This window comes from Amycolatopsis sp. NPDC051061 (genome assembly GCF_040682935.1).
Classification (GTDB): Bacteria; Actinomycetota; Actinomycetes; order Mycobacteriales; family Pseudonocardiaceae; genus Amycolatopsis.
The window spans coordinates 9,502-118,946 of sequence record NZ_JBFBBZ010000027.1 but is presented as its reverse complement, the minus strand read 5'-3'; the positions used below and the strand labels follow the sequence as shown (position 1 = coordinate 118,946).

Annotated in this window: 115 protein-coding genes and 2 pseudogenes; 46 read left to right on the top strand and 71 right to left on the bottom strand. The window is 69.4% G+C overall.

Annotated elements, in window-relative coordinates; translation table 11 throughout:
• Positions 1–467: 467 nt before the first annotated feature.
• The 23 genes from AB0N03_RS32110 to AB0N03_RS32000 all read right to left on the bottom strand — a co-directional run bounded on the left by AB0N03_RS32110 (position 468) and on the right by AB0N03_RS32000 (position 21,942).
• Positions 468–1,283, bottom strand: a complete 816-nt coding sequence (locus AB0N03_RS32110; protein WP_364379334.1) for a hypothetical protein — start codon at positions 1,281–1,283, stop codon at positions 468–470.
• Entirely contained in the window at positions 1,280–1,621 is a 342-nt protein-coding gene (locus tag AB0N03_RS32105) for a hypothetical protein (protein ID WP_364379331.1), read from the bottom strand. The genes AB0N03_RS32110 and AB0N03_RS32105 overlap by 4 nt, the downstream gene beginning before the upstream one ends.
• Positions 1,618–1,968, bottom strand: coding sequence for a hypothetical protein (locus AB0N03_RS32100; RefSeq protein WP_364379328.1), 351 nt, complete (start codon positions 1,966–1,968; stop codon positions 1,618–1,620). Before AB0N03_RS32100 ends, AB0N03_RS32105 begins: the two co-directional genes overlap by 4 nt.
• Positions 1,969–2,005: 37 nt before the next feature.
• On the bottom strand, positions 2,006–2,824 hold the full coding sequence (locus tag AB0N03_RS32095) for a hypothetical protein (protein WP_364379325.1): 819 nt from the start codon (positions 2,822–2,824) through the stop codon (positions 2,006–2,008).
• The gene (locus AB0N03_RS32090; protein WP_364379322.1) at positions 2,821–3,309 is read right to left on the bottom strand and encodes a hypothetical protein; all 489 of its coding nucleotides are present in this window, start codon (positions 3,307–3,309) and stop codon (positions 2,821–2,823) included. The genes AB0N03_RS32095 and AB0N03_RS32090 overlap by 4 nt, the downstream gene beginning before the upstream one ends.
• A 13-nt stretch (positions 3,310–3,322) precedes the next feature.
• Entirely contained in the window at positions 3,323–3,541 is a 219-nt protein-coding gene (locus tag AB0N03_RS32085) for a hypothetical protein (RefSeq protein ID WP_364379319.1), read from the bottom strand.
• 557 nt (positions 3,542–4,098) lie between these two features.
• Positions 4,099–5,853, bottom strand: coding sequence for a hypothetical protein (locus tag AB0N03_RS32080; RefSeq protein WP_364379316.1), 1,755 nt, complete (start codon positions 5,851–5,853; stop codon positions 4,099–4,101).
• 49 nt (positions 5,854–5,902) lie between these two features.
• Positions 5,903–7,072, bottom strand: coding sequence for an AAA family ATPase (locus tag AB0N03_RS32075; protein ID WP_364379313.1), 1,170 nt, complete (start codon positions 7,070–7,072; stop codon positions 5,903–5,905).
• A 127-nt stretch (positions 7,073–7,199) separates the two neighbouring features.
• A complete protein-coding gene (locus AB0N03_RS32070) occupies positions 7,200–7,517 on the bottom strand; it encodes a hypothetical protein (protein ID WP_364379310.1) in 318 nt (105 codons plus the stop codon).
• A 957-nt stretch (positions 7,518–8,474) separates the two neighbouring features.
• A complete protein-coding gene (locus AB0N03_RS32065) occupies positions 8,475–11,351 on the bottom strand; it encodes a BTAD domain-containing putative transcriptional regulator (RefSeq protein ID WP_364379307.1) in 2,877 nt (958 codons plus the stop codon).
• Between the two features lie 74 nt (positions 11,352–11,425).
• Positions 11,426–11,842, bottom strand: coding sequence for a hypothetical protein (locus tag AB0N03_RS32060; protein WP_364379304.1), 417 nt, complete (start codon positions 11,840–11,842; stop codon positions 11,426–11,428).
• Between the two features lie 797 nt (positions 11,843–12,639).
• Entirely contained in the window at positions 12,640–13,125 is a 486-nt protein-coding gene (locus AB0N03_RS32055) for a pilus assembly protein TadG-related protein (RefSeq protein WP_364379302.1), read from the bottom strand.
• On the bottom strand, positions 13,122–13,526 hold the full coding sequence (locus tag AB0N03_RS32050) for a TadE/TadG family type IV pilus assembly protein (protein WP_364379299.1): 405 nt from the start codon (positions 13,524–13,526) through the stop codon (positions 13,122–13,124). The genes AB0N03_RS32055 and AB0N03_RS32050 overlap by 4 nt, the downstream gene beginning before the upstream one ends.
• 62 nt (positions 13,527–13,588) lie before the next feature.
• On the bottom strand, positions 13,589–14,581 hold the full coding sequence (locus AB0N03_RS32045; protein WP_364379296.1) for a hypothetical protein: 993 nt from the start codon (positions 14,579–14,581) through the stop codon (positions 13,589–13,591).
• Between the two features lie 50 nt (positions 14,582–14,631).
• A complete protein-coding gene (locus tag AB0N03_RS32040; protein ID WP_364379293.1) occupies positions 14,632–15,042 on the bottom strand; it encodes a TadE/TadG family type IV pilus assembly protein in 411 nt (136 codons plus the stop codon).
• A 59-nt stretch (positions 15,043–15,101) separates the two neighbouring features.
• On the bottom strand, positions 15,102–15,299 hold the full coding sequence (locus tag AB0N03_RS32035; protein ID WP_364379291.1) for a hypothetical protein: 198 nt from the start codon (positions 15,297–15,299) through the stop codon (positions 15,102–15,104).
• A 66-nt stretch (positions 15,300–15,365) separates the two neighbouring features.
• Positions 15,366–16,259 carry a type II secretion system F family protein gene (locus tag AB0N03_RS32030; protein ID WP_364379288.1) on the bottom strand — a complete coding sequence of 298 codons (894 nt, stop codon included), beginning with the start codon at positions 16,257–16,259 and terminating at the stop codon, positions 15,366–15,368.
• Entirely contained in the window at positions 16,256–17,188 is a 933-nt protein-coding gene (locus tag AB0N03_RS32025) for a pilus assembly protein TadB (RefSeq protein WP_364379285.1), read from the bottom strand. Before AB0N03_RS32025 ends, AB0N03_RS32030 begins: the two co-directional genes overlap by 4 nt.
• Complete coding sequence (locus AB0N03_RS32020) at positions 17,185–18,552, bottom strand: ATPase, T2SS/T4P/T4SS family (protein WP_364379416.1); 1,368 nt, start codon at positions 18,550–18,552, stop codon at positions 17,185–17,187. The genes AB0N03_RS32025 and AB0N03_RS32020 overlap by 4 nt, the downstream gene beginning before the upstream one ends.
• An 8-nt stretch (positions 18,553–18,560) precedes the next feature.
• Positions 18,561–19,475, bottom strand: a complete 915-nt coding sequence (locus AB0N03_RS32015) for a carbon monoxide dehydrogenase maturation protein (RefSeq protein ID WP_364379283.1) — start codon at positions 19,473–19,475, stop codon at positions 18,561–18,563.
• Complete coding sequence (locus AB0N03_RS32010) at positions 19,475–20,185, bottom strand: hypothetical protein (RefSeq protein ID WP_364379280.1); 711 nt, start codon at positions 20,183–20,185, stop codon at positions 19,475–19,477. The genes AB0N03_RS32015 and AB0N03_RS32010 overlap by 1 nt, the downstream gene beginning before the upstream one ends.
• A gap of 105 nt (positions 20,186–20,290) precedes the next feature.
• The gene (locus AB0N03_RS32005; protein ID WP_364379277.1) at positions 20,291–21,310 is read right to left on the bottom strand and encodes a hypothetical protein; all 1,020 of its coding nucleotides are present in this window, start codon (positions 21,308–21,310) and stop codon (positions 20,291–20,293) included.
• Positions 21,304–21,942, bottom strand: a complete 639-nt coding sequence (locus tag AB0N03_RS32000) for a hypothetical protein (protein ID WP_364379274.1) — start codon at positions 21,940–21,942, stop codon at positions 21,304–21,306. The genes AB0N03_RS32005 and AB0N03_RS32000 overlap by 7 nt, the downstream gene beginning before the upstream one ends.
• Positions 21,943–21,960: 18 nt before the next feature.
• Between AB0N03_RS32000 and AB0N03_RS31995 the strand changes: the two genes are divergently transcribed.
• Complete coding sequence (locus AB0N03_RS31995; RefSeq protein WP_364379271.1) at positions 21,961–22,611, top strand: prepilin peptidase; 651 nt, start codon at positions 21,961–21,963, stop codon at positions 22,609–22,611.
• 373 nt (positions 22,612–22,984) lie between these two features.
• On the opposite strand, the gene AB0N03_RS31990 is transcribed toward AB0N03_RS31995, so the two are convergent.
• The 5 genes from AB0N03_RS31990 to AB0N03_RS31970 form a co-directional block, all read right to left on the bottom strand.
• Complete coding sequence (locus AB0N03_RS31990; protein WP_364379268.1) at positions 22,985–23,548, bottom strand: hypothetical protein; 564 nt, start codon at positions 23,546–23,548, stop codon at positions 22,985–22,987.
• Between the two features lie 413 nt (positions 23,549–23,961).
• Positions 23,962–24,171 (bottom strand): hypothetical protein, encoded by a 210-nt coding sequence (locus AB0N03_RS31985; RefSeq protein ID WP_364379265.1) that lies wholly within the window; start codon positions 24,169–24,171, stop codon positions 23,962–23,964.
• 94 nt (positions 24,172–24,265) lie between these two features.
• Positions 24,266–24,772 (bottom strand): hypothetical protein, encoded by a 507-nt coding sequence (locus tag AB0N03_RS31980; RefSeq protein ID WP_364379262.1) that lies wholly within the window; start codon positions 24,770–24,772, stop codon positions 24,266–24,268.
• Positions 24,769–25,617 (bottom strand): hypothetical protein, encoded by an 849-nt coding sequence (locus AB0N03_RS31975; protein WP_364379259.1) that lies wholly within the window; start codon positions 25,615–25,617, stop codon positions 24,769–24,771. The genes AB0N03_RS31980 and AB0N03_RS31975 overlap by 4 nt, the downstream gene beginning before the upstream one ends.
• Positions 25,618–25,648: 31 nt before the next feature.
• On the bottom strand, positions 25,649–26,029 hold the full coding sequence (locus AB0N03_RS31970; protein ID WP_364379256.1) for a hypothetical protein: 381 nt from the start codon (positions 26,027–26,029) through the stop codon (positions 25,649–25,651).
• 673 nt (positions 26,030–26,702) lie between these two features.
• On the opposite strand from AB0N03_RS31970, the gene AB0N03_RS31965 reads away from it, so the two are divergent.
• Positions 26,703–27,893, top strand: a complete 1,191-nt coding sequence (locus AB0N03_RS31965; protein ID WP_364379253.1) for a cytochrome P450 — start codon at positions 26,703–26,705, stop codon at positions 27,891–27,893.
• A 107-nt stretch (positions 27,894–28,000) separates the two neighbouring features.
• On the opposite strand, the gene AB0N03_RS31960 is transcribed toward AB0N03_RS31965, so the two are convergent.
• From AB0N03_RS31960 to AB0N03_RS31950, 3 genes are all read right to left on the bottom strand, one after another.
• Positions 28,001–30,385, bottom strand: a complete 2,385-nt coding sequence (locus AB0N03_RS31960; RefSeq protein ID WP_364379251.1) for a LuxR C-terminal-related transcriptional regulator — start codon at positions 30,383–30,385, stop codon at positions 28,001–28,003.
• Between the two features lie 1,154 nt (positions 30,386–31,539).
• Positions 31,540–32,718, bottom strand: coding sequence for a cytochrome P450 (locus AB0N03_RS31955; RefSeq protein ID WP_364379248.1), 1,179 nt, complete (start codon positions 32,716–32,718; stop codon positions 31,540–31,542).
• Between the two features lie 375 nt (positions 32,719–33,093).
• On the bottom strand, positions 33,094–33,702 hold the full coding sequence (locus AB0N03_RS31950) for a hypothetical protein (RefSeq protein WP_364379245.1): 609 nt from the start codon (positions 33,700–33,702) through the stop codon (positions 33,094–33,096).
• Positions 33,703–33,823: 121 nt separating this feature from the next.
• On the opposite strand from AB0N03_RS31950, the gene AB0N03_RS31945 reads away from it, so the two are divergent.
• Positions 33,824–34,339: a hypothetical protein gene (locus AB0N03_RS31945; RefSeq protein ID WP_364379242.1), complete on the top strand. Its 516-nt coding sequence runs from the start codon at positions 33,824–33,826 to the stop codon at positions 34,337–34,339.
• A gap of 303 nt (positions 34,340–34,642) precedes the next feature.
• Here AB0N03_RS31945 and AB0N03_RS31940 read toward each other — a convergent pair whose 3' ends face one another.
• From AB0N03_RS31940 to AB0N03_RS31915, 6 genes and pseudogenes are all read right to left on the bottom strand, one after another.
• On the bottom strand, positions 34,643–35,260 hold the full coding sequence (locus AB0N03_RS31940) for a phosphatase PAP2 family protein (RefSeq protein WP_364379239.1): 618 nt from the start codon (positions 35,258–35,260) through the stop codon (positions 34,643–34,645).
• A gap of 13 nt (positions 35,261–35,273) precedes the next feature.
• Positions 35,274–36,419, bottom strand: a complete 1,146-nt coding sequence (locus tag AB0N03_RS31935; protein ID WP_364379236.1) for an MAB_1171c family putative transporter — start codon at positions 36,417–36,419, stop codon at positions 35,274–35,276.
• Positions 36,412–37,026 (bottom strand): hypothetical protein, encoded by a 615-nt coding sequence (locus AB0N03_RS31930; RefSeq protein WP_364379233.1) that lies wholly within the window; start codon positions 37,024–37,026, stop codon positions 36,412–36,414. The genes AB0N03_RS31935 and AB0N03_RS31930 overlap by 8 nt, the downstream gene beginning before the upstream one ends.
• A 7-nt stretch (positions 37,027–37,033) precedes the next feature.
• A complete protein-coding gene (locus AB0N03_RS31925; RefSeq protein ID WP_364379230.1) occupies positions 37,034–37,483 on the bottom strand; it encodes a helix-turn-helix transcriptional regulator in 450 nt (149 codons plus the stop codon).
• Positions 37,484–37,720: 237 nt separating this feature from the next.
• Positions 37,721–38,520 (bottom strand): annotated as a pseudogene (locus AB0N03_RS31920) (IS5 family transposase).
• A 421-nt stretch (positions 38,521–38,941) separates the two neighbouring features.
• Positions 38,942–39,478, bottom strand: coding sequence for a hypothetical protein (locus tag AB0N03_RS31915; protein ID WP_364379227.1), 537 nt, complete (start codon positions 39,476–39,478; stop codon positions 38,942–38,944).
• Between the two features lie 374 nt (positions 39,479–39,852).
• Here AB0N03_RS31915 and AB0N03_RS31910 point away from each other — a divergent pair.
• A pseudogene (locus tag AB0N03_RS31910) lies at positions 39,853–40,243 on the top strand (Lsr2 family protein).
• A 179-nt stretch (positions 40,244–40,422) separates the two neighbouring features.
• On the opposite strand, the gene AB0N03_RS31905 reads toward AB0N03_RS31910, so the two are convergent.
• The 4 genes from AB0N03_RS31905 to AB0N03_RS31890 form a co-directional block, all read right to left on the bottom strand.
• Positions 40,423–42,006 carry a hypothetical protein gene (locus tag AB0N03_RS31905; RefSeq protein WP_364379224.1) on the bottom strand — a complete coding sequence of 528 codons (1,584 nt, stop codon included), beginning with the start codon at positions 42,004–42,006 and terminating at the stop codon, positions 40,423–40,425.
• A 587-nt stretch (positions 42,007–42,593) separates the two neighbouring features.
• The gene (locus AB0N03_RS31900; RefSeq protein ID WP_364379221.1) at positions 42,594–43,472 is read right to left on the bottom strand and encodes a Crp/Fnr family transcriptional regulator; all 879 of its coding nucleotides are present in this window, start codon (positions 43,470–43,472) and stop codon (positions 42,594–42,596) included.
• Between the two features lie 849 nt (positions 43,473–44,321).
• Positions 44,322–45,245: a helix-turn-helix transcriptional regulator gene (locus AB0N03_RS31895; protein ID WP_364379218.1), complete on the bottom strand. Its 924-nt coding sequence runs from the start codon at positions 45,243–45,245 to the stop codon at positions 44,322–44,324.
• Between the two features lie 11 nt (positions 45,246–45,256).
• The gene (locus AB0N03_RS31890) at positions 45,257–45,601 is read right to left on the bottom strand and encodes a hypothetical protein (protein ID WP_364379216.1); all 345 of its coding nucleotides are present in this window, start codon (positions 45,599–45,601) and stop codon (positions 45,257–45,259) included.
• 605 nt (positions 45,602–46,206) lie between these two features.
• Here AB0N03_RS31890 and AB0N03_RS31885 point away from each other — a divergent pair.
• A complete protein-coding gene (locus AB0N03_RS31885; RefSeq protein WP_364379213.1) occupies positions 46,207–46,743 on the top strand; it encodes an AAA family ATPase in 537 nt (178 codons plus the stop codon).
• A 16-nt stretch (positions 46,744–46,759) separates the two neighbouring features.
• Here AB0N03_RS31885 and AB0N03_RS31880 read toward each other — a convergent pair whose 3' ends face one another.
• The gene (locus AB0N03_RS31880) at positions 46,760–47,605 is read right to left on the bottom strand and encodes a hypothetical protein (RefSeq protein ID WP_364379210.1); all 846 of its coding nucleotides are present in this window, start codon (positions 47,603–47,605) and stop codon (positions 46,760–46,762) included.
• Between the two features lie 212 nt (positions 47,606–47,817).
• Here AB0N03_RS31880 and AB0N03_RS31875 point away from each other — a divergent pair, with 212 nt between their 5' ends.
• The gene (locus tag AB0N03_RS31875) at positions 47,818–48,360 is read left to right on the top strand and encodes a DinB family protein (RefSeq protein WP_364379207.1); all 543 of its coding nucleotides are present in this window, start codon (positions 47,818–47,820) and stop codon (positions 48,358–48,360) included.
• Between the two features lie 4 nt (positions 48,361–48,364).
• Here AB0N03_RS31875 and AB0N03_RS31870 read toward each other — a convergent pair whose 3' ends face one another.
• Positions 48,365–48,493, bottom strand: a complete 129-nt coding sequence (locus AB0N03_RS31870; protein WP_364379204.1) for a hypothetical protein — start codon at positions 48,491–48,493, stop codon at positions 48,365–48,367.
• 87 nt (positions 48,494–48,580) lie between these two features.
• On the opposite strand from AB0N03_RS31870, the gene AB0N03_RS31865 reads away from it, so the two are divergent.
• The 3 genes from AB0N03_RS31865 (at position 48,581) to AB0N03_RS31855 (ending at position 51,358) form a co-directional block, all read left to right on the top strand.
• A complete protein-coding gene (locus AB0N03_RS31865) occupies positions 48,581–50,119 on the top strand; it encodes a lyase family protein (protein WP_364379201.1) in 1,539 nt (512 codons plus the stop codon).
• Positions 50,103–50,255, top strand: a complete 153-nt coding sequence (locus AB0N03_RS31860; RefSeq protein ID WP_364379198.1) for a hypothetical protein — start codon at positions 50,103–50,105, stop codon at positions 50,253–50,255. Before AB0N03_RS31865 ends, AB0N03_RS31860 begins: the two co-directional genes overlap by 17 nt.
• A 116-nt stretch (positions 50,256–50,371) precedes the next feature.
• The gene (locus tag AB0N03_RS31855) at positions 50,372–51,358 is read left to right on the top strand and encodes an SCO0930 family lipoprotein (RefSeq protein ID WP_364379195.1); all 987 of its coding nucleotides are present in this window, start codon (positions 50,372–50,374) and stop codon (positions 51,356–51,358) included.
• A 19-nt stretch (positions 51,359–51,377) separates the two neighbouring features.
• Here the strand turns inward: AB0N03_RS31855 and AB0N03_RS31850 are convergent, their stop codons facing one another.
• The gene (locus AB0N03_RS31850; RefSeq protein ID WP_364379192.1) at positions 51,378–52,019 is read right to left on the bottom strand and encodes a DUF4383 domain-containing protein; all 642 of its coding nucleotides are present in this window, start codon (positions 52,017–52,019) and stop codon (positions 51,378–51,380) included.
• Between the two features lie 190 nt (positions 52,020–52,209).
• Here AB0N03_RS31850 and AB0N03_RS31845 point away from each other — a divergent pair, with 190 nt between their 5' ends.
• A complete protein-coding gene (locus AB0N03_RS31845) occupies positions 52,210–53,103 on the top strand; it encodes a hypothetical protein (protein ID WP_364379189.1) in 894 nt (297 codons plus the stop codon).
• Positions 53,104–53,149: 46 nt separating this feature from the next.
• Here the strand turns inward: AB0N03_RS31845 and AB0N03_RS31840 are convergent, their stop codons facing one another.
• Entirely contained in the window at positions 53,150–54,355 is a 1,206-nt protein-coding gene (locus AB0N03_RS31840; RefSeq protein WP_364379186.1) for an alpha/beta hydrolase-fold protein, read from the bottom strand.
• A 145-nt stretch (positions 54,356–54,500) separates the two neighbouring features.
• Positions 54,501–55,463, bottom strand: a complete 963-nt coding sequence (locus tag AB0N03_RS31835; protein ID WP_364379183.1) for an alpha/beta hydrolase — start codon at positions 55,461–55,463, stop codon at positions 54,501–54,503.
• A gap of 155 nt (positions 55,464–55,618) precedes the next feature.
• Between AB0N03_RS31835 and AB0N03_RS31830 the strand changes: the two genes are divergently transcribed.
• Positions 55,619–56,068 carry a MarR family transcriptional regulator gene (locus AB0N03_RS31830; protein WP_364379180.1) on the top strand — a complete coding sequence of 150 codons (450 nt, stop codon included), beginning with the start codon at positions 55,619–55,621 and terminating at the stop codon, positions 56,066–56,068.
• Positions 56,065–56,907, top strand: coding sequence for an SAM-dependent methyltransferase (locus AB0N03_RS31825; RefSeq protein WP_364379178.1), 843 nt, complete (start codon positions 56,065–56,067; stop codon positions 56,905–56,907). Before AB0N03_RS31830 ends, AB0N03_RS31825 begins: the two co-directional genes overlap by 4 nt.
• Here the strand turns inward: AB0N03_RS31825 and AB0N03_RS31820 are convergent.
• Positions 56,904–57,842, bottom strand: a complete 939-nt coding sequence (locus AB0N03_RS31820; RefSeq protein ID WP_364379176.1) for a patatin-like phospholipase family protein — start codon at positions 57,840–57,842, stop codon at positions 56,904–56,906. The two genes, AB0N03_RS31825 and AB0N03_RS31820, sit on opposite strands and share 4 nt — an antisense overlap.
• Positions 57,843–57,957: 115 nt before the next feature.
• Here AB0N03_RS31820 and AB0N03_RS31815 point away from each other — a divergent pair, with 115 nt between their 5' ends.
• The 3 genes from AB0N03_RS31815 to AB0N03_RS31805 are packed head-to-tail and all read left to right on the top strand — an operon-like array spanning position 57,958 to position 61,516.
• Positions 57,958–58,503 carry a PadR family transcriptional regulator gene (locus AB0N03_RS31815; protein WP_364379174.1) on the top strand — a complete coding sequence of 182 codons (546 nt, stop codon included), beginning with the start codon at positions 57,958–57,960 and terminating at the stop codon, positions 58,501–58,503.
• Positions 58,500–60,512, top strand: a complete 2,013-nt coding sequence (locus tag AB0N03_RS31810) for an NADPH-dependent 2,4-dienoyl-CoA reductase (protein WP_364379171.1) — start codon at positions 58,500–58,502, stop codon at positions 60,510–60,512. Before AB0N03_RS31815 ends, AB0N03_RS31810 begins: the two co-directional genes overlap by 4 nt.
• Positions 60,513–60,562: 50 nt before the next feature.
• Positions 60,563–61,516, top strand: coding sequence for a prephenate dehydrogenase (locus AB0N03_RS31805; RefSeq protein WP_364379413.1), 954 nt, complete (start codon positions 60,563–60,565; stop codon positions 61,514–61,516).
• Between the two features lie 8 nt (positions 61,517–61,524).
• Here AB0N03_RS31805 and AB0N03_RS31800 read toward each other — a convergent pair whose 3' ends face one another.
• Positions 61,525–61,734 (bottom strand): antitoxin, encoded by a 210-nt coding sequence (locus AB0N03_RS31800; RefSeq protein ID WP_364379168.1) that lies wholly within the window; start codon positions 61,732–61,734, stop codon positions 61,525–61,527.
• A gap of 24 nt (positions 61,735–61,758) precedes the next feature.
• Positions 61,759–63,726, bottom strand: coding sequence for an FUSC family protein (locus AB0N03_RS31795; RefSeq protein WP_364379165.1), 1,968 nt, complete (start codon positions 63,724–63,726; stop codon positions 61,759–61,761).
• Between the two features lie 66 nt (positions 63,727–63,792).
• On the opposite strand from AB0N03_RS31795, the gene AB0N03_RS31790 reads away from it, so the two are divergent.
• Both AB0N03_RS31790 and AB0N03_RS31785 read left to right on the top strand, forming a co-directional pair.
• Positions 63,793–64,245, top strand: coding sequence for an SRPBCC family protein (locus AB0N03_RS31790; RefSeq protein WP_364379162.1), 453 nt, complete (start codon positions 63,793–63,795; stop codon positions 64,243–64,245).
• A 103-nt stretch (positions 64,246–64,348) separates the two neighbouring features.
• Entirely contained in the window at positions 64,349–65,113 is a 765-nt protein-coding gene (locus AB0N03_RS31785; RefSeq protein WP_364379159.1) for a polysaccharide deacetylase family protein, read from the top strand.
• Here AB0N03_RS31785 and AB0N03_RS31780 read toward each other — a convergent pair.
• The 4 genes from AB0N03_RS31780 to AB0N03_RS31765 all read right to left on the bottom strand — a co-directional run bounded on the left by AB0N03_RS31780 (position 65,110) and on the right by AB0N03_RS31765 (position 67,800).
• Entirely contained in the window at positions 65,110–65,583 is a 474-nt protein-coding gene (locus tag AB0N03_RS31780; protein ID WP_364379156.1) for a carboxypeptidase regulatory-like domain-containing protein, read from the bottom strand. The genes AB0N03_RS31785 and AB0N03_RS31780 overlap by 4 nt on opposite strands.
• A complete protein-coding gene (locus tag AB0N03_RS31775) occupies positions 65,580–66,185 on the bottom strand; it encodes a sigma-70 family RNA polymerase sigma factor (protein WP_364379153.1) in 606 nt (201 codons plus the stop codon). Before AB0N03_RS31775 ends, AB0N03_RS31780 begins: the two co-directional genes overlap by 4 nt.
• A gap of 413 nt (positions 66,186–66,598) precedes the next feature.
• Complete coding sequence (locus tag AB0N03_RS31770; RefSeq protein ID WP_364379150.1) at positions 66,599–67,270, bottom strand: SGNH/GDSL hydrolase family protein; 672 nt, start codon at positions 67,268–67,270, stop codon at positions 66,599–66,601.
• 62 nt (positions 67,271–67,332) lie between these two features.
• On the bottom strand, positions 67,333–67,800 hold the full coding sequence (locus tag AB0N03_RS31765; protein WP_364379410.1) for an NAD(P)-binding oxidoreductase: 468 nt from the start codon (positions 67,798–67,800) through the stop codon (positions 67,333–67,335).
• Between AB0N03_RS31765 and AB0N03_RS31760 the strand changes: the two genes are divergently transcribed.
• Positions 67,682–68,248, top strand: coding sequence for a hypothetical protein (locus tag AB0N03_RS31760; protein WP_364379407.1), 567 nt, complete (start codon positions 67,682–67,684; stop codon positions 68,246–68,248). The genes AB0N03_RS31765 and AB0N03_RS31760 overlap by 119 nt on opposite strands.
• Here the strand turns inward: AB0N03_RS31760 and AB0N03_RS31755 are convergent.
• The gene (locus AB0N03_RS31755) at positions 68,245–68,811 is read right to left on the bottom strand and encodes a TetR/AcrR family transcriptional regulator (protein ID WP_364379147.1); all 567 of its coding nucleotides are present in this window, start codon (positions 68,809–68,811) and stop codon (positions 68,245–68,247) included. The two genes, AB0N03_RS31760 and AB0N03_RS31755, sit on opposite strands and share 4 nt — an antisense overlap.
• 36 nt (positions 68,812–68,847) lie before the next feature.
• On the bottom strand, positions 68,848–69,357 hold the full coding sequence (locus tag AB0N03_RS31750) for a MarR family transcriptional regulator (protein WP_364379144.1): 510 nt from the start codon (positions 69,355–69,357) through the stop codon (positions 68,848–68,850).
• A 94-nt stretch (positions 69,358–69,451) separates the two neighbouring features.
• Here AB0N03_RS31750 and AB0N03_RS31745 point away from each other — a divergent pair, with 94 nt between their 5' ends.
• Together AB0N03_RS31745 and AB0N03_RS31740 are read left to right on the top strand one after the other, a co-directional pair.
• On the top strand, positions 69,452–70,348 hold the full coding sequence (locus tag AB0N03_RS31745; protein ID WP_364379141.1) for an ABC transporter ATP-binding protein: 897 nt from the start codon (positions 69,452–69,454) through the stop codon (positions 70,346–70,348).
• Positions 70,345–71,982: an ABC transporter permease gene (locus tag AB0N03_RS31740; RefSeq protein ID WP_364379138.1), complete on the top strand. Its 1,638-nt coding sequence runs from the start codon at positions 70,345–70,347 to the stop codon at positions 71,980–71,982. Before AB0N03_RS31745 ends, AB0N03_RS31740 begins: the two co-directional genes overlap by 4 nt.
• Here AB0N03_RS31740 and AB0N03_RS31735 read toward each other — a convergent pair.
• Together AB0N03_RS31735 and AB0N03_RS31730 are read right to left on the bottom strand one after the other, a co-directional pair.
• Positions 71,979–72,458, bottom strand: coding sequence for a hypothetical protein (locus tag AB0N03_RS31735; protein WP_364379135.1), 480 nt, complete (start codon positions 72,456–72,458; stop codon positions 71,979–71,981). The genes AB0N03_RS31740 and AB0N03_RS31735 overlap by 4 nt on opposite strands.
• 38 nt (positions 72,459–72,496) lie before the next feature.
• The gene (locus tag AB0N03_RS31730) at positions 72,497–72,820 is read right to left on the bottom strand and encodes a hypothetical protein (protein ID WP_364379132.1); all 324 of its coding nucleotides are present in this window, start codon (positions 72,818–72,820) and stop codon (positions 72,497–72,499) included.
• A 127-nt stretch (positions 72,821–72,947) separates the two neighbouring features.
• On the opposite strand from AB0N03_RS31730, the gene AB0N03_RS31725 reads away from it, so the two are divergent.
• On the top strand, positions 72,948–74,162 hold the full coding sequence (locus tag AB0N03_RS31725; protein ID WP_364379129.1) for an MFS transporter: 1,215 nt from the start codon (positions 72,948–72,950) through the stop codon (positions 74,160–74,162).
• Here AB0N03_RS31725 and AB0N03_RS31720 read toward each other — a convergent pair.
• The gene (locus tag AB0N03_RS31720; RefSeq protein ID WP_364379126.1) at positions 74,148–74,696 is read right to left on the bottom strand and encodes a TetR/AcrR family transcriptional regulator; all 549 of its coding nucleotides are present in this window, start codon (positions 74,694–74,696) and stop codon (positions 74,148–74,150) included. The two genes, AB0N03_RS31725 and AB0N03_RS31720, sit on opposite strands and share 15 nt — an antisense overlap.
• 96 nt (positions 74,697–74,792) lie before the next feature.
• Here AB0N03_RS31720 and AB0N03_RS31715 point away from each other — a divergent pair, with 96 nt between their 5' ends.
• Positions 74,793–75,224 carry a nuclear transport factor 2 family protein gene (locus AB0N03_RS31715; protein WP_364379123.1) on the top strand — a complete coding sequence of 144 codons (432 nt, stop codon included), beginning with the start codon at positions 74,793–74,795 and terminating at the stop codon, positions 75,222–75,224.
• Here the strand turns inward: AB0N03_RS31715 and AB0N03_RS31710 are convergent.
• From AB0N03_RS31710 to AB0N03_RS31700, 3 genes are all read right to left on the bottom strand, one after another.
• Entirely contained in the window at positions 75,187–75,975 is a 789-nt protein-coding gene (locus AB0N03_RS31710) for a metal-dependent hydrolase (protein WP_364379404.1), read from the bottom strand. The two genes, AB0N03_RS31715 and AB0N03_RS31710, sit on opposite strands and share 38 nt — an antisense overlap.
• A 54-nt stretch (positions 75,976–76,029) precedes the next feature.
• Positions 76,030–76,383, bottom strand: coding sequence for an STAS domain-containing protein (locus AB0N03_RS31705; protein WP_086862300.1), 354 nt, complete (start codon positions 76,381–76,383; stop codon positions 76,030–76,032).
• A 206-nt stretch (positions 76,384–76,589) separates the two neighbouring features.
• A complete protein-coding gene (locus tag AB0N03_RS31700) occupies positions 76,590–76,898 on the bottom strand; it encodes a WhiB family transcriptional regulator (RefSeq protein WP_155548578.1) in 309 nt (102 codons plus the stop codon).
• A gap of 165 nt (positions 76,899–77,063) precedes the next feature.
• Here AB0N03_RS31700 and AB0N03_RS31695 point away from each other — a divergent pair, with 165 nt between their 5' ends.
• The 3 genes from AB0N03_RS31695 to AB0N03_RS31685 all read left to right on the top strand — a co-directional run bounded on the left by AB0N03_RS31695 (position 77,064) and on the right by AB0N03_RS31685 (position 78,738).
• Positions 77,064–77,480 (top strand): anti-sigma factor, encoded by a 417-nt coding sequence (locus AB0N03_RS31695; RefSeq protein ID WP_364379120.1) that lies wholly within the window; start codon positions 77,064–77,066, stop codon positions 77,478–77,480.
• Positions 77,477–78,256 (top strand): SigB/SigF/SigG family RNA polymerase sigma factor, encoded by a 780-nt coding sequence (locus AB0N03_RS31690; RefSeq protein ID WP_364379117.1) that lies wholly within the window; start codon positions 77,477–77,479, stop codon positions 78,254–78,256. Before AB0N03_RS31695 ends, AB0N03_RS31690 begins: the two co-directional genes overlap by 4 nt.
• 62 nt (positions 78,257–78,318) lie before the next feature.
• On the top strand, positions 78,319–78,738 hold the full coding sequence (locus tag AB0N03_RS31685; RefSeq protein ID WP_364379115.1) for an ATP-binding protein: 420 nt from the start codon (positions 78,319–78,321) through the stop codon (positions 78,736–78,738).
• Here the strand turns inward: AB0N03_RS31685 and AB0N03_RS31680 are convergent, their stop codons facing one another.
• Positions 78,739–79,230 (bottom strand): MarR family transcriptional regulator, encoded by a 492-nt coding sequence (locus tag AB0N03_RS31680; RefSeq protein WP_364379112.1) that lies wholly within the window; start codon positions 79,228–79,230, stop codon positions 78,739–78,741.
• A gap of 41 nt (positions 79,231–79,271) precedes the next feature.
• On the opposite strand from AB0N03_RS31680, the gene AB0N03_RS31675 reads away from it, so the two are divergent.
• A complete protein-coding gene (locus AB0N03_RS31675; RefSeq protein WP_364379109.1) occupies positions 79,272–80,249 on the top strand; it encodes an aldo/keto reductase in 978 nt (325 codons plus the stop codon).
• Between the two features lie 18 nt (positions 80,250–80,267).
• A complete protein-coding gene (locus AB0N03_RS31670; RefSeq protein WP_364379106.1) occupies positions 80,268–80,906 on the top strand; it encodes a nitroreductase family protein in 639 nt (212 codons plus the stop codon).
• A gap of 87 nt (positions 80,907–80,993) precedes the next feature.
• Here the strand turns inward: AB0N03_RS31670 and AB0N03_RS31665 are convergent, their stop codons facing one another.
• The 3 genes from AB0N03_RS31665 to AB0N03_RS31655 form a co-directional block, all read right to left on the bottom strand.
• The gene (locus AB0N03_RS31665; protein WP_364379103.1) at positions 80,994–81,743 is read right to left on the bottom strand and encodes a 3D domain-containing protein; all 750 of its coding nucleotides are present in this window, start codon (positions 81,741–81,743) and stop codon (positions 80,994–80,996) included.
• Positions 81,744–81,886: 143 nt separating this feature from the next.
• Positions 81,887–82,525, bottom strand: a complete 639-nt coding sequence (locus tag AB0N03_RS31660) for an alpha/beta hydrolase (RefSeq protein WP_364379101.1) — start codon at positions 82,523–82,525, stop codon at positions 81,887–81,889.
• 10 nt (positions 82,526–82,535) lie between these two features.
• The gene (locus AB0N03_RS31655; RefSeq protein WP_364379098.1) at positions 82,536–83,216 is read right to left on the bottom strand and encodes an HNH endonuclease family protein; all 681 of its coding nucleotides are present in this window, start codon (positions 83,214–83,216) and stop codon (positions 82,536–82,538) included.
• 178 nt (positions 83,217–83,394) lie between these two features.
• Between AB0N03_RS31655 and AB0N03_RS31650 the strand changes: the two genes are divergently transcribed.
• The 16 genes from AB0N03_RS31650 to hypB all read left to right on the top strand — a co-directional run bounded on the left by AB0N03_RS31650 (position 83,395) and on the right by hypB (position 95,892).
• Positions 83,395–84,438 (top strand): tetratricopeptide repeat protein, encoded by a 1,044-nt coding sequence (locus AB0N03_RS31650; RefSeq protein ID WP_364379095.1) that lies wholly within the window; start codon positions 83,395–83,397, stop codon positions 84,436–84,438.
• A gap of 122 nt (positions 84,439–84,560) precedes the next feature.
• The gene (locus AB0N03_RS31645) at positions 84,561–85,181 is read left to right on the top strand and encodes an SIS domain-containing protein (RefSeq protein WP_364379092.1); all 621 of its coding nucleotides are present in this window, start codon (positions 84,561–84,563) and stop codon (positions 85,179–85,181) included.
• 47 nt (positions 85,182–85,228) lie between these two features.
• Positions 85,229–85,414, top strand: a complete 186-nt coding sequence (locus tag AB0N03_RS31640) for a HypC/HybG/HupF family hydrogenase formation chaperone (RefSeq protein ID WP_364379401.1) — start codon at positions 85,229–85,231, stop codon at positions 85,412–85,414.
• A 22-nt stretch (positions 85,415–85,436) separates the two neighbouring features.
• Positions 85,437–86,120, top strand: a complete 684-nt coding sequence (locus tag AB0N03_RS31635; RefSeq protein WP_364379089.1) for an SIS domain-containing protein — start codon at positions 85,437–85,439, stop codon at positions 86,118–86,120.
• Positions 86,117–87,172: a hydrogenase expression protein HypE gene (locus tag AB0N03_RS31630; RefSeq protein ID WP_364379086.1), complete on the top strand. Its 1,056-nt coding sequence runs from the start codon at positions 86,117–86,119 to the stop codon at positions 87,170–87,172. The genes AB0N03_RS31635 and AB0N03_RS31630 overlap by 4 nt, the downstream gene beginning before the upstream one ends.
• A gap of 13 nt (positions 87,173–87,185) precedes the next feature.
• On the top strand, positions 87,186–88,982 hold the full coding sequence (locus AB0N03_RS31625) for a nickel-dependent hydrogenase large subunit (RefSeq protein ID WP_364379083.1): 1,797 nt from the start codon (positions 87,186–87,188) through the stop codon (positions 88,980–88,982).
• Entirely contained in the window at positions 88,982–89,500 is a 519-nt protein-coding gene (locus tag AB0N03_RS31620; protein WP_364379080.1) for a NifU family protein, read from the top strand. Before AB0N03_RS31625 ends, AB0N03_RS31620 begins: the two co-directional genes overlap by 1 nt.
• Complete coding sequence (locus tag AB0N03_RS31615) at positions 89,497–90,114, top strand: DUF5947 family protein (RefSeq protein ID WP_364379077.1); 618 nt, start codon at positions 89,497–89,499, stop codon at positions 90,112–90,114. Before AB0N03_RS31620 ends, AB0N03_RS31615 begins: the two co-directional genes overlap by 4 nt.
• A complete protein-coding gene (locus AB0N03_RS31610) occupies positions 90,107–90,736 on the top strand; it encodes a DUF6084 family protein (RefSeq protein WP_364379074.1) in 630 nt (209 codons plus the stop codon). Before AB0N03_RS31615 ends, AB0N03_RS31610 begins: the two co-directional genes overlap by 8 nt.
• On the top strand, positions 90,733–91,893 hold the full coding sequence (locus AB0N03_RS31605; RefSeq protein ID WP_364379071.1) for a hypothetical protein: 1,161 nt from the start codon (positions 90,733–90,735) through the stop codon (positions 91,891–91,893). Before AB0N03_RS31610 ends, AB0N03_RS31605 begins: the two co-directional genes overlap by 4 nt.
• Complete coding sequence (locus AB0N03_RS31600) at positions 91,890–92,384, top strand: hydrogenase maturation protease (protein ID WP_364379068.1); 495 nt, start codon at positions 91,890–91,892, stop codon at positions 92,382–92,384. Before AB0N03_RS31605 ends, AB0N03_RS31600 begins: the two co-directional genes overlap by 4 nt.
• Positions 92,385–92,387: 3 nt before the next feature.
• Positions 92,388–92,660, top strand: a complete 273-nt coding sequence (locus AB0N03_RS31595; RefSeq protein WP_364379065.1) for a HypC/HybG/HupF family hydrogenase formation chaperone — start codon at positions 92,388–92,390, stop codon at positions 92,658–92,660.
• Between the two features lie 8 nt (positions 92,661–92,668).
• On the top strand, positions 92,669–93,796 hold the full coding sequence (gene hypD, locus AB0N03_RS31590; protein ID WP_364379062.1) for a hydrogenase formation protein HypD: 1,128 nt from the start codon (positions 92,669–92,671) through the stop codon (positions 93,794–93,796).
• A complete protein-coding gene (gene hypE / locus AB0N03_RS31585) occupies positions 93,793–94,869 on the top strand; it encodes a hydrogenase expression/formation protein HypE (protein ID WP_364379059.1) in 1,077 nt (358 codons plus the stop codon). Before hypD ends, hypE begins: the two co-directional genes overlap by 4 nt.
• Positions 94,869–95,204, top strand: coding sequence for a hydrogenase maturation nickel metallochaperone HypA (locus AB0N03_RS31580; RefSeq protein ID WP_364379056.1), 336 nt, complete (start codon positions 94,869–94,871; stop codon positions 95,202–95,204). The genes hypE and AB0N03_RS31580 overlap by 1 nt, the downstream gene beginning before the upstream one ends.
• A complete protein-coding gene (gene hypB / locus AB0N03_RS31575; RefSeq protein ID WP_364379053.1) occupies positions 95,197–95,892 on the top strand; it encodes a hydrogenase nickel incorporation protein HypB in 696 nt (231 codons plus the stop codon). The genes AB0N03_RS31580 and hypB overlap by 8 nt, the downstream gene beginning before the upstream one ends.
• On the opposite strand, the gene hypF is transcribed toward hypB, so the two are convergent.
• Both hypF and AB0N03_RS31565 read right to left on the bottom strand, forming a co-directional pair.
• A complete protein-coding gene (gene hypF, locus AB0N03_RS31570; RefSeq protein ID WP_364379050.1) occupies positions 95,849–98,005 on the bottom strand; it encodes a carbamoyltransferase HypF in 2,157 nt (718 codons plus the stop codon). The two genes, hypB and hypF, sit on opposite strands and share 44 nt — an antisense overlap.
• Before the next feature lie 4 nt (positions 98,006–98,009).
• Positions 98,010–98,927, bottom strand: coding sequence for a LysR family transcriptional regulator (locus AB0N03_RS31565; RefSeq protein ID WP_364379047.1), 918 nt, complete (start codon positions 98,925–98,927; stop codon positions 98,010–98,012).
• Positions 98,928–99,013: 86 nt separating this feature from the next.
• Here AB0N03_RS31565 and AB0N03_RS31560 point away from each other — a divergent pair, with 86 nt between their 5' ends.
• Entirely contained in the window at positions 99,014–100,342 is a 1,329-nt protein-coding gene (locus AB0N03_RS31560) for an aspartate aminotransferase family protein (protein WP_364379044.1), read from the top strand.
• A gap of 60 nt (positions 100,343–100,402) precedes the next feature.
• On the opposite strand, the gene AB0N03_RS31555 is transcribed toward AB0N03_RS31560, so the two are convergent.
• From AB0N03_RS31555 to AB0N03_RS31540, 4 genes are all read right to left on the bottom strand, one after another.
• Positions 100,403–101,752: a cellulose binding domain-containing protein gene (locus tag AB0N03_RS31555; protein WP_364379041.1), complete on the bottom strand. Its 1,350-nt coding sequence runs from the start codon at positions 101,750–101,752 to the stop codon at positions 100,403–100,405.
• On the bottom strand, positions 101,749–103,371 hold the full coding sequence (locus tag AB0N03_RS31550; RefSeq protein WP_364379038.1) for a glycosyl hydrolase family 18 protein: 1,623 nt from the start codon (positions 103,369–103,371) through the stop codon (positions 101,749–101,751). Before AB0N03_RS31550 ends, AB0N03_RS31555 begins: the two co-directional genes overlap by 4 nt.
• Before the next feature lie 235 nt (positions 103,372–103,606).
• The gene (locus tag AB0N03_RS31545; protein ID WP_364379035.1) at positions 103,607–104,173 is read right to left on the bottom strand and encodes a hypothetical protein; all 567 of its coding nucleotides are present in this window, start codon (positions 104,171–104,173) and stop codon (positions 103,607–103,609) included.
• A gap of 11 nt (positions 104,174–104,184) precedes the next feature.
• On the bottom strand, positions 104,185–105,582 hold the full coding sequence (locus AB0N03_RS31540) for a hypothetical protein (protein WP_364379032.1): 1,398 nt from the start codon (positions 105,580–105,582) through the stop codon (positions 104,185–104,187).
• Positions 105,583–106,127: 545 nt separating this feature from the next.
• On the opposite strand from AB0N03_RS31540, the gene AB0N03_RS31535 reads away from it, so the two are divergent.
• Both AB0N03_RS31535 and AB0N03_RS31530 read left to right on the top strand, forming a co-directional pair.
• The gene (locus AB0N03_RS31535; protein WP_364379029.1) at positions 106,128–106,835 is read left to right on the top strand and encodes a helix-turn-helix domain-containing protein; all 708 of its coding nucleotides are present in this window, start codon (positions 106,128–106,130) and stop codon (positions 106,833–106,835) included.
• 127 nt (positions 106,836–106,962) lie between these two features.
• Positions 106,963–108,711: a hypothetical protein gene (locus AB0N03_RS31530; RefSeq protein ID WP_364379027.1), complete on the top strand. Its 1,749-nt coding sequence runs from the start codon at positions 106,963–106,965 to the stop codon at positions 108,709–108,711.
• Positions 108,712–109,445 lie beyond the last annotated feature (734 nt).

Below are 109,445 nucleotides of genomic sequence, written 5' to 3'. Positions count from 1 at the left end.
GGTGAGCAGAACGCGGCAGGTGCGGCCGTGCCCAACAAGACGTTCCTGCCCCCTGCCGGCGGCGCCTTCCGCGTAACCCCAACCCAAGCCGACGTACTCGTCAGCGGCGAGGAGTCCGCGGATTGCCCGAGAACAACTCGTGCAGTCGTCATCCGCGAACAACGGGTCGAAGGCCGCGAACGTAATCAGACCTGCGGCGGAGCGATCGCTGACCGTGTGCAGGACCAGGCAGAAGCGACGCTTGTGGCCGCTGTGCTGGTCGTGGCAAGTTGCGCCGACGCCCAGGCCGGCAGCTCGGGGTCAGCGGGACCCCAGCGGCGACGGGCGAGGCGTTCAATCACCGAGCGGGAGCGGGCCGCGGAGTGCAGGACCCGCCATCACCTTAGTCAGTCCCGTGGTGGTGAAGGCGTTCGAGCAGGTGGTACTCGCCGTTGCTGGCGCCCCGCTCGTCGACAAGCGCGGTGCGGTCATGGCCGCTTCTCGCCCGTGGGTCGGATCGCCCGGAAGGCGTGCACGATTCCCTCGGATTTTCCGGGCAGCAGGTCGAAGGGCCACTCGTCGCGGTCGACGCGATACGCACCGTCCGGGCCGGGGTCGATCCGCCAGGGCAGGTAGCCGTCGCGGGCGCGGTGGTGCTGGTGGACGTGAACCAGGGTGCCGCCCTCGAAGTACACCAGCGGATAGTCATCGGGAAACTCCTGGTTCGCCGAGGTGCAGTATTCGGCCACGGCCTGGGCGATCTCGGGCCGGAACACCACAACTCGTCCCCCGGCGGCCGCACAGGACTCCACGCGGGCCGGAAACACGCTCCGCGCATGCGTCCCGGGTCCGTAGCTGACCAGCGTTTCGCCCTCACCCGGGGATTGGAGACGCCGGTTCCGCGCGGCCACCGTTCGGTGACGGCGTGCACGGGTCGGGGCGGAGAGGAACCAGCGGCCCAGCTCTCCCAGCGGGTATCGGCCGCCCACGTCGGGGCCGATCTCGTGACGGTGGCGCGCTGCGTCGCCGGTGAAGACCACCAGCTGGTCGTCCTCGAAGCGGGCCAGCGGGTACCAGTCCGGGTCGATCGGGTACACCACGTTCAGCCACTCACACACCGCGTCGGCGACCTCCCGGCGCAACCGGGGCCGCACCCACAAACCGTGGTGGCGGCGAGGTTCAATCACAGCAGGAAAACTGACCTGATGGGGTTCGGCGTGAACGGCGGGCACGAGCTCGATCCAATTCTCGCCGGCGGCGAGGGGCGTGCCCGCAGTCAAGTCCGCGGTAGCAAGGGTGCTCATCGAACGTCTCCTTCGACGGTCGCAGTGTCGTCGGCAGACCGGGTCCAGCGGTGCGCGGTGGGGTCCCAAGTCGCGGTGGTCAGCAGGCGGTTCAAGTCAGGTAGGCCGGGGCCCAGCATCCAGCCGAACTCCTCGCACTCGACCTCTCCCGGCCACCGTCCGGTCCAGACGTCGCGAGGGCATTGGCACGACCGGGCGTGGCCGAGGCGCTGCTGCCCGGTGGCCAGACAGCGGGCCACATCGCAGCCCTCGAGGTGGACTTGGCCGATCCCGACGTAGCAGTCCGGGCACGACGGCTCCAACGCTGCTGCGTTCGCGCTGGTGGGGCGGGCGGTCATTGCGACCTCCTCGTCGTGTCGTGTCGCTCTCCGAGGAAGGCGTCCCAGCCATAGGCCTCCGAGGCCGCGTGGAAGTCGAGCATCCGGAGACCGTCGGCTTTGAGCCTCAGCTGGGTCGCGGCCAAGTTCGCTCCTGCGGTAATGATCTCGGCGAGCCGCAGGTACAGGTGCGCCCATTCGAGGCAACGCTGGTACTCGTCCTGGTCGACGGCGCGACTGCTGCGCGTCGGGTGCAGCGCGCGGGCGCGGGCGAAGAGGGCCTCGGCGGCGGCGCAGTGTTCGGCGGCGCTGCACGGCTCCGGGTTACGAGCCGCGTTGGCGGCGGTGGGTGTGGTGTTCGGCGGCATGGTGTCCTCTGTCGGCGGTGGTGATGGCGGCGTGAGGTCAGTGGGCGGTGAGGACCGCATGGACGTGGTGGTCGGCCAGAACCGGGTGCGAGGTGCTGCGCTTGTCGTCGGCGATGAGCACGCGTGCACCGAAGCGCGGTGGGCCGCCATCGGGGTCGGTCCACCCGTAGAGGGCTGGCAGGCTGGCCAGGGCGTCGCGGGCGGGCTCGGCGGCGGGGTCGCCGTCGCGGTAGCCGAGGACCTGGATCTCCAGCTCGACCGCCGAGGTGTCGGCGGTGACTGCGTAGCGCAGATGCTGCGGCAACTGCTGGCGCAGCGCAGCGAGTTCGGGCAGGGTTCCCGGGCTCGGTGGCAGCGTGAGGTCGGCCAGGATCCGCATGCCCAGGTCCGGCAGGTGATACCAGTGAGTCCGGCCTAGCAGCGGCCCGTAGCGGCGCGAGGTGGTGTCGGCGGCGGCGATCCCGGTGTAGCCGCAGGTATCACGACCGGTTGGGAACGCCACCGGGGTCTCGTCCGGTCCGGGCGGGACGTACTGGCCTGCCCGCGTCGACCATCGCTGTCCGCGCTGGCAGGTCCAGACTGCGCCCGTGTCGAAGGCGTACGTGAGGTCGGTGCCGTGGCTGGTCGGCCATAGCCACGGCCAGCTCGAGCCGGGCGGGCTGGTGGCGTAGCCCGACTCGTCTCGGTGGATCGTGGCGCAGAGTCGCTCGACTCGCCGGCGGAACTCCTCCGCAGTGCCCGCTCGCTCGATGGCGGCGAGGCTGGTGCAGGCGCAGTGGTTGAGGTCGATCGAGGCGATCCAGTCGGCGCCCGGGCCGCGTCCGAGGTAGAAGTCGTGGGTGGTCGCGTAGCTCATCGGGCGTCACCGCCGAGGGTGGGCATGTCGGCGGGTTTCTCCCGCATCAATGGCATGGGTACCGACGGCGGGGCGGCCGGGTCGCGAACCCACGCGCGGATGTCGGGCGGCCCGAGGGGGTCGTCACCTTCGGGGAATCGCGGGTCGTGCGGGTCGATGCGGTGCCAGCGGACGCCGCCGCCGACGGTGACGAACACCGACTCGGAGTCGGGATCGAAGGCGATGATCCAGCTGCTGTTGTGGCTGCTGTACCAGGGCCACGGCCAGCCGAGTTCACGGTGGTAGGCCCGGCCGAGGCGTTCGTCGACCCAGACGTCGAGGGTGTCGGCGACCGCCGCGCGGAAGGTGCGTGCATCGGTCGCGGTCAGGCCCAGCCGCAGCGGCGCGACGGCGAGAAAGTTGTCGGGGAAACACTCTCCCTGCAGGGACCCGATCCAGGCGGCGTTCTCGCCGCGACCGAGGTAGAAGTCGGTGTAGCTCGACATCGGTTGTCCTCCCTTATCGTGGTGGCGCGTAGGGGTTGAGTCGTGCGGGGGCCGGGACGCAGGCGTAGGGATCGGGCGGCCGGTGGGGCGGTGCCCACTCGCGGTGGGCGGTGCTCTGGTCGCGCTCGGCGGCGTGGCCGAGCAGGTAGGCCAGCACGATCACCGGAGTCCAGGGCCCCGGCAGGAGCACGGCGAGCACGGTCCACAAGAGCCGTGTCTTGCTGTCGTGCATGGATTTCTCCTTGCCTATGCGGCGGGTGATGGGAATGGTTGGCTGGGCGAGGGCAGACAGGGAACCGGTTGTCGCGGCAGCACTCTGGATCGCGTCGAGGGCGACCCGGTCAAGTGCTTCGTGACGAGTGGAGATGACGTGGCGGGGTTGTCCGGTGCCGTTGTCGTGGTCGTCGTCATCCCCTGAGGTCCTTTCGGTGGTCGTGTGCTGGAACCGGGGGTTGGGTTTAGGCGCCGGTGGCGTGGGGGCAGTGCGGGTGATGGCCGGGGTCGCCGTGGAATTCGGCGGGGGCGCCCTCTGCGCCGTGGCCCGGATCGGGGTCGCGGGCAGCCGGACCGCTTCGGCACCCGAGGGGGGTGAGCCCTACCGTCGTGATGACGAAGGCCCACGTGCTCTCGGGGTTGCGCAGGGGCACCCGTGCCCGCCATGGCGGGCACGAGAGTCACGGCGTCGTGCGGGACGGTCGGGTCGGCGGTGGCCGATGTGGTGCTCATACCGTCGCTCCTGTGGTGTGGGTCGGTGGTTCCCGGGGGCGGCGCCCCCGGGGGCGGACCGGGTCAGCGGGTGGTGCGCAGGGCGGCGGTGGCGGCCTGCCCGATGGCGCGGGCGGTGGTGGCCGGGTCGGTCAGGGTGTGCACGGTGGCGCCGTGCATCGGGTCGGTGCCGGGCTTGTCGGGTGCCAGCCACAGCACCGCGCACCCGCTGGCCCGCAACTGGTCGAGCATCGTCTGGCCCGGTTTCCGCGTTTCGTACTCGAAGTTGCCGTCGGAGATGATCACCAGCAGCCGCGCGGCGGTCGGGCGGGACAGGTCGAGGGCGCCGTCGAGGGCGCTGATCGCGGTGTCGATGACGTGCCCGCCGATGTGGGTGCCGAACGTGATCACCTTCGCCGGGGTGGCCCCGGGGCGGGTGATCGGGGTGACGATGCCCGCACCGAAGACCACGGTGGCGGTGGTCGCGGGTACGGCGGTGTGGCGGGCAGCGTGGGCGAGGATCCAGGCCGCCGAGGCCACTGGCCCGGTGAAAGCACGCATGGAGTCGGTGACGTCGCAGATGATGCCGAGCCGCAACGGCGGGGTGGGCACGACGCTGCGGGTGGTCCGGGTGAACGGTTCGGCGGTGGGGATCGCGCCCGCCGCGCGTTGGGCGTCGGCGGTCATCGCGCCGCGCATCCGCAACCGTCCCGGTGGCACCGTCGAGCGGGTTTTGGTGGCGGTGCGTTCCCGGTGTCCGGCGGTGCTCAGCGCGTGGGCGAGGTGCCGCGCGGCGGTTTGTTCGGTGACGCTCGGCGCACGGGTGCCCGTGATGTGGCGGGCGGTCGGGTCGTACCCGGTTCCGGCGCCGCCGAATACGGCGTTCGCCGCGTCCTGTGCTTGCTGGCGTGCCTTCTCGTCGGCCGCGCGGGCGTCGATGGCTTGGGTGACGGGGTCGGTGGGGGCGGGCGTGGCGGCGACGGCGTGAGCGATCGCGGCGGCTGCGCTGGTGATCGCGCCCGCCAAGGGCGACGGCGTGCCGTTCCCACTCCCGTTGGTGGCGCTGGGGTCGGGGGTGCCGGGTGGCTGGTTGGGGTCGGTACCGATGGCGTCGCACCAGCGGCGCCCGAGTTCGATCATCCGCGTGGCGTCGTCGTCGGAGGTCCGGTGTGCGGTGCGCCAGATACGGCGCAGTTTCGCGAGGGTGCTGGTTCCGAGAATGCCGCGCACCACCCGGTCGACGGCGACGACTTCGCGGCGGGTCAGGATCCCCGCGTCAACCCGGGCCAGCAACAGCGCGGCACTGCGCGCGGCGTCCTGTGCGGTCATCTGCGGTGCGGCGGCGGGGTCGGCCGCGTGGGTGTCGGCGAGGATCAGGTTGGTGGCACTGGCGCGCAGCCAGTATCGGTCCCCCGGGCGGTACTGGACTTGTCGCGCCTCCATCCGGGTCTCTTCCAACGCCTCGGCAGCGGCCGCCGCGCCCGGGGGTGCGCCCTGCGGTACGCGCCAGCGGGAAAAGTGGGCGTGACCTGCCTCGTGGGTCAGCAGTCCCCAGATGGTCCGGTAACGCTTGCGGTCCCCGACCCGGTGGGGTTCGACCGTGGCGGGGTCGACCCCAGGGTCCAGGTGGGTGCCGTCGACCTCGATGGTGGCGAGGTCGGGGAAAAAGCAGGCCGGCGCGCCGTGTCCGGCCCCGGGGGCGACGGTGACCACGAGATCGTCGCGGTCGGCGATCGCGGGGACCTCGTCGCCGAACGCGGCGGAGAGGGTCAGCCATCCGGTGGCGGCGGGAAACACGGCGGTGGGGGTGGACGCGGCTGCGGCTACGTGGGCGGTCATCTGGTGGGTCCTTTCGGCGACGGTGCGCGCGGGTCGGTGGTGGTGCGGGTTAGAACTGCGCGCCGAGAGACAGCGGGGCGACGTCGGCACCGAAGATGTTGCGCACTGCCTCGGCGACCACGTCCCGGTCCTCCTCGGGGGCGATGCCGATCAGGTTTCCGGCGGCGGCCTTGATGCCCAGCACGTCGGCGATCCGGTTGAAAGCGATCAGCTCACGCAACTGCGGCGCCCATCCGATCTCGCCCTTGTCCTGCCGTCCGGCGAGGTTCTTCGCGACCCGGACCGCTTTCTCGTTGATCTTGAGTTTGGTGGCGAGTTCGTAGTCGGTGGACACGTGGATCTGCGCGGCGAACCGGGAGGAGAGCGCGTCGGTCAGGACCGCACCGTGGACCCCGGGGTTGTGTCCGGCCACGACGTAGAACCCGGGCGCGGCGTCGACCACTTCGTTTTGGTGGGTTTTGATGATGATCTGGCGGCGTCCGTCCATCGCGGGATAGACCACCGCGAGCACGGTCGGGGGTATGAGGGTGGCATCGTCGATGAACAACGCGCGCCCGTCACGCATCGCGGTCACCAGCGGCCCGTAGGCGAATTCGTACCGCCCGTCCGGGGTTTGGGTGTAGGACCCGACGAAGTCGTCGGTCACGGTGTCGCTGTCGCCCTGAATGGTCACGAGGTCGTCGAAGGCGGCCTCCACCACCGAGGTTTTCCCGGTCCCGGGTGGCCCGTACATCAGCGCGGACACGTTCGCGTCCCGTAGCCGCCGCAGCGCGGTCACATCCGACAGGTCGGACAGTTTGCGCGGGTGGTACATCTGCCCGTTGGGACGGCGCACCGGTCCGGTCACCAGCGCGGGAAGTGGGGGCGGTGCGGCGGTCGCCGACGGTGCGGGAGCGGGGGCGGTTGTGGCGCCGCGCGGGGTGACCGTGGCGATTCGCGCGGCGTCGGCGGTGGTGGCGGTCGCGCGGTAGGTCAGCGGGTTGGTTCCGGCTTTTTCGGCTTCGCCGCGCGCTTCCAGCGTCGCCAGTGCGTTCCCGACCGCCCCGGACGACTTCCCGCCGAGCCGGGTGGCGATGGTGCCGGGGGTGAGTGCGGCGGCGGGGGTGCGGGCGAGCTGTTCGGCTACCCTGCGCCGGAGTTCGCCGCCCGGCAGTCGGTTGGCCGCGCCCGCGGCGGCGGGCGCGCTGCCCGGGGCCGCAGTAGTGGCTGGCGTGGTCATGGTGTCGGGTCCTTTCACGAAAGCAAGACGGGCACGGTGTGCCGGGGCGGGGGGGGGGGACGGAGCGGCGGTTCACACCGGGGCGGTGGCGTTGTCGTGGCGGTGACCCGGCAGAGTTGCGGCGGTCTCACACGTAGTCGAGATAGACCGACACCCAGACGTTGCCGGTTTCCTGCAGGATCTCGCCCACGACGTACTCGACACCGTCGTGCAGAATCCGGGTGCCGACCGGGGGAAGCGCGGCCAGTTCAGCCGCCACGTGGCCTTCGTCGGGGGCGACGTCGTCGGGCATGAACAGCCGTGCCCTGATCAGCGGGATGACCCGGACCACGGTCTCGGGCAGCTGTTCGTCGACAATGCGGCGGGCCTCGCCGTTGCGAATCCGCACCGCGCCCGTTGCGGCGGGTGTCGTGCCCGGGATCAAACTGGTTGACGGCGTGGTCATCGGTGGTTCCTTTCGCGACTGGCGGGGGCGCAGTGCTCCCCGATCGTGAATTGACGGCTTTCCGATATCCCGGTTTGGTAGTTCAGATTCAGAATGGGGTCCGTTTGCGTTTCCAGCTTTCCCGGTGACGCAACAAACGTAACTCGATCCCGGTGCGTCGCGCAATAGTTTTCGCGGGCAATTTTGAGTAATTGTGGCCGAATTTCGCCGCAGTCAATGGGAATTCCTGTTGTGTTTGCGCAGGCCAGACAGCTGTCATCAGCTTCGGAAACGGGAACGCCGGCCAGAGGTGCGGCCGCGGATAAATACAAATAGATACGGAAGGCAAGAAGGGCATGAGGCGACGAGAGGGCGCTGGCGAGAAGCGGGGAACCGTGGACAAAACTGCATGACATCGGTGCCGGGCCTGATGTGCTTACCTGCTTGGTGTCAAGCGAGTCTGGGACACCGGTGGATCCCCCTGCGGGGTTCATGAGCTGTGAGAACGTCCGAGACGGGGGGATCCGCCTTAGGCGGATACCGGAGAACGAGGCGGATCGGCAGGGGCAACGGCCCCCCGGATGGCAGTCACCCTCTGCATCGACCTTCCGCGCCCCGATTGCAGCGGGTGACCGCTGGTACGGGTGACACGCGGCGCTCAGGGCTCCGGCGTCACACACGGAGCCGAGATTGTGTGCACGGAACCGTGCCGCAGTCGCGGCGCGCGAGGGCGGCACGCGACGCGTGATGCGCAGCGGTGACGTCATCGCGGTGAAATAGAGTGGCGTACACACGGGATTCTTTTTCTTCGGCCTCGTCGAGGGGGGCTGCCACAGTCGACGCTAACATCGGCGCGACCACGGTCGCGGTACGATATCGAGGTATTTCGCTGTTCCGCTTAATTACCTTTGGTCCACATGATCGACGTCTCGATGGCGGTGTTGCCGCGGTGTGCACGAGAACCGTCGGCGTGGACATTCACGGCACCGCGGGCGAGGAGAGATCGTCGAGCGGTATCCCGGTCTCGCGTTCGCGTAGCCGGCGGGCGAGGTCGATGGTGTCTGCGGTGGGCCTCAGGTCGACTTCGGCCAGGCGGGTCTGCAGCAGTGTGAGAGTGCGGGAAATTCCGTCGTGCCGGCCCAGAGCGTGCTGCATGCGCATGATGTCGCGGTAGAGCAGTTCGTTGTGCGGGTCGAAGCTGCGCGCGGTTTCCAGGAGGTCCAGGGTGTAGTCCGGGTCGTCCTCGACCCGGGCGCGCGCGAGCGCAGCGACGGCTTCGAGTGCGTCACGCCGCGTGGCTTCCCGGGCGGCGACGAGCCACTCGGCATCCAGTCCCTCGGCCATCTGTCCGCCGTAGTGCGCCACGATGGCCTCGTAGGCGCCGGTGCGCTGCTCGGGCGTGGTGGCGATTCGGCGGGCGGTGACCGCGTCGGCGAAGCCCCAGTAGTCCACCTCGACGACGGCCGGATCGAGCCGGTAGTGACCGTGCTCGGCCAGGATCAGGTCGCCGACGGCGCCGTGGGTGGCGGTGTCGAGCGTGCGGCGGATCCGGGAGACGACGGTGCGCAGAACGCTGGCGGGGTTGCGGGGCGGCTGGTCGGGCCACAAGGCGTCGACGATCCCGTCCCGGGACGTTCCGCCAGGGTGTACTGCGAGGAACACCAGCAGTTCGACCGGCCGGCTGCTCAGCCCTCCGGACAGGTCGCGCCTGCCAGTGTCAGGTCGGTCCGGGTCGCGATGCCAGTGCAGGGCCGGAGTGCCGAAGACCGCCAATCTCAGCGGTGCGGGGCTCGCCGGGTCCGCGCCGGCCGTTGCCGGCAGCGTGCGCGGATCGCGGTCAGGTGCACCGGCGTCGGCGGAAGCCGGCTCCGGGATGGGGCGGTCCGAGGTGATTTCCAGACGAGCGGGCGCGGTCGGACCTGTATCGGGCTGGGCCGGGTCGACACGTGATGGTGTCGCCGCACGCTCGGACACGAGGCCGCCACGGTCGCGGTCATAGTTCGCGTCGCCGGGTTCGTCGGGGGCTTGCGCGGTGTGCAGGAAGCTCAGTAGGTCGCGGGTGGCGGTCTCGGGCAGGGTGAAACTGCGGGTGCCACGCAAGGGTTCGCCGAGCCCGGGGTCGGTCGCGGAGATGATCCCGGCGGCGGTGACGTAGGCGGTCACCCCGGGCCGCCATTGGCCCAGCAGCAGGGCCGTGACGCCGTGCTGGGCCTCGTTGTCGAGCAGGTGCTGCAGCCGCGCCTGCCGCCCCGGTTCGCCGGGCGGTGTCGCGATCAGGACGGCGGGCCGGGATGATTCCGGGCCATCGATGGCGGACAGCGCAGTGTCCAGGTCGGCCACGACGCCTAGCGTCTGCGGTAAATCCGTCACGGGCCCGGGCACGCCCAGCAGGCGGGTCAGGTCGGCGGCGGGTACGTGCACTTGCGGCGCCGGTGTGCTCTCGCGCGCGGTGGTGAGGATGGTGAGCAGCAGCGCGCGGGCCGCGGCGTAGCCGCCGGGCCCGACCAGGCCGAGGCCGTGCACGCGAGCCAGGTCGAGGGCGACGGGGGTCACCTCGCCCGCTGCGGAGTTGGTGGTTCCGGCGGCGGCGCCCGGCGCGGTCGTGTGGACGGCGATGTCGACCGTCCACGGTGGCGTCGCCGGTCCGCTGCCGGTACCGGTGGGCGCGGCGGCGACCACGCGCCGGCTGCGAGGAACAAGCACCTGCACGTGGCCCTCGTTGTCTCGGTGAACGGGTTCACGACGGTGCAGCGGAACGAGGGGGACGTCGGCCCCGGGATCGCGGGCGCCGTCGGACTCGCATTCGATGTCCAGTGCAGTGTCTTCGTCGTGGTGCTGCGCGCGCACGTGCGCCTGGCGCAGCTGATACACCACGGGCGCGACCGGTATGTCGTCGTCACCTCGGCCGCGACCGGGCCGGTAGCGCGCCTGACGGCGGCGCCGCGCGCGCAGGACCAGGGCACTGACCCCAGCGGCGAGGCCGAGACCGATGAACACCTCACCGCTGCCCCACGTCACCGCGCCGCCGGCGGCGCGGTCCGTTGCTCTGTCGGTACCGGCGTTCACCTCGGCAAGGGCCGGGTGGGGAGGCAGCGGCGTGATCGTGCCCGGCACCGCGGGTACGGGCTCGATCTCGGGTTCCGCAGTGGCAGGGACCGGGCCCGACGGTTGCGGCGGGGAGACGGGAGAATCGGCCACGTGGCCGGCGGCGGGGACCCGGAGGACGTCGCCGGGGTGAATCAGGTGCGGGTTGGTCAACACGCGTCCGCTGGGCTGGGCGCTGCCCTGATTGAGTGACCAGATCTCCGGCCACCGGTCCCCGTCGCCCAGGCAGCGTTGCGCGATGCGCCACAGCGAGTCGTGCACACCACTTTCCGGCAGCCGGACCCGCTCAGTCCCCGCAGGAGTAGACAGCGCAGGCGATCGGCTGGCGGTGTACTCGTCGGCGACTGGTGTGGGCCCGGCTGGGCTGATCACGGCCGCCGATGCGGCGCTGACAGAGCGGGCGGCATCGGTAGGAGCTGATGGTGCGGCGGTGGCGGTGCGGCCCAGCACCGCCACGAGCAGCGCACCGACGAGCACCGTCGCGACGCGCCGGACCGGACCTGCCTGCCGGCGCAGATGCGGCCACCGGGCGCCCCGTGCGACGTCGAGGACGCAGGCCGCGACGTCGAAGACGAACACCAGCCACAGCGCCCACAACAGGCACGTGAGAATGTCGAGTAGGAGAGTGGTCGACATCGGTGCCATCAGCACCGCCCCGAGCTCGTCGGAGCTCGGCAGATGATCCGGCAGCGGCCACCCGACGCCGTAGATGAGCGCCCAGGGCAGTCCGGCCACCAGCGCAGCCAGCACGCCGAGCGCGAGCAGTCCCCGTAGGCCCAGACCCACCAGCCGGACGGTGCGCGTGATCGGTGTCCGGCGGACCATCAGCTGCTCGCCGACCCGGCCGCGGCTCCGGTGGACTCGGTCGGCGCCGTTAGCGCGGTGCGTGCGGCACGCGGCTCGGTGGCCACCGACGTGCTGTTACTGCCGGCGTCTTGGGGCTTCACCCGTGGGCGTGTGCGTTTGCCGCTGCGGGCGGGCTTGGCTGCGTGGTCGAGCCAGATGGTGAGGTCAGCGACGGGGATGTCGGTGACCTGCGCCAGCTCGGCCACGTCGAAAACCTCACCGGCCTCGGTCAGGACTTTCCCGAGTTCACGTTCGAGCTGGGCGAGCTGCCCGGCCAGCTCGGTGTGCCGGCGGGCCATCTGGCCCACGACGGTGGCCGCCTGGGCTCGGCGGGCGCTGCGTTCGGCATCGCGTTCCTCGATGCGGCGGTTGATCTCGTTCTCCGAGGTGACCATGCCGTGTCTCCTTGTCTCGGTGTCGCCCTGCGTCAGGGCTCGATTGCCTGAACTGCCGTGAGTTCGTGGAGCGAACTCAGGCCGAGGTCGAGCCGTTGCGCTGGTGGGATTGGATTTACTCGATCGCCTGGAGAACCCGACAGAGCTCGAGGTTTCCGACGGATTCGTCGAAGTCGCCGACAGCACAACACGCAGCGAGACGCACATCGGGGCGCTCGTTGGCCTCAGAACGGTAACGGTAGATGTGCTCTTGACCCCAGACTTGCCAGCGTTCACCTTCCGTTCACGTGCAGCCGTACGCCAATTTAGGTGAACGGGTGACAGTTCATTCCGTGTACAACGTTTGGTCCACGACACCAGGAGGCGATCATGCTTGAGAGCGTCGGCATTGTTGGTGCGCTCGCAACGGCAGGCATGGTCGTGCGGCAGGTACTGCTCCTTGCCATAGCTCTGCGTGGCACGAAACCCAGCGAGCGTCCTGCGATCATCCGTGCCCTGACAGGTTTTACCCACGCCACAAGAGCACAACGAGACAGGCGCCAACGAACACTCGGCTAATGAGCACATTTCAGGGACCGACATGCTGCCAGCTCCCAGGACCCGCATTCCTTGCCGTGAATTTCTCCACGGGTCCAACGGCTTCGGCGTGCACCGTAAACGTCGCGAGCGGGATCACGTTGACCACCGTCCCGGTGACCTTCTCGGCTGAGCATCCACCAACGGTGGCAAGCGAGGACGCCCACCACAGGGTTCGCCAAACGAAGCCCTCAGTTACGCTCGTCTGAACGGTCCGCACGTCAGTTCCCACCCATCGACCCATCGGAATTCGCGAACTCACGGTCTTCGCCGGTGATCCCGCGCTGTGGGTGTGCGGCAGCGTGCCCGTGGGTGTGGATGTCTTCGACACCGATCAGTGACAGCAGCTGGGTGCGGTAGGTGGCTGTGACCTCGACGGTCACGGTGTCCCCGGCGACCGCGACGGTGCCGGTGGCGCCGATGCTCGCCAGGTACCGCTGCGCGAGCTCCCGGGCCAAGGCGGGATCGAGCCGGAGGGCTCCGGTGGCGCGGTAGGCGGTGAGGTCGAGACCTTGGGCGCCGGCCCGGGCGGCGGACTCGGCCGCTCCGCCGGCGCGGATTTTGCTCGCCAGCGCGAGGCCGCCGTCCAGACTCAAGCCAGCCAGGGCGAGCAGCCCGATCAGCAGCACCAGCACGAACGCTGAGAGCTGGCCCCGCTCGGCGCGCCACCACGCAGCCCACCTGCCGTCGTTTCCGTGGCGGGTCATGGCGTCGCTCCGGTCGCGGGGGCCGAGCGTTGTGCGTCGACCACCTCGCTGGCCGTCGATTTCAGGGTCTTCTCGCGGGGCACGGCGAGGAGCAGGGCCTGGCCGAGGTCGACGGTGCAGCGCACGCTGACCGTGATCGTCGCGGCGGGGGCGAGCGTTCCCGTCATCGTGGTGGCCACATGGCGGCACACGACCCCGGCGTGGGCAAGCGCGGCGCTCGCGGTCTGCTGTGCGGCGGTGGTGGCGGCGGGAGTGCTGCGTTGCAGGGTTGCGGCGCGGGCGGCCTGGTGGGCGGCGTCGTCGAGCCGCAGCCGGGCATCGACGCCGCGGTGCACCACGACGGCCACGAACACCAGGAGCACGGCCAGCAGCGGGGTCAGCAGCACGGCCTCGACGGTCACCGAACCGCGCTCGGCACTCCACCACCGCCGCCGCGCCCTCTCGCGTGTCGGCGTCGACGACGTCACGACGGCCTCGGCTTGTCGGGCTCGCTGCCGCGAAACCATGGGAAACGACGAGTCGCGGCTCCTCCGGCGGCCGCGTGGCTGCCCGGTACCTGTAGCCACGACGATGCCGGCCGCTCCCACGGGAACGCTCCGGCTTGCGTGATATCTCGAGCCGCGGTGAGGTAGGCGTGTAGGTTCCGTGGCAACGCTTCCGCCCGCTGCCCCAGGGCCCGCACCCGGTCGCGCCCGGGCACGGCGGCGAGGGTGCGGTCGGTGCGGGTGGCTAGGTCAGCGTGCCGGAGTTTCGCCTCCCACGCCCGCGACAACGCGAGGCAGCCGCGCATATGCCCCACGACCTCAGCCAAGGCCTCGTCGATCGCGGCGACCGCCTCGCGCGCCGCGGCGGCCAGCTCACCGACCTCGGCATCCGGGTCGCCCGCGAGTTCCTGTGCCAGGCTGCGGGCCCCGCGGGTGCGCTCCAGCGCAGCCAACGTCTCCCACACCACCTCGTGCACCTCACGGCACAGCACAGGATCGAACCAGGCTCGCCCCCAGCTGCGGTGAAGTTCGTCCACACCAGCGATCAGCTCCCGCACGCCCGCGGCGACCAGCGCACCGAGATCGGCAAAATCTCTGCTGCGCAGGAAGAACTCGCCTCGCACACGGTCGAGCCGACACGGGTTGGCCGCGCCGTGACGGTGATCGACCATCACCCGGATGGCGCGGCGCCACCCGGCCGCCACGCTCGCGCCGACAGTGAGAATCCCGAATGCGAGCGCGTCTCCCGCTACGGCACCCGCACCCGAGCGGGCCGCAAGCGCAGCGAACACCGCGATGGCAGCCCCTGTAAGTCCGGTAAGGACAATTCGGTGCGGGAGTCCGGCACGGACACACTCGTCGCGCCATCGTCGATCGGGGACAGCGGGATTCATGAGCAGGGAGTCCGGTCCGTCGGGGAACAAGCCCGTGACCACGGGCGTGGACGGTCTGGTGGTGGTGTCGCGGGTCATCGGGTGTCCTTTCGGCCCTGGAGCCGGGATCTTCTGCGTGAGCAGGAAAGTCAGGGTGCGGAGGCCGTGTCCGGCACGAAACGCTCAGTCCCGCCTGAGGCTTCGGCATGCACGTGCAGGTGTACGCCGGGCAGGACGGCGGTGGCCTCGCCGCTGATACTTACCGACACCGTGTCTGCGCCGCGGGACACCTCGAGGTCGGGGTTACGCAGTGGGCCAGCAGCGAGGTCCTCGAGCAGTCGCCGGCCGGCGACGAGTCCGGTGCCGGTGGTGCCGTCCTGGGTGCGGGCGGCGGCCAGCGCCTCGGAGGCGGCGGCCTGGGCGACATGCGTGGCGTGCGACCACACCGCGAACTGGATGATCGCCAGCAGGACCAGCAGCAGCAGCGGAGTCGCGATGACCAGTTCAACGGTGACCTCGCCACGGTCTCCGCGCACGGCCTGCCGGAGACGGGTCCACACCCGGCGAGCGCGGTCTCGTGGCTGCCGGCGGCGCTGGTGGATGAATCGGGCGAGCATCGTCAGCCGAGCCCAAGGTCGATCGATGCCGCCTTCGCCGTGAGCTTGGCGACGATGATCGCGACAATGACGATCGCGGCGATGGCCATCAGCGCGGTGACGATGACCGTGGTGGTGATTTCTCCGCGCTCGGGCTCAGCGCGCAACAGGGTGATGCGTGCTCGCATCAATTCCCAGAAGGTCCGTACGTGGTGCAACATGACTTCGACCTCTTTCCGTTGTCGTGCAATACCTTTCGCGCAGCCGGCGTGGGCCGCTGAACCCAGCTAGAGTCCATTAAGGATCTGAGTCACCGCCGGGTAGGCGATGAACCCGAGGAAGCCGAGGAACAGCAGCGTCACCGGCAGAGCCATACGTTCGGTGGCGGAATGGGCATCGGCTTCGGCGTCGGTGAGCTGATGGGTGCGCAGCGCGTGTGCCTTCGCCGCCAGGGATGCCCGCACGCGAGCGCCTTCGGTGCCGGCCAGGGAGATCGACGCGGCGAGCTCGGCCAGTTCGTTGATGCCGAGTTCGTCGCCAAGCCTGCGCAGCGTGGCCCACGGCGTGGTGCGGGTCAGCTGCGCAGCGCGTAGAGCACGGCGGATCTTGCCGAACGCCGGGCCCGCTCCGACCGCTGCGGCGTCGGTGAGTGCGGCCTCGACGCCGGCGCCGCCGGCGAGGGTGATCCAGACGAGGTCGAGGAACGCCGAGAGCGCGCTGCGGAATTCGCGCCGCATCCGGGTCGCCTTGGCACGAACGTCGAGATCGGGTGCCAGGAAGCCGAGTACGCCGAGCGTCAGCCCGGCCAGCAGCGGCACCTGCACACCCGGCGACCGCCCTCCCAGGGCCAGGAGGACTTGGAGCAGCCACGGCGCCAGCAGCCCGGCTACGGCGAGCAGGGCTTTCGCGGCGAGGTGGCTGTCGGTGCCGCGGCCGGTGATCCGCAGATCGTTGTCGATCGTGGCGCCGGGCAGGCCCAGCATCCGCAGGCCGGGCACGAATATCCGGCCCCACACGGCGACCCACGCGACATCCTCGGCGACCACGATCGGCGCGGCAGACGGTCGTGCGCGGATCTGAGCGAGCCGGTCACGCAACGCCGGGCGCGGCGGCAGGACCCACGTCAGTACGAGCCACAAGCCGACGCCGGCACCAGCGCCGAAGGCGAGAGCGGGAATCACGACGGCCCACCTCCGTCGACGACGGTCTCGCCGCCGTCACGCGCTCCGGTCGCACCGCGCGCGTCCAACGCCAGGACCCTCACCGGTCCCCCGCCGACGGCGATGCGGGCGAGCCAGCCGAATCCGGCGGCGAGCAGGCCGCCGATGAGCAACAGGACCACTTGGCCAGTGGCGGTGTCGTAGACGTCGAGGTAGGCGCGGTTGAACACCGCGACCCCGGTGGCGAACGCGACGGTCGTCGTGACGATGAGCCGCACAGACGTGCGGGTCCGCGCCCGACCGGCCTCGACCCGCATCCGCATTGCGGCCTGCCCGCGGGCGGTGATCGCCAGCGACCCGAGCAAGTCGCCGAGCTGGCGGGCCTGGTGCTCCGCGGCGAGGATCAAGGCCGCGAGGACGAGATCGGCGCTCGGGTCGTCCAGCTCGCGAGCCAACGCTCGCAGTGCTGGCGCCAGGCGCTGCCCGCTTTCCAGCCGCGCCGTGAGTGTGGCGACCTCGGCGCGGATCGCCGCGGGGGCGAGCGGGGCGGTGGTGAGGATGGCTTGTTCGAGCCCGGCCGCCGCCGCGAGCACGTCGCGCAGCATTTCCGTCCACGAGGCGATCGCCTCGATCCGGGCGACCCGCCGCGCGTGAGCGCGGTCCGGGCCGACCAGCCGGGGCAGGAACCACACCGCTGCGGCCGCCAGCACGGCGCCGGCCACCCATCCCGTTGCGGCCCCGGTTACGGCGCCCACGGCGACCACCACGGTCAGGCGCGCCAGCGCGCGTCGATCGCCGGCGAAGCGGCGGACGGCACGACGCAGCCGGCTTCCACGTGGCACCGTCATTCCTGACGTGGTTCGTGGCCAGTCGGTGATGATCAGCAGCACGCCGGCGGCAGTCCCTGCCCCGAGCGTGGCGGCGACGATCGTGGTGGTGTCGACGTTCATGGCGTCCACCACCCGTCCGGGCGCGCGAGCAGATCGGGGTCGAATCCGGCCGCGACGAGATCGTCGAGGGTGTCCGTGCGCAACGCCCCGGCCACCGGCACCGCGCGGCGGTCCGGGCCACGGCGGTAGACCTCGTTGGAGATCACCGCCCCGCCTTCTGCGTCGACCACCTCGCGGACCGAGGCGATCACCCGCGTCCTCCGGTCGGCGGCGCGGTCCAGGTGCACGACGAAATGCACCGCGCTCGCCACCAGCAACGCGGTCGCCTCCAGCGGCAGCCGCTCCGGGCCTTGCGCGGCGTAGGAGGCGAGCCGGGTGAACGCGATCTTCGAACTGGAGGCGTGCAGGGTGGCCATGGAGCCGTCGTTGCCCTGGGACATGGCGTTGCACATCGGGATGACCTCGGGCCCGCGGATCTCGCCGACGATCACCCGGTCCGGGCTCATCCGCAGTCCCCAGCGGACCAGTTCGGCCTGATCGACGGCACCTTCGCCCTCGACGTTGCGTTCGCGGGCCTGCAGCGCGGTGACGTCGGCGTGCCGTTCGGGATCCAGTCCGAGCCCCAGTTCGAAGGCGTCCTCGATGGTCACGAGCCGTTCCAGCGGGTCCATCTCGCCAGCCAGGGCGCGTAGCATCGTGGTCTTTCCGGCGCCGGTGCCGCCGGTGATCAGCACGTTCTTGCGAGCGCGTACCAGCGCGCGCAGGAACCGTTCCAATCCGACGTCGAGGGTGCCGCGGCGGCGCAGCTGAGCGAGGGTGGCGGTGAGGTAGCCGTGCCGGCGGATCGTGCACGCAGTCACCCCGCCCGCGGTCAGGCCCAGCACGGCGAAGAGCCGCTCGCCGCCGGGCAGTTGCAGGTTCAGCGCGGGTGAGCCGCGGTCGAAGCGGCGCTCCTCGGAGGACGCCCGCGCGGCCAGTGCGCGGATCAGGTTGGTCAGTTCGTCGTTCGAGGCGGCCACCGGGGCGGCCTGGGTGCGGCGGCCATCGTTGTGCTGGACGAAGACCCGGTCGTAGCGATTGACCGCGATCGTCTCCACCGTCGGATCGGCCAGCAACGGCTGCAGACCGCCGAGGCCGAACACCTCGTCCAGCACCCGCTCGATGAGCGGCTCCTCGGTGCCGGAGTCGACTAATTCCCGGCCAGCCACCAGTTCGGCCTCGCTGTGCGCGGCGACCGCGTCGGCGAGGACCTCGCGGGCGATCTCCCGCCGGCGTGGCAGGGGCAGCGGGCCGTCACCCGGGCGGGTCACCGCCTCGACGCGTGCGGGCAAGTTCAGGGTGAGTGCCTGCCGCAGCCGGACGTGGAGCCGGAACGCAGCGTCCACGGGCTCGGCGACAGCCCCGGACGGTGGGGTGGGGTGCATGCTCGCGGTCACGTAGGTGGCTCCGTCCCGGCCGGGGGCGATGGGCTAGCGCCATCGGGCAGGTCACCCGACAGTGGGCGAATGTGCCGAGAAGTGAGGTCGGCGCGGGACGGGTGAGCGGTTGCGTCGCCGCTCACGCCGTGGTGTGCCGACGTTCCGTCTGCAGCGCTCGCGACCGTGGTCGTTGGCGGCCGGACGGCAGCTGTGGGCGAGGCCAGAGTGCGAGCCAGCGCGCCGACATGGCGGTCCAGTCCGCCGGTTCGGCGGCGGTGCGCGGAGGGTAGGCGACGACCGGTCAGCGTGGCCGCGGCTGCAGGATCGTTTGGAAGTCGCCCGATGGCCGGCACGCCGAGCTCGCGCTCGACCTCGGCGGTCGGGTAGCCCTGGCCAGTGAGAAGCAGGCCAGGACGTGGTGTCCAGCGGGCCAGCTCCCTCAGCCGTGCCGCTGTGTGGGCGAGGTCCTCGGCGCGGGTGCCCGTGAGGAGTATGAGAGCGTCCGCTTGGCGTGCGATCGTTTCGGCCGGTGTGCCGGGATCGACCCGTCCGCAATCGGCGAGCACCACGACCCTGGGTTCGCGGGCGGCGGCGGGCAACAGCTGGTGCTCGGCGCCAGTGAGGATGTGCAGGGCGGCGCGCGTGTGCCCGCTGCCGGGCGGGGCGACCAGTACGTGGGCCCCACCGGCCAGCACTTGGGTGTGCTCCCACACGACCGTGGGGCGAGGCTGCCGGCGTGCGGCGGCTGCGAGGCTCACCAGTCCTGGTGTCGTCGGGAGTTGTAACCGCATCGCTAGGTCGCCGCCGGCCGGGTCGATCTCGGCGATCAGCCGACGGGTGCGGGCGACGTCGGGCCAGTGTGCGGCGAGGGCGAGGGCCAAAGTGGTCACACCCGGGGAACCATGGACCGAGCACAACGCGATCAGCATCAGCGGCCACCGCCGGCAGGCTGCATCACCAGGGCCAGCTGGCCGACCGGGACCTGCGCCAGCGTCACGGCGTCGGGAGAGGTGAGGTCGAGCGAGACCACGACGGTCTGGTCCGAGGCCGCCGGTGCTACACCGACAACGATGGCGCGCCAGGTCGTTCCCGGCGCCGGCGCCGGCACGGCGTTCGTGGGCTGCGCGGAGGCGACGGTGACGATCACGGTGATGGGTGTGCCGACGGTCACTGCCGGTGGGAATTGTCCGGGCTTGACCGCGACTGCGACGATCGCGTGGCCGGCGGCGGGCAGCTGTGCGGCGCCGACGGCGTCCGGGGTCAACAGGGCACCGGTCCCGAGGTTGGTCGCCATCGGCCGGCCGAGGACGCGGGCAGCCTCGTCGGCCGGAACGAGTGCTGTGCCCGGCGATGCGGAGACGTCGACCGTACGCAAGTCCGCGCTGGTCAGCACATGCCCGACAGCCACGGGCGTGGCTATGGCCAGGGTCGGCGTCCGGTCCTGGGTGCTGGTGGTCCACCAGACGGTTCCGCCAGCGCAGAGAACGACGAGTAGCACCCCGGCCGCCAGATTCGGCACTTTCCGGTTGCCGCGGTGAGATGTCGGTGTCGCGGGTGCGCCGGTGCGGTCCAGCCACGACGCCGGTGTCGTTTTGCCGACCGGCTCATGGCCGCGCGCGGGAGTGTCGGTGCTGGTCATCGGAGGTCCTCCAGGCACGGTTCGCCCGTGTCACGCAATCTGCGATGGGCGTGAAACGGGATCACGAAAAGAAAGGCCGAATGGTCCGGGTACGACGGGCGGGACCTATCCGGTGCCGAGAGCTTGCACTTCGGCAACCCGCAGGTAGGCGGCAGCGCTGGTGGTCAGGTCTGGGAAGGCGCCTGTGGCTCCTCCGCCGGACCAGGTGACGCGCCACGACACCGTGGCGGTGATCGGGAACCGCTCACCGGGGCTGCCGGCCGAGGACCTCTGGTAGGTGTGTCCGCAATCGGGCGAAGCGGCCAGCGCGGCCGTGCCTGCGGGGAACGGGGTGCCGGGACCGGTGCAGGTCACGGTGGTTCCGTCGCCGGTGGACCAGGACACCGAAGTCGGGGTCGCGGTCGCGGTGACCGACACCGCGGGCACCGCTGCCGTCGCCGAGTGCGGCCGCCACATCGCCCGGTCCAGCGACAGCCACGTCGGCAGCCGGACCAGCTGCGTGCCGGCCGGGTTCGACGCGATCACCGGGCTGGGCAGCCGCAGCTGCGAGCGGGCCTGCTCAGCCAGCTGCTGCGGCGAGGGCACCGGGGCCGCGCCGGGAGCCTGCCCGTCGGCGATCCACACCGGCGCCCGGAACAGCGCATCGCGCGAGCCCGGCCCGGAGCACTGGTAGACGTACCAGGCCCCACCCTGACCAGGTGCCTGGACCAGCCGAGAAACGGTGGAACGGGTCCGCGTCAGAGACACGAGTTGTATGCCGTTGGCCCTCGAGCGGTGCAAGCTATGGCTCGCGGTCTGGATTCCGTCCGACGGTGGCTGGTAGTCGCTGCGGACGTACGAGCAGTCCGCTCGGGTGTCCTCGCCATCGACAATCCGGTCGCCCGGCGGCGGCTGTGTGTCGCGCTGCCCGTCCTGGAGCTCCGGTGCGCCGGGGCGGGGGTCTGGCCTGCGTGCGGGCGCGTCATGGCCACGTTGGCCCGCGCCGAGCTCGCAGCCGGGGTAGGAGCTCTGTCCGCAGTCGACGTCGCCGTACCAGTCCTCCGCGACCGCAGGCGCGACGCTCACCAGCATCACCGCCGACGCCGAAGCGGCGACGATGCCGAGTCGGCGGGCGGCGGTCAGCATGATCCGGTTCCGTCCACGGCGAACCGGGTCACGCGCCAGGAACCGTCGACGGCCAGCTTGACTTCGGCATGGATCCGGTGCTTGCCGCCCGGTTCGTCATCGGCCGGTTGTCCGGTGTCGGCCCGGTACGTCAGCCAGGTTCTCGCGTCCGAGCAGTCGGTGATCACGACCGTTTTCGGCTCGTACTGCGAGTCGACGGACTGGGCGAGCGGGGAGTTGCTCGGGGCGCCTTTGCTGACCAGGCCGTTGTAGTGATCGGCGTAGAGCTGACGCGAGAGCACCGACAGCGCGTCGCCGGTGGCGTGCTCGGCCAGTCGGGGCGAGCGCCAGTCCGACGTGGCCGCGACGGCGGCGACGTCGCGCCACATGCCCAGGTAGGCATCGACTGCCTTCTGCTTCGCGGTACTGGCAGGCGACGCGGTGGTGGCTGTCGCTGCCCCGGCCGTCCGGGTGTCTACCGAGGATGCCGGAGCGCTGGCCCTGCCCGAGCTGCAGGCGCTCACAGCGAACCCGAGTACCGCAACGGTGACAGCGATGAGGCGCCGGCGGTCGCGCGTCGGCGCGCTCCCCCGCCGGTTGCGCACGAGCGGGACAACGGTGCAACCAGGCAAGATGGCGGGCAGAGTGATCATGCGCGAGCGGGAGGGATCATGCAGCTGTCGACGTTCGGCCTGTGGTGGGTCCTCGGCGCTGCCGTCCTCGGGCTCGGGCTCGGCGCTGCCGCGAGCGGCGTCACTCGTCGGCTGCTGCTGGACAAGCGTGAGATCGCCGGTTCGTGGTGGCTGGGTGCCGTGGTCACCGCGGTCCTGTTGGCGCTGTTGGCGTGGCGGGTCGGTGATCGCGGCGAGTTCGCGGTGTACGGGTTCGCGGCGGTGCTCGGTCTGCCGTTGGCGGTCGTGGACTGGTGCGAGCACCGCCTGCCGCGGCGGCTGGCCGTGCCTCAGCTGGCGGGTGTGTTCGCCGGTTTCGGGGTCGTGTGCCTGGCTCATCGTGACCTGGAACCGGGAGTGCGTTCGGTCGGCGCTCTGTTGGCCGCCGGTGGTCTGGTCCTGGTGCTGGCCGTGCTGACCCGTGGCGGTGTCGGGGCCGGGGACATCGTCGTCGCGGCCGTCGTCGGCGCCGTGACCGGCTGGACTGGCTGGCCGCAGGTGGCAAGTGCGCTGGTGGTGGCGTCCGTGCTGGCGTTGCTGTTGCTCGTCGTCCCCGGCGCACACCGTGGCGCCACGCGGGCAAGTTCCACAGTGCCGTTCGGGCCATGCCTGTACGGCGGCGCACTCGTCATGATCCTGATCGGCGGCTGAGCCGACCGCAACGACGAGGCCTCGCGACTCCGTCCGCGGGCGCACGACCTGCAAGTGCCGCGGCCTCACACGAGCGACGCGCAGCAGGGGGCGGAGGGCCGGCATCGGCTGCCGCGACGCCTCCGGTGCGGCGAGCCCGGATCCGGTGGGCGGCGTCTGCGGCTGCTGCGCGGCGGCGGAGTGGCTGCGTGGCTGGTTCATGACTGCGCTTTCGTGGGAAGGGTTGAGGGGAGACGGCCGGCGGTGGAGGGTGAATTTCGCCGGCCGCCTCCCGGGGAGGCGGCCACCATCGACGTGGGGAGGAGGTGGCCGCCGGGCTCAGAAGCCCAGAGGTGATGTCACCGTGGCCGGTGGGTCATCGGCCTGTGCGGTTTCAGCACCAGGGCAGGCTGCGCGGATCCGAACCGCCGCCCGGGTAGGTGTGCTGGGTGATTGACCACAGGTCGTGGCGCATCCAGCCGGATCGCCAGCCGGCCGAGGTCTGGACGGTCAGCCAGCCCCACACCCAGCCGTCGCTGCCGGGGATCTGGCAGCCTCCCCACGCGGTCTGGCCGGGGTAGGCCAGAGCGATCACGGAACCGCTGGGCACCGAGCTGCGGAGCCGGGCGCCCGAGGCGAGGATGTCGACCTCGATCGAGCTCTGGGTCGTCAGCGCCCGCCCGTCCTGCGTGGTGCCCTTGGCGCGGGTGGGGTGTCCGCCGAAGGGGAGGGCTGTCAGCCCCCAGATCCAGGTGCCGTCCGGTGCGATCGCCGGCGCCGAGGAATCGATCTCGCTCGGGACCCCGACGTCACGGTTCGCGCTGGGCGAGGCGGGCGCGGCGGGCGACGTCGCCGGCGCGTGGGCGGTGGCCGCCTCGGCCAGACCGGCGCTCCCGACCACCGTCGCCGCCGCGACGGCACCGACGATCCCGAGACGGACTCGTTGAGACAACATCATTTGTGCTCCTCTGATGGAATTTCTTGACCGAAATTCGAGGAGTCCCACCCGAGCCGACGGTTCACGAGAACTGATTTTGTTCTCCGCGGATAAGAATGGCAATCCACTGTCGATCACGTGCATCGAGCTGCCAGGTTCCCCAACCTGTCGACACACGCAGAGGCTCGGTTTTACTGTGGTGACCCCACGATCAGCGCCTGTGTTTGCTGATGCCGCCCACGCTGCCCAAGAAAACGACCGAAGTCAAGGGCCTCAGGGCGGGTATTTAGTTTTGTCAAGCCATCCGATTAAGGGCGGCATTTATTGCCGGTCGACGCGTGGATTGCGTGACGTAACTCGCCGGTGTAAATGTCCCGGCGGCGACCGGCGGGAGAGATTCGGCTCGCGGCGGTAATTGGCTCCGGCCGCTATCATCAGATCCGGGTGCCGTCGGGCGCCGCTACCGCCGCCTCGCTGGGGGATGCGGCGGTGATCGAGCCTTCGCGGGTGTCGGGGCTGAGCGTGGCGGCGGCCGGGGCGGACTGGGCGGTCGTTGCGGCGGAGGCGGCGCCCGGTCCGGCCACGATCCCGGCGACGATGAAGGTGCCGGCGAGGATGGCGCGGACGATGTGGATGTTCTGCATGACGGTCCTTTCGGTTGGGTGCGGCGGTGGCCGCGGTAGTGTGTTTCCGACGCCCGCACAAGGCCGTGCGGGTGGCTATGGGTGGCTGCGATCGTCACCTGGTCACGGCGTGCACGGACGGGGTGGCCAGCTGCTCGTCGCAGCGGCCGAGCAGGTACTCGCGGCGCAGGTCGGTGACGCGCGTCTCGGCGAGCGCGTCCAAGCCGTCGATGCGGATCACATCGGCGTTGAATGCCGGATCGGTGCAGAATTCGACCAAGTCGGCGGGCTCGTATGGATCGAGGTTCACGCCGACATGCTCCAGTCCTGGTGCGATGTAGAGCAGCGAACCGGGGCCATGCAGGAGCGGGGTCAGGTCGGGGCCGACCAGGGATGCGATCCTGCCGCGCACGACGTACACCTGGATCTCGGACTCGGCGTGGATGTGCGGTAGCGCGTGGTGGCCGCCGGCCATCCGTACCGTCCCGGACGACAGGGTCCGGATCGGTGCCATGCCGGAGTGCACGGCGACGGTGAGCTGTTGTCGTTGTGGGCCTATGACGGCCTCGCCGAATTTCCCGACTGCGATCTGGATGTCGTTGTGCGGCATGAGCTGAGTCATGATCGTTTCCTCCATGCGTGCAGGTGCTGGCCCGACTTGGCTGGATGACCGGGGTCGGCGGTGGTCCATGCCCGGTCGCCGCGGGTGGTGGCGCGTTGCGCGCGTCGGTGACGACCGGTTCCGTGGCGCGGCTCGGCCGGGGCTGTCTGCGGCGAGAAGCCGGGAGCTCGAGCCAAGATGTCGAGCAGGCAGGCGATCAAGGGACCGGAGCCGGCCGCGAGCAGGAGCGTGCCGGGCGACAGAGCGCCGACGTAGACGGCGTTCGCAGGACCGAGCAGCGCGACGCCTCCGGCGATGAACGCCGTGTCGGTGGCGATGCGGGTCAGTGCGACTCGTCTGGCTCGGGCTCGGCGGTCGTCGCTGGGCGGGCCAGCGAAGGCCATCATGATTCCGTCACGTGGCAGCCTGCCCAGATTGGCTGACAGGTAGATGGCGACGCCGCTGGCGAACAAGAGCCCGCCGGACGCGAGGGCTGCGACCCGGATCGGAATAGCGTCGACAGTGGGCAGCAACGCTAGCGTCCCGTCGGCGACGACTGCGGGAATCACGAGAGCGGCGACTGTCCCGACTCCGGGTCTGAGCCTGAGCGGGATGAACGTCATGGCGAGCACCAACTGGCAGAGGATGATGCCACTGCCGAACGTCCAGCCGGTCGCATGACTCACCCCGGTGTGAAGGACGTCCATCGGGGTTAGCCCCAGGCGTGACCACACGAGCAGCGCGATTCCACCGCCCATCGCGGTCGTGCCGCCTGCAAGGATGACCAGCCGTACAGCCAACGGATGACCACTGATCATGACCGCCGATTTCGCCGGCAGAAGGTGTATCGCCATGGTTTTCTCCAAATCGTGAGCGTGCGGATCCGCTCCTTGTTGCTTACTGCACCAGGCGTAGCGACCGAGCCGTCGACACCCGAGAGGTCAACTCCGCGTTGTCATGGTCGTCGCCGTTGTCCACGACCACTTCAAGCACAGGGACGACGGGAGCGGCTGCCCGTTCGAAGAGGAACGCAATCGACCACTGGTCCACGCGGTACGCGCATGACAGGCGAAAACCAGCGGCCGCCATCCCAGTCAGGACAGCGTTCTCGCTTTCACACATGATGAAACCTGCTGCCCGCGGTTTCCGTCGCGGATCGATGTCGTAAGCAACATGCGCCCAACCTGTTTCGTCATCGCGAACAACGAGCAGCGTTCTCACGATGGGACACTCGTACGCGTTGTTGTCCGAGATAGCCATGAGGGTTTCCAATTCCACCGCTAGTTGAGTACCGCGAGGTTCTGGTTCCTGCCGCGGTGTCCATGTGGCCAACCGCACCAGGCCAACCAGATAGCAGTATCTGGCTGGGTTCTTCGGCGACATCGCAACGATAGACCGATCAGGGATCATGCCGTCAATGCGCGAGCACGCGTAGTCGCGACTCGCGGTGACACGCTGGTACGTTCGCGGTACGGGTACGCGCGTAGTTGCATCGATTGAGTCCACGTAGCTACTACTTAACGTGATACCTCCGATGCGAAGGGCATGCGACGGCACGATGCGATATAGCCAGCAAGAAGCCTGTAGCAATTTCGGTTATTTGATCGGTTATCGAACTTCCGTGAGTTTGTGTGCCGAAGGTGTGTTTGCCGACCACGGTGGGCGCCAGTCGTCGATCACATGTACGCGTCTGCACGTACGTGTTGGCGGCGTGGCTACGTGGTGTCCTCATGACGACGTACGTGCCTGCGCCGATGGCCGGGGGACGGCCGTCCTTCATGCTGGACAGGGAGGAATGTCACCGGCCGACCGACGGGTACGGCACTCGACGAATGTCTGCGGGGATTCCTCTTTTCGGCACGACGAGGCGGAGTCGTTGTGTCGGATCGGTGGAGGTCGTACACGCACGCAGCTCGCCACCTGAAGACGGCACGTACTGGAGGGCAAACTAATGACCTCGGAGATCTTCGATTGGGAACGCGCCCACGAAGCCGCACACGCGCTGCGAGAGCAGGGAGCCGTGCATCAGGTGACCTTGCCCAGCGGCGTTGGCGCCTGGGTAATCGGACATCACGCCGATGCGCTCGCAGCCCTCACTGACGAGCGTCTCAGCAAGGACAGCGCGGGTATGCACCGAATCCTCGGCGCGCAGCTGCGACGCGCCGGCAAGCCTCCCGAGCTGTCGCGGATGTTCGGCTCGTCAAGCATCCTGTTTATGGACAACCCTCGCCACGACGAGCTGCGCCGGCGGGTGTCGAAAGCCTTCACCCTCCGGCGGGTCCACCTGCTCCGCCCGGGCATCGAGCGACTGGTCGCCGGACTCCTAGAGGACCTTCCTCGCGATCGCCCGGTCGACCTGATCGAGCACTTGGCGTTCCCGCTGCCGCTTGCCGTAATTTGCGAGTTGCTCGGCATACCGCTGGACGAGCGTGACCAGTTCCGCGACTGGACGACAGCGCTCATGGAGGACGAACCGGATCGGGTACTTCCGGCCTCCCATGCCATGGAGGACTACTTTGACAAGCTGATCGTCGCCAAGCGCACAAGCGCGGACGACGGGCTGCTCTCGGCGATGGTGCAGCTGTCCGACATCGGCGAGTTGACCGCCGACGAGGTGATGGACCTGGTGTTCCTGCTGTTCGTCGCCGGCCATGAGACCGCGACGAACCTGATCGGAAACGGGGTGTACCACTTGCTGGCCGATCCTCGTCGTTGGCGGTTGCTGGGGCGCCGCCCGGACCTCGTTCCTGGCGCCGTTGAAGAGGTACTGCGTTTCGACAGTCCCGTTCGCATGGCCACCTACCGGTGGACGACAGAGCCGGTTCAGTACGGCGGTGTGATCATCCCCGCCGAGCAAGTCGTTCTGGTGTCCTTACTGAGTGCCGGCCGCGATCAACACCGGTACCCCGATGCCGACAGGCTGGATGTGCGCCGGAACGCAACCCACCTGTCCTTCGGACATGGGATCCACTACTGCCTCGGCACGCCTCTCGCGCGACTGGAAGCCGACATCGCGTTCACCGCGTTGACCCGCGAATTTCCCGATGCACGTCCGGCCGTTGAGACCGATGAGCTGCATCACAATCCGAGCGTGATCATGAATGGCTTCCGCTCATTGCCCGTGATACTCGGCGGGCGTTGAGCGAACCCCGCGGCGGCCCACGACCGCAACACCCTTGGTCGGCATCGCTTCGGCTGCGTGGTGTCGCATGAGGCCTCGACGCGCCCTTTCTGCACGTCGAGGCCTCGTCATGCCTCCAACGGGGCTACAGAGCGCAGGTACCACACTGCGATATCCGTGCGCGTGGACAAGTCGTACTTGGCGAGGATCCGCTGTACATGCTTCTCCACCGTGCGATGGCTGATTCCGAGTCGTTCGGCGATTTCGTCGTTGTTCATCGGCTTCGCCACCAGTTTGGCAATCTGCAGTTCGCGATCGGTCAGCTTGTCCGCAGCCCGTGGGATGGTCGAGGGCTCGTCTTCTGTGTCGAGTTCTTGCAGCGCTGACGCGTAGGCCTCCTCGATCGACGCTGCGCGGTTCTCCCCGACCTCGAACTCAGCCTCGAATCTGTCCCCGTACCTCTGGCGTGCGTACGACTCGATGGCACGCTGCACGCGCAAGAATTGCGATAACCCCAGCACGCTGGTCTGAGTCAGTTGCTGGGCGACGCGCGCGCCTCCGAGCAGCTTCGCACCTTGCTCGAACCTGCCGAGTCGCAGCAAGATCAGGGCGATCAGCCACAGTGCCCAGGGTGGACCCCACCGATCCTTGATCGCTACCTGGATCCGTAAGGCCTCCTGCGTCTGCTGGATCGCAGCCCGCAGATTTCCGTGGAGCAGTTCGGCCAGTCCGCAGGTCCACTTGGCCCACGAAATGCACCACTCAGCCCGCGCTGCGGTGGCCGTCTCCAGTACTCGGGCACTCGCCACGAACGCGGCGTCGGCGCCGCCCAGGAAGACTGTCGCCATCGCACCGTACAGTGCCGCCATGTACGCGTTGCCGTGATCGCCGGACTCTGCGAAAGCGGCCTCCGCCCGGCCGAGCAGCGCAATGCTGTCGCGTGCACGATCCTGATCCGGCTCGGCCAACCACAGTCGACAACCTCGGGCATACAACAGCGGTCCGAACGAATCCTCGCAGCCGAGCCGAGCAGCGAGCCGACCAGCCGCCTCCAGGGCAGGGCCTGCGGCATCGGTGCCCTGGATCTGCGCGATCCACGCGATCTGGCTCAGAGCCGCAACCTGACCCATGCTCGGCGTGCTCTGGTGTTGCTTCTCAAGCGCGCGGGTCAGCATGCGTCGGCAGTCGGCCAGCACACCGGCGAACACAAACGCACGCGACGCGGTGATGTCGACAGCCAACTGGAGGCCCTCATCGGCCGTCTGAGCCGATGACAGCAGAAACTCTTGGGCAGCACGTGAATTCGGCAGTTCGGCGCGCATCCGTAGCATCAGCGCCGGCTCCTCCGGGCCGAACCACTGCTCACGTACACGCGACGCGAAATCGAGAACGTACCGTGCGTGCGCGGAGCGGAGCGCCCACTCCTGTTCCGCCTCCGCCACCAGCTGCAGGCCGAACTGCCGGATGAGTTCGAGCATGCGGTAGCGCGTGTGGTCTCCAGTGGCTTCAGCCAGCAGCAGGGATTTGCGGACCAGACTCCGCAGCAGAGCCGGCACCTGAGCGGCATCGATACCGGCTTCCGGGCAGACCGCGGTGGCGGCGTCGAGGTCGAATCCGCCTTCGAACACCGAAACGGTGGCCAGGAGGCGCTGTTCCGAATCATCCAGCAGGTCGTAGGACCATTTGATGGTCGCATACATCGTGCGGTGGTGGGGTTGTTCGGACAGGCCGTCGACGAGTAGCCGTAGAAGTTCGGGGTGTTTGGCGATCTCCGCAAGGGTCATCACATCGAGTTGCCCGGCCGCCAGCTCGACGGCCAAGGGCAGACCGCCCAGCATCTCGCACAGACGTTCTGCCAGCGGCAGCTCGCCGTTCGTGATCGTCCGGCCTGCGGCCTGTGCGCGGTCTCGTAGCAGGCGCAGGGCATCCGCCGAGGACAGTGGCTCGATGTTCAGGAGGTGTTCGCCTGCTACGCCCAGTCTGACCCTGCTGGTCGCCACCACAGTCAACTTCGGCGCTGCTGGCAGGAGCGTGGTCAACAGCCGGGACACTTGTCCTTCGCCGAGGGCTCCCTCGGCCAGGTGCTCGCAGTTGTCGAGCATCAGCAGCGCGCGGCGCTCGCGAAAGAACTCGCGCAACCGGGCGACGGGCGAGCCGTCCGCGTTGTCCAGCAGACCGAGCTGGTCCGCGCAGGCTGCCGCGACCAGGTCGCCCCGTGCCGGTACGTCGACCAATCGGACCACCCAGACTCCATCCGGGTAGGCCTTCTGCACGTCGGTCTCGGCGGCCAGCCGAAGCAGTAGACGGCTCTTGCCGACGCCCCCCAGACCGAGCAGCGTGACCAGGCGCGCGCTACGGAGTCGGCGCTTGGCGCCAGCGATCAGATCGGATCGGCCGACGAAGCTGGTCATCTGTGTATCCGTGACCGCGACAGGCACGTCTCCAGCACGCTCTTTCGGAGACGCATCGCTTCGCCCGGCCGTGTGGGCCGCCTCAGGGGCGTCGTCGGCCATGGCCTCTCCTGCCCCGTACTCCAACTGCGGTCGCAGACCTGTCTCGACGCCCACAACGACCACCTTCCCCTATCCCTACCTCCGGCATCGGGGCGCCCGCTTAGGCTCGCTGCCGCTGCCGCTGGCATAGGCGGGCAGGCAGGTACTCGCTTGAACCGCCCGAGGCTGCCAGCGGTGCTCTGACGTAGTGCCCAGGCGCAGACGTCTGTGCCACACGAGGCGCGCATGCGTTCATCGTGATCTCCCATCCCCCTCGCAAGTCTGCTGCTGGACTTCCTGCCAACGGCGCAACCTGGTGTTTCGACTTCGCCCCGGAACACGGGACCGTGAAGGACGCCTGTTCCTGCTCGGTTTCACTCTGTAGGTGGCCGGGCGCTACTGGTTCCGATTTGGCTCGACAGAGATTGTGATTGGGTTGTGCGCCACGAGATTCCGCGGTACCGAAATCTGTGTTGCCGGTAGTGCTCCCTTCTCCTCGTCGAGTTTGCTGCCTGCCCGACGTGATCTTCACGCTATCCGGGCACCACAACCCATGTCAACTGAACATTACACACCGAGTATCATGATTCTTCGAAGTTACGCTTCTCGAACCCAGAACGTCGGCGCGAAGGTCGACATCGTGACCTTGAACCCCAGAGGGGCACCGTGACCTGTGCGGCGGCGTGGTCGCATGTCTCTACACGAGACCGGCAGATCCGCGCCACAACCAGCAGTACAAGCATGCGACTGGTCCGTAGCCACGGCCATGGTCACGACGTCTCCGGCGGAGACCTCGGCGTATACGCCGGCCTTCCAGAGGGAAGTGATCACGACCGTGATCACCAGCGGGACCGACACGGCGATCGCTGACCGAGATCCGGTGGAGTCCGAAGGCGGCAACGCGCACATCGAGCGCCGCATTCGCGAGAACAACACCGGCCGGGGTGTTCGGTACGTGTATCGAGGCGGCCACGGGCTGGTTCGAGTCCGCGCCGAGCGTTGTAGACAAGCTGGAAATGCGCATCCTGACCATCACAGCCTTCGCCCAGGGAACGCGACTTGAGGGACTCAAGGTGCCGGCCTTCACAGAAGTTCAGCGGCAAACCGCGGACGAATGCCCGTAGGTCGTCGCGGACGACTACGCCGCCTTCGTCGCCGAGTATGGGGCCGCGCAGCTATCGGGCCACGATGACCGGGAGTGAGCTCAGCCCGCGCAACGTCATCGTGGGCCCCCACTCAGGCTCGTCGGCCAGCTGCAGGCCCGGGGCGCGGCGGGCGAGTTCCTGCAGCACGGTCCGGCCCTCCAACCGAGCCAGCGGCGCGCCGAGGCAGAAGTGGATCCCATGCCCGAACGACAGGTGCCGCTCCGGGGCCCGCGTGATGTTGAACGTGTCGGGCGCCTGGTGTGCGCGCGGGTCGCGGTTGGCGGCGCCGAAGAACACCAGCGTCTGGTCGCCGGCGTTCAGCTCGATGTCGCCGAGGGTCGTGTTGGCCACCACGTTGCGCATGGTGAGCTGGATCGGCGAGTCATAGCGCAGGATCTCCTCGACCGCGGCCTCCGCGAGCGCGTCGTCGCCCACCAGGGCGGCGTACTGCTCGGGGTTACGCAGCAAGGCGAGGACGCCGTTGCCGATGAGGTTCGTCGTGGTCTCGTGACCGGCGACCAGTAGCAGGGTGAGCGTGACCAGCAGCTCCCCTTCGTTCAGCACCTCGCCTTCGTCGGAGACCGCCACCAGCGCGGACAGCAGGTCTTCCCCCGGGGCGCGGCGGCGCTCGGCGGCCAGCTCGCGGAAGTAGGCGATGAACTCCCGCCGTGCGGCCGCGGCGCGCTCGGCGACGTCCGGCGGCAGCAGGAATCCCGGGTCCGAGGCCCGCGCCATCGCGGCCGACCATGAGCCGAACAGTTCCCGGTCTTCGCCCGGCACGCCCAGCAGCTCCGCGATCACCGTCACCGGCAGCGGCACCGCCAGCGCTTCCATGAGGTTCGCTTCGCCGGTGTCGACGATCCGGTCGATCGCGTCGGTGGCCAGCTGCTCGATCCGCGGTTGCAGGCTATCGATCACGCGCGGCGTGAACGCCTTCGACACCAGGCGGCGCAGCCGGGTGTGATCCGGCGGGTTCAGGAACGCGAACGCCCGCACCACCCGGCCCAGCTCGTCGACGGGCTGGTCCGGGTCGCCGCCGTCGATGACCTCCGGCTCAGGGTGCCCGAACTCGGTGCCGCGCAGCACCTGGTCCGCCTCGTCGTGGCCGAGCACGGCGACGAACGGGCCGCCGACCCGAACGACCGGCGCCTTCTCGCGCCAATGTGCGTATAGCGGGTACGGGTCCAGTCGGTTTCGTGGGTCAAGCAACTCGCCGAGCATATTCACCAGGGCACTTTCTCATGCCGCGACGGTCGAGCCGTCCGTCAGGTCGCCGCGAGCCGGTGCCGAGCCCAATCCCGGGCGGCCGGCCCGGCGGTCGGTGACTCGATGGGAGCACGCCGGATCGAGTTCGCTGTCCTCCCGGAGGACGTCGTCCGTGAGCTTCTGGAACAGCTCGTCGGAGACGAGGGTTCGAGCCTGGATAGCGGTACCGCCCGCTCGACTACCTGAAGCCTCAAGGCTTGGAGCTCTTACTCCCCACTAACTTCAATCCGAGAGCTGAGGCGGTTGCCCCCAGCGAGAGGAGGGCAACCGCCACCCCGTCCAGCCAGCTGGCGCCAACCGCCATGAAGACCGCAAGTCCTACCCCGTAGCCGCTACGACGACGTAACCTAGCTGCGCGCGACCCGAAAGCGTTACATCCGCCGGAGCCTCGAAACGGACATCGGCTTCAACCGGCACAACGGCGGAGAACTCTGGAGGCTCGCCCTCCACGAGAACGGTGTATTGCAGCCGGTGGTCGTGGCGCAGCAAGGCCGGAGGGATTTCAATCGTCTCGCCCCGGTAGAACCAGTTGGGCACGGGCGACCCGGCGACCTTTGTGTACGAGCTGGTGCGCAGCACGGAGATGATCCGGGCGGTGAACTTGAGCTCGATCGAGCCGTCGAATGCGTCTTTGCGGATGTCGCGTCGGCCGCGGCTAACTACATGCGCGGTCACCAAGTGGGGATCTTGGAGCTTTTCGCCTCCTGCTAACACTTCGAGCCCCAACTCGGTGCCGGCGGCGTGTATGAGCGGTGTGATCTCCGTGGCGTAGACGTACAGTCGCCGGCGGGGATTCGCGGATCGGTAGGTCGCTACGACGGCGGCGATCCCGAGGATGATGGCCACGCCGATGCCGACGATGGTCCAGAACGTTCCGGACCAGTACCAGGGTTCAGGCTGCGCGAGTGCGGGCGTCATGCGGGACATCGAACCAGGCTGCCGCCGGACGACCGTCGAGCGCCACGGTCACGAGTTCATTGCTTGCAGTAACACAAGATCTTCCCGGCGAGACATACCGGCGTTGACCATCATCACGTTGGAGGGGTTCGTGATCATCCGTCGTACCGTCCTGGCCGTTGCCGTCTCCGCGGCCGTGCTCTCGTTGGCCGCGTGCAGCAGTTCGGGCGGCACGCCCACGGCGACCGACTCGGCGGGCGTTGTCGCCCCGGCCGAGGCCGCCGCCGGGCCGAAGTCCGCCGAGGATGTCACGAAGACGCTCGGCGCGAAGATCCCCACGGTGAAGCTGTTCAAGGCCTACACCGCGGAGGACGACCCGAACCAGCTGCTCGGCCGGCCGAACGGTTACAGCTCGAAGACGGCGTTCTCGGACTCGCGCATCAAGGCCGACGACGTCGAGTTCGCGAAGGAAGACGCGGTCGAGCGCGGCGGCTCGGTGGAGGTGTTCGCCGGCGCGAAGGCGCGGATGGACTTCATCCAGTCGGTCGCGAAGGGGATGCCCGCGGTCGGCGAGTACGACTACGTGAAGGGCGCGGTGCTGGTGCGGGTGTCGCGATTCCTGACGCCGGACCAGGCGAAGGAGTATCAGGTAGCGCTGGCCGGCTGAACGGCGGAGCGCCCCGAGAGCCTGGGAGATCGCTCTTGGCCGGCGGGGTGCTTCTCGTTCGTCGCGGCGGCCCGGGTTCGAGGGTGCCGGGCCGCGTATCCGAGTGCGACGGACGGTTCTGGTGTGGAGTCTTCCCTGCTGGCGACACAGGGATTGCGTGTCGCCAGCAGGATCCCCCTGCTCGTCGCCGCGCGAGTGCGGATCACCCGGCGAGGCCTTCAAGCTATCCGCCCACCCAAACCAATGTCAACTGAAAATTACATCTCCGGCTGATGCAACACTAAACTTACTCCGTTCGAGTGGTCAAAAGGCGGGCACGAACGTCAAGATCGTGATCCCGAACCCCAGTGTCGTACCCGCCGCGACCTGCGCAGGAGTGTGGTCGCCGGTGACCACGCGGGCCCAGCAGATCAGCGCCACGACGAGCAGCAGCGCCAGGGCAACGGGCCCGTACACCACGGCCAGCGTCGCGACTCCCCCGCCGGAGACGGCCGCGTGGAGGCTGATCTTCCAGCGGAACGTGATCACGAACGTGACCACGAGCGACACGAGCATGGCGACCGCCATGTACACCAGGTCGGTCGGTGCGTGCCCGAACAGCATGATCGCCAGCCCAACAGCGGTGGAGGCGAAGCACACGATCAGCGGCTTCGCCCTGCCCTCTCGGTTGCGGACGTGGTGGCCGTCCCAGTCACCCTTCTTAGCGCCTCGCACGATGAACGCCATTGGCACGGCGGCGCAGAAGAACGCGATGACGAAGCCCCAGAGGAGGGTGAACCCGACGCTGTAGCCGGTGGCGCGCCACGGCACCGCCAGCGACAGCAGCACGAGCACCACCCAGGGCGCGAGGATTTCGCCGACGACCTTCCCGGCCTTTTCGGCGGGGGTCTGGGGTTGGTGTTCAACGGTCTCGGTGGTCATTACCTTCTCGTGATCAGCTCGGGATGAGCGGCGGGCGCTGCCACGCCGCCGCGACCAGCCGCAGGAACTTGACCATCGCGGCGAGGTTGTTGCCAGTCGCCGGCTCCGTGAGCACCTTCTCACTCGGCTCGGCGGCCTGGGCAGCGTGGGCGGCGATGGCGTGGCGCCACACCTCGGCCTCGACAGCGGCGACCAGTTCGGCGCCCTCCAGCCCGCGCGCCTTGGCTGCCTGTTCGGCGGCGTGCGCCACCTCGGGGTCGAGCCAGCCGCGGAGCCTGCTGCGGCCGTCCATGATCTCGATGGCGCGGCGGTAGAGCGCGAACTCGCTGTCCCACTTCGGTGGCCGAGCTTCCAGCGCGATCGCGGGCTGGGCGGCGGTGAATGCCTGCCACAGCGGCTCCAGCTCGCGGTAGGAGCGCCGGTATTCGACCAGCATCCGCAGCGCGGTGCCTCGCGGGCCCCAGACCGGCATGGAGAGGCCGATCAGGGCGGTAAGGACGCCGCCCGCGATCACGGGTACTTCCAGTCCCTGCGGATACGACGGGGTGATGCCGATCGCCTCGAGGATCGTGTACGCCAGGTGGTGGGCGGTGTAGAGCAGGCCGAGGCCGGTGCTGATGGTCAGCGTCACCAGGCTGCGGCGGAGCCATACGCGGTCGGCGATCCGCGACCACTTCCAGGACAGGCGGCTGAGCGTTAGGAGCAGGACGCCGATGGCGGCGGTGTAGCAAAGCACCGACGCGCGGATGAGCGGGAAGGCCGCGTAGTCGAGGTCGAGGTAGTCGGGGTTCTCGAAGGCGACGCTGAGGCCCCAGGTGACGACCATGCCGCCGGCGAGCAGGTACATCGCGGCCTGGTACCAGCGAATCTCGGCGGGCCGCTCACGGCCGCCATAGATCGAGAGCAGGTAGAACCACGTGAACGACTCCAGGCAGCCGAGGATGAACAGGTGCTGGACCAAGAACTGTGGCGCCGAGAGAGTCCAGATGGCTTTCATGCCGACCGCGACGCACAGAGTCAGCAGCAGCAGTCCGGACCACATCGCCCACATCGCGGGCTTTTTCGGCGAGCGGATCAGGTCGACGAGCCGGTAGATGGTGACCGCAATCCCGGCGAGGACCATCACCCACTGCAGCGCGGTCTGGATCGCCTCACGCACGAGCGCGCTCCATGACCGAGGCGAGCGCGTCAACGCTGTCGAGGTCGGCGCCGCGCAGGCGGCGTTCGGGCTCGATGAGGCGGCGGCCGGCAGCTTTCCAGATAAGCGATGCTGCGACCTCGGCTTCGGTCTCCTGCTTGTGCGAGTACGTTTCGCGGTGGAGTACCTGGTCCTCGACTGCGCCGTCGCCAGCATGTCGAAAGATCAGCTCGCGCAGCTGCTCGTCGAGCGGGCCACGGGCGAGCACGGCGTCTTCGTCGCCGCGGTGGCAGAGCAGGATGTGGGCGGCCTCGTGCGCCAAGACTTGCTCCCAGTGCAGGTCGCCCTCGCGGAGACCGGAGTCGTAGAGGATCACGTCGGCGTACTCAGTGGGCACCCACATGGCGTCCGGCCCACTGGGGGGAATCTCGGCGGCAAGAAGCTCAATCGGCCGGCCGCGGGAGTCGGCAAGGCGCTGGATGAACTCGCGGATATCCCACGGATCGGAGATGCCAACTTCCCTCAGGAGCTTGTTGATGCGGCGGCGGAGCCGCCGGTACTCGGCGCCCCCGAGGGGCTCCGGCCGGCGGCTCGGAGTGCCGGCGGCCGAGCTGTCGTCGATGGACATGTTGCGGCTATTCCTGTCCGGGCTTTTCGCGTGGCTTGTGTTTCCGGTTCAGCGCGACGAGCTGTTCGCTCATGCTGGCGAGGACACTCCGGGCGTCCGGGTCCATCTGCCCCATGCGGAAGAGAACTTCCTTGACGCCGGCGTCCTCACGGAGCAGCTTCAACGCCGCCCTCGTCTCGGCGTCCTCCACCGCCGCCGCCGCCTTGGACGTCTGGCCGAAGTCGGTAAGGAAGGCGACTCCGACGCCAAGCACATTGGCGAGAGAGCTGATCGTCTCCAGTGTGGGGTTCTGGCTCTTCCCAGTCTTGAGCTGGTACAGCGCGTTGCGGCTCAGGTGCCCACCCTCAGCGTCAATACGGTCGAGAATTTGCTGGTCAGCGAGGCCGCTGGCGCGGATCGCGTAGTTCAGGCGTTCAGGGAGGGTGGCCCCCGGGTCATGGTCCTGTGGTGTGGTCATAGCGCTGCCCCTCCTGAGGCTCTCGACGAGACCATGCGTCACTCAAAGTGCGTACAGCGCCGTCGATGTCACATGCAGTTTACAGTCTAACCCCGCGAGTAACGCCAGGCCAAGACGTGCGCCGGTCCACCACGTGAGCCCGCTGCCATCCCATCGCCCGCTCAGTCACACAGTCACCACTTCCGCGCGCAAAACCTTCCTTCGGAAGACACTTTTAAGGTCATCTAAAAGCCTGTCTCATGTGGTGAGTTTGCGGAGTTTCTGGTGGCAGGTGAGGCTGGCTTCGAGGATGAGGAAGGCGAGGAAGTGCTCGGCTTTGCGTTCGTAGCGCAGGGTCAGACGCCGGTATCCGGTGAACCAGGCCATGGTTCGTTCGATCACCCAGCGGTGCTTGCCGAGCTTGTCCTTGGATTCGATGCCCTTGCGGGCAATCCGGACCTTGATGCCCCGGTCGCGGACCCAGCGCCGCAGGTCGGGCTGGTCGTAGGCCTTGTCCGGCGTGCAGCTTGGCCGGCTTCCGCCGCCGCGGGCCACGACGGGACTTGATCGCCGGGATCGCCATCACCAGCGGCTTCAGCGCGTAGGAGTCGTTCGTGTTGGCCGCGGAGACTGCGACCGCGAGGGGCAGTCCGGCACGGTCGGACAGGGCGTGGATCTTCGAGCCGGGCTTGCCGCGGTCGACCGGGCTGGGACCGGTCATGGATCCCCTTTTTCGCGCGAACGCAGGCACCGTCCACGATCGCGCGGCTCCAGTCGATGAAGCCCTGGCCGCCGAGTTCGTCCAGCAGCGCATGATGTAACTGTCGCCACAGCCCGGCTTTGGTCCACTGGCCGAAGCGACGGTGCGCAGTCTGGAACCGCACCCCGAACGACGGCGGCAGATCCCGCCACGCACACCCGCTGGTCAGCACGTACACGATCGCGGTGAACACCGCCCGAGCATCCACCGGAGCCGTGCCACCGCCCTGCGGACGCGGCTCGAACACCGGGATCAACGGCTCGGCCAATGCCCACAACTCGTCCGGAACCAACCGCAGCGACTACCGATCAACCACAGTCAGATCATCGCTCATCAGCGACTGATCACCACGTAAGACACGCTCTAAGCTGGCCTTTTCAAATTGAGTTCGAGAACATGAGCAACGAATTCCACAAGGCCGATCGGGCCAACGCGAGGGGGAACAACAGCACGCTGTGGCGCCGACCGAAGAGCTGACGAAGCGGCTCACGACATCGGCGAGGCGTACGCCAGTGTCGGCAACCACGAGCGTGACCATGATCGCGACACGCCCGGTTCGCGGCCCGCGTCCAACTGCGTGCCAGGCCCACATCCCGCAATCACCGCTGCCGCCGGTATGACTCCGGCAAATCTCGTCAACGCAGTCCTCGCCCCGAACACTGGGTACCCCTCCGTTCCGCTGGACACTCGGCGCACGGAGTGCCGCCGACGACCGTCGGTCAAGCCGCGATCCGCTCCTGCTGCCAATGCTCCGGGCGGCAATGACGCTCGTGACCTGCGCGAGACCGCAACTGTGTCGACAAACTACCGGCGCACCTGACACCGGCCGGACGGCATGCGCCGGACACGGCGACAACGAGATGCCGCGGGTGCGGAGCCGTCTCGCCTGACTGCGCGACAGCAGCGGCGTGGTCGGCGGCAGTCGGCCAATCGTCCGCGTTCACCAGCGCGATCAGCTGATCGTCGGTCACTTGCTCGGCGGTGCGATACAACGCGCCACCCTTGGTCTTCGAATGTAGTTCAGCTCGGTACGCATCGATGCGTTGCCGAAGCCATTCATCGTGGGTGCGAGGCTGCTGTCGCATCAACTGCCACACAGTCGGATGGTCCGGGTCGACAGCTGCATTGCTCGGCGACCGTGTTTGGTGAACGATCAGCAATCCGGACCCAATGAGCGCCGCCACCAGCAATGACGTACCGAGGACGATGCCGGGTTCGCCGTCGGCCAATGCGGTCCACAGCGTGCGAAACCTCATTCGATTACCCCCTTTGCTCGGCCGCCTGATGGCTTTGCCGCGTTAGGTGATGTTTGGGTCAGCCAGACCACATCCATGGGACGGCTGCCTAACCCGGGGCACCCGCCGTCGACAAGCGCTCCCAGTGAGACCGCCACCAGGCCGGCGGGGCCGCAATCCGTATACTGGGCGCTACGGGATCCGACACACGTACCGTAAATCTGCCTCGCACCACTTTCAAGCAGTTAACGCGAGAGGTACCGAAATTTCTCGACCGACAATGCCCACCCATGACGACGCCCGTGCAATTGTCGCGGTTCAGGTACAACTTTCATCCCCCGTACGCTATATTGAACGTTGTCACAGACCACGTTCAACCACATCGAAGAGGCATTGTGGCTCAGAAAGTTAAAGTCGAAATACTTGACGACATCGACGGCACTCCGGCGACACAGGCCGTCAAGTTTGCACTGGACGGTGTTGAGTACGAAATCGATCTGTCCGACGACAACACAACAGCGCTACGCGAGGAACTCGCTCGCTACGTCGAGGCGGCACGGCGCACCGGCGGACGCAAGCGCACGAAGGCCACTGCACCACCCAGCTCAGCCGCGGACCGCGAGCGGTCGACAGCGATCCGCTCTTGGGCCAAGGAACGTGTCAGATCGAGGCAGGCTGTCGACGGAAATCGTCGAAGCCTACGAGCAGGCCACGGCTGCTCCTGCTGTCCCGACGCCCACGCGAACGCGACGTCCGCGCAAGAAGGTAGCCGCGTCCAAGCGGTAGAACCCGGTGCGGGGCGCGCGGACGACGTTTGCACGCCCCGCACCGGAACACCGATGAGCCAATCCGTTTGCCGTAGTGCCCTTCCAGACGAATTGGTCGGGGGTGAAGACCTGCACTGCAATCGGATGGCCCTACTGGGGTGATGCCGGTCGCACAGACCTGCAGCACCCCTGAGGCGCCTAGATGCTTGGGACATCCTTCTCGCCGAATACCTGCATCAAGGCCGTCGGCATCTTCGCGCGGTCCGGTCGACGCTCGGAAATAGACGTTCGCGGCTGTGGTTCATCCGCGAGATAGCGCTGGGCATGAGCGGCCTCAGCTTCGCTCAGCTCTTCCGCGGCCATCTCGGCAAGCATGGTGCGGATCTCGGCCAAGACCGCGGCGGGCTCGAACTTTTGTACCTGCCCGCCGCTTCGCCGCGCACGCCTGTCCAGATACTCCGGGTTCATGATGGATTCGATGTCGAATCGCCCAGGTTCTGGGCGCCTCTCACCCGTCCAGATCTGGTATCGGCGCCTCACTCGATCGCGCCACTCCGACCGGAGACCGAAGCCCCGCCGGTGACCGTAGTCCGTCGCGTTGATCAGGCTGACGAACGCATCATCGGCTCCATCGGTCATCACCGTGAGCAGCCGCCGCGAGAACAGCGTCCGGATCTCCGGGTCGTGCACCCAGGCCGGAAGTTGCTCAGGCCGTACTTGTCGCAGCAGCACATCGGCACCGTTCGGAACATCAGCGAGGGCGAAGACGTGGTCGACGATGACCCCACCGGCCAGGTCCTCGGCATGCACGGTGACTGTGCGGTCCTTGGCGCCGATCAAGGCCAGCAGCACAACCCTCGGATCCTGCGCCACCTCTCGTGCCCACACCGTGCTGACCGCTCGGCCGCGAGCAAACTCGGCACGCTCCACCCGCTCCGCGGCGGCGCCGAGGTGTGCCGCACAGTAGTGCCTGCCATCGCGGGCCATGCGAAGCGGTGTCTCGGAGGTGGCATGGCAGGTTCCACAGGTACGAGCGCGCTGGATGCCCCTGGCTTGCCGAGGTGTTTCGGCCGGAATCGGGACGGCGTCGGCGACGGCGTAGAGCGGGGTCAGTCGGCCGGATGCTGGGCGCAGCGTCGCGATCGGCGCCTGGGTTCGGGCGGGGATCAGCCGCCGACGGCGCAGATCCGAGAGCGGGAGCAGGATTTCCTCAGGCAGGGCCGGTGCGGTGTAAACGGGGCGGCCGGCACTGCAGCGCGTACGGCGGGAGTCCGCTGCATCGCCGTGCGTGCTGGTGGGCGTGAAGGTCCACCTCCGGCCGTCCAAGGTCACGACCTCTCCGGGCTGTCGTCCGCGGGCCGGCGAGGTCAGCGCACTGCGCATCCGGTGGGTGGGTTGCCCCGGCGACGGCGGCAACAGGACGCCCGTCAGCGATTGTGTGACGTCACCGAGCCGCCGTTCGCAACGCGCGTGGACGCCGTGCAAGTCGGTCCACTCGTAGCTCTCGGCGTTGAGCTCGGGGAACGCTGCGTCGGCGGGGAACAGGTCACGCTCGCGCAGCACGCTCTGCTTCGCCGAGCGAACCGACTCACCGGTAGTGGCTGCCCTAGTCCGGGCTACCTGGTGGAACTCCTCGACGAGGTGTGCGGCCTCGAGGGCGGGGCCGTGGCCGCGTGATCCGTCGAGGCGTTTGATTGCTTCGCTGTAGGTGAGGTCAGCGAGCAGAGCCAGCAGCTTAGCGTCCTGCCGACGCGCGGAGTGACTGTCCTTGGGCATGGTCATCGCCTATTCCGCAGGGTTTACCACGCACACCCTGACGTGACGAGACATACCGGCATCAGGTGTTCAGCTACTGCTACGCGGGACCGCAGGGACCTTTGGTCGACATCGTCATCCGACCGGCGTGGACGGCGGTGACAGCGACGGAGAACGTACGCGCCTTGACTCAGAAGCCATCGTAGCCGACTCGTTACCACGGACGATCCCCCGGGTCTGCCGTTTACGGCGGGGGGCACGCCCGACAGTCGCCGGCCCGAAGGACGACTTCACCGCTGGCTACCCGCATCCGGCTCCCAAGCTCGCGCCTTGAGGCTTCCCGCACTTTTGATGCCCCGTCGTTCGGCCTGCAGGCTGCCCGGAACTCGAACCCAGATCAGGAGAATTAAGAACTCGCAACTGACGAAACCGGCCAGCGGTCGCCGCACAAGGAACGGTTGAATAGGCGGTCCCCCATTGGGCTCCATTGCTCAAGTAGCGCCCAGCACACCACGACATTACAAGACACTAGCTGTCGCATAAAAGTCACCTGACCTGGACGGAGCATCCATGCTCGACACTATGCGGCAGCCACTGACACCGCAACCCGAACATTATTGATCCGCCTCCTCGGCAACAACACTGGCTGGCAACACTATCATCCTGTAACCAGAGTATATGAGACCTTTGCTCCTGAGATCCCTCATCAGTCGCTGCACGGTTATCTCCGAGACATCCATAAGGTGAGCCACCTCCTGCATGGAGATGGCGACCTTGACGCTGCCGTCGGACCGCGTCGAACCAATGCGTGCGCCAAGATCCACCAGGAGGGTTAAGAACTTTTCCTTTAAGCCCCGAGATATCCTACGCCGCGTTGCAGAACGAAGTCGAGCCGCTATCATGCCGGCGAGCGCTCTCGCAAGATCGGACTCAGAAAGCAAAAGCGAGGTGAAGTCATTAGTCGGAGCTCTGAAGAGAACACCATGGCTGGCCGCAATAGTGGATATCGAATAGGTATCACAATCAAAGAAGTCGAAGTTCAAGACTTCTCGAGGTCCACGAAAATCAACGAGTACAAACTCTCGGTCTGCGGGATCCTTTTCTTTAACCTCTTTAATCAGTCCCTCTTTTAGTACATACACTTCCGTAATAGGGTCACCTTCACCAAAGATCAGGTCCCCAGGGGAAAAAGACTCCTCCGAAGCGATCTCGCGAATCCGCTCGATGGCATGATCACCAAACCTAAAAGGAGAATCGCTTAGCGTCACATCGGATAGCATCTGAGGAGCCCGCGAAGAGGCACCTAAGCGATCCGCCAACTCGTCATAGCGAGCCCCCCAACCCGCTTCGTCGCCACCATATTCACGAACAATCGCCAGTACTACACTTTTTCGAGGCAACCGAGTGCCACTCAAAAAGGTACCCACTGTCGATGCCGGCAAATTTATACGCCCAGCGAGCGAACGAACAGTGTCTCCGGCACCACGGCTCATCACCCGGAACTCTGCCGCGAACTCGCGGAGCGCCTCCCGAGCAGGCACTTGGGGACTGGGCGGCCGACTCATCCTCAACTCTTGCCTTGTTCAGTGTTGACGTGCACACTAGCATGCACCGGATCGATGCGGTCATTTGACACCTTTGAGGTGGTACACGGTGCACGGTGGAGCGCTCGTAAGAACGTTGCTGGTAACGATCTCGCTGTTGCTCGGTGTAGTAGCAGCGTTGCTTACCGGAATCTTGACCACATGTAGTGGCGCGCCGCTCACGACAGCCATCTTGAGCGGCGGAGGTGCTTTCGTCGCTATGGTCCCGTTAGTACTACTGGTCGAACGTGAACTCGGACTGTTCGCCGACCGGGTCGGACGCGAGCCCGAAGGGAGATAGGCCTCGCCCACGCCGTCCAATTGGACTGGCTCGACGAAGGCTGTCCCGCGCAACACCGCTGCAACAGCGGCATCGACAGCCGACCGTCGGCAACTGGGCCTGAGCCGCATTCGCAACCTCGCCGGCAGTCTCGTCGGGTGTTGCGCGTCACCGACGCCGACCGCGTTTGGTCTTGGTCCCGCCTCCGCCGTCGACCGCAACGGCTTAGCCACCACACGCCGGGCTACCCGCTCACCTACCTGCCGTTGCAGTACGAGGTCGTCCACGAACCCTGAGACGGCGTGAAGGGGCCCCCCACGTCACTGGAAGACCCCTTCGACCTGCGGGCTACAGAGTTTCGCGGGACCGCCAGACTCGAACAAGCGCGCAAGCTCAATCAGTATGTCTTGTCTCGGTACGGACAGAGACCCGAAGTTGATAAGGAGTTGATTCGGGCGCGCAAACAACTCGCGATCTGCTTACTTGACCTCGACGGTGCTGAGCACGACGCGTGGGTCGGCGATCACGACGTTGGCTTCGCCGGCACCTGGCTGGGTGATGAAGTCGAACGTGATGACCTCATGGTGCCAGCCTTCGGAGATTACGAACGAGCGCCCTGCAAAGGTCTGACGAGGGCTGCTGTCACCACCGATGGTGCCTGCCACGTCGGCAGCTGTCTGAACACCAGAGGTCTGCACTGTGACCGTAGGCGATTTCACTACACCATCGGGTACGCCGACTCGAGCTGAGAAGGTGGCTTTGCGCATACTCTCGACCTTGTAGTTGACGCTGCAGGAGACCTTCTGGAACCGATTGGTGGCGCCATCGTTGCGCTGGAGGTGGAGTCCATAACCGCCCTCGTACTTCTGGCCGCCTAAGCTCCCAGGCGGCAGAGGTTGTAGAATGCCAGCTTGCCCCTGCGGGTTCGTGGGACCGGGAGCGCAGTCAACCGCAAGTTCTAGTTGCGTAGCTGGCGGAGGCGAGACCAAGCCAGGAATAAGCAACGCTGCAGCCGCGGCTGCTATGCCAGCACCGATCGTGCCGACGAGCATTGCAAGCGGTCGGAACTGCAGGCCAACGCGGCCGCGGGGGCCATCATCCTCGTCGAGCTGTCCGCCATGCTGCCGGTACTGACGCTTCCAGTAGTCGAGTGCCCGATCGTTGCCGGGTCCCTCACAGGCGACGACGTACGCCTTCACATGCTCCCACGGCGGCAGCTTTTTACCGTTAGCGGCCTGCGACAAGACAGAGTGCGTGAAGTGCACCCCGGGTCGTTTCTCCATATCTCTATACGTCGGCCTGCCGTGATTCTCTCGCAGTTGCCTGAGAGCAACTCCGAAGCGGGCTTCCAAGCTCTGATTAGGATCGACCTTGTTCTCCGGGCGTCCCGGCGTGGCCATCATTCGACGATCCCTTAGCCCCAGTGCCACATCGGGTCCGCCGGGCGCGTCGGGTCCGCGGCGGACACTCCGTATCCCATCGCGCCGAGCTGACTACTCCGCATCAACGTGAAGGCGCCCGCTGCCAGGTTGCCGATACCAATGCCCTGCCCGAGCAGGCTCTTGACGAGCGATACTGCGACGACAGCGACGCTGGTGGCCGCCGACAATGCGCCGAGGACAGCGACGCCTCCGAGCTCAGCGATGTAGGTCAGGGCGACGATGCTACTGAAAACGATCATGTACAGCCATGACATGTCGGTCAAACGAGTGACGGGCAGACACTGCGCGTTCATCGACGCCTTTGGACATTTGCGCATCGAGACTTCTCCTCGGCTCATCTGGTCTGGCGGTCCACGAGCTGTTCACCGTGCCCACTACAACTGGTAGCCTGCGGGTGACGCCGCAGGCGCAGGGTGTTCAGTTCGTCGTGGCTTAGTATCTCCACCGCCCAAGATCAATCTCCACTGATCGACCTAGTGCCAAATCAATTCGGATGCGGCCGACATGGTCTCCTGCACGGCCCACGCGAGACGACTGTTGGATGCGAGCTGGAACTTCAGCAGGTCAGTGACGCGATGAAGCGTCCACCCGGGATCACCTCCTGGCAGCAGCGCGGACCGTTGCCGGTCTCCAGTTGGGCTCCGCTGCTCACGGAGCACCTGCTACGACGCGACAGTGCCCAACACTAGGGCCAGGCAGAAATGCCGTCCGACCTGCAAAGATTAGTCTTAGGAGACACGCCGCGGCACCTATTGATACGGGGAACTAAGGGATTAAAAGTCCGCAGCTCTACCAATTGAGCTAACGGCCCGTACCGCAAGTTTAGCCAGGACCCCGTCACCCACCCGCACACCGGGTCCGGCTGAGGCCGCGGCGAAGGTCAAGACTGGTTCTCGCCGCGCTGGGCTCGCATCATGCGTGCATGCCAGGTTCGCTGCTGATCCTCACCGGGCCGCCCGGTGCCGGGAAGTCCACCGTTGCTCGACTGGTCGCCGAAGACGCACCTCGGCCGACCGTGCACCTGCACACCGACAGCTTCTACAGCTGGATCCGGACCGGGTTCGTGGCGCCGTACCTGCCCGAGGCCGCCCGGCAGAACGACGTCGTCCTCGGGGTGATCGCCGAGGCCGCCTGTGGGTACGCCCGGGGCGGCTACGACGTCGTCCTCGACGGGATCGTCGGCCCGTGGGCGCTGGAGCCCTTCCGCGACGCCGCCAAGCGGGATGGCCTGGACCTCTTCTACGTCGTGCTGCGGCCGAGTCTCGAGGTCACCCTCGCCCGCGGGACCGCGCGTGAAGGCCGCGAACTCACCGAGATCGAGCCCACCACGGGGATGCACGGCGCGTTCGCCGACCTGGGCGAGCTCGAGAAGAACGTCATCGACACCTCGGACCAGACCATCGGCGAAACCGCGGACGCAGTACGGCGCCGAGCACGCTCGGCGCCGTACTTGCTCTGATGTGGGCAAACAGTCGTCAGCAGGTCACGAACAGCCCGGTGTAGGCCGTGCACTTCTTCGACGCCGTGTCGTTGGCCGTGACCGGGTCGGCCGGGGTGCTGGCCGCACGCTGGGCCGTCGCCGTGAACGCGCCCCACGCGAACACGCCGCCCTCCGACGTGAACTTCGCTGTGGCCGACGCTCCTGGCGCCAGGGTGCCGATCGCGCAGTTCACGTTCGCGCCCGAGCGGGTGCAGCCGGTCGCCGACGTGACCGAGCGGTTCGAACCCGCGTTGGCCGTCACCCGGACGCCCGTCGCGGTGGCCGGGCCGCTGTTCGACACCGTGATCACGTAGTCGACGCGCGCGACCAGGCCGACGCGCGGCGTGGCGGTCAGCGCGACCTTGACGTCGGCCTTGGGAGCCGCCGTGATCGTGATGGCGGGGCCGTCCTCGACGCTGAACGCGTAGTTGTCGCCGGCGAACTGGTGCTGCAGCGTGAACTGGCCGCCGGGGACGTCTTCCTTCACGCGGAGCGTGAACGTCACGGTGCGGCTCTCGCCCGCGCCGAGGTCGCCGACGCCGCCGCGGTAGCTGCTGAGGTACTGGTCGCAGCCGAGCGTGCCGGCGCAGGAGACCAGGTCCACCAGCTCGGTGATCGGCTTTTCCTTGGTGTAGACCGCCGCCTTCGCGCCGGCGACCGTGAAGTCCGTCGGGTTGTACAGCTGCTCGGTGACCGTGAACGTGTCGCCGGCGTGGACCGACGTGTCGCTGACGTCGATCGTGCTGGGGGCGGGCGCCGCGGACGCGACGGCGGGGGCCGCGAAGAGAGCCGCTGCGGTCAGCGCGGCCAGCACGGCGGTTCTTCGACCGGTTCGCTCCATGGTCGTGATCTCCTGATTCCGGACGAGGGGTGCCGCTCCGACCGCGTGGGGACGGGGTGATCGCAGCAGCTGACGAAGATCAGATCGCCGCCCCCCGGCATTCGTTACCGGGTTCGTGAAACCGTGTCTGAACTGGGGTTTCCCCCCGTTGCCGGGTCACCGGACCCGCGACCGGACCGAAAATTGTCGGACCCTCGTGGCACGCTCCGCACATGACCGAACACACCACCCCAGTCGCCACCCCGAGCCGCTTGACCGGCGACCGGGTAGACCCCACACCGATCGCGGATGAGCGCCAGGCGCTGACCGAGAGCCTCGACTACTACCGGCGCACCTTCGAGATGAAGTGCGAAGGCCTGGACCCACCCCGGTTGTCCGAGCGCTCGGTACCACCATCGACGTTGACCCTGCACGGCCTGCTGCGGCACCTCACCGGCGTCGAACGCTGGTGGTTCCGGATCCAGTTCGCGGGCGAGGACGTCCCGAACCTGTACTACTCCGACGACGACCCGGAACAGGACTTCACCGCGCTGGACGGTGACGTCAGCGAGGCGTTTTCGCTGTGGCACGACGAATGCGCGCGCTCCCGGGAGATCGTCGCGGCGAACTCGCTGGAGCAGACCGGGACGCGGATCAGCACCGGCGAACCGTTCACGCTGCGCTGGCTGATGCTGCGCATGATCGGCGAGTACGCGCGCCACATCGGCCAAGCCGACCTGGTCCGCGAACGGATCGACGGCGCCACCGGCGAATGACGGCTCAGGCTCGCGCCGCCAGGCGGCGAAGCCGGAAGAGGAGGTTGCCCACGAGCGGAGGGACGATCCAGCACGCGTTGGCGTAGTGCGTGAAGAAAGCGACCGGGATCGAGACGGCGAAGGCGGCGATCATCGCGCCGAGGCCGCGGGAGAACTGGTGAGCCCGCCAGACCCGGCTGAGGGAACGCAGCCGAGTCGGGCCGCGTGCGATGCTGAGGCCATGACCGTCGACCCCGATTCCGGACTCCTGTCCCCGGTCCGGGCCGGTACGCCGGCCGAAGCGTCCACCGGAGACGAGGCCTGGTTGCGTGCCATGCTCGACGCCGAAGCGGCGCTCGCGAGAGCGCAGGCGCGGCTCGGGACGGTGCCGGCCGCGGCCGCGGCCGCGATCACGGAGGCCGCGAGCAGCGCGCGGATCGACGTCGTCGAACTGGCGCGCGGGTCACGGGCGACGGCGAACCCGGTCGTCGGGCTGGTCAAGGCGTTGACGTCGGCCGTCGGCGGAATCGCGCCCGAGGCCGCCGAGTACGTGCACCGCGGCTCGACCAGCCAGGACGTCTTCGACACGGCGATGATGCTGGTCGCGGACCGGACGCTGCGGCCGCTCGCCGCCGACCTCGACGCGACGGCCGAGGCGCTGGCCGAGCTGGCGCGCGAGCACCGGGACACGACGATGCCCGGCCGGACGTTGACGGCGCACGCGGTGCCGACGACGTTCGGGCTCAAGGCCGCGGGCTGGCGGCAGCTGGTGCTGGACGCGGCCGTCCGGGTCCGGCGCGTGCTGGATGGCGGGTTGCCGGTCTCACTGGGCGGCGCGGCCGGGACGCTGGCGGCGTACCTCGAGTACGCACGTCTGGCCGACGCCGCGTTGCCTGAGCAAGCGGGGCAGGAGGGTGCCGGCGAGCGGGGGGGCGGGGGCGGGGGCGGGGGCGGGGGCGGGGGCCAGGATCTCGCTGACGCTGCCGTCGTGGCCGGACAGTCCGGCGGCGGTCTTGGTGATCACAGCGCCGACTACGCCGAGCGCCTGACCGCCGCGTTCGCCGAGGAGACCGGGCTGGCCACGCCCGTGCTGCCGTGGCACTCGCTGCGGACGCCCGTCGTGGACCTCGCGAACGCGCTCGCGTTCACCGCGGGGGCGCTGGGGAAGCTGGCCGTCGACGTCGCGACGCTCACCCGGACCGAGCTCGGCGAGGTCGTCGAGCCGGCTGCCGAGGGGCGGGGTGGCTCGTCGGCGATGCCGCACAAGCGGAACCCGGTGCTCGCGACGCTGATCCGTTCGGCCGCTCTGCAGGTGCCGGTGCTGGCCGCGGGCGTCACGCAGTCGATGCTGACCGAGGACGAACGCTCGGCCGGGGTCTGGCACGCCGAGTGGCAGCTCATCCGCGAATGCCTCCGGCTGACCGGTGGCGCCGCGCACACGGCTGCCGAGCTGGCGCGCGGGCTCACCGCGCAGCCCGGGCGGATGCGGGCGAACGTGGCGTCGACGCACGGGCTGATCGTGTCCGAGCGGCTCTCCGCCGTGCTCGCGCCGCTGCTCGGCAAGGCGAAGGCCAAGGAACTGCTCGGTGAGGCGTCCCAGCGGGCGGTGCGTGACGACCGGCCGTTGCGGCAGGTGCTGGACGAGCTGCCCGCGATCACCGAGGTCCTCACCCCGGCGGCGCTGGACGGCCTCCTCGACCCGGCCGCCTACACCGGCGCGGCGGCGTCGCTGGTCGACCGCGCCCTCGGCGAGCCTCGGCCGGGTGGCGCTTCGGAGTAGTGGCCAGGAGTGGTCCGGCGGGCCGCGGCAGGACAACCGAGCCCCGCGCCGGCTCCGGGCCATGGCGGCGACCCCGCCTGGCACCAACGCGGCCATCCCGGCCACCCTCGCCACCCCGGCCGCCGCGCCCTTCTGACCAGGCGTGAGCCGCCGGCGAAAATTCTTTGAACCACCTTCGCCGAGTGTCCGTGTAGTGGGTATCAGGTAGCCGCACCGAGCGGCGGGAAACCAAAGGACACAAGGAGAACTTCCATGCTTCGCACGCGCATCGCCGTCTCCGTCGCCGCGGCGGCAGCCGGGCTGGCAGTGCTCACCGCTTGCTCGGGTGCCGAAACTGCTCAGCCGGTCATCGCCCCCGCAGCGGCGGGGGGCACCGGTGGCGGCCAGCTCGCCAACGGGCAGGTCGGCAACGCCGCCCCCGCGTCGAACGAGTCGAAACTGGTCGTCGCGGACGTCGCCAGTGTCGGGCAGGTGCTCACCGACCAGAACGGCATGACCCTCTACCGGTTCGACAAGGACACGGCCAAGCCGCCGAAGTCCAATTGCGACGGTGACTGCGCCAAGGCCTGGCCGCCGATGCTGGCCACCGGGGACGTGCAGGTCCAGGGGGTCGACAAGAACCTCGTCGGGAAGGTGACGCGCTCCGACGGCACCGAGCAGATCACCGTCGGCGGGTGGGCGCTCTACCGCTACGCCAAGGACACCAAGGCCGGCGACGCGACCGGCCAGGGCGTCGCCGGGGCCTGGTACGCGTCCAACGCCAAGGGCGGCAAGGCCGGGCAGGCTGCGAGCGAAGCGGGCGTCGTCAAGCTGAGCGCCAGCAACATCGACGGGCTCGGGGCGGCGATCACCGACCAGAACGGCATGACGCTCTACCTGTTCCAGAAGGACACCAAGAAGGCCAAGACCTCCGCTTGCAACGGCGACTGCGCCAAGACCTGGCCGCCGGTGCTCTCCAACGGCAAGGTCGAGCTGCAGGGCATCGACTCGAAGCTGCTCGGCAGCATCAAGCGCGCGGACGGCACCGAGCAGGTCACCATCGGCGGCTGGCCGGTCTACACCTTCTCGAAGGACACGAAGCCCGGTGACGCGAACGGCAACGGCGTGAACGGCACTTGGTTCGTCATCGAGCCCGCCGGGTGCAAGATCGGCACCGGCTCCAGCGCCACCACCAACCAGGCTCCGGCTGACAGTGGCGCTGGGACCAGCAACTCCGGCTCGGGTGGCACCACCTACTGAGCCACCCAGCAGAACTTCTTTAGTGGGCGAGGCCCGGCGGACGCTCTTCACGAGCGGCCTCCGGGCCTCGCTCGTCGTGGTGGCGACGCAGGAACGAACGACGGCGCGGCTCCTCGGCCGAGGCCGGGGTGGTGTCCGTGCGGTCGGTGTCCGCGACGCGATCGGTGCGCTGCTCGGCGACGGTCGGCTCGTCGGCCACCTCGTCCTCGGGGACGTGGATGGTGCGGCGGGCGGGCAGCACGGCGATCAGCAGGCCGAGCGCGGCGACACCGAGGTGCAGCCAGGTGTCGGCGCGGCCCATGTCCATCGGGTTGCCGGCGTTGGCGAAGGGGTTGTTCGAGATGAGACCGTCGATCATCAGGCCCCACACGAAGAGGGCGCCGTAGAAGATGAAGAGCAGCCAGCCGAACGTCCGGGCGCGGCCCGAGCCGAACGCCAGCAGCAGGCCGACGACGCCGGTCACGACGCGGACCAAGCTCATGAGCGGGTTGCCGGAGAACCGCCAGAAGCCGGCGTCGTGGTGGCCGGCGAAGTTCCCGACGCCGGTCCTGGCGAACCCGATGATGCCGACGACGAGGAACGCGATCCCGGCCAACCCGGCCAGCACCTGCGCCGGCTGCAGGCCGCGAACCCGGATGCGTGCGCCTTTCGCGTGAGTCATGACTCCAGTCCTTCCCAGAGTGTGGTGACGATCGTCACCGCACACAGGTACCCCGCGAACACGGGCAGCGAAACGACGGTGCTTGCCCGCAGGTCCGCGGAGCGTTCCCGGATCCGGGCCCGTCCGAGAGCTATCCCACAAAGTCACCCGATCCGGGGAACGCCGGAGGGCGCTTCCGGCAATCCGGATCATGCGCAAGCTGAGCGGCATCTTCCTGGTGGGACTGTGCGTGGGGGCGATCGGCGCGGTGACCGTCACGATCAGTCATGGCGCCGCGCAGGCGCCGCGGGTGATCGCCGTCACCGAAGCGATGACATCGATGTCTGAATCGCCCGTCACACCGAGCGCGAGTTCGGCTCCGACGCCGAGCTCCTCGCCGGCTCCCCAGCCCGAGTCCAAGACCGAATCCCAGCCCGCGGCCAACGTGGACGCCGCCGAGCTGGACCGGATCGTCGACGGTGGCAACGTCAGCGTCGTGGTCTTCGACCGGCAGGCCGGAGCGACGACCGTTTCGGTGCACGCGGATCGCGAGTACACCTCGGCTTCGCTCGTGAAGCTGCTGATCGCGCTCGCCGTCCTCGAGCGGGGCGGCCCCACGGCGCAGGTGCAGCGGATGCTGTCGCGCAGCGACGACGAGCTCGCGAGCCGGTTCTGGTCGGCTTACGGCGGGCCGTCGATCGTGACGGGCTGGGCCACGAGGATCGGCCTCACCGGCACCCGCGCGCCCGCGGACCCGGGGCGGTGGGGTGACACGCGGATCACCGCGAAAGATGTGGTGCGGATCTACCAGTACGTGCTGGCGCAGGGGCCCGCGGCGATCCTGGCCGCGCTGCGGGCCGCGACCGAGCAGGGGTCGGACGGTTTCCGCCAGTACTTCGGCATCCCGGACGCCGCCGGCGATCGGCCGTGGGCGGTGAAGCAGGGCTGGTCCTGCTGCCGGCCGACGCGGATGCTGCACACCTCGGGCCTGATCGGCGAGGACGGCCGGTTCATCGTGGCGGTGCTGAGCGAACACCCCGCCTCGGTCGACTACGCGACGGCCTCGAAGCGCGTGACGTCGGTGGTCTCGGCGCTCCTGGGCTGAGCGCGCACCCCGGCGGGACGCGGTTCGGCCTCGATCCCTTGCCCCGCTACTGGTCCGTGTCCGCCAGCGCTCCCTGCGCGCCCGAGCGCGGCAGTGGCCACGGCACCACGCCACCGGTGGTCTCGACCTGTCGGCCGGCCGGGGACGGCGCCAGGGTGTGCGCGCCGATCCACGTCAGGATGTCCGGGATCTGCGACTTGAACGTGTTCATGTTGTGCCCCGCGTCCGGGATGCGCCACGACGAGAACTGCAGCGGGGGCCGGGCCGCCGCGCGGATCTGGTCGATCGCGAAACTCTCGTAGCTCTCCTTCTCCCCCGAGATCGCCAGGATCTCCACCGGCGAGGGGTGCAGCCGCACGTTCACCCGGACGTTGTTCGCGTCGTTGATGTCCTGGCGGCCGTGGAACAGATCCTCCGTCTCGGCGTCGACCTGGGCCTTGTCGTAGCCGCTCACACTGACCGCCTGGCCGTACCACTGGGGGTGGCGCGTCACCAGGTTCATCGCGCAGTAGCCGCCCGAGGACCAGCCCGCCATCGTCCACGCCCGGCGGTTCGGCGACACCCCGAGCTTCTGCAGGGCCCAGTCGCGCAGGTCGGCCGTGAGGTACGTGTCGTTCGCCGTTCCGTTGACCTCGTCGACGCATTCGGTGTCGTGGCCGACCTTCGGGACGCCCGTCGGGTCGGGGACGATCACCACCGACGGCGGCAGCGCCTTGCGCGCGATCGCCGTGTCGAGCTGCTGCGGCATGCCGTAGACGGCGAAGACCTCCGGGCCGGACGGGTAGTTCGGGAGCCACTCGACCACCGGGAACCGCAGTTCCTTGTACGCCGCGTCGAAGTACTGCGGGGGCAGGTAGACCGTGACGTCGCGGGTCAGCTTGGTGCGCCGGCCCGTCACCTTCATGTGGACGACCGTTCCCTTGCCGTCACGCGCGTGCGCGACCCCCGTGTCGCGCAGCTTTTCGAGGTCCTCGCCGTTCTGCGCGGCCTCCGCGTCGGTGCCCTGGCCGGAGTACACACCGGTGCCGAGCAGCGACCCGACCGTCGGGAAGAACCCGCCGATCATGTTGCCCGCCATGCCGGTCGTGAGCACCAGGAGCACGACCGCGAGCAGAACGGTGGCGCTGCGCCACAACCGCTTGCGCTTCCAGCGGTCCCAGCACCACGGGACCGCGATGATCGCGAGCAGCGTCAGCACGACCACCACGATCATGTTGACCGGCGAGTCCAGCCGGATGCTGCTCAGGTTCATCGTTCGGTCCTTCCGGGCGGGCAGAAATGCGCGCCCGGATCGATCGGGAGTCGCGTATATATCACGTTTGAGCAGGCATGCGCGTTGCGGCCCTGTGAGTTGCGTCATAGGGCCGCAACGCGGTGCGGACTCAGCGTTTTCTCAGTTATTTCTCCAAAGAACGCGTCAGCACCGTGATCGCCTGGGTGATCGCGGCCTCGGCGGCGTGGGTCTCGCGAAGCGCGTTGACCATCACGAAGTCGTGGATGATCCCCTGGTACCGCACGGCCGTGACGGGCACACCGGCCTGACGCAGCTTCGCCGCGTACGCCTCACCTTCGTCGCGAAGCACGTCCGCCTCGCCGGTGATCACCAGCGCCGGCGGCAGCCCGGCCAGCTCGTCGAGCGACGCGCGCAGCGGGGACGCGGTGATCTCCGCGCGCTGCGCGGGATCCGTCGTGTACTGGTCCCAGAACCACTTCATGCCCTCGCGGCCGAGGAAGTAGCCCTCGGCGAACTTCGTGTACGACTCGGTGTCGAAGTTCGCGTCGGTCACCGGGTAGAAGAGCACCTGCTGGCGGAAGGTGACGTCGCCGCGCTGCTTGGCCAGCAGCGTCAGCGCCGCCGTCATGTTCCCGCCGACGGAGTCGCCGGCGATCGCGATGCGCGAGGTGTCCAGCCCCTTCGAAGCGCCGTGCGACGCAACCCACTTCGCGACGGCGTAGCTCTGCTCGATGGCGACGGGGTAGCGCGCCTCCGGCGAGCGGTCGTACTCCGGGAAGACGACGGCCGCGCCGACACCGGCGGCCAGTTCGCGCACCAGGCGCTCGTGGGTGTGGAAGTCGCCGAAGACCCAGCCGGCGCCGTGGATGTAGACGATCACCGGCAGCGGGCCGTCGACGCCGGCCGGGCGCACGATCCGGGTCTCGACCTCGCCGGTCGGGCCGCCGGGCACCTGCAGCACCTCGACCGACGCGTCGGCCATGGCGACCTCGCCGTCCTGGACGCCGTCGACGGCCTTGCGCCCCTCCTCCGGCGGCAGCTGGAACAGGTACGGCGGCTGGTCGGTGGCCTCGGCGAACGCCTGTGCGGCCGGTTCCAGGGCGAGGTTGTGCGGGTTGGCGGTCATGTCGTCCTCCTCGGGGCGGTGCGAGCTGATGCCACAAACGTAGCCCCCAACTGAGTTGTGCACAACTGAATGACGCCCAATGAGATGCAGCGCACTTAAGTTGCCGCACAGCACCAGGGCGAGGACCATGGAGCGTCGAGAGATAGGAGGACGCCATGGCATCGCTGCGACTGGACGACCAGCTCTGCTTCGGGCTGTACTCGGCGTCGCGCGCGGTGACGTCGCTGTACCGGGCCGTCCTGGAGGACCTCGACCTGACCTACCCCCAGTACCTGGTCATGCTGGCGCTCTGGGAGAAGGACCATCGCCTGGTGAAGGAGCTCGGCGCCGAGCTGAACCTCGATTCGGGCACGCTCTCGCCGTTGCTCAAGCGGCTGCAGACCGCGGGCCTGGTGATCCGGAACCGGCAGGCCGACGACGAGCGGTCGGTCCGCGTCAGCCTGAGCGAAACCGGGCGGGCGCTGCGCGATAAGGCGCAGGGCATCCCCGACGTGATCGGCGCGGCGATGGGCCTTGACGACGCCGGGGTGGCCCGGATGCGCGCCGAGCTCGATCGCCTGACAGAGTCGGTGAACGCCTATCGGGAGGCTCTGACACCGGCATGATCAACCACGACGATGCCCTGAAGGCCGTCGAGAGCAGCCTCGACCGGCCGTCGGCGGCGCGGATCTACGACTACTTCATCGGCGGGAACACGCACTACGCGATCGATCGCGAGTTCGCCGAGAAGGTTCGCGCCCGGTTGCCGCTCATGGGCGATTACTGCCTGACGAGCCGCCAGTTCCTCGGCCGCGCGGTGCGCGAGTGCGTGCGCGCCGGCATCCGGCAGTTCGTCGACATCGGCTCGGGCCTGCCGACCGCGGGCAACGTCCACGAGGTCGCAGATCAGGCCAGCGCGCAGCTCGATACGCGCGTGCTCTACATCGACAACGAGCCGATCGCCCTCGCTCATTCGACGCTGCTGCTCGCCGACACCGCCGACCCGGAGCGCCACCACGCCATCGCCGCGGATTTCCTGCAGCCCGAAGACCTTTGGGACCGCGTGGCCGCGTCGGACGTGATCGACGTGCGCGAGCCGGTCGCCCTGGTGATCAACGCGGTCATGCACTTCATCAAGGACGAGCAGAACCCGGACGAGCTGCTCGCGTACTACCGCGACCGCCTGCCGTCCGGCTCGCTGCTGGTGCTGTCGCAGATGACCAACGAGAACCCGGTCAACGACGACGAGCGGCAGGCGCTGGCCGACCTGCTGGAGTACTACGAGACCACGACGAACCCGGGTTTCCTGCGGCCGATGGCCGAGTTCGAACGCTTCTTCGGCGGCTGGCCGATGCTGGAACCGGGGCTGGTCTACGCGCCGGCGTGGCATCCGGACGACCGCACGGTGTTCGCCGGCTCGCCGTCGGAGTCGCGGGTCATCGGCGGCATCGCGCGCAAGCCCTAAGAAGCTTCGCGTAGCCCTTCCAGCACGTCGAGCACCGCGCTCTTGCCGAGCTCCACGGCCTTGCGCAGCACCTCGGGGTGGCGCTCCAGCACTGCCACGTCCGGCGAGCCGGCCGCCGGGCGGATGCTCAAGATCCGCGGGTCGGACGCCAGGACGTCCTCGTCCTCGACGTCGCGCCGGAAGGTGTCACGCCACGCGGGAATCGCGCCCGGGGCCTGGCGACGCAGGAAGCGCGGCACGACGACGTCGTACGCCCTCGGTGGCGGCAGCGGCAGCTCGTCCGCGCGGCGGGTGCGCAGCACGAGGACGTCGGTCGCGTCCTGGGCCAGCGCCGTGCGGTACGGGATGGGTTCGGCGACGCCCGCGTCGACGAACCGGCGGCCGGCCATCGGGATCGGCGGGCCGGCCAGTACCGGCATGCAGGACGACGCCGCGAGCGCGACCTTGACCGCGTCGACGTCGTCGAGAAAAGGGTGCAGGTCGGTCGACTCCCCCGTGTCCGCGTCGGTGGCCAGCGGGTGGAACGTCACCGGGTTGGCCAGGATCGCCGGGAAGTCCATCGGCTCCAGCACCGAATAGACCTGGTGGACGAGGTATTCGAGATCGATCACCGCGCGGCCGCGCAGGGTGTGCAGCGGGTTGATGATCCGGCGCATGACCACGGGGTTCCACCAGGTCCGCACGCCGGTGGACGAGCACCCGCTGAGCAGCCAGGCGCCGTTGAGCGCGCCGGCCGAGGAGCCGTAGACGGCGTCGAACACCGGGACAGCGCCGAGTTCGTCCAGCGCCAGGGCCATGCCGCTCGAGTACGTGCCGCGGCTGCTGCCGCCTTCGACGGCGAGTGCGAGGCGCCGGCCGTCAGTGCGTTCGCCCGGCACGCTGCCCGTCGCCATCCGTTCGGAGATCAGTTCGAGTACCGGGTGCACCCTTCCCATCCTGGTCTTTTCGCCGATGAAGTCGACCCGTTTTGTGAATGTCACAGCTCCCCTCAGGGGGTGAAGTGATGCGCGCCTCGTTGCACTGCAACTCGTTGCATAGGATGCTCCGAGGATGGCACTGGAGCACGCGATCCTCGTCTCGCTGTCCGAGCGCGCCGGCTCGGGCTACGAGCTCACGCGCCGCTTCGAGAAGTCGATCGGACTCTTCTGGAGCGCCACCCACCAGCAGATCTACCGCGTGCTGAAGCGGATGGAAGAGGCCGGCTGGGTCGCTGTCGACGTCGTCGCGCAGTCGGGAAGGCCGGACAAGAAGGTCTACACGGTCAGCGACGGCGGCCGCGCCGAACTCGTCCGCTGGCTGGCCGAACCGGACCCGTCGGCCGGACCGGTCGAACTCGCCGTGAAGATCCGCGGAGCGACCTTCGGCGACCCCGCGAAGGTCGCCGAAGAGATCGTCCGGCATCGCGCGCACCACGCCGAACGCCTCGACGTCTACCGCCAGATCGAGAAGCGCGACTTCCCCGCACCCGCCGCACTCACCGGCCGGCACCTGCACCAATACCTGGTCCTGCGCGGCGGCATCCGCGTCGAAGAGGGCCAGGTCGAGTGGTTCGACGAAGTGCTCGCCGCCCTCCACCACCCCAAGGACGCCCGATGAGCCCGTACCCGAACCTCCTCGCCCCGCTCGACCTCGGCTTCACGACGCTGCGCAACCGCGTGCTCATGGGCTCGATGCACACCGGCCTCGAGGACAAGGCCGCGCACTTCCCCGAGCTCGCCGAGTACTACGCCGAACGCGCCCGCGGCGGGGTCGGGCTGATCGTCACCGGCGGGTTCGCGCCGAACCGCACCGGCTGGCTGCTGCCGCTCGCCTCCAAGCTCACGACGTCCGCCGAGGCCCGGCAACATCGTCGGCTGACCGCGCCCGTCCACGAGGCCGGCGGCAAGATCGCGCTGCAGGTGCTGCACGCGGGCCGGTACGCCTACCACCCGCTGAGCGTGTCCGCGTCGAGCATCAAGGCGCCCATCAACCCGTTCCGGCCGCGCGCCCTCACGAGTCGAGGCGTACGTCAGCAGATCAACGCCTTCGCCGACTGCGCCGCTCTCGCGCGCGAAGCGGGCTACGACGGTGTCGAGATCATGGGCTCCGAGGGTTACCTGATCAACCAGTTCCTGGCCGAGCGCACCAACAAGCGCACCGACGCCTGGGGCGGCACGCCGGAGAAGCGCCGCCGGTTCGCCGTCGAGATCGTCAAGCGCACCAGGGAAAAGGCCGGCGACGACTTCATCATCATCTACCGGCTTTCGATGCTCGACCTCGTCCCGGACGGCCAGCGCTGGGAAGACGTCGTCGCGCTCGCGAAGGACGTCGAAGCCGCCGGCGCGACGATCATCAACACCGGCATCGGCTGGCACGAGGCCCGAGTGCCGACGATCGTGACGTCGGTGCCGCGCGCGGCGTTCACGTGGGTGACCGGGAAGCTCAAGCCGCACGTCGGGATCCCGGTGGTCACGTCCAACCGGATCAACATGCCGCAGGTCGCCGAGGAAGCCTTGAGCAGCGGCGACGCCGATCTCGTGTCGATGGCGCGGCCGTTCCTCGCCGACCCCGAGTGGATCCGGAAGGCCGAGAGCGGCCGCGAGGACGAGATCAACACGTGCATCGCCTGCAACCAGGCCTGTCTCGATCATGCCTTCAAGCGCAAGCTCGTGTCCTGCATGGTGAACCCGCGCGCCGGCCACGAAACCACGCTGACGCTGTCGCCGACGCGGCGGTCGAAGCACGTCGCCGTCGTCGGCGCCGGGCCCGCCGGGCTCTCGGCGGCGACCGCGCTGGCCGAACGCGGCCACAGCGTGGAGCTGTTCGAAGCCGACGACGAGGTCGGCGGCCAGTTCGGCATCGCGCGGAAGATCCCCGGCAAGGAGGAGTTCGCCGAGACGATCCGCTACTACCGGCGGCGCGTCGAGGTGACCGGTGTGAAGCTGCACCTCGGTACCCGCGTGACCGCCGAGGACCTCACCGGCTTCGACGAGGTCGTGCTGGCCACCGGCGTCGCGCCGCGCGTTCCGTCGCTGCCCGGGATCGACCACCCCAAGGTGCTGTCCTACGTCGACGTCGTGCGGCACGGGAAGCCGGTCGGCGAGCGGGTCGCGGTGATCGGGGCCGGCGGCATCGGCGTCGACGTCAGCGAGTTCCTCACGCACACGGACTCGCCGGCGCTCGACCTCGACGCGTGGATGGCCGAGTGGGGTGTCACCGACCCGGAACAGGCGGCGGGCGGGCTCGGGAAGCCGAAGCCCGCGCAGTCGCCGCGGCAGGTTTTCCTGCTGCAGCGCAAGAAGTCCGGGATCGGTTCCGGGCTCGGCAAGACGTCGGGCTGGGTGCACCGGGCCGCGCTCAAGGCGAAGCGCGTCGAGCAGCTCACCGGCGTGACGTACGAGCGGATCGACGACGCCGGCCTGCACCTCACCGTGGACGGCGCGCCGCGGTTGCTGGAAGTCGACACGGTCGTCGTCTGCGCCGGTCAGGAACCCGTGCGGGACCTCGCGGACGGACTGCGCGCCGCCGGGCTGCCGGTGCACCTCATCGGCGGTGCTGACGTCGCCGCGGAACTCGACGCGAAACGCGCGATCGACCAGGGAACGAGGCTCGCCGCCGCGCTGTAGCCCGGGAAGCGTCCGGCACTGGCAGGATGGGCCCCGTGCGAGACGTATGCGTGATCGGGCTCGGGCTGATCGGCGGTTCGCTGCTGCGCGCGGCGGCCGCCAGCGGCCGCACGGCGTTCGGCGCCGCGGTTTCCGAAGTGGACGCCGACGCGGCCAGCAGAGCGGGTTTCGACGTCACGACGGACGTCGAAGCCGCGCTGCACCGGGTCGCCGCCGAGGACGCGATGGTCGTGCTGGCCGTGCCGCTGCCGGCCGTCGAGGACCTGCTGCGCCTGGTCTCCCAGCACGCGTCGCACTGCCTGCTCACCGACGTGACCAGCGTGAAAGCGCCGGTCCTGGACGCCGTCCGCCGCCGCGTGCCGTACACGCGGTACATCGGCGGGCACCCGATGGCCGGGACGTCGAACTCGGGCTGGCTGGCGGGGGACGCCGCGCTGTTCCAGGGCGCGGCCTGGGTCGTCGCCGTCGAGGACGACACCGATCTCGACGCCTGGGCCGAGGTCGCGGGGTTCGTGCTGGACGTCGGGGCGCACGTCGTGCCGCTGCCCGCCGAGTCGCACGACGAAGCCGTCGCCCGGATCTCGCACCTGCCGCACCTGCTCGCGGCGATCCTCGCCACGATCGGCGCCGAGGGCGGGCCGCTGGCCATGTCGCTGGCCGCCGGGTCCTACCGCGACGGGACGCGCGTCGCGGGGTCGAACCCGCAGCTCGTCCGCGCGATGACCGAAGGCAACCGGGACGCGCTGCTGCCGATCGTCGACGAAGCTCTCGGCCGGCTCGGCGCCGCGCGCGGTTCGCTGGCCTCGACCGGCGGGCTGGCGGCCACGATCAACGCGGGGTACGAAGGCGCGCAAGCGCTGGCCGCCAGCCTCGACGTCGAGCGCGCGGGCGTCCGGATCAGCCTCTCGGCCCCGGACGCGCGGCAGGGCCTGATCGCGCTCGGCGAACGCGGCGGCCGGATCACCGGTCTCGCGGACGGGATCGCGACCGGCGAGGTCCAATAACCCAGTAGCTACTGGGCCGGCGGCGTGTCCGGCTTGTCGTCGAACTTGTCGAGGAAGCTCTTCGCCTTCTCGATGCCGCTGTCGATCTGCTCGTCGTGCCCGGCGAACTTCGACTTCGCGAAGTCACCCGCCTTGTCGAGGCCGCCCTCGATCTTGTCGCCGTGCTCACGCAGGGCCTCTTCGGCCTTGCCCTTCAACGCATCGAAGTCGGTTCCCATGGGGGCAATTGAACAGCACCCGCGTCACGTGCGCCGGTGGTAGGGCAGGAACCGCCGGACGAGCCGCGGCGGCGTGCGTTCCACCAGGTCGGGACCGCGGACGGCGTCGAACGCCGACTCCAGCTGATCCACCACCCCGGCCAGCTGCTCGCGGTCCGGCAGCGGCATCGACCGCGGCTCGCGCTGCTCGCGGATCGCCGACGCCAGTTCGCCCAAAGCGGCGGTCAGCAGCTCGATGTCCCCGGGCTCCGGCGGCGCCACCCCGCGCCCGATCGTCACGCCGACCTCGGTGACGGCGTCCGCGACGCGTTCCTGCGCGGCGATGACCGGCCACCACGCCACCGCCTGGCGGCCGTTCGCGGACGGCTCGACGACGACCTGCTGGAACGCCGTCCGCAGGTCGGCCAGCGCCCGGTAGGCGCCGCGGCGGGCCCGCGAGCGCGCCAGCCGCGCGTCCCCTTCCGAGGCCTCGACCAGCGCGCACGAGACGTACTTCGCGACGGCGTCGAGCCCGTCGGCGAGCCGGCCGCCGACCTGGGGACGACGGCTGCCCGGCCAGAGCAGGTAGCCGAAGGCGAGGACGATCACGCAGCCCAGCACGGTATCCACCAGCCGCGCGACCACGACGTTCCAGCTGCCGGTGTTCGCCAGGTCCATCTGCAGGATGATCAACGGCGTCACGAACGCGCTGAGGATGCCGTAGTTGCGCACCTTCCCCACCGCGACGCCGCCGGCGAAGATCGTGATCAGGGCGACCAGCACCCAGCCGTGCCCGCCGACGCCGAGCACGACGGCACCCACCCCGACGCCGACGACCGTGCCGATCCCGCGCAGCACCGCGCGGCCGAAGACCGAGCCGAAGTCGGGCTTGAGGACGATCCCGACGGTCAGGGTGATCCAGTAGGACCGTTCGAACGGCACCAGCAACCCGACGATCTCGGCGATCGCGACGCACAGCGTCAGCCGCAGGGCGGCGATCCACGTCAGCGGGCCGGACGCGAGCGAACCCGCCCACGTCCGCAGGCGCCGGTACCAGGGCGTCGGCTCCCGGCGCTTCCGGTCGTCGCCCTTGCCGATCCGGACCAGGCCGGCGTAGAGCGCGGCGAGCACCGGGTCGGCGTCGTCGTCCGGCATCGGGGGCGGCTCCGGCAGCGGCTGGCTGGCCAGGACCGTCGCCGACAGCGCGACGAAGTGATCGATGACGTCCTGGGGCGTGCGACGGCCGGAGTTGACCATCGCCACCGACGCCTCGACCGCGGGCGTCGTCGCCGAGAGCAGGTTGAGCAGGTGCCGGTAGGCGGCGTCGCGGCCGGACAGCCACGAGCGCGCGGTGAGCAGCTGGTCGTACGCGGTGTTCATCGCCGTGGTCAGCCGGTGGCGCGCGACCCGCGAGACGGCTTCGTCGGTCGCCGAGAGCATCGCGGCCAGCTCGACGTAGACGTGCGCGACGGCGGATCGCTCCGGGCTGGTGGCCCGGAACGTCCAGCTGGCGAGCGCCACCGAGAGGCTCCACACCGCGCCGAGGCAGAAGAAGCCGAACAGGATCTCGACGCGCACGCCGGTCGCGTGCTGGCCGGTGCCGAGGACGCAGAACACGAACATCTGCAGCCCGGCGACCGAGGCGTTGCTGCCGGCCGCGCTGATCAGCGCGGACACCGCCGCGACCAGGATCACCGCGGGCACGGACAGCGCGGGCGTGCCGCCGGTGAGCAGCCCGACGACGTACCCGGCCGTCGCCGCCAGCGTCGCGCCGCCGAGCCGGCGGGCGCGGTAGCGGTACGGCCCGGCCGACTCGGACAGCACGGCGGGCAGCGCGCCGGTCGAGATCAGCGCGCCGACGGCAATGTTCCCGGCCGCGTAGGCGACCGCGAGCGGGACGGCCAGCGCGATGACGGCGCGGGCGACCATGTTCCACGGCACCGGGACCGGCTTGCTGCGCAGGAGCTGGGTCAGCCAGTGCGGCGCGGCGATGTCGGGACGCGGCGTGCTCACGCCCCCATCTTGACCTACGCTGCGCGGAACGCTTAATTATCAACCTGTCAACAAGCTGGAGGGTCGATGCCGGGCCGCAAGTTCTCCTTCGAGGTCAACCGCACGAGCACCGCGTCGCCGTCGGCGTTGTTCGCGCTCGAAGCCGACGGGCCGAGCTGGGCGAAGTGGGGAAAGCCACTCATCGTGCAGGCCCGCTGGAAGCGCCAGGGCGCGGGTGACCCGGCCGGCGTCGGCGCCGTCCGCGAGGTCGGCCTCTGGCCGGTGCTGATCCGCGAGGAGACGCTCGAGTACGAACCCGGCCACAAGCACGTCTACACGTTCTTCGGCGGCAACCCGATCAAGGACTACCGCGCCGAGGTGCTGTTCACGCCGACCGACGGCGGCGGCACGCACCTGCGGTGGACGGGGTCGTTCACCGAGCCGGTCAAGGGCAGCGGCCCGATCCTGGCCGCCGGACTCGAACGGGTGATCCGGCTGTTCTCCGGCAAGCTGGTCAAGGCGGCCGAAACCCGGCGTTGAGCTGCGTGGTCCGGGCCACACAAGATCACCTGACGCAACTTGACCCACCACCTCCGCGTCACCCTTTCGGGTAGTTCTGCACTACGCGGAAGGGGGACGCGGGATGAAGCGCGTCGCAGCGGTGGTCGTCGCGGCCGCACTGGCACTGACAGCCTGTTCGGCGAGCGAGCCGGCGCAGCGGGAGTTCGGCACCAGCCAGCCGAACCCGGCGCCCGGGGGCGGACCGGGGGCGACGACGCCGGGGCCGTACCCGTTCGGGACGGTCCAGCAAAAGGCCCCGGCGATCGCGAACGGCCAGGTCCCGGTGGTCCGCCGGATCACCACCGACAAGCCGTACGTCTTCCTCACCATGGACGACGGCGCGGTCAAGGACCCGGACGCGCTGAAGCTGATGCAGCAGAACGGCACCCACCCGGTGCTGTTCCTGAACCAGAAGTACGTGAAGGGCCACGAGGCCTACTTCAAGCAGATCCTCGACGCCACCGGCGCGACGCTCGGCGACCACACGGTCGACCACCCGAACCTCAAGGGCAAGCCGTACGAGTTCCAGCGCAAGGAGATCTGCGACGACGCGGACGACTTCCAGCGCGGGCTCGGCGTGCGGCCGTCGCTGTTCCGGCCGCCGTTCGGCAACTACGACCAGAACACGCTGCGCGCGGCGGCGGCGTGCGGGATGCGCGCCGCGGTGCTGTGGACGGCCGCGGTCAACGACGGGCACGTCCAGTTCCAGGCCGGCGACAAGCTCAAGCCGGGCGACGTCGTGCTGATGCACTTCCGCAAGACCTTCGAAGAGGACTACACGGCGTTCGTCGAGCAGGCGAAGAAGGACGGACTGACGCCCGTCCCCCTCGCCGACTTCCTGGGCTAAAGCACGACCGTCGGCGTCACGACGGTCCGGCGGCACGTCACGTCCCCGAGGTGCACGAGGATCTGCGTGGTCCCGCGCGGCACGTTGTCGAGCACGAACCGGCCGCCTTCGTCGGCGGTCGTGGACGACGTGCCGTGCTCGGCGACCCGCACCTCGACGCCGTACTGACCGGCGGGCACCAGCCAGCCGTCGATGCGGTGCAGCTTGCCGATCTTGGTCAGGTTGATCATCACGGTCAGGTCGCTGACGGTGAAGGTGATCGTGCCGGTGCCGCCGCCGCGCACGCCGGCGAGGTTGTCCAGCCGCTCCCACCGCGCGACCTCGACGTCGAGGTCTTCGAGGGCGAGCGCGAACTGGACCCGCTGCACCAGGTCGTCCGGCGGCGGGTCCAGCTCGTCGAGGAAGCGGCCGATGCCGGCCAGGATCAATTCGTCGGAAAAGGCCTCGCCCGGCGTTCCGAGGTCGTTCATCGGCTTCCCCCTTCACTGACGAGCAGATCGCGCATCTGGTCGAGGCAGCGCCCCCTGGTCGGGCCGACGCTGCCGCGGGGCATGCGCAGCGCCTCGGCGACGAGCTGGTACTCCGCTCGACCCGCGAGCACGGTCAGCCGGAGGAGATCCTGACAGCGGTGGGGCAGCCGGACGAAGGCGCGCCAGACCCGGCGGTCGCGGTCGGCGCGGACGGCTTCGTCTTCGGGTGCCGGTTGGGTGCTCGGCATGGCCTCGGCGACTTCGTCGCTCAGCGGCACGGGCTGCACGCGGCGGCCGAAGGGGTGGGTGGCCTCGCGCCGGGTGGTCGTGATCAGCCAGGCGGCGAGGGCTTTGGGGTCTCTGAGCTTCCCGAGCTGGCTGAAGAGGGCGAGCCACACGGTCTGGACGACGTCCTCGGCGATCGAGCGGTCGAGGCCGTTGGCCCGGGCGACGTGCCAGACGAGCGGGGTCAGCTCGGCGACGAGGCGGTCCATCGCGCGGCGGTCCCCGTCCCGGGCGGCCTGCATGCAAGCGGCGTGCAGCTCGGCGCCGGTCAAGCCCTCCCAAGGCGGGTCTACCTCTGTGGTTTGCACGTCGGTCACCGTATCTGCCCCTCTTCGGAAAAGTCTTCGAGTCGGCTTCGGCAGTATCGCGGGTCCTTCGGGGGGAAGGAGCGTGCAGGTGGATCTCGGATACATCAAGGTCACTTACTTCGTCGGTCGCGCTTCCGGTCAATGACGACTGAGGGAGGTACCGGCCGACGCGTGACCCGCGCCGACCGGTACTCCCCTCCCTCAAGGGCCCGCTCCCCAACGGGCCCCGCCGGATGTCCCCTCCCCCGAAGGGCACCCGGCCGACGGTGTCCGGAAGCCCCCTCGGCTCCCGGCCACCGCGCATTTCGAACTCGGCACCCCCTGCCGTGTTCCCATCCGTGCTTGGCTGCTCCACAGGACGCAGTGGCGGGGCAGCCAGATACACGAGCCGCGAACTTTTTTTGAAGATCGACGCAGTGCGGCTAACTGATCACCGAACGTGCTTCGGCAAGCGTTTGCGCCCACCGCGCGTAGCCCGCCGGCCCGGGGTGGAAGCGATCGGACGCGAAAGCCGCGGGATCGAGCAGCACGGGGTCCATCGGCAGGTGCCGGACGCCGGAGATCTTCGCGAGGGACGCGGCCGCCGCGTCGAGGGCGGTCGAGCGGGCCGCGAGGACGTCCCGCAGCGGCCGTGGCAGCGCCGGGAAGCGCGACATCGGCGGCACCCCGGCCAGCAGGACGTCCACCGGGCCGAGGCGCCGCCGCAGTTCCACCACCAGTTCCAGCAGGTCACGGCGGTAGCTCGCGGCCGTCCGGAGCTCGATGGTGTCGTTGACGCCGAGCGCGACGACCACCAGGTCGGCCGGGCGGACCAGTGGGACCAGCTCGGCGCGGACGGTCCGGGCGTTGGCGCCGGTCCGGCCGACCGCCTGCCAGCGGACCGCCCGGCCTTCGCGCGCGATCTCGCGCGCGAGGCAGCCGGTGAGCGCTTCCTCGTGGTCGGCCGCGCCCACGCCGTCCACTGTGGACTCACCGAGGACGGCCAGGCGGAAGGGCTCGCCGTCGCCCGGCACGAGTCCCTCGGCCGGGCCCGCCGCGCCCGGGAGCCGCGGGGTCTTCCGCTTGACGTAGACGGCCTGAGCGAGGATCACCATTCCGGAATTAGAACAGTGGCGAAGCGCCTCCGTTGAGGGTGGCGGCGGGAGGAAGGCGGAGGTCAACCGTGGGCGATCGAAACCTTCGCCCTGATCAGCGTGGGCTCCGCCACGGCGTCGAGCAGGAAGGCCGCGACGTCGGCGCGCCGGCTGGTGAACGTGCGGACGTTCCCGTCGAGCCGGCTCGCGACCTTGCCCGTGCGCGGCCCGTCGAGCAGCATCGGCGGACGGACCACGGTCCAGTCCACGTCGGACGCCGTGACCACGGCCTCCATCGCCAGCATGTCCGCCCAGCCGTGCTTGAGGAAGGTGTTGAGCAGCGGCTTCACGAGCGTGCGGGTGAAGAAGCCGTCGCCCTCGGTGTGCATGCCGCCGGCGCTGACGACCAGCAGGCGCTTCGCCCCGGCCTCGATCGCCGCGCGGGCGCCGTCCACGCAAACCGTCGTCGGCCCGCGCTCGCGGGACCCCACCGCGGAGATCACCGCGTCCCGGCCTTCGACGGCGGCCGTCAGCTTGTCCTGTTCGTGCAGGCCGGCGACGACGACGTGCGCCGGCAGCTTCAGCCGGGCGGGGTCCCGGACGACGCTCGGCGCCACCCTGGCCGAGCTGACCGCGGATCCCGGGCGGGCGCCGCTGCGGGACAACCTCGTCCGCGTCGCCCGGCTCGGCCTGGCGTTCTACACCGACAGCTTCCCGATCGCCGTCTCGATGTTCTCGTCGCGGGAGCTGCTGCGCTCGCACCGGGACCGGGTGGACGGCGCCGGGCCGCGCATCCCGCTGAAAGGCGTCGAAGGCTACCTGTGCGCCGAGGTGGCGCTGGGCCGGCTCAAGGCGGGCACCGACGTCGAGGCCGTCGCGTCCCTGTTGCTCGGCGCGTGCTTCCAGCAGGCGTTCCTGGCCTCCTTCGAGGAGGCGCGACCGTCCGAAGTGGACGAACTCGGCGCCCGGCTGGCGGACACCCTGCTCGCCGGCCTCTAGGGCGCGGGCGGGCGAAGACCGTCGACGATGACCGTGACGACCTTGTGCGCCCGCGCGTCCCACTCCGGCCCGGGGATCCGCGACAACGCGCCCAGGAGCAGGAGGACGTCGGCGGCGTCGACCTCCTCACGCACCTGACCGGCGGCTTTGCCCTGCTCCAGCACCGTCCCGAGCGCCTCGTCGAGCCGGTGGTGCTGATCCGCGTAGAGGTCGTGCCACGCCGAGGCCTCGATCGCCGCCATGACGCCGCGTTTCACGCGGGCGTACTCGACCAGCCGCGCCAGCCAGCGAGTCAGCGCCTCGAGCGGGGAATGCTCGGCCAGCAGCGGGGCCACGGCGTCGACGAGCTCGGTCAGCTCGTGCCGGTACACCTCGGCCAGCAGGTGCTCGCGGGTCGGGAAGTGCCGGTAGAGGGTGCCCTGTCCGACGCCCGCCGCCTTGGCGACCGCGTGGAGCTTCAGCTCGCCGATCGCGCCGTTGGAGCTGCTCAGCTCGGCCCGGGTGGCTTCGACGATGCGAGCACGGTTGGCGACCGCGTCCGACCGGCGCCCACGACCCGTCACGACATCCCCCCGACCCAGTGGGCAACCGGACAGTTGTCAGTTTAGCGGAGGACCGTTCTGGGCGTTCTTCTCCTCGCGGAGCTTGTGCCAGCGCTCGTACATGCCGTTGAGCTCTTCGAGCATGAAGGACAGGAAGTCCCGCATCTCGCCGAGCCGCTTCCCGGACGGCGAGTCCTCGCCGAGGGCTTCCATGCCGTTCTCGGCCGCGTCGCGCCACATGATGATCATGCGGTCGCGCTTGAGGAACGTGGCGTACCAGAGGTCGTCGAAGAGGCGGTAGTGGTCGCGGCGCTCGCCGGGCTCGCGCTCCTTGGCGACCAGGCCGATCTGCTCGAGGTAGCGGACGGCGCCGGAGATCGCCGCCGGGCTGACCGACAGCTGGGAGGCCAGGTCGGCGGCGGTGAGCCGGGCGTCGTCGGTGGTCATCAGCGCGGAGAACACCCGCGCGGACATGCGCGGCATCCCGATCTGCGAAAGCACGAGCCCCAGGCTCTCGACGTAGCGGCGGACGGCGTCTTCATCTCGTTTCGTGTCAGGCGTCGTCATCGGCCCATCCTCCCGTATCGCCCCCAGCGTGATCACTCGATCTAGACATTTTCTTAACTTCACAACTTCATGAAATCAGTGTAGCTTCCAAAGCATGGAAAACGCCATCGCGATCTCCGGCTTGCACAAGTCGTTCGGCCGGACGAAGGCCCTCGACGGCCTCGATCTGCAGGTACCTACTGGGGAAGTACACGGGTTCCTCGGCCCGAACGGCGCCGGGAAGTCGACCACCGTCCGGGTCCTGCTCGGCCTGCTCCACGCGGACTCGGGGGACGTCCGGCTGCTCGGCGGCGACCCCTGGAAGGACGCCGCGAGCCTGCACCGCCGCCTGGCCTACGTGCCCGGCGACGTCAACCTCTGGCCCAACCTCTCCGGCGGCGAGGTGATCGACCTGCTCGGCCGCCTGCGCGGCGGGCTCGACGAGAAACGCCGCGCCGACCTCGTCGAGCGGTTCGACCTCGATCCGAAGAAGAAGGGGCGGACGTATTCGAAGGGCAACCGGCAGAAGGTCGCCATCGTCGCGGCGCTCGCCTCGCGGGTCGACCTGCTGATCCTCGACGAGCCGACGTCCGGCCTCGACCCGCTCATGGAGGCGACGTTCCAGTACGCCATCCAGGAGGAGCGCGAGCAGGGCCGGACCGTGCTGCTCTCCAGCCACATCCTCGCCGAGGTGGAGGCGCTGTGCGACAAGGTCAGCATCATCCGCAACGGCCGCACGGTCGAGTCCGGCACGCTGGCCGAGCTGCGCCACCTGACCCGGACGTCGATCACCGCCGAGCTCGCCGGCCCGCCGAACGGGCTCGCGAAGCTGGCGAACATCCACGACCTCAAGGTCGACGGCAACCGCGTCCGCTTCGACGTCGAAACGCGCTCGCTCGACGAGGCCCTGCGCCGGCTGACCCAGGTCGGCGTCCGCAGCCTGGTCAGCCAGCCGCCGACGCTGGAAGAGCTGTTCCTGCGGCACTACACCACCGAAGCGAGCGCGAAATGACCGCGACGTTCTCCCGTGCCGAAGCCGAGGTCGCGCCGGCGCACGAACTCGCCGGCACTTGGCACCTCACCCGGCTCGCGCTGCGCCGCGACCGCGTCGTCCTGCCGATCTGGATCGTGCTGCTCAGCATCGTCCCGGCCAGCACGGTCAAGACGTTCACGCAGTTCTACCCGACCGTCGCCGACCGGCAGGCGCTGCAGGCCGGCGCGAACACCAACCCGTCGTACGCGCTGCTGTACGGGCCGCCGTTCGACCTGACCACCGCCGGCGGGTTCATCTCCTGGCGCATGTGCGGCTTCCTGGCCCTGCTCACCGGACTGATGGTGGTCTTCACGGTCACCCGCCACACGCGCGCCGAGGAGGACACGGGCCGCGCGGAGCTGCTCGCATCCGCGGTCGTCGGCCGGTACGCGGCGCTGACGTCGGCCGTCCTGGTGGCCGGCGGGGCGAGCGTGCTGATCGGGCTGATCCAGTACGGCAGCATGGTCGGCGCCGGGCTGCCCGCGGCCGGTTCGTTCGCCTTCGGCGCGGCGGAAGCGTTGTCGGGCTTGGTGTTCACGGCGGTGGCGGCGGTCGCCGTCCAGCTCGCCGAATACTCCCGCACGGCCAACGGGATCGGCACCGCCGTGGTCGGCGCCGCGTTCCTGCTGCGCGGCGCCGGGGACTCCACCGTGGACGCTCGCTGGCTGTCGTGGCTGTCGCCGATCGGCTGGGTGCAGCAGGTCCGCCCGTTCGCCGGGGAACGCTGGTGGGTGCTCCTGCTGCCGGTGGCCGGCACGCTGGTCGTCGGCGCGGCCGGGTACTGGCTGCTGCCGCGGCGCGACGTCGGCGTCGGCATCCTGCCGCCGCGGCCGGGCCCGGCGCGGGCGGCGGCGAGCCTGCGGACGCCGTTCGCGCTCGCCTGGCGGCTGCACCGCGGCCCGCTGCTCGGCTGGACGATCGGGATGGCCGTCGTCGGCGCGGTGTTCGGCTCGATCGCCAGCGGCATCGGCGGCCTGGTCGGCTCCAGCCCGCAGGCGCAGGAGATCATGGCGCGCCTCGGCGGCAGCGAGGCGCTCACCCAGGCGTTCCTCGCCGCCATGGCCGGGATGTTCGCGATGGTCGCGTCGCTGTACGGGATCCAGGCGGTGCTGCGGATGCGCGGCGAGGAGACCGCGATCCGGCTCGAGCCGGTGCTGGCCACGAGCGTCGGCAAGCTGCGCTGGGCGGCGGGGCACCTCGTGTTCGCGTTCTTCGGCACGGCGGTGCTGCTGCTGGCCGGTGGCCTGTTCATGGGCCTGGCCAACGGGTTGCGCGCCGGCGACGTCGGCGGCTCGGTCGGCGATTCCCTCGCCGGGATGCTCGTCCAGCTGCCCGCGGCGTGGGTCGTGGTCGCGCTGACGGTGACGATCTTCGGGCTGCTGCCGGGCTTTTCGGCCGCGGCCTGGGGGGTCGGCTCGCTGGCGCTGCTGCTGAGCCTGTTCGGCCCGGTCGTCAACCTGCCGCAGGCGGTGCTCGACGTCTCGCCGTTCCAGCACCCGCCGAAGCTCCCCGGCCAGGAGCTGGTCGCGACCCCGCTCGTCTGGCTCATGGCGGTCGCGGTCGTCGCCCTGCTCGCCGGCCTCGGGGGCTGGCGGCGCCGCGACGTCGGCTAACGCGGCTTGATCTCCCGGCCGGGGCCGGCCACGAGCTGAGCCTGCGGCCCCGCCTTCCCACAGGCGGGGCCGCCCGGTTCGCTGAAGGTGGGCGTGACGACCGCGGTGTGCGGCTTGCCGTCGTCGAAGCGGACGGTGACCCGGATCGGCACGGCCTGCAAGCCCGGGACGTCGGCGAAGCCCTGGAGGCCGCCGGTCGGGACCATCGAGACCCCGCAGGAGCCGTCCGGGCCGGTCCCGGTGCAGGTGGTGGCCCCGGCGGCCGTCTCGGGGAAGAGGTCGGCCGGGCGTGTGACGCACTGGTCGCCCCAGCACGCTTCGAGCGTCGCGCGGGTGATGCCGGCGGGGTCCGGGACGGTCAGCCCGATGCCGACCCGGGTGCCGATCGCCGGGCACGCGACCTCCGCGCCCGAGCCGGCCTGGCCGCAGCCGACGGTGACGAGCAGGAGAGCCGCGATCCACGGAAGCCTTCGCATACCGCCCAGACGGAGTTACCCGCGCGGGGGTTGCACGGTCAGTCGCGCCAGCCGCTGGTCAGCGGAAGCACGGGCGTCGTGGAGGTCGGCGCGGTCGAGGCCGGAGTGGGTGTCACGGTGACCTCGACGACGCTCGTGGTGGTGCTCGGCGGCGACGTCTCGACGGACGTGACGGTGGCGGGCGGCACGGACGCGGTCACGGTGACCGGCACGGCGGGAACGGTGCTGGTCGGCGGAGCGGTGACCTCGGCGGGCTGGGGAGCGGGCCGGCCGGCGACGAGCAGCGCGGCCACGAGCCACCCGGTGGCGAAGCCCGCCAGCCCGGTGACCGCGGCGGAGCCCCAGGTAGGTCGGCCACTCATCCGGGCACCCCCTCGCCACGCGCAGCGCAGGTACGAGGACTAACTCGCGTTGATCTTAGCTGATGTTACAGACCGTGCACCTTGAGTCTCCTTGACTCAACTTTATTGAGCGTGACACGGTGAGGTTATGGGGGCGCTGGGAAACCGTGACTTTCGCCGGCTGTGGCTGGCCGACCTCGTCAGCCAGCTCGGGAGCCGGATCGACGTCCTGGCGGTGCCGCTGCTCGCGGTCGCGCTCGGCGCGTCCGTCTTCGAGGTCTCCTTGCTGCGGACCGCGGAAACCCTCCCCTACCTGGTGTTGGGCCTGCAGGTCGGCGCGTGGTGCGACCGCGTGCGCCACCGCCCGGTGCTGATCGCCGCCGACGTCGGGCGCGCGGTGCTGATCGGGTCGATCCCGGTGGCCGCGCTGTTCGGTGCGCTCGGCCTGGCGCACCTGCTGGCGGTCGTCCTCGGGGCCGGGCTGCTCGGCGTGTTCTTCGACATCGCGCACCAGACCTACGTCCCCAGCCTGGTGACCCGCGAGCAGCTGCCGGAGGCGAACGCCCGGTTGCAGACGAACCTGTCGATGGCGGCCGTCGCCGGGCCGGGCCTGGCCGGTCTGCTCATCCAGGCGCTCGGCACCGCGGCGGTCTTGGCCGTCGACGCCATCAGCTACCTGTGGTCGGCCCTCTGGCTGCGCCGGATCGAAACACCGGACCCGGGCCCCAGACCCGGCGAGCGGCGGCTGCTGCGCGAGATCGCCGAGGGGCTGCGGCTGGTCCGCGGCGACCGCGTCCTGCTGGCGATCAGCGTCCACGGCGCGGTGTCGAGCTTCTTCCAGTCGGTGCAGCTGGCCATCGTGATCGTCTTCCTCGCCCGGGACGTCGGGCTCTCGCCGTGGGCGATCGGGCTGCTCGGCACGTCGACGCTGACCGGCGCCCTCGTGGCCGGGCTCACCGCGCGCCGGATCGGCGACCGGATCGGCGGCGCGCGGGCCCTGTGGGGCGCGGCGGTGCTGTACGGCCTGGCCTACCAGCTCTACCCGTTCACCGGCCGCGGCTGGGCGCTCGCCTGTTATGTGGTCGCCGGATTCTTCGCGAGCTTCGGCGTCATCGTACTGAACGTCTTCGGCATGAGCTTCCAGCAGTCCGCCGCGCCGCCGGAGCTACTGGGCCGGGTCAACTCGATCACGCACACGCTGGTGTTCGGCGCCATCCCGCTCGGCAGCCTCGCCGGCGGCGCGCTGGCGAGCACGTTCGGGATGCGGGTGACGCTGCACATCGCGGCGGCGGGAGTGCTCGCCTCGGCCGCGATCCTGGTGTGTTCGCCGCTGCGGAAGCTGCGCGACCTAGTTCCCGGCTGACGCTCGCAGGCCGTCGACGACGATGCGGACGAGGTGCCGGCTGCCCGGCGAGTACCGCTCGACGGCGAGGCAGCCGACGATGAGGGCCCGCAGGTCGTCGCCGTCGATGTCCTGGCGGACGGCACCCGCGTCCTGGGCCCTCCGCAGGAGTTCGGCCAGTGCCGAGCGGAAGTCGTCACCCGCGCCGGCCTTGAAGGCGTGCCCGCTGGTCTCGGCGAGGGCGTCGCAGATGGCGCGGTTGAGCGACGCCTGCTTGATGACGCGGACGAAGTAGTCGAGGAAGATTTCGCCGGGGTCGTCGCCGGCGACGAGCGCGCGGGCCTCCTCCGCGAACTGCTGGATGCGCTCGAGGACGACGGCCTGGAAGAGCGCTTCCTTGCTGGGGAAATGCCGGTAGACGGTCCCGGCGCCGACCCCGGCCAGCCGCGCGATGTCGTCGAGCGGCACGGCGAGCCCGTCGGCGGCGAACGCCTCTTCGGCGGCAGCCAGGACCTTCGCCCGGTTGCGCCGCGCGTCCGCGCGCATCTTCTCCATGTTCTTCTCCTCGTTGACAAACGGAACGTACGCTCCGTATCGTCGTAAGCGGGTGCACCGTTCCGATTCAACGTCCAGTCTTCCAGGAGAATTCCGATGCCCAGCACCGTGTCCCCGGCCCGCGCCGTCTTCGACCGCTTCCTCGCCGCCTCCGTCGAGAACCGCTGGGACGACCTCGCCGACTGCTACGCCGAGGACGTCGTCCTCGAAATGCCCTTCACCCTCCCTGGGGCGCCCCGCGTGACGAAGGGCCGCGAGGAGCTGCGCCGCCGGTTCCGCCGCGCGGGCGCGGCCCGCCGGATCACCAAGGCGGACAACGTGATCGTGCACGAAACGGCCGACCCGGCGGTGCTCGTCGCGGAGTTCGACCTCCACCAGGACATGGGCGGCGAGAGCTTCGTGGCCACCTACGTGATGGTGATGACGATCGAGGACGGCCTGATCGCGCACACCCGCGACTACACCGACACCGCCGCCGTGGCGAAGCGGCTCAAGGCGTTGTCGCCTGCTGAGTCGCCGGCGGGATGAACAGGCGCTCGAACGTGCTCACCGAGTAGTCCCACACCCCCGGCACCAGCAGGACCGCCAGCACCGCGAACACCGGGAAGACCAGCCGCTTCTCGACCTTCTTGCCCGTCTTGAACCGCAGGGCCTTCGGGGGCCCCAGCTCGTACCAGGTCTCCCCCGCGATCGGGATCGGGAAGAGGAACGGGCAGCCGGACTCGGTCAGCGCGTCACCGAGGCAGTGGGTGAGGCAGCCCGCGGCCACCGCGATGCCCAGCCAGCCCGTGATCGACTCCAGCTCGCCCGCCCGGTCGGGCGGTGCCGTGAAGAACCACCAGGCCACCGCGACGCCGCTCACCGGGAGCAGCCAGTCGCCCAGGGCGCCTTCCGCCAGCATCAACCCGAAGATCACCACGCCGACGACCGCCCACGGGCCACCGGCTTCCGTGCCCCAGGAGGTCAGCAAACCCAAGCCGGCCGCGAACAACACCGTGTGGGAGAGGTGGCGGTGCTGGCCCGTCACCTTCTCGTCGCGGGGTCCTTTGGTCAGCGCGTAGAACGCCGCGGACACGCGACGCAGCAGCCACGACAAAGCGCCCGTCAGCCAGCCGAGCAGACGGGACGCGCTCGCGCCGGGGTGGTCGAGGTCGGGCAGCAGGGTGAACCCCGCCGTCGTGGCGGCGAAAACCACCGCCTGGTGCACCGAACCCGCCCCGACCGCGGGCGCCAGGGCCAAGCCCGCGCACCAGCCGGTCAGGGCATGCGTCCGCCCCATCATCGTGCCGCCCCCAGGGTCCGCGGAACCAGTCCGCGGAACCGTAGCGGGCGGTCAGGCTTGGGGGTCTTCCGACACGCTCAGGTGTTCGGCCACGCCGGTGAGTTCGATCACCCGGCTCACCGCGGGACTCGGGACGACCTCGAGTTCGACGTCCTGCTCGCCGGCCTGGCGTTGTGCGCGGAGCACGACGTTCAGCGCGGAGGAATCGAAGAAGGTCACCCCGGTCAGATCGGCCACGACCCGCTGCGCGCGCTTGTCCGCGATCAGCCCCGCCAGGGCTTCCTGCAGCTGCGGACTGGTCAGCAGATCGAGCTCGCCGGTGACCACCACCCGGGGCTCCGTCGCGTCGGTGTCCAGCGTGATGCCGAACCCGGGCGGGGTGGCGTTCTGGTCGGCTGCGGGCATGCAGTTTCTCCTCGTCAGGCGCTGCTCCTGCGCCGGGTACGCGCCTGCTGTCTCAAGCGGCAACCGTGTCACCGTGCCTTCCCCAAAGCTCGCGGTGGCACGGTCAAGGCAACTCCGGGGCCAACCCTAACCCAGGAAGCGACCGAGCCCGCCACGGCCGCCACCCTTTCGCGCGGAGTGCTCACGTGCGATCGAATCCTGCCTGGTCAGTGCGCACTCATCACCTTCCGCGCCGCCCTGCGTTGCCGCAGGAAGAGCTGCCGCCGCTCGATCTCGCCGAGGCCACCCCAGATGCCGTAGGGCTCCTGGACCGTCATCGCGTGCGTGCGGCACTGGGCCAGGACCGGGCAGGTCTGGCAGATGGCCTTGGCCCGCGACTCACGCCGCTCCCGCGCTGAACCCCGCTCGTTGTCCGTGTGGAAGAACAGGCTGCTGTCCGCACCTCGGCACGAGCCGTTCAGCTGCCATTCCCACTCTTCAGCGACCACGTTGGGCAGCCGGCTGACGTCAGCCATGTCGTCCCTGCCTTTCCCAGGATGAGCATCTCGCCCGCTACATGCCCGCCGGTGGAGCGGATCAAACGCGGGTTTGGTTTGCTCACCCCACGGGCATCTCGCGACCGGGCGTGACTGAGGACACCGCCGAACCCCCTGGAGCGCGAGCCGGAGAAAGGAACAAACGTGGAGGACAACGCCCCGCTCGTGCCGGAAGGCGCGCAGGTCATCGAGGTGCGGACGGCCGCGATCCCGCACGTCGTGCCGACGTTGCGCACCATCGTGGCGGACATCGCCATGCGCCAGGACTTCGACCTCGACGCCGTCGAGGACCTCCGGATGGCGGTGGACGAAGCGTGCTCGCTGCTGCTCCCCGCCAGTTCGGACGGCCGCCTCACCTGCATCTTCTCGTGGAACGGGCCGCGCATCGAGGTCTCGGTGTCGGTCCTTTCGGACACCCCCGACCACGAAGACGACTCCGGCCTGTCGTGGCAGTTGCTGACCGCGCTCGCGACCTCGGCCCACCGCACCGTGACCCCCGAGAACGGCCGCTACCTGTCCCGGGTCGACCTCGTCCGGGAGAGCCAGGCGGCGGACTCGTGAGCGATCCCGCCGGGAGCAGCGGGAACGACCTCGACGTCGGCGCGCTGTTCACCCGCCTCGCCGCACTGCCGGCGGGCTCCCCGGAGCGCGAGCGCATCCGGGACACCCTGGTGCGCACCCACCTGGAGCTCGCGCGCAACCTGGCCCGCAAGTTCCGCAACCGCGACGAGGCGATGGAGGACCTGGTCCAGATCGCCACGGTCGGGCTCATCCACGCCGTCGACCGGTTCGACCCCGAGCAGGGGACGGACTTCCTGGCCTTCGCCGTGCCCACCATCTCCGGGGAGCTGCGGCACCACTTCCGGGACAACAGCTGGTCGGTGCGGGTGCCGCGGCGGCTGAAGGAGCTGAACGCGAACATCTCCGCCGCGCGCGAAGAGCTCACCGTGCAGCTCTCGCGCGCGCCGAAGCCCAGTGAGATCGCCGGCCGCCTCGGCGTCCCGATCGAGGACGTCTACGAAGGCCTTCGCGCCGGCCAGGGCCGCTACGGCGCATCGCTGGACCACCTGCTGGAGAACGCGGCGCACACCCGCTTCGGGGCGCCGGACGCCGAGCTGGGGCAGGCCGAGCTGCGCGAGGCGCTGCGCCCGATGCTGGACAGCCTGCCGGAGCGGGAGCGCAAGATCGTCGCGCTGCGGTTCGGTTCCGGGATGAGCCAGTCGGACATCGCGCGCCGCGTCGGGGTCTCCCAGATGCAGGTTTCGCGGTTGCTGGCCGCGACCTTGAAGAAACTGCGTTCGGGCCTGGACGAATCCGAGCTCGCCGACGGCACCTGATTAGCCGCTGACCGGCTTGGGTACCTCGCGGACGGTACCGGAACTCACTGGGAGGGGGACCGATGACGATGGCGAAGATCCCGCAGCGCACCGCGGTGCCGGTCGCGCCCCTGACAGTGCTCCTCCCGGACGACGTCACCGCGCCGGCCCGGGCGCGCCGCGAGGTCCGCTCGATGCTGCTCGGCCTCGGCCTGGGCGAGGCGCAGCTGGACGACCTCCTGCTGGCCACGTCCGAGCTGGTCACGAACGCCTTCGAGCACGGCGAGTGCCCGCAGCGGCTCGAGCTGTCCTACTTCGAAGGACAGCTGACCCTGCAGGTGCACGACACCGGTAGCCGGCTGCCCGAGCTGCGGGCGCCGTCGCCGGCCGCGGCGCGCAGCCGCGGGCTCGTGCTGGTCCAGGCGCTGTCGGAGGACTGGGGCTTCGAATTCTGCCCCGGCGGCAAGTTCGTCTGGGCCGTCTTCCGCATCCCCGGCGCCTGATCAGGGCTCCAGCAGCTCCCGGGCGGCGCCGGTCTCCCCGATGCGCTGCCGGAACGGCTTCCGCTCCAGCGCTTCGACGATCGCTTCCAGCACGCCGCGCAACGGGTACGGCAGCTCCGCTTCCAGCGCTTCCGACGCCTCGGTCGTCGCCGTCCACTCCGCCTCGATCAGCGGGAGCAGTTCCCGCGTTTTCGCGGTGAGCGACACGATGCGCTGCCGGGCGTCGGCACCCGGTTCGAGGCCGACGAGCCCGGCGCGGTTCATCTGCGCGACGGTCTGGCTGGCCGCCGAGTGCGTCACGCGCATCTCCGCGGCGAGGTCGCGGATGGCCAGCGGGCCGCGCGCGAGCAGCGCCCGCACCACCGGCGAGTACCGCGGGCGGTAGTCGTCGAGGCCGATGTCGGCGAGGAACTTCGCGATGTCGCCGTCGAGGATCTCGAGGACGTGCCGCATCCGGGTCCCGAGTCCGTCCGGACCCGACGTCATGGCCATGACGGCCGATCATAGGCGGGGCCGTGTGCTTGGATCGCGTTATGGAGAACCGGAAGATCACCCGGCTGGGCCGCGAGGTGTCCGTCGTCGGGCTCGGCTGCTGGCAGCTCGGCGCCGACTGGGGCGAGGTCGACGAGAACGACGCCTTGGCGGTGCTGCACGCGGCGGCCGACGCCGGCGTCACCTTCTTCGACACCGCCGACGTCTACGGCGACGGGCGCAGCGAGCGCCTGGTCGGCCGGTTCCGGGCCGAGCGCGGCGACGTCTTCGTGGCGACCAAGATGGGCCGCCGGGTCGAGCAGGTGCCGGAGAACTACGTCCGCGCGAACTTCCGCGAGTGGAACGACCGATCGCGCCGCAACCTCGGCGTCGAGACGCTCGACCTGGTCCAGCTGCACTGCCCGCCGACGCCGGTGTACTCGTCCGACGCGGTGTACGACGCCCTGGACGAGATGGTCTCCGAGGGCCGCATCAAGGCGTACGGCGTGAGCGTCGAGACGGTCTCGGAAGCCCTGACCGCGTTGGCGCGGCCTCATGTCGCATCCGTGCAGATCATCCTGAACTGCTTGCGGCTCAAGCCCTTGGAGCGCGTGCTGCCCGCGGCGGCGGAAGCGGGCGCGGGGATCATCGCGCGGGTGCCGCTGGCGTCGGGCCTGCTGTCGGGGCGGTACACGGCGAGCACGACGTTCGCCGAAAACGACCACCGGAACTTCAACCGCCACGGCGAGGCGTTCGACGTCGGCGAGACGTTCTCGGGCGTGCCGTACGACGTCGGGCTGGAGGCTGTCGAGCGGCTGCGCGGACTGGTGCCGGAGGGGCGGACGCTGGCCCAGTTCGCGCTGCGGTGGATCGTCGACCAGCCGGGCGTGAGCACCGTGATCCCGGGCGCGCGCAACGCCGCGCAAGCCACGGCGAACACGGCGGCGGCGTCCCTTCCGCCGTTGTCCGACGAGGCGCTGGCCGGCGTCCGCGAAACGTACGACGAGCTGATCCGGCCGCTGGTGCACGATCGCTGGTAGGCCCGGCATGATGGGCCGATGATGACGCCCGAAGAGCTCCTGACCACCACCAGGACCGTCCGCAAGCGCCTCGACCTCGACCGGCCCGTGCCGCTCGACCTGGTGAAACACTGCATTCAGGTGGCCCTGCAGGCGCCGAGCGGCTCGAACACCCAGCGCTGGCAGTGGCTGGTGGTCACCGACGCCGGCCAGCGGGCGGCGCTCGGGCGGATCTACAGCCGGGCGTGCCACGAGTACCTGGCGTCGCCGAACGCGGCGGGCAAGCAGTTCGCGGACGACCCTGCGCGGGCGCCGGTGCAGCGGCGGGTCGGGAGCAGCGTCGAGTACCTGGCCGACCGGATGGGTGACGTGCCGGTGCTGGTGGTGCCGTGCCTGGAGACGGCGTCGGCGGAGCTGCCGGCGGGCAACCAGGCGGGGATGTGGGCGTCGCTGCTGCCGGCGGTGTGGAGCTACATGCTGGCGGCCCGCTCGGTGACGCTGGGAACCGCGTGGACGACGCTGCACCTCGCGTACGAGCAAGAGGCGGCCGAGGTGCTGGAGCTGCCGAAGAACGTGCACCAGGCGGCACTGATCCCGACGGCGTTCTACACGGGCGACACGTTCAAGCCGGCGGCGCGGCAGCCCCTCGAAGAGGTTCTCCACCTCGACCGCTGGTGACCGCCGTGAAGGCCTCCTTGCCGGGGCATGGGGGACGTCGGCAAGGAGGCCGTCACGGCCTTTCGGCCGCCGGGTGGCTCAGCGCGTTCAGCGCACGGTCAAGGTGAGCCGCTGGATGCCCCAGGCGTCGGCCTGCGAGCCGGGCAGCCAGACGTCGACGATGTCGTCCTTGATCCAGCTGCCGATGTCGGCCGCGTAGCACTCGCCGTAGCCCGGCACGGAGAACCGGGTGCCCCACGGGATGTTCCGGGCGTCGACCGCGCAGAAGCCCGGCCCGGCGCTGTACCCCAGGGCGGTCTGCGCGACGTCGTTGTACGACGTGACGCGGTAGTTCAGCGTGGTGCCGGCCGGGATGCGGTAGGTCGCGAGGTGGTTGCCGCTGTCGAGCCGGTACGCGGTGGAGAGCTGGCCGAGCGAGCCGGGCGAGTTGTCCTCGGCCGTCATCGCGTAGAGCTGGTAGTTCGCGTTCTGGCAGGGACTCGCGTCGGTGACGGTCAGCGTCGGCTGGCCCCAGTCGCTGATCCACTGCAGGGCCTGGCCGTTGCGGAACGCGCGATACGCCTTCGCCCCGGCGACGCGCGCGAAAGTGAAGGTGACCTTGCCGTCGGCGCCCAGCCCGCCGGTGACGGAACCCGGCGCGGGCAGGCGGTTGCTCACGTTCACGGCCCCGACGAGCGTGCCGGGCCCGTGGCCGCCGGTGACCGGGCGGTCGGGGATGGTGCCTGGGTAGAAGTGCTGGCAGGCGGGGAGAGCGGCGGCCGACGCGGGGGCGGCGGGAGCGACGAGGAGGCTGCCGGCGGTGAGGACCGCCGGCCCGAGGAACCTGGCGAAGCGCATGACGGAGAAACCTCCATGGTGGGGACCGGGGTGGAGGTGACGCAGGTGGGGAGGTGCGGGTTCGCCGCGGAACCGACGTTAAGTGGCCTGGACCACACAGTCAATAGGTCTAGACCTTTAAGTCTGCGAACGGCGCAGACCTCCTACAGACAGCTGACCAGGAGGTCGGCGATCTGGGCCGGGTGGCTCAGGGGCGCGCAGTGCGGGCCGTCGACCTCGTCCGGCGTCAAGCCGAGGCGCTCGCGGGCGATGCGACGCTGGAAGTCCGGGGTGAAGAACCGGTCGTCGCGGCACAGCACCACCCGGGTCGGGACGTCCGGGTGGGCCGTCAGCGGCCACGGCTCGTCCCATTCCTTGCTCACCTGGTCGCGCCCGTGCGCCATGCCCTCCGAAGCGAGTTCGGCGGGGACGCCGTTGAAGTACGTCTCGAGGTCGCTCAACCCCGAAGGCGCCGCGAAACCCGTGTTCCCCCACCACTGCCCCGGCGGCTCCGCCGGGGCCGGGATCATCCCGGCCAGGTAGACCAGCAACCGCGCGTGCACCTTCTCCGCCACCAGCGGAGCCGTGAACCCGCCGTACGAATGGCCGACGACGGCGACGTCCGAAGCGTCGCCCAGCGCGGCGAGCACGGTCTTCACGAACGCGTCCAACCCCGCCGAGGAGTCGGTGATCGGCAGGTCCGGCGCGACGAAGTCGTGGCCGCGGGCGACCAGTTCCGGCCCGAGTCGGTGGAAGTCCCACCCGCTGCCGCCGCCCCCGTGGATCAGCGCGAACGTAGTCATGCGGGCCAGCTCAGCAGCGCCGCAGCATGTCCGTCAAGGCCGTCTTCTCGCCTTCGGTGACGGTCAGCCCGTAGTAGTGCTTCACGACGATCCAGTCGGTCGCGTAGGTGCACCAGAACGCGACGAGCGGCGGTTTCCACTGGTCGGGGGCCTTGTCGCTCTTCTGCTGGTTGAGGTTGTCGGTGACGGCGAACAGCTGCGGCCGGGTCAGGTCGTTGGCGAACTGCTCGCGCTTCTCGGTCGTCCACGTCTTCGCGCCGCTGGCCCACGCCTGGCCGAGCGGGACCATGTGGTCGATGTCGAGGTCGGTCGCCTTGGTCCAGGTCTCGTCGTCGTAGACGCTCTTCCACGTCCCGGACGTCGCCTTGCAGTCCTTGTCCGTCTTGACGTCCTGGCCGGCGCGCTTGAGGACGACTTCACGGGTGTCACAGCCTGACCCCTGACTGTCCCAGTGCGGGAACTTTTCACGCGAGTAACCGTCCATGGCCGTCCGCGCGGCGATCTTCAGCTCGCCGAGCTGCGTCTGCGCGTCCGCCGCGGTGGCCGGAACCGGTGCCGAGGACGACGGCGGCGGCGGGGTCGCACCGGAGCTCCTGCTCGTCGCCCAGTACCCGAAGAGGGCGATTCCCAGGATCGCGACTACCAGCAGAGATCGTTGGGTCACGCTGAGCCGAAAGCCGCGGGCCGCCAAGATTTTCTCCTCTCACCTGCGCGTGCGCGCGGCGTAGTCTCACCTCTGCCGGCCTGGGAAAACCGCGCCGACACGACCCCCTGGCGCGAATGTGACCTCGCCCACCCACGGCGGAGATGTCACACCGAGCCGATCATCTGCGACTACCGGAGCAGGACCCATCCGGAGGGAGCAGCCGATGCCCGGCCGGCTCAAAAAGTTCGACGAGTTCTTCCAGCGCAAAGCCGCCGAGGGCGGCAACGTCGTCGCCATGGCCCGCATGGGGTCGGCGATGCGCGAGCGCGGCGACCTCGCCGAGGCCGAGACGTGGTTCCGCAAGGCCGCCATGGGTGGCGACCGCGTCTCGATGACCTCGCTCGCCCACCTGCTCGCCGAACGCGGCGCGCACGAGGAGGCCGAGCGCTGGTACCACGAGGCCGCCCTGGCCGGCGAGCCGCACGGGATGCTGAACCTCGCCAAGTCCTACGATCGGCGCGGCAAGCGCGAAGACGCCCAGCACTGGTACGGCGAGGCGGCCCGCACCGGCGACCTGCCCTCGATCGCCGCGCTCGGGCACATGCTGCGGGAGCAGGGCCGGCCCGAAGAGGCCGAGTCGTGGCTGCGCCAGGCCGCCGACGCCGGGACCACCGGCGCGATGATCGACCTGGGCATCGTGCTCCGCGACCGCGGTCAGGCCGCCGAAGCCGCCCGCTGGTGGCGCTCGGCCCTGCTGGCCGGCGACCTCGCCGCCACCTGCCAGCTGGGCCGGCAGGCCGAACGGCTCGGCCGGCCCGCCGACGCCGAGAACTGGTACCGGCAGGGCGCGACCGGGGGCCACGTCGAGGCGATCGTCCGGCTCGGGCTGCTGCTGCACCGCCGCGGCGACCTCGAAGAGGCCGAGAACTGGTACCTCGACGCCGCCGAGCGCGGCGACCCGGCGGCGATGACCAACCTCGGCGTGCTGGCCCGCAACCGCGGCGACGAGGGTGAGGCCGCCGCTTGGTACCGCAAGGCCGCCGAGCACGGCAGCGTCCCCGCGCTCACCAACCTCGGGCACCTCGCCGAACACCGGGACGACGTCGCGGAAGCCGAGCGGTGGTTCCGCCGGGCCGCCGAGACCGGTGACGTCCAGGGCATGCTCAGCCTGGCCCGGATGCTGCGGTCCCGCGGGTCGGGCCATGAGGCCGAACAATGGCTCGCCCGGGCGGAGCACGTGCAGGACGACCGCGAGCACCACGTCTGAGCGGCTGATCAGACCCACTTGGCGGAGTGGAGTCCCCCTTCGATCCCTTGTGTGATCCAACTCACAGTTCTAACCTGGGGTGCGCTCCCACCACCGAGCAGTCGCCCCGAGGAAGTGCCGCGATGTCGTGGTCACCGAATCACCCGGACTCCGTCGACGCCCTCTTCGAGCGCCGCAAGGCGCCCGTGCTCGCCCTGGCCGACGACGCGCACGCGGTGGCCGAGGCGTGCCACGGCATGGCCCGCCGCTTCCACCGCGGCGGCAAGCTCGTGGTGTTCGGCAACGGCGGCCCCAGCACCGACGCCCAGCACGTGGCGGTGGAGTTCGTCCACCCGGTGATCGTCGGCAAGCGCGCGCTGCCGGCGCTCTCGCTGACCGCCGACGTCGCGACGGTCACCGGCGTCGCCAACCGCGCCGGCCTCGAAGACATCTTCGCCCACCAGCTGCGGATCATCGCCGAACCCGCCGACATCGCGCTGGGCATTTCCACCGACGGCGACTGCGCGAACGTCCGCCGCGCCCTCGAAACGGCCCGGGACCTCGGGCTGCTCACCGTCGCGCTGACCGGCGGCGACGGCGGCGCGATCGCCGCGACACCGGGGCTCGACCACGTCCTCGTCGCCCGTTCGACCGACCCGCGAATCGTCAAGGAGGTCCACGTGACCACCTACCACGTGCTGTGGGAGCTGGTGCACGTCTTCTTCGAGCAACCCGGCGTGCTGACCCCGGAGGTGGCGTCGTGAGCGCCCGTGACGCCGACAGACCAGCCGGCCCCGTCTGCCACGACGGGGTGTGCATCACCTGCTCCGACTCCGCGGTCGAGGTGACCGTGGTCGAGCTCCTCGAGCACGAGCTCGCTGTCGTGGACACCGGATCCACCCGGGAAGAGGTCAGTGTCGCGCTGGTCGAGGCCGGCGTCGGCGACCGCATCCTGGTGCACGCCGGGGAAGCCATCGCACGCTTGGAGAAGTCCTAGCCCCGCAGGAGTTGAGCACCCGATGACCCGGGAACACCCGGTCGACGGTCTCGAAGAGCTGTACCCGTTCCTGTACTCGGGTGCGAGCGACCTCGACGCCGTCCTCCGCCAGGTCGAGCAGTCCACTGTGGACAAGGTGCACGAGATCGTCGCCCTGCGCGGTGACGTCCTCGCGGCCGACCGAGACCGCCTGTTCGCGTGCGCGCAAGACATGGCGCGCGCGTTCCACGGTGGCGGCCGGCTGCTCGCCTTCGGCAACGGCGGCAGCTCGACCGACGCGCAGGACCTCGCCAGCCTGTTCCTCAGCCCGGCGGGCGACGCGAAACCGTTGCCCGCCTTCGGGTTGACGAACGACATCGCGGTGGTGACCGCGCTGTCCAACGACATCGGGTTCGACGTCGTGTTCGCCCGGCAGATCGGTGCTTTCGGGCGTCCCGGCGACATCGCGGTGGGCCTGTCCACCAGCGGGAACTCCGCGAACCTGGTGCGCGCCTTCGACGAAGCCGCCCGGCGCGGCGTGATGACCGTCGGCATCGCCGGCTACGACGGGGGAAAGATGGCCGAGCTGGACAGCATCGACCACCTCTTCGTCGTCCCGTCACCTTCCGTGCACCGCATCCAGGAAGCCCAGACGACCCTTTACCACGCGCTGTGGGAGCTGACCCTCGGCGCGCTCGACGACCTCGCCAAGGGTGATCAGCCGTGACGCATGCCGCAGAACAAACCGAAGAGCAGCCCATCCACATCCTCTGGATCAACGCCGGACTGTCGTGCGACGGCGACTCCGTCGCACTGACCGCCGCCACGCAACCGAGCATCGAGGAAATCGTCCTCGGCGCTTTGCCCGGCCTGCCCAAGATCGCGGTCCACTGGCCGCTGATCGACTTCGAATGCGGCCCCGACAAGGGGGCCGACACGTTCATCGAGTGGTTCTACAAAGCCGACCGCGGTGAGCTGGAACCGTTCGTGCTGGTCATCGAAGGCTCGATCCCGAACGAGGCGATCAAGGAGGAAGGCTACTGGTGCGGGTTCGGGAACAACCCCGAGACCGGCCAGCCGATGACGACCAGCGAGTGGCTGGACCGCCTGACGCCCAAGGCGCTGGCCGTCATGGCCGTCGGCACCTGCGCCACCTACGGCGGCATCCACGCGATGGAGGGCAACCCGACCGGCGCCATGGGCGTGCCCGACTACCTGGGCTGGGACTGGAAGTCCGGCGCCGGCATCCCGATCGTCTGCGTGCCCGGCTGCCCGACCCACCCGGACAACCTGTCCGAGACCCTCGTCTACCTGCTCTACCAGGCCGCCGGGCAGGCGCCGATGATCCCGCTCGACGACCACCTGCGGCCGCAGTGGCTCTTCGGCGCGACCGTGCACGAGGGCTGCGACCGCGGCGGCTACTACGAGCAGGGCCAGTTCGCCACCGAGTACGGCTCCCCGAAGTGCCTGGTGAAGCTGGGCTGCTGGGGCCCGGTCGTGAAGTGCAACGTGCCGAAACGCGGCTGGATCAACGGCGTCGGCGGCTGCCCGAACGTCGGCGGGATCTGCATCGGCTGCACCATGCCGGGCTTCCCGGACAAGTTCATGCCGTTCATGGACGAGCCGCCGGGCGCGCAGGTGTCGTCGCTGGCCAGCGGCGCGTACGGGTCGGTGATCCGCCGGCTGCGGAAGATCACCGAGCGCAAGCTCGACAAGGAGCCCAAGTGGCGGCACACGGGCAAGAAGCTCAACACCGGCTACAAGTCTTCTTGGCGCTGAGGGGGATCGGGACATGACGGAGACACAGACCGACAAGGGCATCAGCACCAAGGGCAAGACCGACCTCGTCGAGATGGCGTGGGACCCGATCACCCGGATCGTCGGCAGCCTCGGGATCTACACGAAGATCGACTGGGCCGCCAAGCGGGTCGTCGAGTGCCACAGCACGTCGTCGGTCTTCCGCGGTTACAGCATCTTCATGAAGGGCAAGGACCCGCGCGACGCGCACTTCATCACCAGCCGGATCTGCGGGATCTGCGGCGACAACCACGCGACTTGCTCGGTGTACGCGCAGAACATGGCCTACGGCGTCCGCCCGCCGCACCTCGGCGAGTGGATCCTCAACCTCGGCGAGGCCGCCGAGTACATGTTCGACCACAACATCTTCCAGGAGAACCTGGTCGGCGTGGACTACTGCGAGAAGATGGTCGCCGAGACCAACCCCGGCGTCCTGGAGCAGGCCAACCGCACCGAGGCGCCGCACGCGCGTGACCACGGGTACAAGACCATCGGCGACATCATGCGCTCGCTGAACCCGCTGGAAGGCGAGTTCTACCGCGAGGCCCTGCAGGTCAGCCGCAGCACGCGCGAGATGTTCTGCCTGATGGAAGGCCGGCACGTCCATCCGTCCACTTTGTACCCCGGCGGCGTCGGCACGGTGGCCACCGTGCAGCTGTTCACCGACTACCTGACCCGGCTGATGCGCTACGTCGAGTTCATGAAGCGCTGCCTGCCGATGCACGACGACCTCTTCGACTTCTTCTACGAAGCCCTGCCCGGCTACGAAGAGGTCGGGCGGCGGCGCGTCCTGCTCGGCTGCTGGGGCAGCCTGAACAACCCGGAGTACTGCGACTTCAGCTACGAGAACATGGAGTCCTGGGGCCGGAAGATGTACGTGACGCCGGGCATCGTCGTCGACGGCAAGCTCGTCACCACCAGCCTGCTCGACATCAACCTCGGCATCCGGATCCTGCTCGGCAGCTCGTTCTACGAGGACTGGGCCGACCAGCCGATGTTCGTCACGCAGGACCCGCTCGGCAACCCGGTCGACCAGCGCCACCCGTGGAACCAGCACACGATCCCGCGGCCGGCCAAGCGCGACTTCGACGGCAAGTACTCGTGGACGATGTCGCCGCGCTGGTTCGACGGCCAGGACCACCTGGCCCTCGACACCGGCGGCGGCCCCATCGCGCGCCTGTGGGTGACCGCGCTCGCCGGGCTCGTCGACACGCCGTACGTCAAGTCGACCGGGCACAGCGTGACGATCACCCTGCCGCGCACGGCGACCAAGCCCGAGGTCGCCTTCGAGTGGAAGATCCCGCAGTGGAGCAACGCGCTCGAGCGCAACCGCGCCCGGACGTACTTCCAGGCGTACTCGGCCGCGATGGCCCTGCACTTCGCCGAGCAGGCGCTGGGTGAGGTCCGCCAGGGCAACACCAAGACGTGGGAGCCGTTCAAGGTTCCCGACGAAGGCGTGAGCTGCGGTTTCACCGAAGCGGTCCGCGGGGTGCTCTCGCACCACATGGTGATCAAGGGCGGCAAGATCGCGAACTACCACCCGTACCCGCCGACGCCGTGGAACGGCAGCGTGCGCGACAGCTTCGGCACGCCGGGGCCCTACGAGGACGCCGTGCAGAACACGCCGATCTTCGAGGAGAACACGCAGGAGAACTTCAAGGGCATCGACATCATGCGCGCGGTCCGCAGCTTCGACCCGTGCCTGCCCTGCGGCGTCCACATGTACACCGGCAAGGGCAAGGTCATCGAGCGGCTGCACACCCCGCACGCGTTCGGCGGGGAGATCGGCTGATGACCGAAGTCGACCGCGTCGGGACGCGCATCGAGCAGCTGCTGGGCGAGTTCTCCGGCGCGGACGCCGAACTCGCCGAGGACCTCGTCCACACGCTGCTCGAGTTCTACGGCGCCGGCCTGGCCCGGATCGTCGAGGTCGTCGACGGGCCCGTGCTGGACCGGCTCCTCGAGGACGACCACGTCCGCGGCCTGCTCGTGCTGCACGACCTGCACCCCCGGTCGACGCACGAGCGGGTCACCGAAGCGCTCGACAAGGTCCGGCCGTACCTGGGCTCGCACGCCGGCGACGTCGAGTTCGTCGAGATCGCCGACGGTGTCCTGCGGCTGCGGCTGCAGGGCACCTGCGACGGCTGCCCGTCGTCGACGGTCACCGCGAAGTACGCCATCGAGCGCGTGGTCCGGGAAGCGGCGCCGGAGATCTCCGACGTCGTCGTCGAAGGGGTCGTGCCGGAGGAAACCGGTCCAGGTGGACGGCCGCTGCTGCCGCTGGTCCCGTGTCCCGTGGAGGTCCCGTGACGGGCGGCCTGCGCAGGTTCCGCACTCCCGTCCAGCGCGCCGCGCCGGGCGAGAAGTGCGAGATGTGCGCGGAACCGATCAACGCCGGGCACGGGCACGTCATCGACCTCGAATCCCGGACGATCCTGTGCACCTGCCGGGGCTGCTACCTGCTCTTCACCCACCGCGGGGCGGGCGGGAAGCGGCACCGGGCGGTGCCGGACCGCTTCCGGCACGCACCGCGCTTCGGGCCGGGGACGGCGCTGTGGGAGACGGCCGGGATCCCGGTGAAGACGGCGTTCCTGTTCCGCAACTCGGTGCAGGACCGCCCGGTCGCGTTCTACCCGAGCCCGGCGGGGGCGACCGAGTCGCTGCTGCCGCTCGGCACGTGGGACGAGCTGCGGGCGGGCACGCCCGCGTTCGCCGACATCGCCGACGACGTCGAAGCCCTGCTGCTGAACCAGCTCGACCTGGGCTTCGAGTGCTTCCTGGTGCCGATCGACGTCTGCTACGAGCTGGTCGGGATCGTCCGGACGACGTGGCGGGGCTTCGACGGCGGCACCGAAGCGCACGAGGCCATCGACGGGTTCTTCGCGCACCTGCGGGAGCGCAGCGAGGTCGTGACCGATGGCTGAGCTGACCTTCGACTGCATCGACGTCCGGCCGCTGAAGTACGCCGCGTCGCCGACGCTGGCGTTCAAGCTGCGGATCTCCGAGCTGAGCGGGCAGCCCGTCCACGCGATGGTGCTGCGCGTCCAGATCCGCATCGAGCCGCAGCGCCGCCGGTACGCCGACGACGAGTCGGAGCTGCTCACCCACCTCTTCGGCGAGCGCTCCCGGTGGGGCGAGACGCTGAAGCCGTTCCAGTTCACGACGATTTCGGTGACCGTGCCGGGGTTCTCCGGCGCCACCGAGATCGACGCCGAGGTGCCCTGCACCTACGACCTCGAAGTCGCGGCCGGCAAGTACTTCCACGCGCTGTCCGAGGGCGTCGTGCCGATGGTGCTGCTGTTCAGCGGCACCGTGTTCGGCAAGGGCGGGCCGGGGTTCTGGGTCGAGCAGGTGCCGTGGCACACGCAGGCCGAGTGCCGGATGCCGGTGACCGTCTGGGACGAGCTGATGTCCCGCTACTTCCCGAACGTCGCGTGGATCAAGCTGCCGCGCGAGACCGTGGACGCGCTGCTCAAGTACAAGGCGCGGCACGCGATCCCGACCTGGGAAGCCGCCGTCGAGCAGCTGCTGGCCGGTGGACCGTGAACGTCCTCGACCAGGCCCGCGCGGTCGGTGACGCCGTGCTCTACGAGGGCTATCTCCTCTACCCCTACCGGGCGTCGGCGGGCAAGAACCGCGTGCGCTGGCAGTGGGGGGTGCTGGTGTCGCCGTCGTACGCGTCGGCGGAGATCGGTGAGCACGCGTCTTCTCGCGTCGAGTGCCTCCTCGAACCGCTGGCTCACACGATCCTGCACGTCAAGCTGCGGTTCCTGCAGGCGCGGACCCGGCTCGTCCACGACACCACGTGGGACGAAGCCGTCGAGCACGAGATCGACTTCGAGCTGCCGCTTTCGGAACTCCCGGTCGAGACGCCGTTCCACGTGCCCGGCGACGGGCAGCGGACGCAGGAGCTGTCCGGCGTCCTCACCGCCCGGGCCGACCCGCTCGACGGGCCGTTCGGCGGCACCCGGCTGCGCGTGGACCTGCACAACACGACGTCGTGGCCCGCCGACGGCATCCGCGAGCACGCCCTGCGGCACGCGCTGCTCGCCGCCCACCTCGTGCTCAGCGTCGACACCGGGCACTTCCTGTCGATGCTGGACCCGCCGGAGTGGGCGAAACCGGCGGTCGAAGCCTGCCGGCAGGAGCGGCTGTGGCCGGTGCTGATCGGCGACACCTCGCGCAGCACGGTGATGCTCGCGTCGCCGATCATCCTCTACGACGATCCGGCGATCGCGCCGGAAAGCCCGGGTGACCTCTTCGACGGCACCGAGATCGACGAGATCCTCACGCTGCGCACGATGACGCTGACCGACGAGGAGAAGCGCGAGGCCCGGGCCACCGACCCGCGCGCGGCGGCCATCGTCGACCGCGTCGACACGATGCCGCCCGAGCTGCTCGAACGGCTGCACGGCGCGGTCCGGTCCCTGCGGCCGGTCAAGCCTTCGGTGATCGTCGCCGGGGTGCGCGTCGCCGAAGGGTCGCAGGTGCGTCTGCGGCCGAACCTGCGTGGCGCCGACGCGCAGGACATGTTCCTCACCGGCAAGACCGCCACCGTCCGGGTCATTCTGTCCGATGTGGACGGCGCCACGCACGTCGCGGTCACGCTCGACGACGACCCCGGCGCCGACCTGCAGCACGCGCACGGCCGGTACCGGTACTTCTCCCCCGACGAAATCGAACCCTTGGAGGTCGCGGAATGAGGCCACGAGTCCTGGTCGCCGGCATCGGCAACATCTTCCTGAGCGACGACGGTTTCGGCGTGGAGGTCATCAAGGAGCTGGAGGGCGCCGACCTGCCGCCCTGGGTGCAGATCGCCGACTACGGCATCGCCGGCATGCACCTCGCCTACGACCTGATGGGCGGCTACGACACGACGATCCTGCTCGACGCGACTCCGCACGGCCGGCCGCCCGGCTCGCTCTCGCTCATCGAGGCCGACACCGAGGACCTCGCGGCGGCGTCGATCGACGCGCACGGCATGCGGCCGGACGCGGTGTTCCGGCTGCTCAGGTTGCTCGGCGGCGACGCCGGGCGCGTCCTGCTCGTCGGCTGCGAACCGGCGTGCCTCGACGAAGGGATCGGGCTGTCACCCGAAGTGACAGCGGCCATTCCGGCCGCGGTCCGCGCCGTCACCGAGCTCGCCTGGGGAACCAGTCCGGAGCTGCCGCTCAAGGAGAAGACGGAGGTCTGAGCCATGTGCCTCGGGATCCCGGGCGAGATCATCGAAATCAGCGAGGAGCGCCCGGACCTCGCGAAAGTCTCGGTCAGCGGCGTCAAGCGGCTCATCAACATCGGGCTGCTGGACGACGACCCGCCGGTGCCGGGCGACTGGATCCTCATCCACGTCGGCTTCGCACTGTCCAAAATAGACGAAGCGGAGGCCGCGGCCGCGCTGGATTTCCTCGAAAGCATCGGAAAGGCGTACGAGGACGAAATGGCCGCGCTGCTGCAATCCCAGATCGAATAGGAGTCGTCATGCGTTTCGTCGACGAGTTCCGCGACGCGGAGAAGGCGCGGGCGCTGTCCGCGAAGATCACTTCGCTGTGCGAGCCGGGTCGCCACTACAAGTTCATGGAGGTCTGCGGCGGGCACACGCACACCATCTACAAGCACGGCCTCGAGGACTACCTGCCCGAGAGCATCACGCTGGTGCACGGGCCGGGCTGCCCGGTGTGCGTGATCCCGATGGGCCGCATCGACGACGCCATCCACATCGCCCGGCAGCCCGGCGTGCTCATGACGTCGTTCGGCGACATGATGCGCGTGCCCGGCTCCGGCGGGAACTTCTTCGACTCGAACGCCGAGGGCACGAACATCCGGATGGTCTATTCGCCGCTCGACTCGCTGAAGATCGCGCGGCAGAACCCGGACCTGCGCGTCGTGTTCATGGCCATCGGGTTCGAGACGACCACGCCGTCCACCGCGATGACGCTGCTGCGCGCGGCCGCCGAAGGCATCGAGAACTTCTCGGTGTTCGCCAACCACGTCACGATCATCCCGGCGATCAAGGCCATCCTCGACTCCCCCGACCTGCGGCTCGACGGCTTCATCGGCCCGGGCCACGTGTCGACGGTGATCGGCTGCCGGCCGTACGAGTTCATCGCGCGCGACTACGGCAAGCCCGTCGTCGTCGCCGGGTTCGAGCCGCTGGACATCCTGCAGTCGATCTACCTGTTGATGGTCCAGCTGTCCGAGAAGCGGTCCGAAGTCGAGAACCAGTACTCCCGCGTCGTGCCGTGGAACGGCAACATCGTCGCGCTGAAGGCCATCAACGAGGTGATGCAGCTGCGGCCGTACTTCGAATGGCGCGGCCTCGGGTTCATCACGCACTCGGCGATGGCGATCCGTGAGAAGTACGCGGCCTTCGACGCCGAACGGATCTTCGAGATCCCCGGCCTGCGCGTCGCCGACCCGAAGGCGTGCCAGTGCGGCGAGGTGCTCAAGGGCGTGCTGAAACCGTGGGAGTGCAAGGTGTTCGGCACCGCGTGCACCCCGGAGACGCCGATCGGGACGTGCATGGTCTCGCCCGAAGGCGCCTGCGCGGCGTACTACAACTTCGGCCGGTTCAGCCGCCAGCGCGTCCGGGAGGCGAGCCGCGCATGACCACCACCGAACGCGAGCAGCAGGTCCTCGACCGCATCGAGCGGGCGCGGCGCCGGCGCGCGAAGGTGCGGGAAGAGCGCATCACGCTGTCCCACGGCGCGGGCGGCAAGTCGACGCACACGCTGATCGAGGCCGTGTTCCTCGACGCGTTCCGCAACCCGCTGCTGGAACCGCTGGAAGACTCGGCGTCGCTGACCATCGGCGACGCCCGCCTGGCCCTGACGACGGACTCCTACGTCGTCTCGCCGCTGTTCTTCCCCGGCGGGAACATCGGCGACCTGGCGGTCAACGGCACGGTCAACGACCTCGCGGTGTCCGGCGCGCGGCCGCTGTACCTGACCGCGGCGTTCATCCTCGAAGAGGGCTTCCCCGTCGAGGACCTGCTGAAGATCGTCGACTCGATGAAGTCGGCGGCTCTCGCGGCCGACGTCCAGATCGTCACGGGCGACACCAAGGTCGTCCAGCGCGGCAAGGCCGACGGCGTGTACGTCAACACGGCCGGGGTCGGGGTGCTCACCCGCACGGGCCTCGGCGTGGCCACCGTGAAGCCCGGAGACACCGTCCTCGTCTCCGGGCCGATCGGTGACCACGGCGTCACGATCATGCTGGCCCGCGGCGAGCTGGACATCGACGCCGACCTCGAGTCCGACACCGCGCCGGTGCATGATCTCGTGGCCGGGCTGCTGGCCGCGGTCCCCGGCGTGCGCGCGATGCGCGACGCGACCCGCGGTGGCGTCGCGACGATCCTCAACGAGATCGCGAAGGCCGCGGAGGTCGCCGTGGTCGTCGACGAGAAGGCTGTCCCGGTGCGTGAGGAAGTCCGCGGCGCGTCGGAGCTGCTGGGCATCGACCCGCTGTACGTCGCCTGCGAGGGCCGGATCGTGGTCGTGGTGGACGGTGCTCAGACCTCCGATGCCCTGGCCGCGTTGCGTGCGCACCCGCTGGGCGCGGACGCGGCGGTGATCGGCCGGATCGCCGAGGACCCACCCGGGATCGTCCTGCTGAACACCGCGTTCGGCGGCACCCGGATCGTGGACCTGCTGGTCGGGGACCCGCTGCCGAGGATCTGCTAGTGCACGAAATGTCCATCACGCAGTCGGTGGTCGACACGATCGTCACCCGGCTCGGCGACGCGCGGGTGTCGTGCGTGCGGCTGGAGATCGGGCGCCTGTCCGGGGTCGTGCCGGACAGCGTCCGCTTCTGCTTCGACGTCCTGTGCACGGGAACTTCGCTGGAAGGCGCCCGGCTGGACATCGCCGAGCCGTCGGGCCGGGCGCACTGCCGCGATTGCGGCGAAGAGTTCGGACTCGACGACTTCATCGTGTTGTGCCCTTGCGGCAGCGCCAACGCCGAGGTGCTGGCCGGGCGCGAACTACGCATCACTTCGGTGGAGGTCAGCCATGTGTGACACCTGCGGCTGCTCGGATTCGGACGTCCGGATCACCGACCACACGCACACGGTGGTCATGGAGCAGGACATCCTGGCGAAGAACGACGAACTCGCGTCGCACAACCGCGCGCACCTGCGTTCGTCCGACGTCTTCGCGATCAACCTGATGAGTTCGCCCGGCGCCGGGAAGACGACGCTGCTGGAGCGGACGATCCGTGCTTCGGACACGCCGTGCGCGGTCATCGAGGGTGACCAGGAGACGCTGCTCGACGCCGAGCGCATCAAGGCCACGGGCGCACCGGTCGTGCAGATCAACACCGGCGCCGGCTGCCACTTGGACGCGTCGATGCTGCACCGGGCGCTGCATTCACTCTCGCCTTCACCGGGGTCGACGCTGTTCATCGAGAACGTCGGCAACCTGGTCTGCCCGGCGTTGTTCGACCTCGGCGAGGCGGCGCGGGTCGTGGTCCTTTCGGTGACCGAAGGGCCCGGGAAGCCGCTGAAGTACCCGCACATGTTCGCCGCGACGGACCTCGTGCTGCTGAACAAGGTCGACCTGCTGCCGTACGTCGACTTCGACGTCGCCGAGTTCGAGCGGGACGTCCGCCGCGTGAACCCGTCGGCGGCTCTGCTGCAGGTCAGCGCGACCCGCGGGGACGGCCTCACCGAGTGGTACGACTGGCTACGGCGACCTGGCCGAAGCTGATCCCACCGTCGTTCGTGGGCACGTTCCGGTGGGTCAGGACGCGGAAACCCGTTCCTTCCAGAGCTTCTACGGTTCGATCGAGCAAAAGGACGTTCTGGAACACGCCGCCCGAGAGCGCCACCGTGGTGCTGTGGTCCCGGAAGCGGTCGCAGGTCCGCGCGATCGCGTCGGCGACGCCGTTGTGGAAGCGAGCGGCTCTGATCGGCTTCGCGCTCCGATCGTCCAGTAGTGCGGCGATGAGGTCCTCACCGTGGACTTCCTCGTCGATCCGCGCCTGGTAGACGGCCTTCTCGGCCGGGTCGGCGAGCTGCTCCAGCTCGATCGCGGCCTGGCCTTCGTAGGTGATGGTGTCCCGGACGCCGAGCAGCGCCGCGGCGGCGTCGAACAGCCGTCCGGCACTGGACGTCAGGGGCGAGTTGATCCCGCTGCGCTTGAGCTTCACGATGTCGTCGCGCGCCGGCCGCCCGAGTTCGTCCACATAGGACGCTGCCATCCGCCACGGCTGCCGGATGGCCATGGCGCCGCCGGGCATGCGCAGCGGCCGGAGGTGGGTGAGTCGTTCATAGCTCGTCAGGTCGGCGAGGAGGAACTCACCGCCCCAGATGGTGCCGTCAGGGCCGAAGCCGGTGCCGTCGAAGGCGACGCCGAGGACCGGGTCTTGGTGGTGGTTGTCGGCCAAGCAGGCGGCGATGTGGGCGTGGTGGTGCTGGACACCGAGCAGCTCGACGTCCTGCTCGAACGCGTATTTCGTGGACAGGTACTCGGGGTGCAGGTCGTGGGCGACGAGTACCGGGTCGATGTCGAAGAGGTGCTTGAAGTGCTCGATGCCCTCGGTGAACGCCTTGAGCGTCTCGTAGTTCTCGAGGTCGCCGATGTGGTGGGAGACGAACGCGTGGCGGCCCTTGGCGAGGCAGAAGGTGTTCTTGAGCTCGGCGCCGCAGCCGAGGAGGTGGCGGTTGGCTGGTTTCTTGAGGGTTAGGGGCTCGGGTGCGTAACCGCGAGATCGCCGTTGCAGCTGGGGTTTCGCCCCGACGATGCGCACCACGGAGTCGTCGGTCCGGACGTGGATGGGCCGGTCGTGGGTGAGGAACGCGTCGGCGATCTCGTCGAGGCGGCCGAGGTCTTCGTCGCGGTAGACGATGGGCTCGTCGGAGACGTTGGCGCTGGTCAAGACGATCGGACCGGTCTGCGCCAGCAGCAGGTGGTGCAGCGGGGTATAGGGCAGCATGAGCCCGATCCGCCGGTTCCCGGGCGCGACGGCGTCCGCGAGTTCGGCCCGCTTGGGGAGCAGCACGATGGGCCTTTGCCTGCTACTGAGCGCTCTTTCGGCTACTTTGCTCACTTCGGCGATTTCGCGGGCCTGGACGAGGTTGGCGACCATGACGGCGAAGGGCTTGTCCTCCCTGTGCTTCCTCGCGCGCAGGTTCTTCGCCGCTTGTTCGTGCCGGGCGCCGACGGCGAGGTGGTAGCCGCCGAGGCCTTTGATCGCGACCACCGCGCCCTGCTTGAGCGCTTCGGCGGTTTCTCGGATCGGCTCACCACCGCCGGGCTCGAACCGCAGCGTGGGCCCGCAGGCCGGACAGCAGACGGGCTGGGCGTGGAACCGCCGGTCGGCCGGGTCCCCGTACTCCTGTTTGCACTCGGCGCACATCGCGAAGGCGGCCATGGTGGTGAGCGGCCGGTCGTAGGGCACGCCCTGAACGATGGTGAACCGCGGGCCGCAGTTCGTGCAGTTGACGAAGGGGTAGCGGAACCGCCGGTCGGCGGGGTCGTGGAGCTCGCGCAGGCAGTCGTCGCAGGTGGCGGAGTCGGCGGAGATCAGCGTGTCGGCCGCCCCGCCGGCCGGGCTGGCGACGATCCGGAACCCGGCCTCCCCCACCGCCGCGACCTCTTCGAGGACCACCCCATCAACAACCGCCAGCGGCGGCGCCTGGTCCTTCAGCGCTTCAGCGAAGGCCTTGACGGCGTCCGGCGTTCCCTCGGCCTCGATGAAGACGCCGTGGACATCGTTCCCGACGAACCCGGCCAGGCCGAGCCGGAGCGCGAGACTGTGGACGAAGGGCCGGAACCCGACGCCCTGCACCACCCCGGTGACCCGCACCGCCGCCCGCACGTGCTCAGTCTGCGCTGCCGTCGGCCCAATCGGCCAGCGCGGGCAGCTCGGGCTGCTGCCGCAGGGCGTCCAGGACCACGTTCACCCCCGCGCGCAACGGCGTTCCGCGCCGCACCACCGCCGCGATCGTGCGCGTCACCGGGGAGGCCAGCTCGCGCGTCGACACCCGGTACCGCCGGTCCACCGCCAGGCCCGGCAGCAACGCGATCGACAAGCCCGCCTCGACGTGCTGCAGCGTCATCAAGTAATTGCTGAACCGGCACACCACCCGCGGCTCGAAACCCGACTCGCGGCACAGGCGCAGCGTCAGGTTCGCCATGTACGACTGCGGCACGTCCAGCGCCCACGGCTGGTCCGCGTACGCCGACAACAGCGCGGGACCTCGCGGGGCGTCGCCGGAGGACACCAGCACGATCGGGTCCGTCGCCAGCGGGACGATGTCGAGGTCCGGGCCCAGCGGCAGCTGCACGAAGTCGGTCGTCGTGATGATCACGTCCGCGTCGCCGCCGCGCAGGGCCGGGATGCTCGCGTGCGGCTCCAGTTCCAGCAGCTCGACCTCCAGGTGCGGGTACGCGCCCGCGAGCCGCGTCACCGCCGGGACCGCCATCGTGTGGATCGCGCTCTGGAACGCCCCGAGCCGGACCTGGCCGACCGGCTCCTCGCCGAGGCTGCGCAGCTCCGCCTCGACCGTGTCCATGTGGTCGAGGATCGCCCGTGCGCGCCGGGCCAGCATCAGGCCCGCCGGGGTCAGGCGGACCCGGCGGCCGGTGCGTTCCAGCAGCTGGGTGCGGGTTTCCGTTTCGAGCACGGCCAGCTGCTGCGACACGCTCGACGCGCTCAGGTTCGCGTCCTGCGCCACCGCGCGGACCGTTCCCAGCGTGTCGAGCCGGCTCAGCAGCCGCAGGCGCCACGGGTTCAGCATCGGCCCATTCTTGTGCGGAATCTCCGAACAGAAAAGTCAGAATTGTGAGATGGACGTGTTGCTCGGCGACGCCTTACCGTCGAAGCATGGCTGCTCCGACCTCCGAACTGTCCACGTCCGACGCCTTCTGGGCCGACGCCGACCGGCACCTGGTGCGCTACGGCGGCGCCTTCACCCACGAGATCATCGACCACGCCGAAGGCAGCTTCGTCTTCACCGAAGACGGCCGCCGCATCCTCGACTTCACCTCCGGCCAGATGAGCGCGATCCTCGGGCATTCGCACCCGGAGATCGTCGACACCGTCCGGCGGCAGGCCGCGAATCTCGACCACCTGTTCAGCGGCATGCTCAGCCGCCCGGTCGTCGACCTCGCGCGGCGCCTCGCCGAGACGCTCCCGGCGCCGCTGGAGAAGGCGCTGCTGCTGACCACCGGCGCGGAGTCCAATGAGGCCGCCCTCCGCATGGCGAAGCTCGTCACGGGCAAGCACGAGATCGTCTCGTTCGCCCGGTCGTGGCACGGCATGACGCAGGCCGCGGCGAGCGCGACCTACAGCGCCGGCCGCAAGGGGTACGGCCCCGCCGCGCCCGGCAACTTCGCCATCCCGGCGCCGAACGCGTACCGGCCGGACTTCACCGACGCCGACGGCCGGCTCGACTGGCGGCGCCAGCTCGACTTCGGCTTCGAGATGATCGACGCGCAGTCGGTCGGCAGCCTCGCCGCGTGCATCGTCGAGCCGATCCTCAGCTCCGGCGGCATCATCGAACCGCCGCCCGGCTACTTCGCCGCGTTGCGGGAGAAGTGCCGGGAACGCGGCATGCTGCTGATCCTCGACGAGGCCCAGACCGGGCTTTGCCGCACAGGCAACTGGTACGCGTTCGAGCGCGACGGCGTCGTCCCGGACATCCTGACGCTGTCGAAGACGCTCGGCGCCGGCCTGCCCCTCGCGGCGGTGCTGACCAGCGCCGAAATCGAGCAGGAGGCGCACGAGCGCGGATTCCTGTTCTTCACCACGCACGTCGCGGACCCGCTGCCGGCGGCCGTCGGCAACACGGTCCTGGACGTGTTGCGGCGCGACCGCCTCGACGAGCGCGCGCTCCAACTGGGCTCGTTGCTGCGCCACGGCCTCGAAAGCATCGCCCACCGCCACGAGGTCGTCGGCGACATCCGCGGCCGCGGGCTGCTGGCGGGGCTGGAGCTGGTCGTCGACCGCGAGACCAAGCGCAGCTCGGACGAGCTGGGCGCATGCGTCACGGCGCGCTGCCTCGAGCTCGGGCTGCACATGAACATCGTGCAGCTGCCGGGGATGGGCGGGGTGTTCCGGATCGCGCCGCCATTGACGGCGTCCGAAGAGGAAATTTCGCTGGGCCTGTCGATCCTGGACGAAGCGATCGGGGACGCCGTCAAGACGCTCTGAACGCGAAAGCCCCCTTGCCGGCCCGGGGAGCCGGCAAGGGGGCTTTCATTCACGACGACGTCAGAAGCCCGCCGTCACCTTCGTGAAGTCCCAGTCGTTCTGCGCGATGCCGCTGCAGGCCGACTGCACGCCACCGCCAGGACACCCACGATCCCGGTTCACCGACCAGAAAGCCAGCCTGCCGAGGTGATTCGTCTTGGCCCAGTTCGTGATCTGGGTCCAGGTCGACAGATCCGTCAGCTCTTGCTGGTCGGAAAGGCCGTTCATGCCCGAGATGCCCAGGTGGCTGTACGCCGTGGCGTCGCTCCACCCGAACGTCGACTTCAGCTTGTCGCGCAAGCCGTTCGCCGCGTTCACCGTGCTCTGGTACATGTTCGAGCCGCCGCCGAAGTCGAACGGCATGATCGTGTACACGTCCACGCCGGCGCCCAGGGCCTTCGACTGGTCGATGAGCCGGTTGCCGTAGTAGTTCGGGCCGGTCGTCGACGTGCCGAACGTCAGGATCGTCTGCACGCCCGGGTTGTTCTGCTTGACGATCTTCAGCGCGCCCAGGATCCGGTCCTGCACGGCCTCGTTCTCGAACTCGTCGGAGTTCTCGATGTCGATGTCGATCGCCTTCAGCCCGTACGCGTTGATCACCTGCTGGTAGGCGCCCGCCAGCGCGGCGGACGTCGAGCAGTTCGGGCCCAGCTTGGTGCCGCTCCAGCCGCCGAACGACGGGACGACCTGGCCGCCCGCCGCCTTGATCTGCGCGATCGCGTTCGCGTCCGCGCTGCCCGACAGCGGACGGCTGCTGTCCCACGCCGGGTTGCAGCCACCGGAGGCGTTGATGAACGCCATGGTGAACCACTTGACGCCGGTCGCGTTCATCACCGTCTGCGGGTTGGGTGGGCTGCCCCAGCCCAGGTACAGGTACGGCGCACCCTTTCCGCCGGTTCCCGGCGGCGGGGTGGTCGTGGGCGGGGGCGTCGTCGTAGGCGGCGGTGTCGTTGTGGGGGGTGTCCCCCCGGCCGCACACGACCCACCGTTGAGCTTGCAGTTCGACGGCGCGACGTACGAACCCGAGTACGCGACGTTGAAACCGAAGCTCGCGCTACCGCCGTTGCCGACGTTGCCGTTCCAGGTGTTCTTGACCGTGACGTGCTGGCCGGACGCCGTGTAGCTGCCGTCCCACAGCGACGAGATCTTCGCGCCCGAAGGCAGGTCGAACTCGACGGTCCAGGTGGCGAGCGTCGAGCCCGAGCCGTTGGCGATCGTGTACTTTCCCTCGTACCCGGTGCCCCAGTCGGAGCCCTTCGCGAAGGTCGCGGACACGCCGCCCGCCGCGTTCGCCGGAGCGATCACGAACATCGCGCCGATCGTGGCGGCCGCGGCCGCCAGCCCGAGTGCGGGCAACCACCGGCGCGTCACGACAGGCCGTTCTTCATCGCGGAGATGAGCTCGCCACCCGTGGTGTCCCCGGTCAGCTCCCAGAAGAAGGCGCCGCCGAGACCCTGCTGCTTGGCGTAGGACATCTTCCCGCCGATGGTCGACGGGGTGTCGTAGCTCCACCAGTTGCTGCCGCACTTCGCGTACGCGGTGCCGGCGAAGGTGCCGGTCGACGGGCAGGTGTTCTTGAGGACCTTGTAGTCCTCGATGCCCTGCTCGTACGTGCCCGGCGCGGGGCCGGTCGCCGTGCCGCCCGGCGTGCTCTGGGTGACGCCGGTCCAGCCGCGACCGTAGAACCCGATGCCCAGCAACAGCTTGCTCGACGGAACGCCCTTGCTCTTCAGCTTCTGGATCGCCGCGTCGGAGTAGAAGCCCGGCGTCGGGATGCCGGTGAAGTTGGTCAGCGGCGAGTGCGGGGCCGTCGGGCCCTGCGGCGCCCAAGCGCCGAAGTAGTCGTAGGTCATGACGTTGTACCAGTCGACGTACTGCGCGGCGCCGCCGTAGTCGGCGACGTCGAGCTTGCCGCCGCTGCTGCCGTCGGCCGTGATCGCCGAGGTGACCAGGAACGACGAACCGAACTTCGACCGCAGCGCGCCCATCAGGTTCTTGTAGGCCGCGGCACCGCTGGTGTCACAGGAAAGACCGCAGGAGTTGGGGTACTCCCAGTCGATGTCGATGCCGTCCCAGATGTCCGCCCAGCGCGGGTCCTTCAGCAGGTTGTAGCAGGACTGCGCGAACGCGGCGGCGTTCTGCGACGCCTGCCCGAAGCCGCCGGAGTAGGTCCAGCCGCCGAACGACCAGATCACCTTGAGGCCCGGGTGCAGCTTCTTCAGCTTGCGCAGCTGGTTGAAGTTGCCGGCCACCGGCTGGTCCCAGGTGTCGGCGACGCCGTCGACGCTGCCCGCGGCGTCGTAGGTCTTCTGGTAGTCGGCGTACGGGTCGTCGTTCGCCGTGCACTGGCCGTTCTTCACGTTGCCGAACGCGTAGTTGATGTGCGTCAGCTTGCTCGCCGAACCCGACGTCTCGATGTTCTTGACGTGGTAGTTGCGGCCGTAGACGCCCCACTGCACGAAGTAGCCGACGTTCTTCAGGCCACCCGGCGGGGGCGGCGTGGTGGTCGTCGGGGGCGTGGTCGGGGTGGTGGGGGTGGTCGTCGGCTGCGTCGGGGTCGTCGGCGTGGTGGTCGGGGTGCCACCGCCGGCGTCGCAGGAACCGCCGTTCAGCTTGCAGTTGGCGGGCGCCGAGTAGGTGCCGCTGTAGCTGACGTTGAAACCGAAGCTGGCGGTCGAGCCGTTGCCGACGTTGCCGTTCCAGCTGTTCTTGACGGTGACGTGCTGGCCGGCCGCGGTGTAGCTGCCGTCCCAGAGGGAGGCGACCTTCGCGCCGGACGGGAGGTCGAACTCGACCGTCCAGGCGGCCAGCGTCGAGCCGGAGCCGTTGTTGATCGTGTACTTGCCTTCGTAGCCGGTGCCCCAGTCGGAGCCCTTCGTGAAGCTGGCGCCGACGCCGCCGGCGGCGCTCGCCGGCACGGTGACGAGACCGACCGCGATCGCGCCGACCGCGGTGAACAGACCGAGGAGGTGCCATCTCTTTCTGGACATCGCTCTCCTTTGAGCCAGGTACGGGGACGGCGGGACCACCAGGCGGGGACCGGGGTGGTGTATATGCGCCGTTTGCGAAGACGTTACGTGGTCCAGACCAATTAGGGAAGCACCACCACGGAGAGTGCCGACGGGCAGCTGACCAGCTCGGACGAAGGGGAGTTCACTGGTCCAGTCCAGTTACGCAAAGCAGCCGAGCCCGGTGGTTACCGGGCTCGGCTGTGGGCGATTCGGGTCAGCGTCGCGGAGGCGGTCCCCAGCCGGGCTGGGGCGGGTACTGCTGGGACGGCTGCTGCTGCGGCGGCTGGTTCCACGCCGGCGGGTTCGCGGCTTGCGGCGCCGGGTACTGCCCCGGCGGCGCCTGCGGCGGCTGGTACTGCGCGGGCGGTGCCTGCTGCGGCTGGTACCCCTGCGGTGGCTGGTACTGCGCGGGCCCGGGCGGCGGCTGGTTCCACCCGGGCACCGGCGGTCCGGCAGCCCCCGCCGGCGTCCCCTCCCCGGGCTTCTTCCGGCGGTTCCGGATCCCGGTCCACAGGCTCTTGCCCCCGAAGACGACGATGAGCACCCCGCCACCCATCGCGGCCCACGTCCCGGCCTTGTCCGAGCTCTGCTGCTCGTCGACCGACTTGCGGCCGGTCTCCGAACCGGTTGTCGACGTGCTCACGCACTCGTCGCCGGACTGCATGATCCGCCCGCCGCAGCGGACGGTCGAGTCGCCGAGCTTGCTGAACCCACCGGCGATCGCGATGATCCCGAACAGCACGACCAAGCTCGAAATGATGATGCGCTTCACTTCCTGCATTCCCCTCGTTTTCAGCGGTTCTCGTTCAGCCACTCGGTGGCACTGCCGATCGGGTCCTGCCCGCTCCCGTGCAGCTTCGCGGCGTGCCGGCGCAGGGCCTCCACGACCTCGGCTTCGGTCTGGCCGATCCGGTGGGACGCGATCTCGAGGTGGGCCGCGCTCTCCTTGATCTCCCAGGCCAGGTCGAGCACGAGCTCCTCGGCCAGCGACACCAGCGCGGCCCAGGCCGCGCGGGGCCCGTCCGCGCTGTCGGACGCGCCGATCTCGGTCGGCCGCTCCCATTCGTGGACGCACCCGGCGCCCCCGTTCAGCGCGTCCGACGACACGTAGAACTGGCGCGCGATCTTGGGCAGCGTCTCGGCGGCGAGGAAGTTCAGGTCCTTCAGGTCGACCTCCATCCCGCCGATGCCCGTTTCCTCCAGCAGCTGCGGCTTCGGCATGTCGAACGATCCGGACCGGGTGGTGACGGCTTCCATCGCGTCGGTGATCTTCTGCTTGATCTCGTCTTCGCCCGCCCGGATCGTGTCCGCCAGCTTCTTCAGCGCGTCCGCCGCCGTCCCGAGCACCTTGTCCGGCGTACCGCCGGCGAACTCGACTTCCGTCTTGCTGGGCTCGCTGGTCGCGTTGGCGAGCGTTTCCAGCGCGGGGAGGGCGGCGGCGACCCCGGCCAGGACGGGTTGCACCGGAGTCGGGAACAGCGCGGCGACGGCGAACAGGGCGGTGACGGTGCCGAGGCCGTCCGCGACCTTCCGGCCGCGGTCTTCCATCGCCTCGAGGGTCTTCCTGGCGATCGTGAGGACGTCTTCCCGCGCCTTGACCCAGATCTCCTGCTCGCCGCACAGCGTCATCCCGGCGAGCAGGACGACGGCGTACTGCCCGTGGATCACCGTGGGCAGCGGGGTGCAGAAGTTCTGGTCGAACGTGAGGATCATCCGCCCGCCCATGTCGGGGTTGCCGATCCTCTTCAGCAGGAAGCGGACGTCGTCCAGCGCGGGATTGCCGATGTCGCCGACCCCATCACCCGAGCTGGTCATCGAGATGGTCCAGGCGGCTTCGCGGAACTGCTCGAGGTACGGCGCGAAGCCCTCCGGCTCGGGGAGCCGCCGCCACGCCCGGAACATGTCCCGCACGGTCGTCTCGAAGTGGCCGTAGACCAGCGAGCCCGCGTTGGGACCGGCACCGTAGTCGAAGCCGTCGTAGTACCCGCTGCCGAATCCGGGCCCGATGACCTGGCCACCCGACGTCCGCTCCGGCTTGCCCGGCGGCGTGATCTGGACGTTGCCGCCGCCCCATTCCTGTTCGTAGTTGCCCTGGATGTTGAGGCTCCAGCCACGGGAGGACAGGTAGAACTCGATCGCGCTGTCGATGATCTTTTCGACGAGTTCGTCGACCTCGTCCGCGTACGCCATCGCGCGTCCCTTCGGTGTCCGTAGTGGTTCACCGGAACCACGCGCGAAGGGGCCAAACGGCTTAGTGGTGACACAAAGAAAGAAGCCCCCTCGCGAGAGGGGGCTTCTTTCTGTCTCAACCAGACGTGCGCCCGAAGGGATTCGAACCCCTGACCTTCTGATCCGTAGTCGAATGAGGACCGTCCAGGAGGAGTTCGGGCAGTACGTTTTGGCTGGTCACGTCCAGGTCAGGGGCCCCGAGTCCAGCCCCGTCCACCACGTCCGTGAGACGTGTGTGAGACGCGGCGACCGAAAGGGACCATGAACGACCACCCTCACTACCCCTCGCCAACCCCTCATCCGCACGCCCACATCAAGATCATCGAGACCACGGCGCACAGGCTTTTGCTGTCTCCTCGGGCCCTGCCTACGCCGCCGCGAAGCTGCACGACGAACGCCTCGGTGATCACGCCACGTAGCCGACAAGCCGCCGCACCCGGGCGCGTAGGTCAGCTCAGCGACCACCGCGAGCCAGCGCCAATCTCTGCTCCGGCTGGCGGTGGGCGATGAGCATCGAAGCGATCTCCTGGGCCCTCAACGACGCACCCATCCCGACCGACCGACGAGATGCCTCATCGCTGGCGATGGTACTCGTCGGCCTGGCCAACCACGCCGACCCCGACGGCCGCAACGCCTTCCCGTCCAACGCCACCCTCACCCGCTACACCCGGCTGTCCGAGCGGTCTGTCCGCAACATCCTCCGCGAACTCACCACCCTCGAGCTGATCCACCCGTCGGACCCGCACATCGTCGCCGCCTACATCAGCCGCGCCGACCGACGCCCCAACGGCTACGACCTCAACCTGTCGCTCACAAGTGTGGACAACTCCACCCAACCTGTGGACAACCGCGGTGCAGTAGGTAGCCACGAGGGGCAGAGTCCGCCGCCCGCTGACCAGCACGGGGGGCACGCAGCGCTGGTCCGAGGGGCAGACAACGCCTCAGCGGGGGGCAGAGTCTGCCCCCGAACCGTCCCTGAACCATCCAGGAACCGTGCCGCGCGAGCCCGCGCGCACGGCGGCGAGGCTGCGGCGGCGCCGGTGCCGCCGCCCTGCGGCGAGTGCGAAGCCCGCCCCGGCGACACCATCGCCGCCCGCACCATCCCGGTGCCCGGCCGCGACCAGGTACGCCGCTGCCCGCGCTGCCACCCCCACGAACTCACTTCGGCACGCGAGGACCTCGGCAAGCTCGTCGGCGTGGCAGGGGCCCGATGACCGTCCTCGCCAACATCGGCACACCTCACCCATCGGGCGGAACATGGCGGACCGGTAGCGACCGACCCCTCGGTACCGCGGCCGCGCCGATCTCGCCGTTCCATGCGCTGTATGAGGGGGCTCAGCCGTGATCAAGACTCGGAAATCGACCGACGCCCACCGAACAGAACTCGATCCTCACCACGTGGCACGGCTCCACGAGATTCCGCTGAAGCAGAACCGGACCCAGTACGCCTGCCAGGTCCTGCACCGACTCAACCCCATCGGCGTGTCGACCGCGGCGGTCATGGCATGGCTCGCAGCCTACGGCTACGGCGAGAACGACCAGCACGGCCAGAAACGCAACCGCGTCTCCCCCGTGGTGGCCGCCTACCGGCGCCAGCACAACCTCGAAGCAACCAGCAATGGAACGCCGTCCAGGAGGTCGGCCGAGATGTTCCCACCCCAGTCTGCGCTGGACGAACAACGCGCGGACGGCGTCGTCGTCCCGTTCCCCTCAATCGAGACGTCAGCGATGCTTCCCGCCGGACACCGGTTCGCAGCTCAAGCGTCCCCTCACGATGGTTCTTCGAGTACCAGAGCGGACGCCTTCCCAGGTCGACCGGTCACCGGACCGGACGCGTCCGCCGCCTGGCCGGACATCACAGTGACCGAGGCGATGTCGGGCAGGAACGTCGCTGACCGGACACCGGAAACCACAGGTCAGCACACAGAGGACGCGTCCGGCTCAGTCCCAGGGCGACCTGCGGTCGCGACCGCTTTGGCGGGGCTACCAGAGCTGTTCAACTCAGCTGACGACATCATCAACCGGACGACGGCCACTGCGAAGCCGACATCGGACGACACGCGTCCGGCGCTCGACCGGACGGCGCCGGTCAAGCGGATGGTTCGGTTCGGCTGGCAAACCTGGGCTGCGCCGGGGCTCGGCCTGATCGGATGCGCGCTCGCGCTAGCCGGCGGGGCCGGAGTGGCTGCCGACCGGCTGCTCGCTCATCGCCTACTACCGCTGGCCGACTGGCGGATCTCGGGAGCCGCAGGAATCGCCGGGATGCTGGTCATCGGCATCGCGGGCCTCACCTGGCGTAACGCCCCCCGACGGCAAGTGACCCTGCAGCCGCTGTCGGTGGAGGCCCGCGCGTTCTACTTCGGATTCGCTGGGGCCCTGGCCGCCTCCGCGGACGCGTCGTTCCGCGTGTGGCACGACGTGCTCCACGTCCACCTGTGGGAAGCAGTCGCGTTCTTCACCGTCGTCGAAGTGCTGCTGCTCGGCTCCGGCCTGGCCATGCGCTCGAACATGAAGAGGACCGGCCGCCCGGGCATGTACGGATCTGTCGTGTGGCTGCTCTCCGGCTTCGGCGTCGTCGCCGCCCTGCTCGTCTCGCAATGGCCCGGCAGCCTATGGCGCGCCCTGGGCGGACCGGTGGCCTCGGTACTGGCACTGCACCTGGCCCTCGGACTCGAACTACGAGCCACAGGCACCCGCCAACGATTCAGCCGATACGGCCAAGTCCTCCGGTCCCTTGGTCAGCACCTGTTGTCCTACGTCGGCGCGGGCACCGGCGACCAGACCTGGATCGTCATCCGCCGCGAACGACCCCTCACCCGCGCAGCACGACTCGCATCCAAACCGAACTTGACAACATGGGGGCGGCGCCGCCTGGCCCGGGCAACACGCGCCTGCAGTGCCGGCCGGACCGACGCGGCGACGGCAGACCTGCTCCGAGCGCTCGCCGCAGAGCGAGCCACCGACGCGTTGCTGACCATGCCAACCATCTCGCCCTGGGACGGAACCACCTGGATCGACGCCCCCGCGACCGTCGCCCACCCCAGCCGCCAGCCCAAACACGCCAAGTCCCCCACCGACCAATCCTGCTGACGGGGACACGTCCGCAGCGGTGCACCGATTCTGGAACCGGTCCGGACGCGTCCCCGCTCGCTACAACGTCAGAGATCGGACTTCCCAGCTCAGCAAGCTGGTCGAGCCGTATAGCGCCGCGGGACATGGGCGGAGGACGCCGCCTGCCGGGAGGAGAGCTGTGCCGCCCCAGCCGGCGGGCCGTATGCCCTGCAGGTCACCGGAAGCGCGCGGCGGGGACGTGACAGCACTACCTCCAGCCGCTGACCGACGTCGTGCTCGGAGCTAGCGGCGCGGGAGAACTCATCGGCGGGCTGATCAAGGTGCACAAGCTGGGTGTCTCTGATGTTGAGGCCGGACCGCTCGCCACCTGCGGCTTCGCCGCCAAGCGAGCGAGTCAACCTTTCCTGCACGGCCTATCAACCAAGCCATGCCACACTGCCCCAGCTGTCCAAGCTAGCTGTTGATCGCGGTGAGCGTGGGCAACGGCAGCACCGCTTGGACCCGGTGCTCGCCCAATCACACGGTGCCCCGAGAGCGCGTGCGCTCTCGGGGCACCGATATGACCGGCGACACACTCGCAGACATCGTCCCCGGGCGAAGCGGGCTGCACGCACCTAGCCGGCCAGGTCACTCGGCACTCACGCCACGACACTCCGACCGCTCGCCACCTGCGGCTTCGCCGCCAAGCGAGCGAGTCAACCTTTCCTGCACGGCCTATCAACCAAGCCATGCCACACTGCCCCAGCTGTCCA

Excerpts from the sequence above, each read along its gene's own strand:
- AB0N03_RS32110 (WP_364379334.1), bottom strand. The coding sequence starts at position 1,283 with ATGAGCACCCTTGCTACCGCGGACTTGACTGCGGGCACGCCCCTCGCC.
- AB0N03_RS32105 (WP_364379331.1), bottom strand. The coding sequence starts at position 1,621 with ATGACCGCCCGCCCCACCAGCGCGAACGCAGCAGCGTTGGAGCCGTCG.
- AB0N03_RS32100 (WP_364379328.1), bottom strand. The coding sequence starts at position 1,968 with ATGCCGCCGAACACCACACCCACCGCCGCCAACGCGGCTCGTAACCCG.
- AB0N03_RS32095 (WP_364379325.1), bottom strand. The coding sequence starts at position 2,824 with ATGAGCTACGCGACCACCCACGACTTCTACCTCGGACGCGGCCCGGGC.
- AB0N03_RS32090 (WP_364379322.1), bottom strand. The coding sequence starts at position 3,309 with ATGTCGAGCTACACCGACTTCTACCTCGGTCGCGGCGAGAACGCCGCC.
- AB0N03_RS32085 (WP_364379319.1), bottom strand. The coding sequence starts at position 3,541 with ATGCACGACAGCAAGACACGGCTCTTGTGGACCGTGCTCGCCGTGCTC.
- AB0N03_RS32080 (WP_364379316.1), bottom strand. The coding sequence starts at position 5,853 with ATGACCGCCCACGTAGCCGCAGCCGCGTCCACCCCCACCGCCGTGTTT.
- AB0N03_RS32075 (WP_364379313.1), bottom strand. The coding sequence starts at position 7,072 with ATGACCACGCCAGCCACTACTGCGGCCCCGGGCAGCGCGCCCGCCGCC.
- AB0N03_RS32070 (WP_364379310.1), bottom strand. The coding sequence starts at position 7,517 with ATGACCACGCCGTCAACCAGTTTGATCCCGGGCACGACACCCGCCGCA.
- AB0N03_RS32060 (WP_364379304.1), bottom strand. The coding sequence starts at position 11,842 with ATGGTCACCTCGGAGAACGAGATCAACCGCCGCATCGAGGAACGCGAT.
- AB0N03_RS32055 (WP_364379302.1), bottom strand. The coding sequence starts at position 13,125 with ATGACCCGCCACGGAAACGACGGCAGGTGGGCTGCGTGGTGGCGCGCC.
- AB0N03_RS32045 (WP_364379296.1), bottom strand. The coding sequence starts at position 14,581 with ATGACCCGCGACACCACCACCAGACCGTCCACGCCCGTGGTCACGGGC.
- AB0N03_RS32035 (WP_364379291.1), bottom strand. The coding sequence starts at position 15,299 with ATGTTGCACCACGTACGGACCTTCTGGGAATTGATGCGAGCACGCATC.
- AB0N03_RS32025 (WP_364379285.1), bottom strand. The coding sequence starts at position 17,188 with ATGAACGTCGACACCACCACGATCGTCGCCGCCACGCTCGGGGCAGGG.
- AB0N03_RS32020 (WP_364379416.1), bottom strand. The coding sequence starts at position 18,552 with ATGCACCCCACCCCACCGTCCGGGGCTGTCGCCGAGCCCGTGGACGCT.
- AB0N03_RS32015 (WP_364379283.1), bottom strand. The coding sequence starts at position 19,475 with ATGCTGATCGCGTTGTGCTCGGTCCATGGTTCCCCGGGTGTGACCACT.
- AB0N03_RS32010 (WP_364379280.1), bottom strand. The coding sequence starts at position 20,185 with ATGACCAGCACCGACACTCCCGCGCGCGGCCATGAGCCGGTCGGCAAA.
- AB0N03_RS32005 (WP_364379277.1), bottom strand. The coding sequence starts at position 21,310 with ATGCTGACCGCCGCCCGCCGACTCGGCATCGTCGCCGCTTCGGCGTCG.
- AB0N03_RS32000 (WP_364379274.1), bottom strand. The coding sequence starts at position 21,942 with ATGATCACTCTGCCCGCCATCTTGCCTGGTTGCACCGTTGTCCCGCTC.
- AB0N03_RS31995 (WP_364379271.1), top strand. The coding sequence starts at position 21,961 with ATGCAGCTGTCGACGTTCGGCCTGTGGTGGGTCCTCGGCGCTGCCGTC.
- AB0N03_RS31990 (WP_364379268.1), bottom strand. The coding sequence starts at position 23,548 with ATGATGTTGTCTCAACGAGTCCGTCTCGGGATCGTCGGTGCCGTCGCG.
- AB0N03_RS31985 (WP_364379265.1), bottom strand. The coding sequence starts at position 24,171 with ATGCAGAACATCCACATCGTCCGCGCCATCCTCGCCGGCACCTTCATC.
- AB0N03_RS31980 (WP_364379262.1), bottom strand. The coding sequence starts at position 24,772 with ATGACTCAGCTCATGCCGCACAACGACATCCAGATCGCAGTCGGGAAA.
- AB0N03_RS31965 (WP_364379253.1), top strand. The coding sequence starts at position 26,703 with ATGACCTCGGAGATCTTCGATTGGGAACGCGCCCACGAAGCCGCACAC.
- AB0N03_RS31960 (WP_364379251.1), bottom strand. The coding sequence starts at position 30,385 with ATGGCCGACGACGCCCCTGAGGCGGCCCACACGGCCGGGCGAAGCGAT.
- AB0N03_RS31950 (WP_364379245.1), bottom strand. The coding sequence starts at position 33,702 with ATGTCCCGCATGACGCCCGCACTCGCGCAGCCTGAACCCTGGTACTGG.
- AB0N03_RS31940 (WP_364379239.1), bottom strand. The coding sequence starts at position 35,260 with ATGACCACCGAGACCGTTGAACACCAACCCCAGACCCCCGCCGAAAAG.
- AB0N03_RS31930 (WP_364379233.1), bottom strand. The coding sequence starts at position 37,026 with ATGTCCATCGACGACAGCTCGGCCGCCGGCACTCCGAGCCGCCGGCCG.
- AB0N03_RS31925 (WP_364379230.1), bottom strand. The coding sequence starts at position 37,483 with ATGACCACACCACAGGACCATGACCCGGGGGCCACCCTCCCTGAACGC.
- AB0N03_RS31915 (WP_364379227.1), bottom strand. The coding sequence starts at position 39,478 with ATGAGGTTTCGCACGCTGTGGACCGCATTGGCCGACGGCGAACCCGGC.
- AB0N03_RS31905 (WP_364379224.1), bottom strand. The coding sequence starts at position 42,006 with ATGACCATGCCCAAGGACAGTCACTCCGCGCGTCGGCAGGACGCTAAG.
- AB0N03_RS31900 (WP_364379221.1), bottom strand. The coding sequence starts at position 43,472 with ATGAGCCGTGGTGCCGGAGACACTGTTCGTTCGCTCGCTGGGCGTATA.
- AB0N03_RS31895 (WP_364379218.1), bottom strand. The coding sequence starts at position 45,245 with ATGATGGCCACGCCGGGACGCCCGGAGAACAAGGTCGATCCTAATCAG.
- AB0N03_RS31890 (WP_364379216.1), bottom strand. The coding sequence starts at position 45,601 with ATGCGCAAATGTCCAAAGGCGTCGATGAACGCGCAGTGTCTGCCCGTC.
- AB0N03_RS31885 (WP_364379213.1), top strand. The coding sequence starts at position 46,207 with ATGCCAGGTTCGCTGCTGATCCTCACCGGGCCGCCCGGTGCCGGGAAG.
- AB0N03_RS31880 (WP_364379210.1), bottom strand. The coding sequence starts at position 47,605 with ATGGAGCGAACCGGTCGAAGAACCGCCGTGCTGGCCGCGCTGACCGCA.
- AB0N03_RS31875 (WP_364379207.1), top strand. The coding sequence starts at position 47,818 with ATGACCGAACACACCACCCCAGTCGCCACCCCGAGCCGCTTGACCGGC.
- AB0N03_RS31870 (WP_364379204.1), bottom strand. The coding sequence starts at position 48,493 with ATGATCGCCGCCTTCGCCGTCTCGATCCCGGTCGCTTTCTTCACGCAC.
- AB0N03_RS31865 (WP_364379201.1), top strand. The coding sequence starts at position 48,581 with ATGACCGTCGACCCCGATTCCGGACTCCTGTCCCCGGTCCGGGCCGGT.
- AB0N03_RS31855 (WP_364379195.1), top strand. The coding sequence starts at position 50,372 with ATGCTTCGCACGCGCATCGCCGTCTCCGTCGCCGCGGCGGCAGCCGGG.
- AB0N03_RS31850 (WP_364379192.1), bottom strand. The coding sequence starts at position 52,019 with ATGACTCACGCGAAAGGCGCACGCATCCGGGTTCGCGGCCTGCAGCCG.
- AB0N03_RS31845 (WP_364379189.1), top strand. The coding sequence starts at position 52,210 with ATGCGCAAGCTGAGCGGCATCTTCCTGGTGGGACTGTGCGTGGGGGCG.
- AB0N03_RS31840 (WP_364379186.1), bottom strand. The coding sequence starts at position 54,355 with ATGAACCTGAGCAGCATCCGGCTGGACTCGCCGGTCAACATGATCGTG.
- AB0N03_RS31835 (WP_364379183.1), bottom strand. The coding sequence starts at position 55,463 with ATGACCGCCAACCCGCACAACCTCGCCCTGGAACCGGCCGCACAGGCG.
- AB0N03_RS31830 (WP_364379180.1), top strand. The coding sequence starts at position 55,619 with ATGGCATCGCTGCGACTGGACGACCAGCTCTGCTTCGGGCTGTACTCG.
- AB0N03_RS31825 (WP_364379178.1), top strand. The coding sequence starts at position 56,065 with ATGATCAACCACGACGATGCCCTGAAGGCCGTCGAGAGCAGCCTCGAC.
- AB0N03_RS31820 (WP_364379176.1), bottom strand. The coding sequence starts at position 57,842 with ATGGGAAGGGTGCACCCGGTACTCGAACTGATCTCCGAACGGATGGCG.
- AB0N03_RS31815 (WP_364379174.1), top strand. The coding sequence starts at position 57,958 with ATGGCACTGGAGCACGCGATCCTCGTCTCGCTGTCCGAGCGCGCCGGC.
- AB0N03_RS31810 (WP_364379171.1), top strand. The coding sequence starts at position 58,500 with ATGAGCCCGTACCCGAACCTCCTCGCCCCGCTCGACCTCGGCTTCACG.
- AB0N03_RS31800 (WP_364379168.1), bottom strand. The coding sequence starts at position 61,734 with ATGGGAACCGACTTCGATGCGTTGAAGGGCAAGGCCGAAGAGGCCCTG.
- AB0N03_RS31790 (WP_364379162.1), top strand. The coding sequence starts at position 63,793 with ATGCCGGGCCGCAAGTTCTCCTTCGAGGTCAACCGCACGAGCACCGCG.
- AB0N03_RS31785 (WP_364379159.1), top strand. The coding sequence starts at position 64,349 with ATGAAGCGCGTCGCAGCGGTGGTCGTCGCGGCCGCACTGGCACTGACA.
- AB0N03_RS31780 (WP_364379156.1), bottom strand. The coding sequence starts at position 65,583 with ATGAACGACCTCGGAACGCCGGGCGAGGCCTTTTCCGACGAATTGATC.
- AB0N03_RS31770 (WP_364379150.1), bottom strand. The coding sequence starts at position 67,270 with ATGGTGATCCTCGCTCAGGCCGTCTACGTCAAGCGGAAGACCCCGCGG.
- AB0N03_RS31750 (WP_364379144.1), bottom strand. The coding sequence starts at position 69,357 with ATGACGACGCCTGACACGAAACGAGATGAAGACGCCGTCCGCCGCTAC.
- AB0N03_RS31745 (WP_364379141.1), top strand. The coding sequence starts at position 69,452 with ATGGAAAACGCCATCGCGATCTCCGGCTTGCACAAGTCGTTCGGCCGG.
- AB0N03_RS31740 (WP_364379138.1), top strand. The coding sequence starts at position 70,345 with ATGACCGCGACGTTCTCCCGTGCCGAAGCCGAGGTCGCGCCGGCGCAC.
- AB0N03_RS31735 (WP_364379135.1), bottom strand. The coding sequence starts at position 72,458 with ATGCGAAGGCTTCCGTGGATCGCGGCTCTCCTGCTCGTCACCGTCGGC.
- AB0N03_RS31730 (WP_364379132.1), bottom strand. The coding sequence starts at position 72,820 with ATGAGTGGCCGACCTACCTGGGGCTCCGCCGCGGTCACCGGGCTGGCG.
- AB0N03_RS31725 (WP_364379129.1), top strand. The coding sequence starts at position 72,948 with ATGGGGGCGCTGGGAAACCGTGACTTTCGCCGGCTGTGGCTGGCCGAC.
- AB0N03_RS31720 (WP_364379126.1), bottom strand. The coding sequence starts at position 74,696 with ATGGAGAAGATGCGCGCGGACGCGCGGCGCAACCGGGCGAAGGTCCTG.
- AB0N03_RS31715 (WP_364379123.1), top strand. The coding sequence starts at position 74,793 with ATGCCCAGCACCGTGTCCCCGGCCCGCGCCGTCTTCGACCGCTTCCTC.
- AB0N03_RS31710 (WP_364379404.1), bottom strand. The coding sequence starts at position 75,975 with ATGGGGCGGACGCATGCCCTGACCGGCTGGTGCGCGGGCTTGGCCCTG.
- AB0N03_RS31705 (WP_086862300.1), bottom strand. The coding sequence starts at position 76,383 with ATGCCCGCAGCCGACCAGAACGCCACCCCGCCCGGGTTCGGCATCACG.
- AB0N03_RS31700 (WP_155548578.1), bottom strand. The coding sequence starts at position 76,898 with ATGGCTGACGTCAGCCGGCTGCCCAACGTGGTCGCTGAAGAGTGGGAA.
- AB0N03_RS31685 (WP_364379115.1), top strand. The coding sequence starts at position 78,319 with ATGACGATGGCGAAGATCCCGCAGCGCACCGCGGTGCCGGTCGCGCCC.
- AB0N03_RS31680 (WP_364379112.1), bottom strand. The coding sequence starts at position 79,230 with ATGGCCATGACGTCGGGTCCGGACGGACTCGGGACCCGGATGCGGCAC.
- AB0N03_RS31675 (WP_364379109.1), top strand. The coding sequence starts at position 79,272 with ATGGAGAACCGGAAGATCACCCGGCTGGGCCGCGAGGTGTCCGTCGTC.
- AB0N03_RS31670 (WP_364379106.1), top strand. The coding sequence starts at position 80,268 with ATGATGACGCCCGAAGAGCTCCTGACCACCACCAGGACCGTCCGCAAG.
- AB0N03_RS31665 (WP_364379103.1), bottom strand. The coding sequence starts at position 81,743 with ATGCGCTTCGCCAGGTTCCTCGGGCCGGCGGTCCTCACCGCCGGCAGC.
- AB0N03_RS31660 (WP_364379101.1), bottom strand. The coding sequence starts at position 82,525 with ATGACTACGTTCGCGCTGATCCACGGGGGCGGCGGCAGCGGGTGGGAC.
- AB0N03_RS31650 (WP_364379095.1), top strand. The coding sequence starts at position 83,395 with ATGCCCGGCCGGCTCAAAAAGTTCGACGAGTTCTTCCAGCGCAAAGCC.
- AB0N03_RS31645 (WP_364379092.1), top strand. The coding sequence starts at position 84,561 with ATGTCGTGGTCACCGAATCACCCGGACTCCGTCGACGCCCTCTTCGAG.
- AB0N03_RS31635 (WP_364379089.1), top strand. The coding sequence starts at position 85,437 with ATGACCCGGGAACACCCGGTCGACGGTCTCGAAGAGCTGTACCCGTTC.
- AB0N03_RS31625 (WP_364379083.1), top strand. The coding sequence starts at position 87,186 with ATGACGGAGACACAGACCGACAAGGGCATCAGCACCAAGGGCAAGACC.
- AB0N03_RS31620 (WP_364379080.1), top strand. The coding sequence starts at position 88,982 with ATGACCGAAGTCGACCGCGTCGGGACGCGCATCGAGCAGCTGCTGGGC.
- AB0N03_RS31610 (WP_364379074.1), top strand. The coding sequence starts at position 90,107 with ATGGCTGAGCTGACCTTCGACTGCATCGACGTCCGGCCGCTGAAGTAC.
- AB0N03_RS31600 (WP_364379068.1), top strand. The coding sequence starts at position 91,890 with ATGAGGCCACGAGTCCTGGTCGCCGGCATCGGCAACATCTTCCTGAGC.
- AB0N03_RS31595 (WP_364379065.1), top strand. The coding sequence starts at position 92,388 with ATGTGCCTCGGGATCCCGGGCGAGATCATCGAAATCAGCGAGGAGCGC.
- hypD (WP_364379062.1), top strand. The coding sequence starts at position 92,669 with ATGCGTTTCGTCGACGAGTTCCGCGACGCGGAGAAGGCGCGGGCGCTG.
- hypE (WP_364379059.1), top strand. The coding sequence starts at position 93,793 with ATGACCACCACCGAACGCGAGCAGCAGGTCCTCGACCGCATCGAGCGG.
- hypB (WP_364379053.1), top strand. The coding sequence starts at position 95,197 with ATGTGTGACACCTGCGGCTGCTCGGATTCGGACGTCCGGATCACCGAC.
- AB0N03_RS31565 (WP_364379047.1), bottom strand. The coding sequence starts at position 98,927 with ATGCTGAACCCGTGGCGCCTGCGGCTGCTGAGCCGGCTCGACACGCTG.
- AB0N03_RS31560 (WP_364379044.1), top strand. The coding sequence starts at position 99,014 with ATGGCTGCTCCGACCTCCGAACTGTCCACGTCCGACGCCTTCTGGGCC.
- AB0N03_RS31550 (WP_364379038.1), bottom strand. The coding sequence starts at position 103,371 with ATGTCCAGAAAGAGATGGCACCTCCTCGGTCTGTTCACCGCGGTCGGC.
- AB0N03_RS31545 (WP_364379035.1), bottom strand. The coding sequence starts at position 104,173 with ATGCAGGAAGTGAAGCGCATCATCATTTCGAGCTTGGTCGTGCTGTTC.
- AB0N03_RS31540 (WP_364379032.1), bottom strand. The coding sequence starts at position 105,582 with ATGGCGTACGCGGACGAGGTCGACGAACTCGTCGAAAAGATCATCGAC.
- AB0N03_RS31535 (WP_364379029.1), top strand. The coding sequence starts at position 106,128 with ATGAGCATCGAAGCGATCTCCTGGGCCCTCAACGACGCACCCATCCCG.